Origin of the sequence: Microbacterium sp. NPDC091662 (assembly GCF_044756705.1) — a bacterium.
Taxonomy (GTDB): domain Bacteria; phylum Actinomycetota; class Actinomycetes; order Actinomycetales; family Microbacteriaceae; genus Microbacterium.
Genome location: NZ_JBIVTM010000001.1, coordinates 2,277,008 through 2,386,515, shown reverse-complemented (window position 1 = coordinate 2,386,515; position 109,508 = coordinate 2,277,008). Strand labels below are relative to the sequence as shown.

At 68.6% G+C, this 109,508-nt stretch carries 116 protein-coding genes (2 of these 116 running past the window's edge); 62 read left to right on the top strand and 54 right to left on the bottom strand.

From position 1 onward, the window contains the following. The 3 genes in view from ACIQLD_RS11685 to ACIQLD_RS11675 are tightly spaced (each overlapping or abutting the next) and all read left to right on the top strand, a layout consistent with a single transcriptional unit that may run on beyond the window. Positions 1 to 947, top strand: partial view of an ABC transporter substrate-binding protein gene (locus tag ACIQLD_RS11685; RefSeq protein ID WP_402608156.1) — the 3' portion only. The gene continues 94 nt to the left of window position 1, outside the view; only the last 947 of its 1,041 coding nucleotides appear in the window; its start codon lies beyond the left edge, outside the window; the stop codon is at positions 945 to 947. Beyond that, positions 944 to 1,975, top strand: a complete 1,032-nt coding sequence (locus ACIQLD_RS11680; RefSeq protein ID WP_402608155.1) for a FecCD family ABC transporter permease — start codon at positions 944 to 946, stop codon at positions 1,973 to 1,975. Before ACIQLD_RS11685 ends, ACIQLD_RS11680 begins: the two co-directional genes overlap by 4 nt. Further along, a complete protein-coding gene (locus ACIQLD_RS11675; protein ID WP_402608154.1) occupies positions 1,972 to 3,015 on the top strand; it encodes a FecCD family ABC transporter permease in 1,044 nt (347 codons plus the stop codon). Before ACIQLD_RS11680 ends, ACIQLD_RS11675 begins: the two co-directional genes overlap by 4 nt. Positions 3,016 to 3,136: 121 nt before the next feature. Here the strand turns inward: ACIQLD_RS11675 and ACIQLD_RS11670 are convergent, their stop codons facing one another. Then, on the bottom strand, positions 3,137 to 3,841 hold the full coding sequence (locus ACIQLD_RS11670; protein ID WP_402608153.1) for a hypothetical protein: 705 nt from the start codon (positions 3,839 to 3,841) through the stop codon (positions 3,137 to 3,139). A 254-nt stretch (positions 3,842 to 4,095) separates the two neighbouring features. Between ACIQLD_RS11670 and rpsF the strand changes: the two genes are divergently transcribed. From rpsF to rplI, 4 genes are read left to right on the top strand one after another with little or no spacing between them, the layout of a single operon-like run. Then, positions 4,096 to 4,464 carry a 30S ribosomal protein S6 gene (rpsF, locus tag ACIQLD_RS11665; RefSeq protein ID WP_021201450.1) on the top strand — a complete coding sequence of 123 codons (369 nt, stop codon included), beginning with the start codon at positions 4,096 to 4,098 and terminating at the stop codon, positions 4,462 to 4,464. A 5-nt stretch (positions 4,465 to 4,469) separates the two neighbouring features. After that, positions 4,470 to 4,985, top strand: a complete 516-nt coding sequence (locus ACIQLD_RS11660) for a single-stranded DNA-binding protein (RefSeq protein WP_021201451.1) — start codon at positions 4,470 to 4,472, stop codon at positions 4,983 to 4,985. A 56-nt stretch (positions 4,986 to 5,041) separates the two neighbouring features. Then, positions 5,042 to 5,296 (top strand): 30S ribosomal protein S18, encoded by a 255-nt coding sequence (gene rpsR, locus ACIQLD_RS11655; protein ID WP_017829850.1) that lies wholly within the window; start codon positions 5,042 to 5,044, stop codon positions 5,294 to 5,296. Between the two features lie 11 nt (positions 5,297 to 5,307). Then, on the top strand, positions 5,308 to 5,760 hold the full coding sequence (gene rplI / locus ACIQLD_RS11650) for a 50S ribosomal protein L9 (protein WP_021201452.1): 453 nt from the start codon (positions 5,308 to 5,310) through the stop codon (positions 5,758 to 5,760). A gap of 73 nt (positions 5,761 to 5,833) precedes the next feature. Here rplI and ACIQLD_RS11645 read toward each other — a convergent pair whose 3' ends face one another. Then, on the bottom strand, positions 5,834 to 6,532 hold the full coding sequence (locus ACIQLD_RS11645; RefSeq protein WP_402608152.1) for a helix-turn-helix transcriptional regulator: 699 nt from the start codon (positions 6,530 to 6,532) through the stop codon (positions 5,834 to 5,836). 73 nt (positions 6,533 to 6,605) lie between these two features. On the opposite strand from ACIQLD_RS11645, the gene ACIQLD_RS11640 reads away from it, so the two are divergent. Then, positions 6,606 to 7,346, top strand: coding sequence for an alpha/beta fold hydrolase (locus ACIQLD_RS11640; protein WP_402608151.1), 741 nt, complete (start codon positions 6,606 to 6,608; stop codon positions 7,344 to 7,346). 80 nt (positions 7,347 to 7,426) lie between these two features. On the opposite strand, the gene ACIQLD_RS11635 is transcribed toward ACIQLD_RS11640, so the two are convergent. Further along, positions 7,427 to 11,104 (bottom strand): efflux RND transporter permease subunit, encoded by a 3,678-nt coding sequence (locus ACIQLD_RS11635; protein ID WP_402608150.1) that lies wholly within the window; start codon positions 11,102 to 11,104, stop codon positions 7,427 to 7,429. Between the two features lie 346 nt (positions 11,105 to 11,450). Between ACIQLD_RS11635 and ACIQLD_RS11630 the strand changes: the two genes are divergently transcribed. Then, positions 11,451 to 12,182, top strand: coding sequence for a GntR family transcriptional regulator (locus ACIQLD_RS11630; protein ID WP_402608149.1), 732 nt, complete (start codon positions 11,451 to 11,453; stop codon positions 12,180 to 12,182). A gap of 106 nt (positions 12,183 to 12,288) precedes the next feature. Here ACIQLD_RS11630 and kynU read toward each other — a convergent pair whose 3' ends face one another. The 9 genes from kynU to ACIQLD_RS11585 are packed head-to-tail and all read right to left on the bottom strand — an operon-like array spanning position 12,289 to position 20,690. Beyond that, positions 12,289 to 13,578: a kynureninase gene (kynU, locus tag ACIQLD_RS11625; RefSeq protein WP_402608148.1), complete on the bottom strand. Its 1,290-nt coding sequence runs from the start codon at positions 13,576 to 13,578 to the stop codon at positions 12,289 to 12,291. A gap of 29 nt (positions 13,579 to 13,607) precedes the next feature. Further along, positions 13,608 to 14,600, bottom strand: coding sequence for an amidohydrolase family protein (locus ACIQLD_RS11620; RefSeq protein ID WP_402608147.1), 993 nt, complete (start codon positions 14,598 to 14,600; stop codon positions 13,608 to 13,610). A gap of 6 nt (positions 14,601 to 14,606) precedes the next feature. Beyond that, positions 14,607 to 15,131 carry a 3-hydroxyanthranilate 3,4-dioxygenase gene (locus ACIQLD_RS11615; protein ID WP_402608146.1) on the bottom strand — a complete coding sequence of 175 codons (525 nt, stop codon included), beginning with the start codon at positions 15,129 to 15,131 and terminating at the stop codon, positions 14,607 to 14,609. After that, positions 15,128 to 15,589 (bottom strand): RidA family protein, encoded by a 462-nt coding sequence (locus tag ACIQLD_RS11610; protein ID WP_402608145.1) that lies wholly within the window; start codon positions 15,587 to 15,589, stop codon positions 15,128 to 15,130. The genes ACIQLD_RS11615 and ACIQLD_RS11610 overlap by 4 nt, the downstream gene beginning before the upstream one ends. Further along, the gene (locus ACIQLD_RS11605; protein ID WP_402608144.1) at positions 15,586 to 16,389 is read right to left on the bottom strand and encodes a 2-keto-4-pentenoate hydratase; all 804 of its coding nucleotides are present in this window, start codon (positions 16,387 to 16,389) and stop codon (positions 15,586 to 15,588) included. Before ACIQLD_RS11605 ends, ACIQLD_RS11610 begins: the two co-directional genes overlap by 4 nt. Then, positions 16,386 to 17,417: a 4-hydroxy-2-oxovalerate aldolase gene (dmpG, locus tag ACIQLD_RS11600; protein WP_402608143.1), complete on the bottom strand. Its 1,032-nt coding sequence runs from the start codon at positions 17,415 to 17,417 to the stop codon at positions 16,386 to 16,388. Before dmpG ends, ACIQLD_RS11605 begins: the two co-directional genes overlap by 4 nt. Then, positions 17,414 to 18,352: an acetaldehyde dehydrogenase (acetylating) gene (locus ACIQLD_RS11595; RefSeq protein ID WP_402608142.1), complete on the bottom strand. Its 939-nt coding sequence runs from the start codon at positions 18,350 to 18,352 to the stop codon at positions 17,414 to 17,416. The genes dmpG and ACIQLD_RS11595 overlap by 4 nt, the downstream gene beginning before the upstream one ends. Further along, positions 18,349 to 19,185 (bottom strand): 2-keto-4-pentenoate hydratase, encoded by an 837-nt coding sequence (locus ACIQLD_RS11590; protein WP_402608141.1) that lies wholly within the window; start codon positions 19,183 to 19,185, stop codon positions 18,349 to 18,351. Before ACIQLD_RS11590 ends, ACIQLD_RS11595 begins: the two co-directional genes overlap by 4 nt. Next, positions 19,182 to 20,690 carry a 2-hydroxymuconic semialdehyde dehydrogenase gene (locus tag ACIQLD_RS11585; protein ID WP_402608140.1) on the bottom strand — a complete coding sequence of 503 codons (1,509 nt, stop codon included), beginning with the start codon at positions 20,688 to 20,690 and terminating at the stop codon, positions 19,182 to 19,184. The genes ACIQLD_RS11590 and ACIQLD_RS11585 overlap by 4 nt, the downstream gene beginning before the upstream one ends. A gap of 83 nt (positions 20,691 to 20,773) precedes the next feature. Between ACIQLD_RS11585 and ACIQLD_RS11580 the strand changes: the two genes are divergently transcribed. The 12 genes from ACIQLD_RS11580 (at position 20,774) to ACIQLD_RS11525 (ending at position 34,805) form a co-directional block, all read left to right on the top strand. Next, positions 20,774 to 21,742 carry a LysR substrate-binding domain-containing protein gene (locus ACIQLD_RS11580; protein ID WP_402608139.1) on the top strand — a complete coding sequence of 323 codons (969 nt, stop codon included), beginning with the start codon at positions 20,774 to 20,776 and terminating at the stop codon, positions 21,740 to 21,742. Between the two features lie 124 nt (positions 21,743 to 21,866). Further along, the gene (locus ACIQLD_RS11575) at positions 21,867 to 23,480 is read left to right on the top strand and encodes an LVIVD repeat-containing protein (RefSeq protein ID WP_402608138.1); all 1,614 of its coding nucleotides are present in this window, start codon (positions 21,867 to 21,869) and stop codon (positions 23,478 to 23,480) included. Positions 23,481 to 23,576: 96 nt separating this feature from the next. Next, positions 23,577 to 25,067, top strand: coding sequence for a DHA2 family efflux MFS transporter permease subunit (locus ACIQLD_RS11570; RefSeq protein ID WP_402608137.1), 1,491 nt, complete (start codon positions 23,577 to 23,579; stop codon positions 25,065 to 25,067). 71 nt (positions 25,068 to 25,138) lie between these two features. Continuing rightward, the gene (locus ACIQLD_RS11565; protein ID WP_402608136.1) at positions 25,139 to 26,263 is read left to right on the top strand and encodes an ABC transporter ATP-binding protein; all 1,125 of its coding nucleotides are present in this window, start codon (positions 25,139 to 25,141) and stop codon (positions 26,261 to 26,263) included. A 57-nt stretch (positions 26,264 to 26,320) separates the two neighbouring features. Next, the gene (locus ACIQLD_RS11560) at positions 26,321 to 27,481 is read left to right on the top strand and encodes an ABC transporter substrate-binding protein (protein WP_402608135.1); all 1,161 of its coding nucleotides are present in this window, start codon (positions 26,321 to 26,323) and stop codon (positions 27,479 to 27,481) included. Positions 27,482 to 27,483: 2 nt separating this feature from the next. Then, positions 27,484 to 29,352, top strand: a complete 1,869-nt coding sequence (locus ACIQLD_RS11555; RefSeq protein WP_402608134.1) for an ABC transporter permease — start codon at positions 27,484 to 27,486, stop codon at positions 29,350 to 29,352. Between the two features lie 233 nt (positions 29,353 to 29,585). Continuing rightward, positions 29,586 to 30,578 carry a TIGR03557 family F420-dependent LLM class oxidoreductase gene (locus tag ACIQLD_RS11550; RefSeq protein ID WP_402608133.1) on the top strand — a complete coding sequence of 331 codons (993 nt, stop codon included), beginning with the start codon at positions 29,586 to 29,588 and terminating at the stop codon, positions 30,576 to 30,578. Next, a complete protein-coding gene (gene cofE, locus ACIQLD_RS11545) occupies positions 30,575 to 31,381 on the top strand; it encodes a coenzyme F420-0:L-glutamate ligase (protein ID WP_402608132.1) in 807 nt (268 codons plus the stop codon). The genes ACIQLD_RS11550 and cofE overlap by 4 nt, the downstream gene beginning before the upstream one ends. Further along, positions 31,378 to 32,430 carry a glucose-6-phosphate dehydrogenase (coenzyme-F420) gene (gene fgd, locus ACIQLD_RS11540; RefSeq protein ID WP_402608131.1) on the top strand — a complete coding sequence of 351 codons (1,053 nt, stop codon included), beginning with the start codon at positions 31,378 to 31,380 and terminating at the stop codon, positions 32,428 to 32,430. The genes cofE and fgd overlap by 4 nt, the downstream gene beginning before the upstream one ends. Positions 32,431 to 32,440: 10 nt before the next feature. After that, on the top strand, positions 32,441 to 33,112 hold the full coding sequence (gene cofC / locus ACIQLD_RS11535; protein ID WP_402608130.1) for a 2-phospho-L-lactate guanylyltransferase: 672 nt from the start codon (positions 32,441 to 32,443) through the stop codon (positions 33,110 to 33,112). After that, positions 33,109 to 34,167, top strand: coding sequence for a 2-phospho-L-lactate transferase (cofD, locus tag ACIQLD_RS11530; protein WP_402608129.1), 1,059 nt, complete (start codon positions 33,109 to 33,111; stop codon positions 34,165 to 34,167). The genes cofC and cofD overlap by 4 nt, the downstream gene beginning before the upstream one ends. 149 nt (positions 34,168 to 34,316) lie before the next feature. Then, positions 34,317 to 34,805, top strand: a complete 489-nt coding sequence (locus ACIQLD_RS11525; protein ID WP_402608128.1) for a hypothetical protein — start codon at positions 34,317 to 34,319, stop codon at positions 34,803 to 34,805. Between the two features lie 21 nt (positions 34,806 to 34,826). Here ACIQLD_RS11525 and ACIQLD_RS11520 read toward each other — a convergent pair whose 3' ends face one another. The 3 genes from ACIQLD_RS11520 to ACIQLD_RS11510 are packed head-to-tail and all read right to left on the bottom strand — an operon-like array spanning position 34,827 to position 37,698. Continuing rightward, on the bottom strand, positions 34,827 to 35,636 hold the full coding sequence (locus ACIQLD_RS11520) for an ABC transporter ATP-binding protein (protein WP_402608127.1): 810 nt from the start codon (positions 35,634 to 35,636) through the stop codon (positions 34,827 to 34,829). After that, positions 35,633 to 36,706: a putative F420-0 ABC transporter permease subunit gene (locus ACIQLD_RS11515; protein ID WP_402608126.1), complete on the bottom strand. Its 1,074-nt coding sequence runs from the start codon at positions 36,704 to 36,706 to the stop codon at positions 35,633 to 35,635. The genes ACIQLD_RS11520 and ACIQLD_RS11515 overlap by 4 nt, the downstream gene beginning before the upstream one ends. Next, a complete protein-coding gene (locus ACIQLD_RS11510; RefSeq protein WP_402608125.1) occupies positions 36,703 to 37,698 on the bottom strand; it encodes a putative F420-0 ABC transporter substrate-binding protein in 996 nt (331 codons plus the stop codon). Before ACIQLD_RS11510 ends, ACIQLD_RS11515 begins: the two co-directional genes overlap by 4 nt. Before the next feature lie 229 nt (positions 37,699 to 37,927). Here ACIQLD_RS11510 and ACIQLD_RS11505 point away from each other — a divergent pair, with 229 nt between their 5' ends. The 7 genes from ACIQLD_RS11505 (at position 37,928) to ACIQLD_RS11475 (ending at position 44,407) form a co-directional block, all read left to right on the top strand. Continuing rightward, a complete protein-coding gene (locus tag ACIQLD_RS11505) occupies positions 37,928 to 38,908 on the top strand; it encodes an alpha/beta hydrolase (protein WP_402608124.1) in 981 nt (326 codons plus the stop codon). Beyond that, positions 38,905 to 40,311, top strand: a complete 1,407-nt coding sequence (locus ACIQLD_RS11500; RefSeq protein WP_402608123.1) for a dihydroorotase family protein — start codon at positions 38,905 to 38,907, stop codon at positions 40,309 to 40,311. The genes ACIQLD_RS11505 and ACIQLD_RS11500 overlap by 4 nt, the downstream gene beginning before the upstream one ends. Before the next feature lies 1 nt (position 40,312). After that, on the top strand, positions 40,313 to 41,287 hold the full coding sequence (locus ACIQLD_RS11495; protein ID WP_105668873.1) for an LLM class flavin-dependent oxidoreductase: 975 nt from the start codon (positions 40,313 to 40,315) through the stop codon (positions 41,285 to 41,287). A 40-nt stretch (positions 41,288 to 41,327) separates the two neighbouring features. Further along, a complete protein-coding gene (locus ACIQLD_RS11490) occupies positions 41,328 to 42,155 on the top strand; it encodes an ABC transporter ATP-binding protein (RefSeq protein ID WP_402608122.1) in 828 nt (275 codons plus the stop codon). Continuing rightward, positions 42,152 to 42,985, top strand: coding sequence for an ABC transporter permease (locus ACIQLD_RS11485; protein WP_402608121.1), 834 nt, complete (start codon positions 42,152 to 42,154; stop codon positions 42,983 to 42,985). The genes ACIQLD_RS11490 and ACIQLD_RS11485 overlap by 4 nt, the downstream gene beginning before the upstream one ends. Then, a complete protein-coding gene (locus tag ACIQLD_RS11480) occupies positions 42,982 to 43,815 on the top strand; it encodes an ABC transporter permease (RefSeq protein WP_402608120.1) in 834 nt (277 codons plus the stop codon). The genes ACIQLD_RS11485 and ACIQLD_RS11480 overlap by 4 nt, the downstream gene beginning before the upstream one ends. Positions 43,816 to 43,963: 148 nt before the next feature. Further along, complete coding sequence (locus ACIQLD_RS11475) at positions 43,964 to 44,407, top strand: NUDIX hydrolase (RefSeq protein WP_402608119.1); 444 nt, start codon at positions 43,964 to 43,966, stop codon at positions 44,405 to 44,407. A gap of 75 nt (positions 44,408 to 44,482) precedes the next feature. Here ACIQLD_RS11475 and ACIQLD_RS11470 read toward each other — a convergent pair whose 3' ends face one another. After that, a complete protein-coding gene (locus ACIQLD_RS11470; RefSeq protein ID WP_402608118.1) occupies positions 44,483 to 45,559 on the bottom strand; it encodes an ABC transporter substrate-binding protein in 1,077 nt (358 codons plus the stop codon). 193 nt (positions 45,560 to 45,752) lie between these two features. On the opposite strand from ACIQLD_RS11470, the gene ACIQLD_RS11465 reads away from it, so the two are divergent. The 5 genes from ACIQLD_RS11465 to ACIQLD_RS11445 are packed head-to-tail and all read left to right on the top strand — an operon-like array spanning position 45,753 to position 50,049. After that, positions 45,753 to 46,757: an alcohol dehydrogenase catalytic domain-containing protein gene (locus ACIQLD_RS11465; RefSeq protein WP_402608117.1), complete on the top strand. Its 1,005-nt coding sequence runs from the start codon at positions 45,753 to 45,755 to the stop codon at positions 46,755 to 46,757. Between the two features lie 30 nt (positions 46,758 to 46,787). Continuing rightward, the gene (locus ACIQLD_RS11460; protein WP_402608116.1) at positions 46,788 to 47,978 is read left to right on the top strand and encodes a CaiB/BaiF CoA transferase family protein; all 1,191 of its coding nucleotides are present in this window, start codon (positions 46,788 to 46,790) and stop codon (positions 47,976 to 47,978) included. Then, entirely contained in the window at positions 47,978 to 48,841 is an 864-nt protein-coding gene (locus tag ACIQLD_RS11455) for an amidohydrolase family protein (RefSeq protein ID WP_402608115.1), read from the top strand. The genes ACIQLD_RS11460 and ACIQLD_RS11455 overlap by 1 nt, the downstream gene beginning before the upstream one ends. 21 nt (positions 48,842 to 48,862) lie before the next feature. Beyond that, positions 48,863 to 49,705, top strand: a complete 843-nt coding sequence (locus tag ACIQLD_RS11450; protein ID WP_402608114.1) for a hypothetical protein — start codon at positions 48,863 to 48,865, stop codon at positions 49,703 to 49,705. Then, a complete protein-coding gene (locus tag ACIQLD_RS11445; protein ID WP_402608113.1) occupies positions 49,702 to 50,049 on the top strand; it encodes a hypothetical protein in 348 nt (115 codons plus the stop codon). Before ACIQLD_RS11450 ends, ACIQLD_RS11445 begins: the two co-directional genes overlap by 4 nt. A 13-nt stretch (positions 50,050 to 50,062) precedes the next feature. Here ACIQLD_RS11445 and ACIQLD_RS11440 read toward each other — a convergent pair whose 3' ends face one another. From ACIQLD_RS11440 to ACIQLD_RS11415, 6 genes are all read right to left on the bottom strand, one after another. After that, a complete protein-coding gene (locus tag ACIQLD_RS11440) occupies positions 50,063 to 50,554 on the bottom strand; it encodes a hypothetical protein (RefSeq protein ID WP_402608112.1) in 492 nt (163 codons plus the stop codon). Then, entirely contained in the window at positions 50,551 to 50,841 is a 291-nt protein-coding gene (locus ACIQLD_RS11435) for a WXG100 family type VII secretion target (protein ID WP_402608111.1), read from the bottom strand. Before ACIQLD_RS11435 ends, ACIQLD_RS11440 begins: the two co-directional genes overlap by 4 nt. Next, positions 50,841 to 51,257: a hypothetical protein gene (locus ACIQLD_RS11430; RefSeq protein WP_402608110.1), complete on the bottom strand. Its 417-nt coding sequence runs from the start codon at positions 51,255 to 51,257 to the stop codon at positions 50,841 to 50,843. The genes ACIQLD_RS11435 and ACIQLD_RS11430 overlap by 1 nt, the downstream gene beginning before the upstream one ends. Then, entirely contained in the window at positions 51,254 to 52,459 is a 1,206-nt protein-coding gene (locus tag ACIQLD_RS11425; protein WP_402608109.1) for a hypothetical protein, read from the bottom strand. Before ACIQLD_RS11425 ends, ACIQLD_RS11430 begins: the two co-directional genes overlap by 4 nt. 236 nt (positions 52,460 to 52,695) lie before the next feature. After that, a complete protein-coding gene (locus ACIQLD_RS11420) occupies positions 52,696 to 54,204 on the bottom strand; it encodes a hypothetical protein (RefSeq protein WP_402608108.1) in 1,509 nt (502 codons plus the stop codon). Positions 54,205 to 54,305: 101 nt separating this feature from the next. Beyond that, positions 54,306 to 55,307: a hypothetical protein gene (locus tag ACIQLD_RS11415; RefSeq protein WP_402608107.1), complete on the bottom strand. Its 1,002-nt coding sequence runs from the start codon at positions 55,305 to 55,307 to the stop codon at positions 54,306 to 54,308. Between the two features lie 531 nt (positions 55,308 to 55,838). Here ACIQLD_RS11415 and dnaB point away from each other — a divergent pair. Together dnaB and ACIQLD_RS11405 are read left to right on the top strand one after the other, a co-directional pair. Next, positions 55,839 to 57,212, top strand: coding sequence for a replicative DNA helicase (gene dnaB / locus ACIQLD_RS11410; RefSeq protein WP_017829839.1), 1,374 nt, complete (start codon positions 55,839 to 55,841; stop codon positions 57,210 to 57,212). Positions 57,213 to 57,697: 485 nt separating this feature from the next. After that, positions 57,698 to 58,141 (top strand): VanZ family protein, encoded by a 444-nt coding sequence (locus tag ACIQLD_RS11405; protein WP_402608106.1) that lies wholly within the window; start codon positions 57,698 to 57,700, stop codon positions 58,139 to 58,141. A 21-nt stretch (positions 58,142 to 58,162) separates the two neighbouring features. On the opposite strand, the gene ACIQLD_RS11400 is transcribed toward ACIQLD_RS11405, so the two are convergent. Next, positions 58,163 to 58,753, bottom strand: a complete 591-nt coding sequence (locus ACIQLD_RS11400; RefSeq protein ID WP_402608105.1) for a DUF2165 domain-containing protein — start codon at positions 58,751 to 58,753, stop codon at positions 58,163 to 58,165. A 122-nt stretch (positions 58,754 to 58,875) separates the two neighbouring features. On the opposite strand from ACIQLD_RS11400, the gene ACIQLD_RS11395 reads away from it, so the two are divergent. After that, positions 58,876 to 59,490, top strand: coding sequence for a class I SAM-dependent methyltransferase (locus ACIQLD_RS11395; RefSeq protein ID WP_402608104.1), 615 nt, complete (start codon positions 58,876 to 58,878; stop codon positions 59,488 to 59,490). Positions 59,491 to 59,517: 27 nt separating this feature from the next. Here ACIQLD_RS11395 and ACIQLD_RS11390 read toward each other — a convergent pair whose 3' ends face one another. After that, positions 59,518 to 60,654: an epoxide hydrolase family protein gene (locus ACIQLD_RS11390; protein WP_402608103.1), complete on the bottom strand. Its 1,137-nt coding sequence runs from the start codon at positions 60,652 to 60,654 to the stop codon at positions 59,518 to 59,520. Positions 60,655 to 60,715: 61 nt separating this feature from the next. Between ACIQLD_RS11390 and ACIQLD_RS11385 the strand changes: the two genes are divergently transcribed. After that, positions 60,716 to 61,426 carry a helix-turn-helix transcriptional regulator gene (locus ACIQLD_RS11385; protein ID WP_402608102.1) on the top strand — a complete coding sequence of 237 codons (711 nt, stop codon included), beginning with the start codon at positions 60,716 to 60,718 and terminating at the stop codon, positions 61,424 to 61,426. 3 nt (positions 61,427 to 61,429) lie between these two features. On the opposite strand, the gene uxaC is transcribed toward ACIQLD_RS11385, so the two are convergent. Together uxaC and ACIQLD_RS11375 are read right to left on the bottom strand one after the other, a co-directional pair. Then, a complete protein-coding gene (uxaC, locus tag ACIQLD_RS11380; protein WP_402608101.1) occupies positions 61,430 to 62,848 on the bottom strand; it encodes a glucuronate isomerase in 1,419 nt (472 codons plus the stop codon). Next, complete coding sequence (locus tag ACIQLD_RS11375; RefSeq protein ID WP_402608100.1) at positions 62,845 to 63,891, bottom strand: LacI family DNA-binding transcriptional regulator; 1,047 nt, start codon at positions 63,889 to 63,891, stop codon at positions 62,845 to 62,847. The genes uxaC and ACIQLD_RS11375 overlap by 4 nt, the downstream gene beginning before the upstream one ends. Positions 63,892 to 64,007: 116 nt before the next feature. On the opposite strand from ACIQLD_RS11375, the gene ACIQLD_RS11370 reads away from it, so the two are divergent. The 9 genes from ACIQLD_RS11370 to ACIQLD_RS11330 are packed head-to-tail and all read left to right on the top strand — an operon-like array spanning position 64,008 to position 72,988. Then, a complete protein-coding gene (locus ACIQLD_RS11370; RefSeq protein ID WP_402608099.1) occupies positions 64,008 to 65,366 on the top strand; it encodes an ABC transporter substrate-binding protein in 1,359 nt (452 codons plus the stop codon). An 18-nt stretch (positions 65,367 to 65,384) separates the two neighbouring features. Continuing rightward, positions 65,385 to 66,314: a carbohydrate ABC transporter permease gene (locus ACIQLD_RS11365; protein WP_402608098.1), complete on the top strand. Its 930-nt coding sequence runs from the start codon at positions 65,385 to 65,387 to the stop codon at positions 66,312 to 66,314. After that, entirely contained in the window at positions 66,311 to 67,222 is a 912-nt protein-coding gene (locus ACIQLD_RS11360; protein ID WP_021199441.1) for a carbohydrate ABC transporter permease, read from the top strand. Before ACIQLD_RS11365 ends, ACIQLD_RS11360 begins: the two co-directional genes overlap by 4 nt. Further along, complete coding sequence (locus tag ACIQLD_RS11355; protein ID WP_402608097.1) at positions 67,219 to 68,052, top strand: sugar phosphate isomerase/epimerase family protein; 834 nt, start codon at positions 67,219 to 67,221, stop codon at positions 68,050 to 68,052. Before ACIQLD_RS11360 ends, ACIQLD_RS11355 begins: the two co-directional genes overlap by 4 nt. Further along, positions 68,049 to 69,167: a Gfo/Idh/MocA family protein gene (locus ACIQLD_RS11350; RefSeq protein ID WP_402608096.1), complete on the top strand. Its 1,119-nt coding sequence runs from the start codon at positions 68,049 to 68,051 to the stop codon at positions 69,165 to 69,167. The genes ACIQLD_RS11355 and ACIQLD_RS11350 overlap by 4 nt, the downstream gene beginning before the upstream one ends. Continuing rightward, entirely contained in the window at positions 69,164 to 70,024 is an 861-nt protein-coding gene (locus ACIQLD_RS11345; protein WP_402608095.1) for a sugar phosphate isomerase/epimerase family protein, read from the top strand. Before ACIQLD_RS11350 ends, ACIQLD_RS11345 begins: the two co-directional genes overlap by 4 nt. After that, positions 70,021 to 71,247 (top strand): mannitol dehydrogenase family protein, encoded by a 1,227-nt coding sequence (locus ACIQLD_RS11340; protein WP_402608094.1) that lies wholly within the window; start codon positions 70,021 to 70,023, stop codon positions 71,245 to 71,247. Before ACIQLD_RS11345 ends, ACIQLD_RS11340 begins: the two co-directional genes overlap by 4 nt. Further along, positions 71,244 to 72,482, top strand: coding sequence for a D-mannonate dehydratase ManD (manD, locus tag ACIQLD_RS11335; protein WP_402608093.1), 1,239 nt, complete (start codon positions 71,244 to 71,246; stop codon positions 72,480 to 72,482). Before ACIQLD_RS11340 ends, manD begins: the two co-directional genes overlap by 4 nt. After that, positions 72,479 to 72,988, top strand: coding sequence for a gluconokinase (locus ACIQLD_RS11330; RefSeq protein ID WP_402608092.1), 510 nt, complete (start codon positions 72,479 to 72,481; stop codon positions 72,986 to 72,988). Before manD ends, ACIQLD_RS11330 begins: the two co-directional genes overlap by 4 nt. Here the strand turns inward: ACIQLD_RS11330 and ACIQLD_RS11325 are convergent. The 10 genes from ACIQLD_RS11325 to ACIQLD_RS11280 all read right to left on the bottom strand — a co-directional run bounded on the left by ACIQLD_RS11325 (position 72,974) and on the right by ACIQLD_RS11280 (position 81,110). After that, positions 72,974 to 73,726 (bottom strand): class I SAM-dependent methyltransferase, encoded by a 753-nt coding sequence (locus ACIQLD_RS11325; RefSeq protein ID WP_402608091.1) that lies wholly within the window; start codon positions 73,724 to 73,726, stop codon positions 72,974 to 72,976. The two genes, ACIQLD_RS11330 and ACIQLD_RS11325, sit on opposite strands and share 15 nt — an antisense overlap. Then, positions 73,723 to 73,983 (bottom strand): hypothetical protein, encoded by a 261-nt coding sequence (locus ACIQLD_RS11320; protein ID WP_402608090.1) that lies wholly within the window; start codon positions 73,981 to 73,983, stop codon positions 73,723 to 73,725. The genes ACIQLD_RS11325 and ACIQLD_RS11320 overlap by 4 nt, the downstream gene beginning before the upstream one ends. Before the next feature lie 257 nt (positions 73,984 to 74,240). After that, positions 74,241 to 75,035 (bottom strand): alpha/beta hydrolase, encoded by a 795-nt coding sequence (locus ACIQLD_RS11315; protein ID WP_402608089.1) that lies wholly within the window; start codon positions 75,033 to 75,035, stop codon positions 74,241 to 74,243. Continuing rightward, the gene (locus ACIQLD_RS11310) at positions 75,032 to 75,787 is read right to left on the bottom strand and encodes a hypothetical protein (RefSeq protein ID WP_402608088.1); all 756 of its coding nucleotides are present in this window, start codon (positions 75,785 to 75,787) and stop codon (positions 75,032 to 75,034) included. Before ACIQLD_RS11310 ends, ACIQLD_RS11315 begins: the two co-directional genes overlap by 4 nt. A 110-nt stretch (positions 75,788 to 75,897) precedes the next feature. Beyond that, on the bottom strand, positions 75,898 to 76,761 hold the full coding sequence (locus tag ACIQLD_RS11305; protein WP_402608087.1) for a hypothetical protein: 864 nt from the start codon (positions 76,759 to 76,761) through the stop codon (positions 75,898 to 75,900). An 18-nt stretch (positions 76,762 to 76,779) separates the two neighbouring features. Continuing rightward, the gene (locus ACIQLD_RS11300; RefSeq protein ID WP_402608086.1) at positions 76,780 to 77,043 is read right to left on the bottom strand and encodes a hypothetical protein; all 264 of its coding nucleotides are present in this window, start codon (positions 77,041 to 77,043) and stop codon (positions 76,780 to 76,782) included. Between the two features lie 164 nt (positions 77,044 to 77,207). Beyond that, positions 77,208 to 79,457 (bottom strand): accessory Sec system translocase SecA2, encoded by a 2,250-nt coding sequence (secA2, locus tag ACIQLD_RS11295; RefSeq protein WP_402608545.1) that lies wholly within the window; start codon positions 79,455 to 79,457, stop codon positions 77,208 to 77,210. A gap of 219 nt (positions 79,458 to 79,676) precedes the next feature. Further along, positions 79,677 to 80,075 (bottom strand): helix-turn-helix domain-containing protein, encoded by a 399-nt coding sequence (locus ACIQLD_RS11290; protein WP_402608543.1) that lies wholly within the window; start codon positions 80,073 to 80,075, stop codon positions 79,677 to 79,679. Positions 80,076 to 80,100: 25 nt separating this feature from the next. Further along, the gene (locus ACIQLD_RS11285; RefSeq protein WP_402608541.1) at positions 80,101 to 80,388 is read right to left on the bottom strand and encodes a helix-turn-helix transcriptional regulator; all 288 of its coding nucleotides are present in this window, start codon (positions 80,386 to 80,388) and stop codon (positions 80,101 to 80,103) included. Positions 80,389 to 80,654: 266 nt separating this feature from the next. After that, the gene (locus ACIQLD_RS11280; protein WP_402608085.1) at positions 80,655 to 81,110 is read right to left on the bottom strand and encodes an Lrp/AsnC family transcriptional regulator; all 456 of its coding nucleotides are present in this window, start codon (positions 81,108 to 81,110) and stop codon (positions 80,655 to 80,657) included. 98 nt (positions 81,111 to 81,208) lie between these two features. Between ACIQLD_RS11280 and ACIQLD_RS11275 the strand changes: the two genes are divergently transcribed. Together ACIQLD_RS11275 and ACIQLD_RS11270 are read left to right on the top strand one after the other, a co-directional pair. Next, positions 81,209 to 81,832, top strand: coding sequence for a LysE family translocator (locus ACIQLD_RS11275; protein ID WP_402608084.1), 624 nt, complete (start codon positions 81,209 to 81,211; stop codon positions 81,830 to 81,832). A gap of 106 nt (positions 81,833 to 81,938) precedes the next feature. After that, positions 81,939 to 82,391, top strand: coding sequence for a hypothetical protein (locus ACIQLD_RS11270; RefSeq protein WP_402608539.1), 453 nt, complete (start codon positions 81,939 to 81,941; stop codon positions 82,389 to 82,391). 9 nt (positions 82,392 to 82,400) lie between these two features. On the opposite strand, the gene ACIQLD_RS11265 is transcribed toward ACIQLD_RS11270, so the two are convergent. The 6 genes from ACIQLD_RS11265 to ACIQLD_RS11240 all read right to left on the bottom strand — a co-directional run bounded on the left by ACIQLD_RS11265 (position 82,401) and on the right by ACIQLD_RS11240 (position 86,706). Then, complete coding sequence (locus ACIQLD_RS11265; RefSeq protein WP_402608083.1) at positions 82,401 to 82,628, bottom strand: RNA-binding S4 domain-containing protein; 228 nt, start codon at positions 82,626 to 82,628, stop codon at positions 82,401 to 82,403. A 126-nt stretch (positions 82,629 to 82,754) separates the two neighbouring features. Further along, positions 82,755 to 83,615 carry a hypothetical protein gene (locus tag ACIQLD_RS11260; protein ID WP_402608082.1) on the bottom strand — a complete coding sequence of 287 codons (861 nt, stop codon included), beginning with the start codon at positions 83,613 to 83,615 and terminating at the stop codon, positions 82,755 to 82,757. 79 nt (positions 83,616 to 83,694) lie between these two features. Beyond that, positions 83,695 to 85,011 (bottom strand): sensor histidine kinase, encoded by a 1,317-nt coding sequence (locus ACIQLD_RS11255; protein WP_402608081.1) that lies wholly within the window; start codon positions 85,009 to 85,011, stop codon positions 83,695 to 83,697. Then, entirely contained in the window at positions 85,004 to 85,681 is a 678-nt protein-coding gene (locus ACIQLD_RS11250; RefSeq protein WP_402608080.1) for a response regulator transcription factor, read from the bottom strand. Before ACIQLD_RS11250 ends, ACIQLD_RS11255 begins: the two co-directional genes overlap by 8 nt. A 45-nt stretch (positions 85,682 to 85,726) precedes the next feature. After that, the gene (locus ACIQLD_RS11245) at positions 85,727 to 86,275 is read right to left on the bottom strand and encodes a putative immunity protein (RefSeq protein WP_402608079.1); all 549 of its coding nucleotides are present in this window, start codon (positions 86,273 to 86,275) and stop codon (positions 85,727 to 85,729) included. Next, complete coding sequence (locus ACIQLD_RS11240) at positions 86,272 to 86,706, bottom strand: DUF6194 family protein (RefSeq protein WP_402608078.1); 435 nt, start codon at positions 86,704 to 86,706, stop codon at positions 86,272 to 86,274. Before ACIQLD_RS11240 ends, ACIQLD_RS11245 begins: the two co-directional genes overlap by 4 nt. Positions 86,707 to 86,791: 85 nt before the next feature. On the opposite strand from ACIQLD_RS11240, the gene ACIQLD_RS11235 reads away from it, so the two are divergent. Beyond that, a complete protein-coding gene (locus ACIQLD_RS11235; RefSeq protein WP_402608077.1) occupies positions 86,792 to 87,520 on the top strand; it encodes a MerR family transcriptional regulator in 729 nt (242 codons plus the stop codon). On the opposite strand, the gene ACIQLD_RS11230 is transcribed toward ACIQLD_RS11235, so the two are convergent. Further along, a complete protein-coding gene (locus ACIQLD_RS11230) occupies positions 87,504 to 88,253 on the bottom strand; it encodes a DeoR/GlpR family DNA-binding transcription regulator (RefSeq protein ID WP_402608076.1) in 750 nt (249 codons plus the stop codon). The two genes, ACIQLD_RS11235 and ACIQLD_RS11230, sit on opposite strands and share 17 nt — an antisense overlap. 54 nt (positions 88,254 to 88,307) lie before the next feature. Between ACIQLD_RS11230 and ACIQLD_RS11225 the strand changes: the two genes are divergently transcribed. After that, positions 88,308 to 88,685 carry a DUF4406 domain-containing protein gene (locus ACIQLD_RS11225; protein ID WP_402608075.1) on the top strand — a complete coding sequence of 126 codons (378 nt, stop codon included), beginning with the start codon at positions 88,308 to 88,310 and terminating at the stop codon, positions 88,683 to 88,685. 9 nt (positions 88,686 to 88,694) lie between these two features. Beyond that, complete coding sequence (locus tag ACIQLD_RS11220; protein WP_402608074.1) at positions 88,695 to 88,871, top strand: hypothetical protein; 177 nt, start codon at positions 88,695 to 88,697, stop codon at positions 88,869 to 88,871. A 35-nt stretch (positions 88,872 to 88,906) separates the two neighbouring features. Here ACIQLD_RS11220 and ACIQLD_RS11215 read toward each other — a convergent pair whose 3' ends face one another. Beyond that, positions 88,907 to 90,289: an LLM class flavin-dependent oxidoreductase gene (locus ACIQLD_RS11215; protein ID WP_402608073.1), complete on the bottom strand. Its 1,383-nt coding sequence runs from the start codon at positions 90,287 to 90,289 to the stop codon at positions 88,907 to 88,909. Between the two features lie 121 nt (positions 90,290 to 90,410). On the opposite strand from ACIQLD_RS11215, the gene ACIQLD_RS11210 reads away from it, so the two are divergent. From ACIQLD_RS11210 to ACIQLD_RS11180, 7 genes are all read left to right on the top strand, one after another. Beyond that, on the top strand, positions 90,411 to 91,853 hold the full coding sequence (locus tag ACIQLD_RS11210; RefSeq protein WP_402608072.1) for an adenosylhomocysteinase: 1,443 nt from the start codon (positions 90,411 to 90,413) through the stop codon (positions 91,851 to 91,853). Next, a complete protein-coding gene (locus ACIQLD_RS11205) occupies positions 91,850 to 93,145 on the top strand; it encodes an amidohydrolase family protein (RefSeq protein WP_402608071.1) in 1,296 nt (431 codons plus the stop codon). The genes ACIQLD_RS11210 and ACIQLD_RS11205 overlap by 4 nt, the downstream gene beginning before the upstream one ends. 93 nt (positions 93,146 to 93,238) lie before the next feature. Beyond that, positions 93,239 to 93,667: a cupin domain-containing protein gene (locus ACIQLD_RS11200; protein ID WP_402608070.1), complete on the top strand. Its 429-nt coding sequence runs from the start codon at positions 93,239 to 93,241 to the stop codon at positions 93,665 to 93,667. Between the two features lie 77 nt (positions 93,668 to 93,744). Next, positions 93,745 to 94,596, top strand: coding sequence for an ABC transporter substrate-binding protein (locus tag ACIQLD_RS11195; RefSeq protein WP_402608069.1), 852 nt, complete (start codon positions 93,745 to 93,747; stop codon positions 94,594 to 94,596). Beyond that, positions 94,593 to 95,459 carry an amino acid ABC transporter permease gene (locus tag ACIQLD_RS11190; protein ID WP_402608068.1) on the top strand — a complete coding sequence of 289 codons (867 nt, stop codon included), beginning with the start codon at positions 94,593 to 94,595 and terminating at the stop codon, positions 95,457 to 95,459. The genes ACIQLD_RS11195 and ACIQLD_RS11190 overlap by 4 nt, the downstream gene beginning before the upstream one ends. After that, positions 95,456 to 96,193 (top strand): amino acid ABC transporter ATP-binding protein, encoded by a 738-nt coding sequence (locus ACIQLD_RS11185; RefSeq protein WP_021199478.1) that lies wholly within the window; start codon positions 95,456 to 95,458, stop codon positions 96,191 to 96,193. The genes ACIQLD_RS11190 and ACIQLD_RS11185 overlap by 4 nt, the downstream gene beginning before the upstream one ends. 120 nt (positions 96,194 to 96,313) lie before the next feature. Beyond that, positions 96,314 to 97,681, top strand: coding sequence for a heparan-alpha-glucosaminide N-acetyltransferase domain-containing protein (locus ACIQLD_RS11180; RefSeq protein ID WP_402608067.1), 1,368 nt, complete (start codon positions 96,314 to 96,316; stop codon positions 97,679 to 97,681). A 63-nt stretch (positions 97,682 to 97,744) separates the two neighbouring features. On the opposite strand, the gene pnuC is transcribed toward ACIQLD_RS11180, so the two are convergent. The 3 genes from pnuC to ACIQLD_RS11165 all read right to left on the bottom strand — a co-directional run bounded on the left by pnuC (position 97,745) and on the right by ACIQLD_RS11165 (position 100,312). After that, positions 97,745 to 98,458 (bottom strand): nicotinamide riboside transporter PnuC, encoded by a 714-nt coding sequence (gene pnuC, locus ACIQLD_RS11175; protein ID WP_402608066.1) that lies wholly within the window; start codon positions 98,456 to 98,458, stop codon positions 97,745 to 97,747. 2 nt (positions 98,459 to 98,460) lie between these two features. Further along, the gene (locus ACIQLD_RS11170) at positions 98,461 to 98,988 is read right to left on the bottom strand and encodes a GNAT family N-acetyltransferase (RefSeq protein WP_402608065.1); all 528 of its coding nucleotides are present in this window, start codon (positions 98,986 to 98,988) and stop codon (positions 98,461 to 98,463) included. A 124-nt stretch (positions 98,989 to 99,112) separates the two neighbouring features. Continuing rightward, positions 99,113 to 100,312 carry a hypothetical protein gene (locus tag ACIQLD_RS11165; RefSeq protein ID WP_402608064.1) on the bottom strand — a complete coding sequence of 400 codons (1,200 nt, stop codon included), beginning with the start codon at positions 100,310 to 100,312 and terminating at the stop codon, positions 99,113 to 99,115. A gap of 83 nt (positions 100,313 to 100,395) precedes the next feature. On the opposite strand from ACIQLD_RS11165, the gene ACIQLD_RS11160 reads away from it, so the two are divergent. Continuing rightward, positions 100,396 to 101,745: a DUF222 domain-containing protein gene (locus ACIQLD_RS11160; protein ID WP_402608063.1), complete on the top strand. Its 1,350-nt coding sequence runs from the start codon at positions 100,396 to 100,398 to the stop codon at positions 101,743 to 101,745. Positions 101,746 to 101,794: 49 nt separating this feature from the next. Here the strand turns inward: ACIQLD_RS11160 and ACIQLD_RS11155 are convergent, their stop codons facing one another. The 3 genes from ACIQLD_RS11155 to ACIQLD_RS11145 form a co-directional block, all read right to left on the bottom strand. After that, the gene (locus ACIQLD_RS11155; protein WP_029260697.1) at positions 101,795 to 102,034 is read right to left on the bottom strand and encodes a hypothetical protein; all 240 of its coding nucleotides are present in this window, start codon (positions 102,032 to 102,034) and stop codon (positions 101,795 to 101,797) included. Between the two features lie 113 nt (positions 102,035 to 102,147). Continuing rightward, entirely contained in the window at positions 102,148 to 103,065 is a 918-nt protein-coding gene (locus ACIQLD_RS11150; protein WP_402608062.1) for a DUF808 domain-containing protein, read from the bottom strand. A 169-nt stretch (positions 103,066 to 103,234) separates the two neighbouring features. After that, positions 103,235 to 103,924, bottom strand: coding sequence for a hypothetical protein (locus ACIQLD_RS11145; RefSeq protein WP_402608061.1), 690 nt, complete (start codon positions 103,922 to 103,924; stop codon positions 103,235 to 103,237). 205 nt (positions 103,925 to 104,129) lie between these two features. Here ACIQLD_RS11145 and msrB point away from each other — a divergent pair, with 205 nt between their 5' ends. Beyond that, the gene (gene msrB, locus ACIQLD_RS11140) at positions 104,130 to 104,624 is read left to right on the top strand and encodes a peptide-methionine (R)-S-oxide reductase MsrB (protein ID WP_402608060.1); all 495 of its coding nucleotides are present in this window, start codon (positions 104,130 to 104,132) and stop codon (positions 104,622 to 104,624) included. Continuing rightward, positions 104,621 to 105,166: a peptide-methionine (S)-S-oxide reductase MsrA gene (gene msrA / locus ACIQLD_RS11135; RefSeq protein WP_402608059.1), complete on the top strand. Its 546-nt coding sequence runs from the start codon at positions 104,621 to 104,623 to the stop codon at positions 105,164 to 105,166. Before msrB ends, msrA begins: the two co-directional genes overlap by 4 nt. Positions 105,167 to 105,225: 59 nt before the next feature. On the opposite strand, the gene ACIQLD_RS11130 is transcribed toward msrA, so the two are convergent. Both ACIQLD_RS11130 and ACIQLD_RS11125 read right to left on the bottom strand, forming a co-directional pair. After that, positions 105,226 to 106,026 carry an alpha/beta fold hydrolase gene (locus ACIQLD_RS11130; RefSeq protein ID WP_402608058.1) on the bottom strand — a complete coding sequence of 267 codons (801 nt, stop codon included), beginning with the start codon at positions 106,024 to 106,026 and terminating at the stop codon, positions 105,226 to 105,228. Positions 106,027 to 106,060: 34 nt separating this feature from the next. Continuing rightward, on the bottom strand, positions 106,061 to 106,426 hold the full coding sequence (locus ACIQLD_RS11125; protein WP_402608057.1) for a DoxX family protein: 366 nt from the start codon (positions 106,424 to 106,426) through the stop codon (positions 106,061 to 106,063). Between the two features lie 71 nt (positions 106,427 to 106,497). Here ACIQLD_RS11125 and ACIQLD_RS11120 point away from each other — a divergent pair, with 71 nt between their 5' ends. Next, positions 106,498 to 106,986, top strand: a complete 489-nt coding sequence (locus ACIQLD_RS11120) for a winged helix-turn-helix transcriptional regulator (RefSeq protein WP_402608056.1) — start codon at positions 106,498 to 106,500, stop codon at positions 106,984 to 106,986. Here ACIQLD_RS11120 and ACIQLD_RS11115 read toward each other — a convergent pair. Further along, a complete protein-coding gene (locus ACIQLD_RS11115; RefSeq protein ID WP_402608055.1) occupies positions 106,970 to 108,301 on the bottom strand; it encodes an MFS transporter in 1,332 nt (443 codons plus the stop codon). The two genes, ACIQLD_RS11120 and ACIQLD_RS11115, sit on opposite strands and share 17 nt — an antisense overlap. Before the next feature lie 78 nt (positions 108,302 to 108,379). Beyond that, on the bottom strand, positions 108,380 to 109,508 hold the 3' portion of the coding sequence (locus ACIQLD_RS11110) for a glycoside hydrolase family 3 N-terminal domain-containing protein (protein WP_402608054.1). The gene runs 893 nt beyond the window's last position; only the last 1,129 of its 2,022 coding nucleotides appear in the window; its start codon lies off the right edge, out of view — the gene reads right to left on this strand; the stop codon is at positions 108,380 to 108,382.

The following is a 109,508-nucleotide window of genomic DNA, read 5'->3' as shown; positions in this document are numbered from 1 at the left end:
CCGGCAGCGCTCCAGCCGGCGACCCCGACGCCTTCCCCGTCACGGTCGAGCATGCATACGGAGAGACCACCGTCTCCGCTCAGCCGCAGCGCATCGTCTCGGTCGGATACACCGAGCAGGACACGCTCTGGGCACTCGGACTCGAGCCCGTCGGCGTGACCGACTGGTACGGCGACTACGACTTCGCCTCGTGGCCCTGGGCCGATGAGGCGCGCGGCGACTCCGAACCCGAGGTGCTCACGACGAGCGACGGTCTGGACTTCGAAGCCATCGCCCTGCTCGACCCCGACCTCATCATCGGCACGAACGCCGGACTGACGGAGGAGGACTACGACCGACTGTCCGACATCGCGCCCACGGTCGCGCACTCGGGCGACTACTCGATGTACTTCGAGCCGTGGGATGTGCAGACGCTGCAGATCGGTGAAGCCGTGGGGATGACGGACGAGGCGCAGAAGCTCGTCGACGACATCGACGCGAAGTTCGCTGAGGCCGCCGCCGCCAACCCGGCGTTCGCCGGCACATCGGCCGTCTTCCTCCAGAACGCGATCTACGACGGTGCCGCGATCGCCTACCAGGACGGTCTGAGCACCGATTTCCTCAGCGGGCTCGGCTTCACGATCCCCTCGGAGATCGACGCATACGCGCCGGCCGACGCCTCGGGCGGTCAGGCGTACATCCCGGTCGAGAACCTCGACGTGCTCAACGCCGCCGATGTGCTCATCTGGGGCACCGAGAGTGAGGATGACATCACGGCGCTCGAGGGGGAGGCCTTCGTCACCGCGATCGATGCGATGAAGAACAAGTCGGTCGTCTATACCGACGGGGTCACCGCCGGGGCGATCTACTTCACCTCGCCGCTCAGCCTGCCCTACGTGCTCGACGCCCTGGTGCCGGCCCTCACCGAGGCCGTCGCCGGGAACGGGCCCGCCCGCACGGCGGAGTGACCCAGAGCACGCGCACGAGTCGCGGTCCGCGCCGATCATCCGCCGGGCGGACTGCGCTCGTCGTCGTGCTCTCCCTGCTCGCGCTGTGCACCGCGACCGGCATCGGGCTGACCGTCGGGACGAAGCTCGTCGGCCTCGACGCGGTGCTTCGCGCGATCACCGACTTCGACGGGAGCGATCTGCAGCTCGTCGTCCGCGAGTCGCGCATCCCGCGCACGGTGCTCGGTCTCGTCGTCGGCCTCGCCCTCGGCGCGGCAGGTGCGGTGATGCAGGGACTCACCCGCAACGCGCTCGCCGACCCCGGAATCCTCGGCGTCAACGCCGGCGCCTCGGTCGCGGTCGCCATCGCCGTCGCGGCTCTCGGCATCAACGCCTTCCCTCAGCTCATGGCGTTCGCGCTCGTCGGCGCCCTGATCGCGACCATCGGCGTCGTGCTGCTCGGTGCGGCCGGTGGTGGCAGCCCCGTGACGCTGGTGCTCTCCGGGGTCGCCCTGGCCGCGGTGCTCGGCGGCATCACCACCGCCCTCGTGCTGCTGAACCCGACCGCGTTCCTGCACATGCGCAGCTGGGAGTCCGGAGCGCTGGCCGGACGCGACCTCTCGATCCTCCTCGTCGCCGGCCCCGCGATCGCGCTCGGACTCGTGCTGGCTCAGCTCATGACGCGGAGCCTCAACCTGCTCGCCCTCGGCGACGACACGGCTGCGGCACTCGGGGTGCGGATCGGCCCTCTCCGCACGGGCGCCGTCGCCTCAGTGACGCTTCTCGCCGGCACGGCCACGGCGGTGGCGGGACCGATCGCGTTCCTCGGCCTCGCGGCGCCTCATATCGCGCGAGGGATCGTGGGTCCATCGCAGAAAGCCGTCGTGCCGCTGTCGGCCGTGATCGGGGCGATCGTGATGGTTCTCGGCGACGTCGTCGGGCGCGTCATCATCGCACCGCAGGAAGTGCCGGTGGGCATCGTGATGGCCTTCATCGCCGCGCCATTCCTGATCTGGATCGGCCGCCGCAGGAACCCGGTGCAGATGTGAACGCCCCGACCCGGACGGGCTTCCGCAACGCGGACATCCGCCGCGCCCGCCGTTCCCTCGGCCGCCGCAGCCGCTGGGCGATGGGGCTTCTCGGCGCAGCGGTGCTCGCCTCGTTCCTCGCGAGCCTGTCGATCGGCGACACCGTGCTCTCGCCGATCCGCGTCATCCAGGCCCTGTTCGAGACACAGGGCGGCGTGCGCATGGTGGTCGTCGACTGGCGACTGCCGCGCGCGCTCGCCGCGGTCGTCTTCGGGGCGGCGCTCGCGCTCTCCGGCACGGTCTTCCAGACCATCACACGCAACCCGCTCGGCAGCCCCGACGTGATCGGTCTCACGACCGGTGCCTACACGGGGGCGCTGATCATCATGACCACCGGCGGTGGATCAGGGCTCACAGTGGCGATCGGCGCGATCCTCGGCGGCTTCGCCACGGCCGCCCTGGTCGCCCTGCTGGTCGCCGGTCGCGGGTCCCTCGGCTACCGGATCGTCATCGTCGGAATCGGGGTGAGCGCCGTGCTCGCCGCGCTCAACGCCTGGATGCTGCTGCGGGCGCGGCTCGAGGTCGCCGTCTCCGCTGCGATCTGGGGCGCCGGTTCGCTCAACGGCGTCGGGTGGAAGCAGGCCGCGCTGCCTCTGCTCGTCGTGTCGGTGCTGATCGTCGTGCTGCTGCTGGCCCGTCGCGGTCTGCGACTCATCGAGCTCGGCGACGACCTGGGCGCCAGCCTCGGCGGACGCATGGGCTTCGCCAAGATCGGACTCGTCGCGATCGCGGTCGGCCTGACGGGCGTTGTCACCGCCGTGATGGGACCCATCGCGTTCATCTCGCTCGCGGCGCCGCATCTGGCGCGGCTCGTCGCGAAGAACGGCACGGCGCACCTCGTGGCGACCGCGCTGATGGGCGCCATGCTGCTCTCGCTGGCCGACATCATCGGACAGAACCTCGTGCCAGGTCACGCGCTGCCCGTCGGGGTGGTGACCCTGGTCCTCGGCGGCGTGTACCTGATCTTCCTCGTCGTGCGGACCGCTCGGCGCCGGTACTGAGCTGTCCGCGTACCGAGCCGGCCGCGTACCAACCGAGCCGCCACCGACCGGCGTCGACACGGAGCGGTGCAACGCACTGCGGGCCGAGGCCACAGCCCCGGCCCGCACTCTCAGCTCCGGATCACAGCGGTGCGACGATGTCCTGCTTCACGTCCCACTCGGTGACTTCCTGGACGCTCTCGATCTTCTGGCCCTCGACCTCGGTCGAGGCGTTGGCCGCGAGCACCACATAATCGCTCGTGAGCTCGAAGACCATCGTGACGGTCGTTCCCTGCGACTCGGACGTGCCGCTGAGCAGGTAGACGTCCTGGCCCAGGCGCGAGCCGGTACCGGTGACCGTGTACTCGCCGGAGAGCGTGTCGGCCACCCCCATCGGATCAGAGGCGTTGACGGCCTTCGCCGCGGTGCTGAGCGTGCTGATCTCCTGGTCGGAGGAGTTCTCGTCGGCGACCTGCCACTCGCCCGTGGTGGACTTGACCCAGGCGTCGTCGCCGATCACGATGACCGAGCCGAAGCTGGTGCTGGTCTCGACGGCCTTGTCGGCCGGGTTGTAGCGAGTGGTCGACTCCATGCCCAGAGTCGTCATCGTCGCCGAGAATCCGGCGGTGTCGGTCATCGCCGCGGTGACGCACTCCGCCAGCACGGAGCCGTCGACGGTCGCGCCCTCCTTCAGCTCGGGGCAGTCTGTCTTCGGCGCTTCCGCCTCCTGCGATGCCCCGGAACTGGGCTTCTTCTCGGCGGTCGTGTCTGACCCGTTCCCCGAGCATCCGGTGAGCAGCACGGCGGCGGCGAGAACGACGCCGACCCCCCATTTGTTGACGCGCATCGCGTCCCCCCTCTGGTCGAATGCCCGATGACCGTCATCGGGCACTCTTTCCAGCATGCCAAACACCGCCGACGTTCGCGCCACTCGCAACCGCTGTGTCGGACGTCATTCGCGGCGACTGCGCGATTCCGCTAGACTGTCGAGGTTGTCTGCCTTGCGGCGTCCATTCGGGATTCCAGAGGCGGGCACGTGCACACACCCTCCTGCTCCCGGGAAAGTCCCGAGAGCCGTTCTAGTCCGAAGGAGGTGGGTAAGTGACGCACCAGTACGAACTCATGGTCATTCTGACCCCCGAGATCGACGAGCGCCAGGTCGCCCCGACGCTCGACAAGTTCCTGAAGGTCATCACCAACGATGGTGGCTCTATCGAGAACGTCGACATCTGGGGAAAGCGCCGTCTCGCATACGAGATCCAGAAGAAGACCGAGGGCATCTACGCCGTCGTCAACTTCACCGCGACCAGCGCCGCCACGCAGGAGCTCGACCGTCAGCTGAAGCTGAACGAGCAGATCATGCGCACCAAGGTGCTCCGCGCTGAAGAGGCTCAGGCGATGATCGCTTCCGAGGCCAAGCGCTCCGAAGAGAAGGCTGCCCGCAAGGCCGCCAAGGCTGCGAAGGCTTAAGCCTCATGGCCGGCGAAACCGTCATCACCGTGGTGGGAAACCTCACGGCCGACCCCGAGCTGCGCTACACGCAGAACGGGCTGCCGGTGGCGAACTTCACCATCGCATCGACGCCTCGGAACTTCGACCGTGCCGCGAATGAGTGGAAGGACGGCGATGCGCTGTTCCTCCGTGCATCCGTGTGGCGCGAGTTCGCCGAGCACGTGGCGGGTTCGCTGACGAAGGGCATGCGCGTCATCGCGCAGGGCCGTCTGCGTCAGCGCTCCTACCAGGACCGCGAGGGCAACCAGCGCACCGCGATCGAGTTGGAGGTCGACGAGATCGGCCCCTCGCTCCGGTACGCGACCGCGCAGGTCACCCGTGCGGCCTCGACCGGCGGTGCCGGCGGTGCCGGCGGCGGTGGACAGTCTCGTCCCGCGCAGCAGCAGGTGTCGGAAGAGCCGTGGTCCACACCCGGTTCGTCGACCAGCGCGGATGCCTGGAGCACTCCCGGCAGCTTCGGCGACGACACCCCGTTCTGAACAACTTCTGGATCCGGCCCACTCGGCCGGCATCCGCTCATCACTAAGGAAAAACTATGGCTGGAAAGTCGAGCGGCGACCGCCGCAAGCCGCGGAAGGGTGGCAAGCCCACCGCTCCCGCGAAGTCCATCCGGGTCGGTGTCATCGATTACAAGGATGTCGCCACCCTTCGCAAGTTCGTCTCGGAGCGCGGCAAGATCCGTGCCCGTCGTATCACCGGTGTCTCGGTGCAGGAGCAGCGTCTGATCGCCACGGCGATCAAGAACGCGCGCGAAATGGCGCTCCTGCCCTACGCTGGCGCCGGCCGGTAAGGGGTATCGAGATGGCAAAGCTGATTCTCACGAACGAGGTCGCCGGGCTCGGTAGCGCCGGTGACGTGGTCGAGGTCAAGAACGGGTACGCCCGCAACTTCCTCATCCCGCAGGGCTTCGCTACGGCGTGGACCCGCGGTGGCGAAAAGCAGGTCGCATCGATCCAGGCCGCGCGTCAGGCACGCGCGATCCACGATCGTGACGACGCTGTCGCACTGAAGAACGCTCTCGAGGGCACCAAGGTGCGCCTCACGGTCAAGGCCGGCAAGGAGGGTCGTCTCTTCGGCTCCGTCAAGACGGACCACGTCGCGGATGCTGTCGCAGCCGCCGGCCTGGGCTCGATCGACAAGCGCAAGGTGCACATCCCGTCGCCCATCAAGGTGACCGGTGAGCACGAGGCGACCGTGCGTCTGCACGACGACGTCACCGCAGTGATCACGCTGCAGGTCGTCGCCGCCAAGTAAGGCACGTCGAGAACGCCCCCTGTCCTTCGGGACAGGGGGCGTTCTGCATTCCTCGCGACGACGGGTCGTCGGCTCACCCGCTGCGACCGTGCACCGGTCGGGCATTCGCCGGGGGTTCTCCGACTTCCTCGACGGTATGGCCGCTGCAGGCCGCGGCCGTCACGCTGGCCCTCTCGACGCGTGACACGGTGAACCACCGCATGGCGTCGCGCAGCCGGCACCATCCGACCAGATACCACTGGCCGTTCGTCGAGGCGAACAGCACGGGTTCGACATCGCGCGTGGTGGTGCTCCCGTCTGCTGCGGTGTAGCGGATGCGTACCACTCGCTGGTCGGCCATGCCCTCCTCCAGTGCCGATCTGATCGCGCGTGAGGGGGCGGGTGCCGTGTCGACCCAGACGCGGTGGGCGAGTTCGTCGGCTCGTGCGCGGGTGCGGGGATCGAGGACGTCGAGGATCTTCCGCACGCCCGCTGTCGCCGAGTCGGCGTAGGGGGCATCGGGCGCGGCGGACACGGCCGCCATGAGCGCCACGGCCTGCGCGGGGGAGAGGCTGACCGGCGGCAGGGATGCCGCCGCAGCCAGCCCGTAACCACCGCCGGGGCCCGGGCGCGACCACAACGGTGCGCCACTGCGCTCGAGCGCGGCCAGGTCGCGTTTGACGGTGCGCACGGAGACTTCGAACTCCCGGGCCAGCCGTTCGGCAGAGCAGCCCCGCGACCCGCTCCGACGCAGCATCTCCGACAGAGCATGCAGGCGCTCTGCGCGCTTCACCGTTCCCTCCGCGACAAATTCATGTCATAGATAGTGACACACTCCTGCCCGCACCACGGAGGAAGCTGGTCGCATGACACAGACGACGAGCAGTCCGACCATCCTTCTCATCGCGGGCCATTGGCTGGGCGCGTGGGCGTGGGACGAGGTCCTCGAACACCTGGGCGCCGACGAGTCTCGCGCGGTCGCGATGACGCTGCCGGGTCTCGACGCAACCGACCCCGCGCGTGCGACGAGGACCCTCGAGGATCAGGCCGACGCGATCCGCGAGCAGCTCTTCCGCCTCGGGGCCTCCGCCGAGCAGCCCGCGGTCGTCGTCGCCCACAGCGGGGCGAACTCGCCCCTCAGTCTCGTGCTCGACAGGCACCCGGCGCTGGTCGATCGTGTGGTGTGGGTCGACTCCGGACCGGTCGCGTCGGGCAGTGTCTTCGCTCCCGAGCTCCCGGAAGAGGTGGACGAGCTTCCGCTACCGCCGTTCGATGTCCTCGCGCAGCAGGCCAGCCTCGACGGCCTGACTCCGCAAGCGCTCGAGCGTTTCCGTCAGCGAGCCGTCCCCGAGCCGGGCCCGGTGCTGCGCCAGCCCGTCGAACTCGCGAACGACGAGCGTCGCACGATCGCGACCACTCTGATCTGCTGCTCGATCCCGAGCGCGCAACTGCTCGAGCTTGCGCGCGCAGGTCATCCCATGTTCGCCGAGGTGGCGACGCTCGAACACCTCGACGTCGTCGACCTCCCGACGGGGCACTGGCCCATGTGGAGCCGCCCCGGCGATCTCGCCGAGCAGATCCACATGGCAGCATCGCGCGGCCGCTGAACCCCTTGCACCGGCACCCCCCCCGCACGCGCCCGCACCGGCACCATCGCGCACGCTGACGGGAGAATGCACGGATGTCGCTACTCCCTGTCGGCCGCGACTTCGAAGATGTCGTTCGACGTCTCGGCCGATGCGGCACGACGCTCCTTGCGCCGAGCCCGACGCTCGGTGCGCTTCGCGATCCGGCGATCCCTGCTGCGCTCCACGAGCGTGTAGAGCACCGGCACCAGGACCAGGGTGAGCAGGGTCGACGACACCAGGCCGCCGATCACGACGATCGCGAGCGGCTTCGAGATGAACACGCCGCCGCCGGTGAGCCCGAGCGACATCGGTACCAGCGCGAACACGGTCGCGGCCGCCGTCATCAGGATCGGGCGCAGGCGCAGGCGTGTGCCGTGCTCCACTGCCTCGTCGAGACTCGCCCCGGCCCCACGCAGGCGGTTCACGAGATCCATGAGCACGATGGCGTTCGTCACCACGATGCCGATGAGCATCAGCAGTCCGATCAGGGCAGGAAGACCCATCGGGGTTCCGGTGAGGAGCAGGCCGAGGATCGCGCCGGTCGCCGCGAACGGGATCGAGATGAGGAGCACGAGGGGGCCGCGGAAGTTGCGGAACGTCGCCACCATCACCAGCAGCACGAGCACGATGGCGGCCAGCATGGCCAGCCCGAGCTGGCTGAAAGCCTCATCCTGCTGCGCGGAGGCGCCCCCCTGCTGGAAGGTGACTCCCGCCGGCAGATCGGTGTCGGCGATCGCCTTGTCGATCGCCCGGCTCGCGGCTGTCAGCCCACCCTTCTCCGGGGTCACGGTCAAGGTGACCTGACGCTCTCCCTCGGCGCGCGTGATGGTCGGCGCCGTGAGCTCCTCCTCGACGGTCGCGATCGCGGCGAGCGGGATCGCCGTACCCGTGACCTCGGTCGCGGCCTTCTGCTCGGCCTCGGCGGCTTCGGCTTCGGCCTGCTGAGTCGCGGCGTCGCTGCGGCTCTGGCGCAGCGCCTTGATCTGTTCGTCCGCCGCCTTGACGCCGGACTGGGCCCCCTCGATCGCACTCTGCAGCGCTGCGAGCTGCTCGGCGCGCTCGGTCTGCGCTTTGAGTACCGCCTCATCATCCGGGCTCAGGGGGTCTTCGGGGACGATCGGTGCCGCCGAGAGCGCGGCGAGCTGCTTGTTCAGGGCGCCGATCTGTCCGGCGAGCTCGGCGCGCTGCTTCGTGGCGGTGTTGATCTGCGAGTTCAACTCGTTCTCTGCTTTGGCCTTGGCCTCGTTGGCCTTCGCCTCCGCTTTCGCCTGAAGAGCGTCCGAGGCGGCCTTCTGCGCTTCTGCGGTCTGCTGCGGGGTGACCGGGAGCATGATCTCGCCGAGCTTGTCGGCCGTGCGCGCTGCGCCCGGGGTGCGCACGATGATGTCGCGCTCCCGGCCCTCGTACATGAGGGTGCCGACCGTGGTGCCAGAGAGCGCCTCCTGCACGGCCTTCGCGATCGTGGCGCGGTCGAAGCCGAGGCGCGCGGCCAGTGGTTCGTCGACCTTCACGCGCAGCACCGGCTGCTCGCCTGCGAGCTCGCTCTTAACGGAACGCACGCCGTCGGCGTCGGCGAGCTGCTTCTCGAGCAGGTCGCTGGCCGTTCGCAGGGCCGCCGGATCGTTGCCCTGGATCTGCAGGTCGATGCCGTCGCCGGCTCCCGCGAGAGAGGCGTCCTGCGAGGCGAGGTCGATCTCACCGCTGTCGGGCAGTCCGTCGAGCGCCGTCTGCACCTGCGACTCGACCTCGGCGACGTCGGCGCCGTCCTTCAGCCGAAGGTCGTACGAGATCGACGCCGGGGTGCCGGGAGTGGGCACAGGGATGGAGGTGGTGATGTCGGCGACGCCGGTCACCTTCCCGAGGGTCTTCTCCACGGGCTCGGCTGCGGCCACCAGGTCGGCTGCGGCTTCCTTCGGGGGTGTCTGGACGACCTGGAGGGTCGCCTGACCCGACGATCCGAGGAAGTCGGTCTGGATGAACGGGGTCATCCCCAGCGTCGCGACGAGCAGCAGCGCGGAGGCGACGAGGGTGATCACCGGGTGCCGGCGGGTCGCGTTCAGCGCCGGCATGAACGTGCGCTGCAGACGGTCGGGGGCGGTATGGATCTCGTCGAGCTCGGACGGCACCTCGCTCTCGGGCGACGGCGAAGCAGCGGCGGCCACCGCGGCGGGAGCCCCGACCGCAGCCGTCGCGGGGGAGGCGGGGGAGGAGTCGTCCGTCGATCCCTCCATGGCGGGGCGGGACGCGTCGGCGTCTGCGGCGCGGTGCTTCGGGGCCTTGTTGAGGAACCAGGATGCGAGTACCGGCACGATCGTGAGCGAGACGACGAGCGAGGCGAGAAGTGCGATGGAGACGGTCACGGCGAACGGTCGGAACAGCTGGCCGGCGATGCCCGAGACGAAGGCGATCGGCAGGAAGACGGCGACCGTGGTGAGCGTCGACGCCGTGATGGCTCCGGCGACCTGGCGCACCGAGGCGACGATGCCGTCGATCGTGAGCGGGCCGTCCCCACGGCGTCTCGAGATGTTCTCGATCACCACGATGGAGTCGTCGACGACACGTCCGATGGCGATGGTGAGGGCACCGAGGGTGAGGATGTTGAGGGTGTTCCCGCTCCACCACAGGCCCACCAGGGTGATCAGCAGCGACAGCGGGATCGACACCGCCGCGATGACCGTCGAGCGCCACGAACGCAGGAAAGCGAGGATCACGAGCACCGCGAAGAGCAGGCCGAGCCCACCCTCGACGGAGAGGTCGTGGATCGACTGCTCGATGTAGGGGGCCTGATCGAAGATGGTGACGAACTCGGCGTCGAGGATCGGGGCGAGCCGGTCGAGCTCGGCGTTCACGCCGTGGGAGATGTCGACGACGTTGGCACCCTGCGACGGCATCACCTGCAGCGTGAGCGACGGCTTGCCGTTGACGCGAGAGATGGTCTGCGCCGGCACGGTCTCGATCGAGACGTCGGCGAAGTCGGCCACCGTGACCGCGCCGTCGGTCGTGGGCACCGGAAGGGCCTGGATCTCCTCCAGAGTCGTGAGCTGCGACCCCACCGTGATCGAGAGGGGGCCCTCGGCAGAATCCGCCTGTCCGGCAGGAAGGGCCGCGCCGTGTGCTTCGAGGATCGGACCGAGCGTCGAGGGCTCGACCTTGAGACGCGTGACGTCGGCGGGGCGGAGGTCGATCGTGATGCGCTGCGTCTCCTGGCCGGCGAGCGTGACATCGCGCACACCGGGCACGCCCTTGAGCGCGGGGACGACGGTCTGCTGCAGTGCATCGCCGAACGCCTCCTGATCGCCGCTGGTGCCGGCACTCAGCGCCATGGCCGGCAGGTCGCCCGCACCACCGGATGCCACCGCGACCTCGGTGTCCGACGGGAAGCTCGGCTTCAACGACTCGGCAGCGTTGCGGATGGTGCGCAGCGTCTCCTCATCGTCTTCGCCGAACGTCCACTCGACGAGGACCTGCGCGTTGCCGCTCGACGTCGTCGAGGTCACGCTCGTCACGCCGGGGACCGCTCGCACCGCCTGCTCGAGGGGCTCGGTCACGCTGCTCGCCATCTCCTCGGGCGCGAGGCCCTGCGACTGCGCGGAGATGAACGCCATCGGCGCCTGGAGCGACGGCATCAGCTCCTGCTTGAGCGACCCCATCGATATCAGGCCGAGCGCGACGACGGCGAGCGTCGCGAGCGAGAGGATCAGGCGGTTCTTGAGACTGCTGCGTGTGAGGAACGACATGGAGCGGTGAGGTGCTTTCGGCTGGGTCGCGGCGGCAGAAGAAGAAGCACACGCGCGACGCGGAAGCCGCCTGTGGTCACCCGACCCTCGTCACTGCGAGCCGGATCCGGTGGCTCCGGCTCAGCGCGACGAGAGGCGACTGAGCTTCGGCGACACGATCGACAGTTCGAGCCTGCCGGGTCGGGGGAGGCGGGGCATCCTCCCGCGGGGTGATCCTCGTCCCCCCGCGGGAGGACTCGGGCGTCCGGGCACGTGTGAACGCGGAGGCGCGGCGGCGAGCCACGACGCGGAGTGATTTTGGATCCAGAATGCAGAGTTCGTGACGATGATCCGATACTGTCGCTCCATGGTGCAATCAGGGAACGCCGCGTCGCCCAAGGAACGGGCCGAGGCTCTGCAGAAGCTCGCGCAGCGACACGGGGCCGGATACCGGTCGGTCGGAGCGATGGCCTACGACATCATCCGCGACGCGATCCTCGACGGCACCCTGCCTCCGGGGATGAAGCTGCGGCAGGAGACGCTGGCCGAATCCATCGGCATCTCGCGACTGCCGATCCGCTCCGCCCTGATCCAGCTCGAGGCCGACGGCCTCGTGGTCTTCCATGCTCGCCGCGGCGCGATGGTGCGCGCACTCTCGGTGCAGGAGGCGACCGAGGTCTACCACCTGCGCACACTGCTCGAGAAAGATGCGCTGCGCCTGGCCATGGCCGAGATCACGCCGGAGCGGGTGAGTCGCCTGAAGGAACTCGCGAAGACCGCGGATGACATCTCGGAGGGCGGCGAGTTCGTCGAGGCCCGCACCGAGTTCTACGCGACGCTCTACGACGCCGAGGCCCGCCCCGTGATGTGGGAGATGATCGAGCAGCTGCGGCTCAAGCTCGGGCGCTATGTGCTCGGCTGGCGGCTGGTGTCACCCGGCGCCCACGACCACTCGCACGGCGAGCTGATCGACGTCGTCGCGGCGGGGGACACGGACGAAGCCCTGCGCGTACTCGAATCGCACCTGAACCACGTGCGCGACGGCGTCATCGCGCTGCTCGACGCCGCCGCGACCGAGGCCGCCGGCGACGGAGCCTGACGCCTGGGGCGAATGCATGACTCCTACACGGATGCATGACGCGGCACACAAGTCCGTTCATCCATCCGGGCAGGAGTCATGCAGGCGTGTGACTAGGTGACGGGTGTCACGTGACGGTGCCGCGACGCGCGAATCGGGGTTCGCGCCAGATCTCGCTGTGCAGCACCTCTTCCAGTGCATCGATCGCATCCCACACGTCGGTGTACGAGGTGTAGAGGGGTGTGAACCCGAAGCGGATGAGGTCGGGGGCGCGGAAGTCGCCGATCACCCCGCGCTCGATCAGCGCCTGCATCACCGCGTAGCCGTCTTCGTGCCGGAGAGAGACCTGGCTGCCACGACGGGCGGATTCGCGAGGGGTCACGGGCTCGATGCCCCAGCGCGGAGTGAGGCGGGTGTCGACGAGCGACATGAAGAGCTCGGTCAGTCGCAGGCTCTTCTCTCGGAGGAGCTCCAGGTCGACGTCGTCCCAGATGTCGAGGCTCGCTTCGAGTCCGGCCACCGAGAGCAGCTGCGGGGTGCCGACCCGGAAACGCTCGATCCCTGCCGCCGGTGCGTAGTCGACGGTGAAGTCGAAGGGACGCGCGTGGCCGTGCCAGCCGGTCAGAGCGGGGCGGGCCGTGTCGTGGTGACGCGCGGCGGCCCAGATGAACGACGGAGAACCGGGACCGCCGTTGAGGTACTTGTAGGTGCAGCCGACCGCGAAGTCGGCGCCGGCGGCGTTCAGGTCGATCGGCACGGCACCGACGCTGTGACACAGATCCCACACCACGAGGGCGCCCGCGGCGTGCACCTTGCGCGTGACCTCGGCGATGTCGTGCATGCGTCCGGTGCGGTAGTCGACCTGGGTGAGCACGACCACCGCGACATGATCGTCGAGCACGTCGTCGAGGGTGGGTCCGTCGTCGGAGATGAGCCGTCGCTCCAACGGGGTTCCACCGCCGAGGAGTTCCTGCACGGCTTCGAGCATGTAGAGGTCGGTGGGGAAGTTGCCGCGCTCCGCGACGATCACACGTCGTCCCGGGCGAAGCCGGACCGCGGCGACCGCGGCCTGGAACAGGCTCGCCGACGTCGAATCGCCGAGCACGACCTCCCCGGCATCCGCCCCGATGAGCGGCGCGATGCGGTCGCCGATCGTGCGCGGCTTGGCGAACCACCCGGCGTCGTTCCAGCTGCGGATGAGGCCGGTGCCCCACTCCTCGGTGATCACGCGCTGCAGGTGCGCGGCGGTGTGCCTCGGCAGCACGCCGAGCGAGTTGCCGTCGAGGTAGATCACGCCGTCGGGCAGCACGAAGCGATCGCGCATCGAGGCCAGCGGGTCGGCGTCGTCGAGGGCCGTGCAGGTCGCGCGGTCGATGGCGGGACGGTCGAGGGAGGGGCGGGTGGAGGTGGTGCTCATGTGGCAGGTCCGTTCGAGGTGGTGCGGGGTCAGCGCCCGAGGAAGCGCAGGGCGTTGTCGCGGCGGATGGCGCTCTTCTGCGCCTCGTCGAGGAAGTCCGCCCGGTCGACGACACCGCCGACGGGTCGCTCGCCCAGGGGGTAGGGGTAGTCGCTGCCCACCATCACCTGCGAGGCGCCGAGGGTCTCGACCAGCACGCGCAGGGCGACGGGGTCGAACACGACGCTGTCGACGCTGAAGCGGTCGAGGTAGGCCGAGGGCGGCCGCTCGCTGACGCCGATGAGGTCGGGGCGCTGCAGCCAGGCGTTCTCGAACCGGCCGAGCCAGAACGCGAACGAACCGCCCCCGTGCGCGAACGCCAGGCGGAGGGTCGGCGGCACGCGGTCGAACACCCCGCCCAGGATCATCGCGATGATCGACAGGTGCGTCTCGGCGGGCATACCGGTGAGCCACCGCGCCATCCAGCGGTCGAGCCGGGGCGAGCCCGGCATGTCCCACGGATGGACGAAGACCGGGATGCCGCTGTCGGCGCAATGCTGCAGGAACATCACCATGCCCTCGTCGTCGAGGTCGCGGTCGCCGACATGGTTGCCGATCTCGACGCCGGCGTGGCCGGAGGCGATCGCGCGGTCGGCCTCGGCGCACGCGGCCTCCGGATCCTGCAGGGGCACCTGCGCGAAGGGGATCAGCCGGTCGGGGGCGGGGGCGCAGATCTCCAGAGCCAGATCGTTGAAGATGCGCGCGACCTTGACGGCTTCGTCACCCGACTTGTCGTACGAGAAGAACAGCGGCGTGGGGGAGACGACCTGCATCTCGACGCCGTCGGCATCCATGTCGGACAGGCGCACCGACGCGTCCCAGCAGTCGTCGCCGACGCGCCGGAACTCGGTCTCGCCGAGCATGATCATCGCCTCGCGCTCTGAGTCCACGCGCAGGGTCGGCCAGACACCCGGCCCGACCTGTGTCGACAGGTCGGGCCAGGCGCTCGGCACGAAGTGCGTGTGGACGTCGATCGTGCCCAAGGGGCTTCAGCCCTTGCCGGGGTGGACGGTGCCGCACTCCGGGCAGGTGCGCCCCTCTTCGCTCTCGTAGAAGTCGCGGAACACCGGCGGCAGATCTTCGACGATGTCGCGCACCTGCAGCTCGACCTCGTGCACCTTGGCGTTGCAGTTCGGGCAGAACCAGGCGAACTTCTCGAGCGTGCCCTCTTCGCGGATGCGCTCGATCACGATGCCGATGGAGCCCTCTTCGGGCCGCTGCGGCGAGTGGAAGACGTTACCGGGGAGCAGCCACATCTCGCCCTCACGGATGTCGATGCGCTGCAGGCCGTCGGGCGTCTGGATGTTCACGTGCATGTTGCCGCGGTACTGGTAGAACCACTCCTCGTACGGGTCGAAGTGGAAGTCGGTGCGCTGGTTCGGGCCGCCGACGACCTGCACGATGAAGTCACCCATCGGGGTCCAGGCGGCCTTGTTGTTCACCGGCGGCTTCAGGAGATGCTCGTTCTCCTTGATCCATGCGGCGAAATCGATCACGGGTGGGATGGTGCTCATTTCTCCTCCTCGAGAGTGGCAGCGGTGTTGCTTTCGGTGGTTTCGGGGCGGCGTGCGATCGCCTGGATCTCGATGCGCAGGTGCGGATGCGGCAGGGCGTGCACGGCGACGGTGGTGCGGGCCGGGCCCTGCTCGTCGAAGTACTCGGCCCAGACGGCGTTGTAGGCCGCGAAGTCGTTCATGTCGACCAGGAAGCTCGTGGCCTGCACCAGGTCGTCGAGTGCGCAGCCGGCGGCGGCCAGGACCTCGCGGATGTTCTCGATGACCGCACGGGTCTGCACGGCGACGTCGAGCCGGGTCGCCCCGAACTCGTCGACTTCGGCTCCGGCGATCGTGTTGTCGGGACGTCGGCTGGATGTGCCCGAGACGAAGACCAGGTCACCCGAGACCTTGGCGTGCGGGAAACGGCCCCGGGGCGTGGCCTTGCCCTCGACGAGGATGCCGTGTGATCCGGTCATCGTGATCCCTCCTCGAGGCTGTCGGGGCCGTCGTGCGTGCGGATGGCGACGCGTCCGAGTCCGGTGATCGTCGCCTCGACCGTGCCGTGGTCGGGCAGCGGGACGGCGGCGGTCGCAGCCCCGGCGAGCAGGATCGTGCCGGCGCGCAGCGTGAATCCGTGGCGGGAAGCGAGGCGCGCGGCCGCGGCGACGGCACGGCCGGGGTCGCCGAGGATGGCGGCGGTGGAGCCTGTGGCGCTGATTCTGCCGTCGACCTCGAGCCGCACGGCCTTGTTGTCGAGGGCGCCGGCCTTGACGAACGGGGTCCAGGGGCCGATCACATAGGCGGCGGCCGACGTGTTGTCGGCGACGACATCGGCGAGGCTGAAACGGAAGTCCCGGTACCGGGAGTCGATGATCTCCAGTGCGGGAGCCACCGCCGCGACGACCTCGCTCAACGGGCGGTCGATGTCGGAACCGTCGATGTCGGCGGCCAGCAGATACGCGACCTCGGGCTCGATGCGCGGGTGGATGGCGGATCGCCGGTCGAACGCCGCTCCGTCGTCGAGGCGCATCGCATCGGTGAGGGTGCCGATGATCACGTCGTGCACACCCATCTGCTGCGCCTTCGCCTGGCTCGTGAACCCGAGCTTGACGCCCGCGATGCGCTCGCCGCGGGCGAGCCGACGGGCGATCAGCGCGTGCTGCGTGGCGTAGGCGGTATCGAGCCCGACCTCCTCGGTGGAGGAGAACTGGTTGATCGCCGTCGCGGTGCGCTGCGCGGTGTCGAGCGCGGCGGCGAAGACGGCGTCGGCGGTCATACGGTCACCCCCGAACGGGCGGCGACCAGGTCGAGGGCGACGTCGACGATCATGTCCTCCTGGCCGCCCACCATGCGGCGGCGTCCGAGCTCCACGAGGATGTCACGGGCATCGAGGCCGTGCTTCTCTGCCGCGCGCTCGGCGTGCAGCAGGAAGCTCGAGTACACCCCCGCGTAGCCGAGAGTGAGGGTCTCGCGGTCGACGCGGACGGGACGGCGCTGCAGCGGACGCACCAGCTCCTCCGCCGCATCCTGCAGCGCGAACAGGTCGCAGCCGTGCTCCCAGCCGAGCAGATCCGCCACCGCGATGAACGCCTCGATCGGGCAGTTGCCGGCTCCGGCGCCCTGCCCCGCGAGCGAGGTGTCGACGCGGTACACGCCGTGTTCGACGGCCGTGACGCTGTTGGCCACGCTCAGCGAGAGGTTCTCGTGCGCGTGGATGCCGATCTGCGTGCCGGGGTCGAGCACCTCGCGGTAGGCGTCGACGCGGTCGGCGACGTCGCGCATCGTGAGTCGTCCGCCCGAGTCGGTGACGTACACGCAGTGCGCGCCGGCCGCCTCCATGATCTTCGCCTGTTCCGCGAGACCGCGCGGGTCGTTGAGGTGGCTCATCATCAGGAAGCCCGAGACGTCCATGCCGTGCTCGCGCGCCCACGTGATGTGCTGGATCGCGACGTCGGCCTCCGTGCAATGCGTCGCGACCCGTACGCTCGCAACTCCCAGGTCGCGGGCCCTGGCGAGGTCGTCGATCGTGCCGATGCCCGGAAGGATCAGGGTGGTCAGGACCGCACGGTCGAGCACCTCGGCCGCCGCCTCGATCCACTGCCAGTCGGTGTGCGCTCCCTGTCCGTAGGCCACGCTCGAACCGCCGAGGCCGTCGCCGTGCGCGACCTCGATGGCATCAACGCCCGCGGCTTCGAGAGCACGCGCGATGTCGCGGACCTGATCGGTCGTGTAGCCGTGGCCGATGGCGTGCATGCCGTCGCGGAGGGTGACGTCCTGCACGTAGACGCGGGGAGTGGTGGTCATGCGGGAACTCCTGTCCGTTCGGCGACGAGTCGCTCGGCCGTGCGCAGGGCGGCCGAAGTCATGATGTCGAGATTGCCCGCGTACTCCGGAAGATAGTGGCCGGCGCCGGCGACTTCCAGCAAGACGCTCACGCGCGTCCCCCGGAACGGGCGATCGAGCGCGGGCACGTAGGGCTCGTCGACCGCGTCGAACTGCACCTGCTGCTTGAGGCGGTAGCCCCCGACGTAGGCCTGCACGGCGGCGACCATGTCGGCGACCGAGGCGCTGACGGCATCCCGATCCAAGGCTTCAGGGTCGCCCTCGACCAGGCAGAAGACGGTGTCGCGCATGATGAGCGGCGGGTCGGCGGGGTTGAGCACGATGATGGCCTTGCCGCGTTCGGCGCCGCCGATCACCTCCAGCGCACGGGCCGTGGTCTCGGTGAACTCGTCGATGTTCGCCCTGGTGCCGGGGCCCGCCGACCTCGAGGCGATCGAGGCGACGATCTCGGCGTAGGCCACCGGAGCGACGCGCGACACCGCGGCCACCATCGGCACCGTGGCCTGGCCGCCGCACGTGACCATGTTCACGTTGGTCGCACCGAGGTGCGCTTCGAGGTTCACGACCGGTACGACGTACGGCCCGATCGCGGCGGGCGTCAGGTCGACCATCACCCGTCCGGCGTTGCGCACGAGGGCGTCGTTGCGGGCGTGGGCGCCGGCCGAGGTGGCGTCGAACACGAGCTCGACGTCGGCGAACTCGGGCATCGCGATCAGTCCGTCCACGCCCTCGTGGGTCGTGGCGACACCGAGTCGGCGCGCACGGGCGAGGCCATCGGACTGCTCGTCGATACCGGCCATCGCGACCACGTGCAGCGTGGTCGAGAGCCGCTTGACCTTGATGAGCAGGTCGGTGCCGATGTTGCCCGAGCCGATGATGGCGATGCCGACGGTCATGCCGCAGCCCCTTCCGATGATGTGCGCGATGCTGTTCCGGATGCCGCGCCGAAGAAGTCGGCGCGCACCTCGCCGAGACCGTCGAGCCGGGCGCGATACACCCCGGCGGTCGCGTCGACCATGGGGCCGAGGGCTCCGGAGAGGATCACCTCGCCCGCGCGCAGCGGCTGCCCGCGGCGGGCGACCTCGCGGGCGAGCCAGGCCACCGCGATCACCGGGCTGCCGAGGCACGCGGCCCCCGACCCGGTCGAGACCGGTCGGCCTTCGCGGTCGAGGGTCATGCCGAGCGCGGTCACATCGAACCCGTCCAGGCGCCGAGGCGTGGCGCCGAGCACGACCGCCCCGCTCGAGGCGTTGTCGGCGATGGTGTCGGTGATGCGGATGTCCCACCCGGCCACGCGGGAGTCGACGACCTCGATGGCGGGCAGCACGAACTCCGTGGCACGGATCACGTCGGCGACATGGGTGGTGGGGGAGTCGAGGTCGCTGCCGAGCACGAACGCGACCTCGGCCTCGGCGCGCGGCTGCAGGAAGCGGGCGAGGTCGATCGGCTCACGGTCGGCGAACATCATGTCGTCGAGCAGCACGCCGTAGTCGGGGCTGTCGACGCCGAGCTGCGTCTGCACGGCGGGGGAGGTGAGGCCGATCTTGCGGCCGACGACCCGTCGTCCTTCGTCGAGGCGGCGGGCGATGCCGAGCGACTGCACCGCGTACGCGGCATCCTGATCCGTCTCGCCGAGCAGGTCGCGCACCGGGGCGCACGGGTGCCCCGACTCGGTCGCGAGCCGCAGCCGTTCGTCCGCCAGGCGCACGGAATCGGGGAGGCCGGTCACAGCTGCACGCACACGTTCGTCGGCTCGGTGTAGAACTCGAGCGAGTGGTGCCCGCCCTCGCGGCCGATGCCGGAGAGCCCGACGCCGCCGAAGGGGCTGCGCAGATCGCGCAGATACCAGGTGTTGACCCACGACATGCCCGTGCGCATCTGCTGCGCCACGCGGTGTCCGCGGGTGAGGTCGGTCGTCCAGGTGACGGCGGCGAGCCCGTAGTCGGTGTCGTTCGCGAGGCGGATCGCCTCTTCCTCGGTGTCGAAGGGGATGAGGGCGGCGACGGGGCCGAACACCTCTTCGCGCACGGTGCGGTGGCTGTTGTCGAGGCCGGTCCACAGTGTCGGCTCGATCCACGATCCGCCGTCGAGTCCGTCGCCGAGCGTGGGGATGCCGCCGCCCGCGAGCACCGTCGCCCCCTCTGCGACGGCGAGGTCGAAGTACGAGCGCACCTTCTCACGGTGGGCCTGCGAGATGAGAGGACCGGTGGTCGTGGCCGGGTCTTCCGGACGGCCCAGACGCAGACGGGCGGCGTGCTCGGCGAGGCCGGCGGCCACATCGTCGAAGACTGCGCGCTGCACGTAGATGCGCTCGGTGCACAGGCACACCTGGCCGGTGTTGAGATACGTGGAGCGGGCGAGTCCTGCGACGGCGGCGTCGAGGTCGGCGTCGGCGAACACGAGCGCGGCGTTCTTGCCGCCGAGCTCGAACGAGACCGGGCGCACACGGGGGGCGACCGCCCGCATGATCGCGGATCCGGTGGACGATTCGCCGGTGAAGGTGACGCCGTCGATGCCCGGGTGCGTCGTGAGCGCCTCGCCTGCGGAGCCTGCGCCGAAGCCGTGCACGACGTTCACGACGCCCGCCGGCACTCCGGCCTCGGCGAGGATCTCGGCCAGCAGGGTGGCCGACGACGGCGTCTCCTCCGAGGGCTTGATCACCACGGTGTTACCGGTGGCGAGGGCCGGGGCGAGCTTCCAGGTGAGCAGCAGGAGCGGCAGGTTCCACGGCACGATCACGGCGACGACCCCGAGAGGCTTTCGCACCGCGTAGTTCAGGGCGCGGCGGCCGTCGGGCAGCTCGGTCAGGAACGAGTCGAGTCCGGCCGTCGAGGCCGTGTCGGCGAAGGAGCGGAAGTTCGCGGCGGCGCGGGCCACGTCGAGGTCGCGGGCGAGGGCTTCCGGCTTGCCCGTGTCGCCGACCTCGGCCGCGACGAGCTCATCGGCGCGGCGGTCGATCGCGTCGGCCACCCCGCGCAGCAGGCGGGCGCGTTCGGCGACGGTCATCCGCCCCCAGGGTCCGTCGAACGCGGCACGCGCTGCGGCCACTGCGCGGTCGACCTGCTCGGTGCCGGCTTCGTGCACCTCGGCGATGAGCGAGCCGTCGACCGGGCTGATCTTCGCGAAGGTGGCGATGCCCTCGACGCGCTCGCCGGCGATCATGTTGTGGATCGCGCGGGGCGCTCGCTCCTGCTCGGAGGCACGGAGGGGAGGCGTCATCGTCTCGGAAGGCATGGGCTCAGGCTAGGAAGGTTCGAGGGATGCCGACAAATACTCTCTTGATGCACTGCCATGCCCGTACGGCTATAGTCCGGAACATGGTCACCGATCGACTGCTCGACGGACGGGTCAAGATCCGCCACCTCGTCCTCGTCACCGCCATCGCCGACGAAGGCACACTGGTGCGCGCCGCCGAGTCGCTGCACATCACCCAGCCGGTCGTCACCCGCGGGCTCCGCGAGGTCGAAGAGGTGCTGGGGGTGCCGCTGTTCGAGCGGCTGCCGCGCGGCGTGCGCCCCACGCAGTACGGGCACTCGTTCATCGAGCGCGCACGCTCGGTGCTCGCCGAGCTGCGCGCCGCGGGGGAAGAGGTGCGGCTGCTGCAGTCGGGGCAGCTCGGCACGGTGACCGTCGGCACGCACCTCGCAGGTTCGAACCTGCTGCTGCCGCGAGCCATCGCCGCGTTGAAGGCCGAGCATCCGCGGCTGACCGTGGTGGTGCGCGAGGGCACCCCCGACACCCTGCAGCAACTGCTGCTCGCGGGTGACCTCGACCTGACGGTCGGGCGGCTCTCGCCGACGGTGCCGGTGCGACTCGAGCAGGAGCGACTGCACCTGGAGCCGATCCGTCTGGTGGCACGGGCCGGGCATCCGGTGCTCGGCGGCGTCAAGGCGAACTCCCTCGCCGAGCTGATCGCGTATCCCTGGATCTTCCCCGTCGCCCAGACCGCGCTCCGGGCCGAGCTCGAGGCCGTCTTCTTCCACGAGGGGCTGCCGTTGCCGCCCGACCGTGTCGAGTGCACCTCGATGCTGACGCTGCGCACCCTGCTGATCTCGACCGATGTGATCGCGGCGCTGCCGATGTTCATCGCCGTCGACGACCGCGAGCTGCGGATCCTGCCCACGCCGCTGAGCTCCATCCGCCGTTCGGTCGGTGTGACGGTGCCGAAGGACCGGGCGCCGTCGCCCGCGGCATCCGCGCTGCTGGCCCATCTGCGCGAAGAGGGTGCACGCCTGGCGGAGCTCGAGCGGGAGTACGCGGAGACGGAGCCGCGGTTCGCCGACTGATATGCCCGGACGGTCATAGCTCTGACCCGTATGGATATTGGACAGCATCGCTCCCGGAGGGTGAACCTGATGAGAACGACACGACGTCGTGACGATCTCACCCGATTCAGCCAATGGAGGCGACATGGCCGGCTCTCCCTACGTGCCCGATGCGAAGAAGTACCGCCCGGAGGATTTCCAGCGCGTCGAGGGTGAACCGGCCGATCCCGATCCCTCCAGCTGGGGCATGCAGCCCGACGGCACGTTCCTGCCGCCGGCGCACACGCCGTCCGTTCCCCGCGACGTCTTCATCGACTGGCCGGGGCAGCTCGACTACCGCGACCCCGAGACCTACGTGCTCAACGCGAAGGCCGAGGCGTTCTATCCGATCGTCGTGAACACGAGTCACTCGTGGCAGTGCATCTACGACTGGGACGGTCGGCGTCTCATGTTGCACTACGGCGGCGGCAACCACTGGAAGCTCTACGACATCACCGACCCGCGCGCCCTCACCATCGTCGACGAGGAGCAGTGGGGCTGGGACGACCCCCGCCCGCAGTTCGGCGCCACCACGGTGCAGTGGAACCAGAAGCTCGGCAAGCACATCGCCATCCAGGCGAGCGAGACCCCGCGGTACTTCCTCAAGGGGCGCGTCGCCAACAAGTGGATCGACGACACCGTCGAAGGCCAGCTGAAGGAATGGGAGGGCCTGCGCGGCTTCCGCACCTGGGAGATGAACGGTCCCAGCCCGCGCGACTGGACGCTGCTCACCGAGGTCTCGACCGATCCGAACCACGGGCCGGACGAGATCCAGGAGGGCAACGGCGTGCTCGACCTGCCGGTCTACTACGGCGACAAGTACCTCTTCGTCGCGACCGCGCCCGACAACACCTTCACCAACCAGCCGTACAAGACCACGCTGTGGACGGCGGGGCACGCGGCCTACGACGTCTCCGACCCGGCGAAGCCCGAACTGCTCTCGAACTGGTGGGTTCCCGGGTCGCGTGCCGGCGAGGAAGCGGATTCCGAGTACCTCGCCGACAACGAGCGCTGGAACAACAAGACCTCGTGGTTCGGTTCGCGCATGGGTATCTTCCTGCCGCGCTCGGTCGAGTCCGGGTGGAAGTACGGCTACGCCGCCCAGGGTGGTCAGGGCTTCTTCGTGCTCGATGTGTCCGACCCCGCGAACATCCACCACGTCGGCTGGTGCCACCTGCCGGTCAGCGTCGCCGGCACCGAGGGTGACAACGTCGACACCACCCAGGTGGAGGAGACGGGCTACGTCTACGTCTCGGGCTACCCGATGAACACCGACTGCTACGAGCCGGCCAAGGAGATCTACCAGATCGACGTGAGCGACCCGGCGAACCCGCGGGTCGTGCGCACGCTGCCCCGTCCGACGCCGCCGGCGGAGGCCGCGTTCACCGACTGGGCGCAGCGTCGCGGGTCGTTCGGGCCCAAGCGCTCGGGCTACTTCACCAACACGGGCACGCCACACGGCGGAGTCATCCCCTACGCGTTCTATGCCGCTGGTCTGCAGATCTTCGACGTGCGCGACCCGGAGAACCCCAAGGTCGGCGCGTACTTCGTGCCGCCGATCGGCCTCAAGGACGACGATGACCTCGCCGCCCCCGTGCACGGCATCTTCGTGGAGTGGGATCGCAACGTGATCTGGCTCTTCGCCAACCACGGCATCTACGCGGTCTCGACTCCGCTGCTCGGCGAACCCGTCGTCGGCCTCCCCGCCGCCGAAGGCTGACCTCTTCCCGGAAACTCCGGTGTCCGTCCTCCGACAAGGGGCTGAGTGGACGGACACCGGCTCCCGACCCCTGACGATCTCTCCCGAAAGCGATCCATGACTCAGACAGTTAGGCCGTGGCCGGCCCTGTGGGCCCTGTGCATCGGCTTCTTCATGATCCTCGTCGACACGACGATCGTGGCGATCGCCAACCCGGTCATCCTCGCGGCGTTCGATGCCGACCTGACCACGGTGATCTGGGTCACCAGCGCCTACCTGCTGGCCTACGCGGTTCCGCTGCTGGTGACCGGCAGGCTCGGTGACCGGTTCGGCCCCAAGCGGGTCTATCTCGTCGGGCTCGTGCTCTTCACCCTCGCCTCGCTCGCATGCGGTCTGGCCGGAAGCATAGAGATGCTCATCGCGGCTCGCGCGGTGCAGGGTTTCGGCGCCGCACTGATGACGCCGCAGACCATGGCGATCATCGCGCGGGTGTTCCCGCCGCGCGGTCGGGGTCAGGCGATGGGGGCGTGGGGCGCTGTCGGAGGGCTCGCGACGCTCGTAGGTCCGATCCTCGGCGGCGTGCTCACCGACACCGTCGGCTGGGAGTGGATCTTCTTCGTCAACGTTCCCGTCGGCATCGTCGCCTTCGCCGTCGCCTGGCGCTTGGTGCCCGATCTCGAAGGACACCCGCACCGCTTCGATGTGGTCGGCGTCGCGCTGTCCGGACTCGGCCTGTTCCTGCTCGTGTTCGGCATCCAAGAGGGCGAGGTCTACGACTGGGGCGTGATGTTCGGTCCGGTCACGGTGTGGGGCGTCATCGTCACAGGCGTCGTGCTCCTGGTGCTCTTCGTCGTGTGGCAGCGCGTCAATCGCGCAGAGCCCCTGATGCCCCTCGGCCTGTTCCGCGACCGCAACTTCTCGGTCGCGAACGCCACGATCTTCCTCGTCGGTGTCGGCATCACCGCGATGCCGGTCCCTCTCGCCTTCTACTTCCAGATCGCCCGTGGCCTCGACCCGACGCTCGCAGCGCTCATGCTCGCACCGATGGCGGTCGTCTCGGGCGTGCTCGGGCCGTTCGTCGGCAAGCTGAGCGACCGGATCGGCCCGCGGTGGGTGACCTTCGCGGCGTTCGTCATCTCAGCGGTGGCGATGGCCTGGTACGCGGTGACGATGACGATCGACGCACCGTTCTGGCTCCTTCTTCTTCCCTCCGCTCTGCTGGGGGTCGGTGTCTCCGGCATGTTCGGGCCGCTCGCGTCGACGGCCACGCGCAACCTGCCACACACCCAGGCGGGAGCGGGATCCGGGGTCTACTCCACGACCAGGCAGATGGGATCGGTGATCGGATCGGCGCTGCTGGCCGTGCTGATGAACGTGACGCTCGCCGCGCACATCACCGGCTTCGTGCCAGGGGCGATCCACCCGGGAAGCGAGCTGTCGGAGAAGGACGGCAGCGGGCTGGCCGCGGCAATGTCGCAGTCGCTGCTGCTCTCGGCCATCGCCTTCGCGGTGTGCGCGGTCGTCGTGGTGTTCTTCGAGAAGCCACGGCCCTGGGGTGCACCGGCCGCCCCGCAGACGGCGGGTTCTGTTGTGAGAGAGGGACGATGATGGCGGCGATCGCAGTGGATCCAACATCCAGAACGAATCCGATGACGAGCAGGAAGCGGGAGAAGACTTCGATGACCGTGAGATCCGGAGGCGGACGACTCGTCGTCGACGCCCTGAAGAAGGACTACGAGTTGGATGGCGCCGCCGTCCCCGTGGTCAAGGACGTCACGTTCACGATCGAGCCCGGGATGTTCTACTCGCTGCTGGGGCCGTCTGGATGCGGCAAGACCACCACGCTGCGCTGCGTCGCCGGTCTCGAACGGAGCAACGGCGGCGTCATCTCGCTCGACGGCGGTGTGCTGTCGACCGGCACCGAGCACGTGTCGCCGGACAAGCGCGACATCGGCATGGTGTTCCAGAACTACGCGATCTGGCCGCACATGACGGTCTTCGCCAACGCGATCTTCCCGCTGCAGGTCGCGGGTTCGAAGCTTCCGAAGCAGGAGGCGCGCAAGCGGGCGATGGAGGCGTTGGAGCTCGTGCAGCTCGACCACCTCGCCCAGCGTCCGGCCACCGCGCTCTCGGGAGGTCAGCAGCAGCGCTTGGCTCTCGCTCGTGCACTGGCCCACCGGCCGCGACTGCTGCTGCTCGACGAGCCGCTGTCGAACCTCGACGCCAAGCTGCGCGACACCATGCGCAACGAGCTGCGGAGCCTGCAGCGCACCCTCGGCATCAGCGCCCTCTACGTCACGCACGATCAGTCCGAGGCGCTGTCGATGTCGGATCGGGTAGCCGTGATGAACGGCGGGCGCATCGTGCAGGAGGCGTCACCCCGCGAGCTCTACGACCAGCCGGCCGACCGATTCGTGGCGAACTTCGTCGGTCGCGCGAACATGATCCCCGCCGTGGTGATCGACCGTGACGGCGCCGGCGACGCGGTGGTCGAGGCGCTCGGCACCCGGCTGCAGACACCGGTGCCCGACGGAGTCTCGATCGGCGACGAGGTCACCCTGACGTTCCGTCCGGAGACCGTGCGCTGGCATGAGACCGACGTCGATCGCCCGAACGTCCTTCCCGTGCGCATCGTGCGCGTGGAGTTCCTCGGCGAGATCGTCGAGTACGAGGCCGAGGTGCTCACCGATGGCGAGCCCGTCGCCACGATCGTCGGACGCGGAGCGCCGCTTGCGACACCCCCCGAGGGCGGCAGGGTCTTCCTCGAACTGGTCCCGCACGCCTGCCGCGTGCTGGGCGCCTGATCCACCCCGCACCACACCCGCAATCACACACCTGATGTCAGAGAGGACATTCAGATCATGAAGAGAACACTGGGAGCTGCCGCCATCACGGCGGTCTTCGCGCTCGCCTTGACCGGATGCAACACGTCGACCGATGCCGGCGGCGGTGACAGCGCGCTCGAGGGCGACGCCGCGTCGGCCACCTGCGACGCGGTGGAAGTCGGAGCGATCACCCGCTGCGAGAACTTCTACGACGATTACTGGCCCGAGATCGACAAGCAGCTGGACGCCCTCTACGAAGAGGCGAAGAAGGCCGACGGCGGCACCCTGGTCATCTGGGACTGGTACGAGCTGTCGCCTGACGTGATCGAGCAGTTCAACAAGCGCTTCCCCGACATCAAGGTCGAGACCAGGGGGCTGACGTACAACCTGTCGTCGGCGATCATCTCGGCGAAGGCGACCGGTTCGCGGAACACCGATGTGGTGTCGGGCTCGATCACCTCGATGGCCGCCATGTACGACGAGGGCTTCTGGGAGAAGGTCGACTGGGAGAGCTTCGGCGTTCCGAAGGAGTTCCTGACCATCGGCGCCCCCGAGCTCATGCCCGACAGCATCAACGGCACGCTCATGCAGTACAACACCGACAAGGTGACCGCGGTACCCGAGACGCTCGACGGGCTGCTCGCCCCCGAGTACAAGGACAAGGTGTCGGTCGCCGGCTACAACGCGGTCGTCTTCGCCGGATACGGCATGGCCGAGGGCGAAGACAAGATGGTCTCGCTGATCGACGAGCTCCTGTCGTCGGGCAACCTGAAGCTGCTGGAGGATCAGGGCGCTCCGCTGTCGAGCGGTGACGTGCCGATCGCGCTGAACCAGACGCTGTTCAACCCGAACCCCGCGCTCAAGGTCTCGCCGTTCGAGCACGCGGGGGTGTGGGCGCAGTTCTCCGGCGTCAACTCCGACGCCAAGAACAAGCCGGGGGCTGCGCTGTGGACCCTGTGGAACGCCTTCGATCCCGACTGGATCACACTCCGCATGACGGACGAGCGCTTCGCCAGCACCCAGGTGCCGTTCGCCGGGCTCCCCGCCGCGACTTTCGCCGAGTCCACCGGGCTCATGAAGACGAACTCCGACGCGCTGCTGCTCGGCCTCGACAACGGCGCCGAGACCGAGACGCAGGCCACTCGTGACGACTGGCAGGCCATGATCAACGCCGCCGACAAGGCGCTGAACGGATAACGATGTTCAAGGCAGGACGGACCACGGGGCGAAAGCGCCCCACCACGATGACGATCGCGATGATCGTCTCGGGCGCGGTCATCTTCATCCTTCTCGCGGTACCGCTGATCGTCCAGGTGATCACCGCGTTCCGTGGTCCGTTCCTGCCCTTCGGCGTCTCGTCGGCCCAGTGGGGTGTCGAGAACTTCGTCACCCTGTGGCAGCTGCGCGAAGACTTCTGGGGCGTGCTCGGCGCGACCGGCGCCTTCGTCGGCGGCTCCACGCTGCTCACGCTCCTGATGGCTTTCGGCCTCGCCTGGGTCACAGTGCGCACGGATGCCCCGTGGCGTCGCCTCATCTCGGTGCTGGTGATCGTGCCGTACATCATTCCGCCGATCGTGAAGGCGCAGGCCTACCTGCTGATGCTGTCGCCCGAGTCGGGTGTGCTCAACCAGCTGCTGCGGCTGCTGCCGTTCGCGAGCGACGTGCCGATCGATCCCTATGCCTTCTCGACGATGATCTTCATCCAGGCACTCACGAACGTCACGTTCCCGTACCTGATGATCGTGCCGATCCTGACGAACATGGACGGGTCGCTCGAGGAGTCGGCGCGGGTGTCGGGGGCCTCCTGGCCGCAGACGCTCCGTCGAGTGACGCTGCCGATGCTGTGGCCGGGGCTGCTCGGCGTGACCGTGCTGACCTTCATCCTCGGCCTCGGCAGCCTCGAGGTGCCGCTGCTGTTCGGCCAGGAGTCGGGGCGCGACATCTTCGCCCTCAAGCTCTGGACGCTCATCAGCTCCAACGCGGGCGAACTGCCGCAGTATGGTCTGGCCGCCGCGTGGGGGCTGGTGTTCCTCGTGATCACGACCGTCGCGTTCGCGATCTACCTGCGGGCGACGCGCAACGCCGAGCGAAGAGCGTCGGTGTCGGGCAAGGGCTTCCGGCCGTCGACCATGCGGATGGGGCCGTGGAAGATCCCGGTCATGCTGCTGGTCGCCGTGTTCATCCTGCTCACCGGCATCCTCCCGCTGCTGGCGCTGCTGTGGGCGGCGATCACGCCCTATCCGGTGGCGTTCTCGTGGGATGCGATGCTGGGCAGCACCGACTTCGGAGCGTTCGGCACGGTGCTCGCCGACCCGGAGTTCTGGGTGTCGCTCGGACGCACGGTCATCATCGCCGGCGGCAGTGCCACGATCGCGGTCGTCTTCGCCACGGTGCTCGCGTACGGCATCGCGCGCAGCAAGAAGACGGGCTGGGTGAAGGCCATGGACCTGTTCGCCTCGTCGTCGGTGGCGATCCCCGCGACCATCGCCGGTTTCGCGATGTTCCTCACCTTCATGGTGATCAACCCGTACATCCCGATCGCGGGCACGCTGCTCGCCCTCGTGATCGCCTACTCCTACCGGGTGTCGATCGCCTACCGCTCGTCGTACAGCGCGACACTGCAGATCCGCCCCGAGCTGGAGGAGGCGGCGCTCACCAGTGGAGCGAGTCGGTTCGAGGGGTTCCGCCGCATCATCGCGCCGCTGTTGATGCCCACCGTGATGGCGGTGTGGATCCAGATGTTCATCCTCGGCACCAACGAGTTCACACTCCCGGCGTTCCTGGCGACCCCGTCGTCGAGGCCGCTGTCGATGTACATCTACGCGATGATCAACCCGCGGTCAGCCCAGCTCTACGCGCCGGATCAGGGGGCCGCGATGGCGCTGATCTTCACGCTGATGGTGTTCGCGATCGGCTACGGCCTGCAGTGGGCGCTCTCTCGCCGGGCGATCGGCCGGGCCCGCAAGCCCGTCGCCGCCGGTCTCCCCGACCTCGCCGCCGCCTCTCCTGCTCCCGCTGCCGCCGATTCCGCGACCGTGACCTTGGCCGTGCAGCGTCACAAACGCTGACCCCGTCCGCCCCGCCCGTCCGCCCGCCCCGTCCGCCCCGCCCGTCCGCCCGCCCCGTCCGCCCGCCCGTCGAGTGCACGGCTTCCTGTCGAGTGCACGGCTTGCTGGCGTGAAGAAGCCGTGCGCTCGTCGAGATCCCGTGCTCTCGACGCCACCCCCGAACCTCTCTCTTGACTTTTGGATCCAGTATCCATTCAATAGGAACAGCAGGAGAAGAAGGGTGAGGAGGCCGCATGCACATCGGGTACGCCGCGATGCTCGAGCAGATCGAGCCGACCACCGTGATCGCGAACTGCGTCCTCGCCGAGGCGCACGGGTTCCGCGGGATCATGGCCACCGATCACTTCCAGCCCTGGCTTCCCCGTCACCGCAACGCCGCCCACGTGTGGACCATGCTCGGCGCGATCGGCGCGCACACCACCGGCGACCTGGGCCCCGGGGTCACGACGCCCGGCTTCCGCACGCATCCCGCCGTGGTCGCTCAGGCCGCGGCGACACTGGCGACGCTCTACCCCGGCCGAACCTGGCTCGGGGTCGGGTCGGGGGAGGCGCTGAACGAGCACATCGTCGGCGACTACTGGCCCGAACCTGCGGAGCGCATCGACCGCATGTTCGAAGCCGTCGACCTGATCCGTAAGCTCTTCACCGCCTCTCTCGCCGGTCGCGATGCCCGCCACCGCGGTGAGCACTTCCGCATGGAGTCGACCCGGCTCTGGACCATGCCGCCCACCGCGCCGCCCGTCTACGTCGCCACCGCGGGTCCCGCCACCGCGCGTCGAGCCGGCCGGAACGCCGACGGGCTGATCACGACCTCCGCCGAAGTGGAGCGTCTCGTCCCGCTGCTCGCCCGATTCGCCGAGGGAGCGCGTGAGGCGGGTCACGACCCCGAGGCTCTCCCGAAAGTGCTGCAGCTGCGTCTCTCGTGGGCACCGACCGACGAGCAGGCCCTCACGAACGCGCTCTCCGAGTGGCCGATCGCCGGACTCCGGATGCGCCGGGGCGACGTGCGCTCGCCGTACGATTTCGAGCAGCTCGTGCGCGGAGTGACAGCCGACGACATGCGGGCGTCGATGCTCATCTCGGCCGACCCCGACGCGCATCGCGCGCAGATCCAGCGCTACGTCGACCTCGGCTTCACGCGCATCTACCTGCACAACGTCGGGCCCGACCAGCGGGAGTTCCTCGAGGTCTTCGGTCGCGACGTCCTCCCGAAGGTGCACGCATGAGCGCCCCCGCGATCACCGTCTTCGCCCTCACCGGCATGGGTGAGGTGCGCCCCGGCGACGACCTCGTTGCCCTGGTCCTCGCCACCGGCGTCGAACTCGCCCACGGCGACATCCTCGTCGTCACCTCGAAGATCGTCTCCAAGGCCGAAGGGCGCTACGTGCAGGCTGCCGACCGGGAAGACGCGATCACCGCCGAGACCGTGCGCCTCGTCGCCTCCCGTACCTTCGACGGCCACACCATGCGCATCGTCGAGAACCGGCTCGGCATGGTGGCCGCGGCCGCCGGCGTCGATGCCAGCAACACCCCGGACGGCTGGATACTGCTGCTTCCCGAGGATCCCGACCGGTCGGCACGTGCGCTCGCCGCGGGACTGCGTGCAGCCACGGGGGCCGAGGTGGGCGTGATCCTCAGCGACACGCTCGGCCGTCCCTGGCGCGAAGGACAGACAGATGTGGCCATCGGCGGCGGGGGCGTGCGCATGATCGCCGACCTGCGGGGCACGACCGACCAGGCCGGAAAGGTCCTGAGCGTCACGACCCCGTGCGTCGCGGACGAGCTCGCCGCGGCAGCAGACCTCGTCAAGGGCAAGGCGAGCGGCAACCCGGTCGCCGTGGTGCGCGGTCGGGGCGACCTCGTCGGACCCCTCACCCTTCCCGGTGCCGCGAGCATCGTGCGCGCCTCGGAGCGCGACCTCTTCTGGCTCGGCACCGCCGAAGCACTCGACCAGGGATACCGCGACGGCTACGCCGCCGGGCTCCACGCACACGCACAGCAGGAACCCGACACGAAGGATGCGACATGACACTGACCCTCGGATACAAGGCCAGCGCGGAGCAGTTCGACCCGCGGGAGCTGGTCGAGATCTCGGTTGCGGCCGAGGCGCACGGCATGCAGTCCGTATTCGCGAGCGATCACTTCCAGCCCTGGCGGCACACCGGAGGCCACGCTCCGTTCTCGCTGACCTGGATGGCGGCGGTCGGCGAGCGCACGTCGAGCATCCGCATCGGCACCTCGGTGCTGACCCCGACCTTCCGCTACAACCCGGCCGTGCTCGCGCAGGCGTTCGCGAGCCTGGGCTGCCTGTACCAGGACCGCATCATCCTCGGCGTCGGTTCAGGCGAGGCGCTGAACGAGATCGCGACCGGATTCCGCGGCGCGGGGGAGCAGGAGTGGCCGGAGTTCAAGGAGCGCTACGCGCGGCTGCGCGAATCCGTGCGCCTGATGCGGGCGTTGTGGTCGGGCGACCGGGTGAACTTCGACGGCGAGTACTACTCCACGCACGACGCCTCGATCTACGACCGTCCCGAGGGCGGCATCCCGATCTACATCGCGGCGGGCGGACCGATGGTCGCGCGCTACGCCGGTCGCGCGGGTGACGGCTTCATCTGCACCTCCGGCAAGGGCCAGGAGCTCTACGTCGACCAACTGCTCCCGGCCGTGAAGGAGGGGCTGGAGCAGTCCGAGCGCTCGTTCGACGACTACGACCGGATGATCGAGATCAAGCTGTCGTACGAGGAGACCCGGGAAGCGGCGTTGGAGAACACCCGCTTCTGGTCGCCGCTGTCGCTCTCGAAGGAGCAGAAGCACGACATCACCGACCCTGTCGAGATGGAGAAGGCCGCCGATGCGCTGCCGCTGGAGACGATCGCCAAGCGCTGGATCGTCGGGGACGACCCGGATGCCGTGGCCGCCGAGATCCAGCAGTACATCGACTGGGGGTTCAACCACCTGGTCTTCCACGCGCCGGGTCACGACCAGCGGCGCTTCCTGCAGCTGTTCGAGCGCGATATCGCCCCGCGGCTGCGCGACACGGCGGGGTTGCGCGACACTGCCACCGCGCTGCGCGGCTGAGGAGGCGGAGATGATCCGCGGTTCGGGAGTCGGGGTGTCGCTGCCGGGAGTGCCCGCGCGCGAGTGGGTCGTGGTGATCCCGGTGAAGCGCGCCGAGATCGGCAAGTCGCGGTTGCGCATCCCCGGCGTCGACCGCGAGCCCCTCGCCCGGGCGATCGCCCTCGACACGGTCGAGGCGGCCACGGCCTGCGAGCGCGTCGCCGAGGTCATCGTCGTCACGAGCGACGAGGTCACGGCGACCGCTCTGCGTGTGCTGCCGCGGGTGCGCCTGGTGCGCGACCGCGGCGAGGGGCTGACCGCCGCGATCGGGCTCGGCGTGAGCGCGGCCCCCGACATGCGACCGCGTGCCGTGATGCTCGGCGACCTGCCGGCGCTGCGCCCCGATGAGCTGGCCAGGGCGCTCGCGTTCGCCTCATCGCACCCCCGGGCCTTCGTGCCGGATGCGGAGGGGACCGGCACCGTGCTCGCGACGGCTCGCGCGGGCTTCGACCTCACTCCGTGTTTCGGGGCGGACTCGGCCTCTGCGCATCGCGCCGCCGGCTTCGACGAGGTCGGGTTCCCCGTCCTGAGCGGTCTGCGACGTGACCTCGATCATGCCGAGCACCTCCGAGCCGCCCGCCGGGCAGGCCTGGGTCCGCGCACCGCGGCGCTCGTGGACCGTCCACTCGTGCTCGCGTCATGAACGGGGCGATCGCCGCAGGTGTCGATGCCGCTCACGCCCAGGCTCCGCGCATCGTGGTGCTGGCCGGCGGGGTGGGGGGATCGAAGTTCGTGGTCGGGGTGCGTGAGGCTGCGCGGCGACGGTGGCCGGACGCGGCGGGAGGCACGCATGCCGAGATCACGGTGATCGCGAACACCGGGGACGACCTGTGGCTCAGTGGCCTGCGGCTGCAACCCGACGTCGACTCGATGATCTACGCGCTCGCCGGCGTCAACGACACCGAACGCGGATGGGGGAGGGCGCAGGAGAGTGAGCGCGTCGCCGCCGAGCTCCAGGCGTGGGGAGCCGGCTGGCCGTGGTTCACCCTGGGCGATCTCGACCTCGGCGCACACATCGCGCGCACCGGGTGGCTTCGCGAAGGCGCTTCCGTGACCGAGGTCGTCGATCGCCTCGCCTCGCGATGGCCGCTCGGAGTACGGCTGCTGCCCATGACGGATGCGGAAGTCGACACGCATGTGACCACCGTGCGGGGGCGGATGCACTTTCAGGAGTGGTGGACCCGGCACCGCGCGACCCTTCCTGCGCACGGGTTCGATGGGCCGGGGATCGCGCAGTCCGCACCGGCGCCGGGTGTGCGCGAAGCGCTCGCCGCCGCGGACATCGTCCTGTTCGCCCCGTCGAACCCCGTGGTCTCGCTCGGGCCGATCCTCGCGGTCCCCGGCATCGCCGAGGCCGTGCGTGCCGCACCCGGCGCCGTGGTCGGGGTGTCGCCGATCATCTCCGGCGCGCCCGTGCGCGGTATGGCCGACGCCTGTCTCGCCGCTGTCGGTCTCGCTGCCACGGCCGATGCGGTCGGACGCCACTACGGCGCGCGGGCGAAGGGCGGGCTGCTCGATGCGTGGCTCATCGCCGAGGAGGACACAGCCCTCGCCGACGGGCTCGAGGCGGTCGGGCTGCGTGCGCCGGTGCGACCACTGTGGATGCGCGACTTCGACACCGCTGCTGCCCTCGCGATCGCGGCCCTCGACGCGGCCGCCTTCGAATCCACGGCACTCGAGGGGTACCAAAAGTTATAGTCGCACGTCTCGAAAGACTGGCCGAAAGTTCCCAGGTTTTCGGCGTAATGACCGGGCCTCCACCGCCGTCTCTCCACTGTGAGGGTCGTCCGGCCGAAAGGGGGCCGGGCTGTGCGAGGGGTGAGGGAATCGTGAGTGGTCGAAGTCGAGTGGACCGGCTCTTCGAAGAGTTGGAGGTCGAGTGCGGCGCGAGTGTGCAGTGCATCACGGAACGGGCGTCCGCCCTGTTGGGGCTGGACATCGAGGTCGACGTGTTGAACGAGGAGGAGTGGCGGGCCGTTCCGCGGTTCGTGCTCGTCGACGGTGACCGTGCGAGGATTCCGGTCCGCCGCTCCGATCCGCAGTGGTATCGGCTGCACGTGGTGATCCACGAGCTCTCGCACCTGCTGTGCGGGCACACGCGATGCGAGACGCTGCCCATGACCTTCGATCAGCTGCGCACGCCGGCGCAGGTATGCGCTCTCGCCGGGGTGGGCGGCGGTGTCGGCTCCGCTGCTCTCGACGACTGCCAAGAGTCGGCGGACGACGAACAGACGGATCCGCGGCAGGTGGCTCTGGAGGCCGAGGCGGAGGCTCTGGCGCACCGCCTGGGCTCATTCGTCCTCGTGCCGCAGTTCGCATCCGCCGAGCTCGTCTGACTCCGGTTCGCTCGGCCGTGGTCAGCGTGCGACAGCGTGGTCCGCGTCGAACACGATCAGCGGGCGGTCGCTGCCCGGTCGGATGAGCACCTCGGCGTCGACGCGCCAGACGCGGGCGATGAGTTCCCGGGTCAGCACCTCGTGCGGGGAGCCTGCCGCCTGCACGTGGCCGTCGGCGATCACCACGACGTGGTCGGCGAAGGTCGCCGCGTGGTTGAGGTCGTGCAGAGCGGCCAGCACGGTCATGCCGTCGCGCGCGAGGGAGGCGAGGAGGACGAGTGCGTCCAGCTGTGCCCGGATGTCGAGGTGGTTCGTCGGTTCGTCGCACAGCAGCAGCGCCGGTCGCTGCGCCAGAGCCCTCGCGAGGTTCACGCGCTGGCGCTCGCCGCCGGACAGGGTCGCGGCATCGCGCTCGGCGAACTCGAGTGCCCCCGCGCGGACGAGTGCCGCATCGGTGGCGACGGCATCCGTCTCCGCCCCCTCGAACGACAGCCACCCGCGGTGGGGGAGCAGTCCGAGCCCCACGATGTCGCGTCCGGTCATCCCTTCGGCGGCCGACCATTCCTGTTCGACCAGGGCGACGCGCTGCGCGCGCTCCCGCCGCCGCATCGCCGGCAGCGACTCGCCGTCGAGCGCGAGAGTCTCGACCTCGCCCCGCAGAGTTCCGGCGATCAGCCGCAACAGTGTGCTCTTGCCCGAGCCGTTGGGTCCGAGGAGCGCGGTGACCGAACCTCCGGGAGCGGTGATGTGCAGGTCGTCGCACAGCACCCGACCGCCGTGTCCGAATCGGATGCATCGGGCGTCGAGTCCGTCCTCCCGCACCCCGTTCACGCGCGGATCTTCCGCATGCGCAGCATCAGCAGCGCGAACACGGGGCCGCCGATCAGGGCGGTGACGATCCCGACCGGGAGCTCGCGCGGCTCGAAAACGGTGCGGGCGATGGTGTCGGCCCAGATGAGGAACACCGCCCCCGCGAGGAACGAGACCGGCAGCAGCGCGCGATGCCGGGCGCCGACGACCGCGCGCACGGCGTGCGGCAGGATCAGTCCGACGAAGCCGATCGAACCGCTGACCGCGACGAGCGCTCCGGTCAGCAGAGCCGTGCACACGAAGAGCAGCACGCGCAGTCGGGTCACCGGAACACCCAGCGCCTCTGCCGCCGTATCGCCGAGCACGAGGCTGTCGAGCGGCCGGGCCGCAGCCAGCAGCGGGATGGCGCAGACGAGCACGGCGGCACCGGCCAGTGCCGCATCCGCCCAGTCCGCCCCGCCGAGCGAGCCGAGCAGCCAGCTGAGGATCTCGCGGTAGCTGTCGTTCGTCGCGCTCCAGAAGATCACGAGACTGGTCAACGCGGCGAGCACGGCTGAGACGGCGAGACCGGCGAGCACGACCGCGGTCGGGCCGGCGGAACCGGCCGCGCGCGCGAGGCCGAGGGTGAGGGCCAGCGCGAGCAGCGCACCGGCGAAGGCCGCGAACGGCAGCGCCACCGCGGCCCCGAGCACGATGACGACCACCGCGCCGGTCGAGGCGCCGGAGGACAGCCCGAGCAGGTAGGGATCGGCGAGCGGGTTGCGAGTGAGGGCCTGCATCACGGCACCGCACAGGGCCAGGCCGCCTCCGACCGCGGCCGCCGTGAGCACGCGGGGTACTCGTCCCTCCCAGATGATCGCGTCGCGGAGAGGAGTGATCCCGCTGGCGGCCCCGGTCAGGTGCGACCACACGCTCGCCACGAGCTCGGCGGGGGTGATGTCGGCCGGACCGATCGCGACCGCTGCGACCACCGTGCCCGCCAGCACGAGCAGCAGCACCGCGATCGCCGAAGCGGTGCGCCGCCGTCGAGGGCGGGAAACGGATGCCGCTGCGACCGGGAGGACCGTCCGCAGCGGAGCCGTGACGCTCACTGTTCTCCGAGCTGCGCCACGATCGACTCCACAGCTTTCACATTGCGGATGCCGGCCTCGGTCGCGGGGAACTCGACGGTCACGAACCGCTCGTTCCGCACCGCGTCGAGCTGTGCGGTCACCGGATTCGAGGTGAGCAGCGCGATCTTCGACGCGGCGGTGTTCCACGCGGCGTCCACCAGCACGATCACGTCGGGGTCGGCCTCGGCGATCAGCTCCCACGAGCTCGACGTCCAGGTGTCGTGCACATCGGCGAAGACGTTCTCGAGCCCGGAGGCCGACATGATCATTTCGGGAGCGCCGATGCCCGCGCCCACGAAGGGCTGGTCGGTCCCGGACGAGTACCAGAGCGCCGTGAGGCCGCGGTCGTCCGGGGTGATCGCGTCGAGCTCCGCGCGCTGCTCGGCGATCAGCGCGCTCGCCGCATCCGTCTCGCCCAGCAGCTCGCCGGCCTCCGCGAAGCCGTCGAAGACGGTGTCGAACGTGAGCGGGTCGGGCATGTATCCGGCGGCCTTGCAGGCCGCGGGGGCGACGTAGGTGGTGATGCCGAGCTTCTGCAGGTCGGCCCGCTCGCCGGCGCCGTCCACCGAGAAGTTCGACTCCCAACCGGCGAACACCAGGTCGGGCTCGAGGTCGAGCACGGCCTCCTTCGACGGCACCTTGTCGGAGACGACCGGGATCTCTTCGGCCTCCGCCGCGAGGTCGTCGGGCAACGGGCCGTCGGAGAACGCCGAGCCGATGATCCGATCCCCGGCACCGAGTGCCAGCGCGAGTTCGAGCGTCGATGACTTGACGGTGAGGATGCGCTGAGGGGTGGAATCGAGTGACACCTCGGTGCCGCAGTTGTCGAGCACGATCGGCTCCGCGCGGGGGGTCTCGGCGGCGGGTGCCTCCGCCGAGGTGGCGGGGGCGCCGGCGCATCCGCTGAGTCCGGCGGCGAGGAGCAGGGCGAGGACGGGGAGGGCGCCGAAGGCGCGGGCGGTGGCAGGCATGGTTCTCCGGGAGACGAGGACGGGAAGGGCGCAAGAGAGAGCACGTTCGCAGTCCAGGTCGGGACCACCGGCATCGGCCAATCGGGCCGAAGTGATGGGGTCATGTTAGCCCGGATACTGGATCCAAATCAATACTGGATTCTGGATCCAAAATGGGTGAAGATGAGAAAGCCCCACCGCAGCGGCGCACATCGCCGATCGCGACGCCGCGTTCAGCCGAGAGGAACCCATGCAGACCACACCCGTCTCGTACTTCAGCGAGGGTCAGCGCATCTCCGCCGTGTGGCGCACGCCCGATCATGAAGGCCCGTTCCGCGCGATCGTGCAGGGTCCAGGTTGGCTCGGGCTGAAGGACGCCAAGCTCTACGTCCGCTACCACGAGGCGCTGGTCGACGCCGGCTTCGCCGTGCTCGTGATCGACTACCGCGGCTTCGGCGACTCCGAGGGCGACCGCGGCTACCTCTCGCCGGCCTGGCAGCTGCAGGACCTGGTGAACGCCGTGACCTACCTCACCACGCGTGACGACGTGATCGCCGACGCGATCGGCGTCTTCGGCACCGGCGGCACCGGAGGTGGCAACGCCGTGCTCCTCGCCGACGCCGACCCGCGCATCAAGGCCGCGGTCAGCCAGGTGCCCGTCGCCGACGGCGAGGATTGGCTGCACCGCATGCGCAGCGAGTACGAGTGGCTCGATTTCCAGAAGTCCCTCGAAGAGGACCGCCGCCTGCGCGTCGCCACGGGGGAGGGGCGGATCGTGCATCCCCGCGAGGAGATCATGATCCCCACGGCCGAGCGTCGGGCGACGAAGATCAAGGCCGACGTCGACGACCGCATCCCCACCGCCGTTCCGCTCGCGTGCGCCGAGGGCATCATCGCGTATCGGCCCATCGAGGCGGCCGCGCGCCTGACCACACCGCTGCTCGTGATCGGCGTCGAGGGCGATGCGACCACCCCCACCGACCACGCCGAGGCGCTGTACGAGGCCGCGCGCGGTCCGAAGCAGCTCATCATGCAGCGGCACACCACCCACTACGCCGCGTACGACGCGTACTGGGAGCAGACCACGCCGGTGATCGTCGGCTGGTTCGACCGGTACGTGCGCCCGGCGCATCTCATCCACCGGTCGTCGCCGTCGCCCGCGATCGGCGAGTCCGTCACCACCGAATCCGTTCCGACAGAGTCCGTCAGCAAAGAGGAGGTCGCGCGATGAGCGTGGATCTGAAGATCACCGGTGGCACCGTCGTCACCCCCGCGGGGCCGGTCCTGGCCGACCTGCTCGTCGCCGACGGCAAGGTCGCCGGCATCGTCGCAGCCGGCACCGAGATCACGGCCGAGCGCACGGTCGACGCCGCCGGCAAGCTCGTGCTCCCCGGCATGGTCGACGTGCATGTGCACACCCGCGAACCCGGCTACGAGCACAAGGACGACATCTACACGACGAGCCTGCAGGCTGCGGCCGGCGGCGTCACCACGATGTTCGGGATGCCGAACCTCAAGCCGCCGACCACCGACGTCGCGACCCTGACCGACGTGTTCCACCGGTACGAGGAATCGTCGATCGTCGACTGGAACCACAATCCCGCGCCGACCAAGTTCGACGAGATCGCCGGCATGAGCGAGATGGGCATCCGGGCCTACAAGATCTACATGGTCGTCGACACGGGCCGTGACTACCCGCACCCCTCCGGCACCGGCATCCACAACCACGGGCACCTGCTCGAGATCATGGATCACATCGCCCAGACCGGCAAGCGCTTCATCGTGCACCCGCACGACCAGGCGCTCATGGACTACATCGAGGGGGCCTACCTCGCACGCGGCGAGAACACCCCCGAGGGCTACGCCTCCGCCTACGCCGCCCGCGAAGGCGTGATCTGGGACACCGCGATCGACGTGGTGCTGCGTCTGGCCGAGGCGTCCGGCTGCCCCGTGCACATCGCCCACATCCAGACGCGGCGCTCGATCGAGGCCGTGCGCCGCGCCAAGCAGAACGGCATCGACGTGACCTGCGAGGTCAACCACTGGGCGCCGTTCCTGTCGACCTGGCACGACGTCGAGACCCTCGGTCCGTACGCGCTCAGCTACTGGGTACCCGACGACAACCGCGCGGCCGTGTGGGAGGGCATGCGCGACGGCACGATCGACATCGCCGCCAGCGACCACGCCCCGCACACGCGTGAGGAGAAGGAGGTCGGGTGGACGCAGATGTGGAGCTCGCACACCGGCACCCCCGGCATCCAGTACTACTACGAGCTCATGCTCGACGCCGTGAACAAGGGCGAGCTCGACCTGCAGCGCGCGATCGACATGGTCGCCCACATCCCCGCTGCCAAGTTCGGCCTGGAGGGCGTGAAGGGGTCGCTCACGATCGGGGCGGACGCCGACATCGTCATCGCCGACCTCGCCGACGAGTGGACCATCACCAACGACGGCGTGCTCTCGAAGATCGGCTGGACCCCCTACGACGGGCGCACCATCAGCGCGCGCATCCAGCGCACGCTCGTGCGCGGTGTCGACGTCTACATCGACGACGAGGTCGTCGGCGACCGCACATTCGGAAAGCTCGCCGCATCGGCGGAAGACAGGGCGGCATTCGCCGCAGAGAGGAACTGACATGAAATTCGGACTGCTGCTGCCGCACTTCGGCGAGGAGGCGAGCAAGGAGAAGCTCCTGGAGGGATCGAAGCTCGCCGAGAGCTTCGGATTCGACTCGGTCTGGGTGCGCGATCACCTGGTGTTCGAGCCGCACGGTGAGATGGAGAAGCCGAACCGCACGTTCTACGACGCGCTGACGACGCTCACCGCGATCGGTGCCGTCACCGACAAGATCGAGCTCGGCACCGGATCGCTCATCCCGTTCCGCCACCCGCTGGTCACCGCTCTCATGGCCGGCACGATGACGCAGCTGCTCGGCCCCCGCCTGATCCTCGGATTCGGCGCCGGCACGTTCGATCACGAGTTCGACGCGATCGGCTGGGGTGACCTCGACCGCGTGGAGATGGTGCGCTCGAACGCCGAGATCCTGCGCCGGGTGTTCACCGAGAACGACGTCACCTACGACGACGGCATCTTCAAATTCGAGAACGTCACGATCGAGCCGAAGCCCGTGGGCGGACGCATCCCGTTCTGGTACTGCGGCGCGACCCCGCGTTCGGCCCGTCTCGCGGCGGAGTTCGCCGACGGGTGGATGCCGGGACGCACGGGCCTGCTCACGATGGAGAAGCGCATCAAGACCATGCGCGAGATGACCGACGAGAACGGCCGCCCGATGCCGACCATCGCCGTCATCCCGCCCACCTCGATCGAGGACACCCGCGAAGAGGCGCTCAAGCACGTGAACATCCCCGGCCTTCTCGCCTGGGCGAACAAGGCCAAGTTCGCCGTGAAGCCGCCGTCCGGCTCCTTCGAGACCGTGGAAGATCTCGAAGGACAGCTCATCGTCGGCAGCCCCGACGAGGCGGTCGAGCAGATCAAGCGGTTCGAGGAGGTCGGCACCGAGCACCTGGTGTTCGATTTCCGCTTCAAGTTCGATCGGTTCTTCGAGCAGATCGAACTCCTCGGTACCGAGGTGCTTCCGAAGCTGCGATAAGCCGCGCACCGACGCGCGGCGATGAGACGAGAGGTCGACGATGACTGACGTGAACGACACCGCACGGGACTCGGCGGATCCGCTGATCTCGGTCACCGGGCTCTCGGTGAGCTACGACGTCGCGCGGACGGGGAAGAAGCTGATCGCGATCGAGGATGTCGACCTCGACGTGTTCGAGGGCGAGTTCATCACGGTGCTCGGCCCGTCGGGGTGCGGAAAGACGACGTTCATGAACGTCATCGCCGGCCTCGTCGCGCCGAGCACCGGCTCGGTCCTCGTCGACGGGAAGCAGGTCGACGGCCCTGGTCCCGACCGGGCCGTGGTCTTCCAGGACTACGCCCTGCTGCCCTGGCGCACCGTGTTCGACAACGTGAAGTTCGGGCTCGAGATGCAGAAGGGCCTGCGCACCGCCGACTGGCGCGACCGCGTGCAGGAGGCCATCGACATGGTGGGTCTCAAGGGGTTCGAGTCGTCGTACCCCCGTGAGCTCTCCGGTGGCATGCAGCAGCGCGTGGGTCTCGCTCGCGCCTTCGTGGCGGAGCCGCGCATCCTTCTGATGGACGAGCCGCTCGGCGCCGTCGACGCCCTCACCCGCGAGGTGATGCGCGACGAGATCGAGAAGCTCATCGAGGCGACGGGCAAGACCGTTCTCTTCATCACGCACTCGATCGAGGAGGCCATCCTCCTGGGCGACCGCATCGTGGTCTTCAAGAGCCATCCCGGCGCGATCAAGGAGATCATCACCACCGGCATCCCGCGTCCGCGCTCGGAGCGATCGGTGCAGCACGATCCGCGCTTCCTCGAACTCCGCGACCACCTCTGGGAGGCGCTGGAGGGTGAGGCCACGGCGGCTGCGGTGTCGAAATGACTGCACTTCTCGCCACCGGGCCGAACCTCGGCAGGGGTGGTCTCGCCGCCTGGCTCGCAGGTCTGAGCACCCGGGGCAAGGCTGCCGTCATCGCCGTCGAGGTCGTCATCCTCCTCGTGCTCTGGCAACTGGTGGTGGGGGTGTTCGGGTGGATCAGTCCGGTCTTCCTCCCGCCGCCCCTCGCCATCGCGCAGGGTTTCGGCGAGATCGTGGCGAACGGGTCGCTCGCCGCCAACGCCGGCATCTCGGTTCAGGCGTGGCTGACCGGTTTCGCGCTCGCGGTGGTCGTCGGCATCCCGGTCGGACTCCTGATGGGGTCGTCGCTCCCGGTCGACCGCGTGATCGGTCCGATCGCGTGGACGATCTACGCCACCCCGTCGATCGCCTATCAGCCACTCGCGAAAGCGTGGTTCGGCTTCGGGATCGGTCCGGTGATCTTCCTCGTGACGATCAGTGCGATCTTCCCGATCCTGCTCAACGTCGCCGCGGGCATGCGCACCACGAACCCGTCGATCATCCGCGCGGCCCGCGTGTACGGCGCCGGACGGATGCGGCTGTACCGCTCGGTGTATCTGCCGTCGACGATCCCGTTCCTGTTCGCGGGGCTGCGGCAAGCGGTCGTGCTCGCCACGATCGGCATGGTCGTGGCCGAGCTCGCGGGTTCGTCGAGCGGCATGGGCGCGCTCATCATCCGCGCATCGAACACCTATCAGACCGACCAGGCGTTCGCGGCGATCGCCGTCGTCGTGCTGTGGAGCGTGGGCATGACCCAGGTGGTCACGGCCATCGAACGCGGGGTCGCGCCCTGGACGAGGAAGGGCAAGCGATGAGCGTCGTCTCGGCAACCGGAACCGTCCGCATCGTGCGGCCGCGGCGTGTGGTGCGCTCCGGCGAGGGCAAGTGGACGCTGCTCCTGATCGCGGTGGTCGCTGCGGTGCTGCTCCTATGGGAGGCCGCCGTCAGCTGGTTCCACTGGATCCCCGCGGCGTTCCTGCCCGCACCGACCGCGGTGGCCGTGGCGTTCGGGCAGCTCATGGTCGACCCCGAGTTCTGGAGCGCCTTCGCGTTCAGCGTCACCAACCTGCTGATCGGACTTGCGATCGCGATCGTCGTCGGTGTGGTCGTGGGGCTCGCGGTCGGCTGGTCGCCGGTGCTGCGCTTCATGGTCGCGCCGTTCCTGTGGGTGTTGTACTCGACGCCCAAGGTCGCGCTCGCCCCGCTGTTCATCCTCGGGCTCGGGCTCGGCAGCGAGTCGAAGATCGCCCTCGTCATCCTGCTGGCAGTGTTCCCGATCCTGCTGAACACGATGGAGGGCGCGGTCACCGTGAACCCCTCGCTCGTCAACGCGGCCAGGGTCTACGGCGCGAAGGGGATCGGGCTCGGCTGGAAGGTGATCTTCCCCGCCACGCTGCCCTACAGCCTCTCCGGCATCCAGCGCGGTGCGGCTCTCGGCTTCACGGGCGAGGTGCTCGGAGAGTTCCTCGGCGGTACCGGCGGCCTCGGCCACCTGCTCGAGTTCGCGGCCTACCAGTTCCGGATGGACGAGGCGATCGCGATGGTCGTGGTGATGGTGATCATCGCGAACCTCACGCTGCTGCTCATCTCGATCCTGCGGCGCCGGCTCGCGCCCTGGTACGACGAGCGCAAGATCGTCGGCTGACCCCCGCCGCCCCGACTCCCGACCCCCGTCTCATGCGCGACGGGGGTCGGGTCTGTCTTCCATCGTTTCGAATCGCGCGAATGGTCCCATCCGTCGTCGAACTACGGCCATTCGCGCGATTCGAATCCGGCTGGCGTAGCGTTGCCGCGTGTCGATCGATCGAAGCCACATCCGGGTCAAGGCGATGCTCGTCGCGCCGAACGCGCAGGGAACCGCGCATGCGGTCAGCGTCAACGCCGCGACCGCGGAGAATCCCGACGGATATCACCGCCTCATCGGCGGCAGCGTCGAGCTCGGTGAGACCCACATCGACGCGGTCCGGCGCGAGGTGCGCGAGGAGCTGTCAGCGGCGATCCATGATCTGAGCTACCTCGGGGTGGTGGAGAACATCTTCCGGATCGATGGCGAAGTCGGACACGAGATCGTGTTCGTGTACACCGGCCGGCTCGACCCGGAACCTGCGGCGGAGGGCGCGACGCTCACGGAGAGCGACGGAGCGGTGGTTCCCGTCGTCTGGCGCAGTTTCGATGATGACGCCGAAGCGTTGCCTCTGTATCCCGCCGGGGTCATGGGGCTGTTCGCTCAGCGGTAGATCTCGTACCATCCACACACGAAGAGGCCCCACCGCCATGCGCAACGGTGGGGCCTCGTCGTGCGAGTCAACGACTCACGGGTAGGTCAGCGTGGCCGGTCCTTCGTTGTCGAGGCCCAGCAGCTCCTGCGCCTTGCGGAGGTAGACGAGCTGCTCGTCGTCGAACTCCAGCGGTTCGAGCTTCTGCGTCTCGATGGTGGTGTCCCACGCCTCGCCGTCGAAGTACAGGTTCGGGCAGGCGAGGTGTCCGTCGAGGATCCAGACGCTGTCCGAATCACGCAGTTCCGCGACGTCGAAGTCGTTGGCCTCGTAGATGTCCAGCGCCTCCTCCGCGTTCTCGGGGAACTCGCCGGGTGCGGGCGCCGTCATGAAGTCGGTGCCCTTCAACGTGGCCCGCAGGAACCGGACGAGGGTGTTCGGGTTCTCCTGCGCCCACTTCGTGCCGGCGATCTGCACGTCGTTCGCCCAGTTGCGCAGCGACTCGACCACGATGTTCGCGCCGTGCTCCTCGAGGGCTGCCCTGTCGTCGGCGTAGAACGGCTGCAGGCTGATCTTGTCGTTGACGAAGAACTCGGTCCACGACTCCGATCCGGGGCCCGGGTAGACGATCTCCGTATTGACGGATGCGACGTCCCAGCCCTCCTCTTTCAGCACCTGGGCGCGCTGGAACTCGGCAGGATCGCCGGGAGTGCCGGCCAGCACGATCGACGTGCCGTCGAGGTCGTCGACGCTCTTCACGTCGGACTGCACCGCGAAGTCGAAGTTCTGTCGGCAGTAGTGCCCGGAGACCAGGTCGACCTCGACGCCGCCGCGGATGGCGTCGATCACGGTGCCGGTGGATTCCACGCCGATATCGGCGCTGCCGCTGGCGACGGCGGCCGTGACGTTGTCGGCGGTGATGACCTCGACGGTGAGGCCCTCGTCTTCGTAGTAGCCGAGGTCGGACGCGAGGACGAACATCGAGTACATCGTGATGTCGGGGAAGGGGATGGCCACCGTGATGCTGGTGTCCTCCGCAGCTCCGGGTTCGCCGTCGCCGAGGTCGACGGGTCCTTCCGGTGTCGGTGTCGGCGAGGCGCAGGCGGCGAGCAGCGTCAGTGCTGCTGCGCCTCCGACCACGGCGATCCCGAGTCTGTTTCGTGTCGTGCGCATGACTCTCCATTCGGGCAAGTGCGTGCGACTCCTCCGTGGAGTGGGGCGCCTCACGCGGATTTTGGGATACGGTATCCAATTTGGAATCGAGTGTCCATGGTTTGCGGGATATCGTGCTCGAACAGGGTCTAGACGGCCGTGATGAAAATTGGATACAGTATCCCAAACAGATTCCCGCGATGAAGAGGTGAAGATGCGTGCCGCCGTGCTGAGCCGTCATGACCTGGACGGGCTGACCGTCACGGAGACGGATGTGTCGGCACCCGGCGCCGGCGAGGTGCTCGTGCGCGTGGAGACTGTGGGCGTGAATCAGCTCGACCTCAACGTCATCGCTGGCATCGGCCCAGGCTCACAGGCGCAACTGCCACGCATCCTCGGCATCGACCCTGCCGGCGAGATCGTGGCGGTCGGCACGGATGTCGATCAGAAGCGGATCGGCCAGACCGTCGTGGTGAAACCCAACATCCCTTGCGGGCAGTGCGCGCATTGCGAGGCCGGAGACGAAGCCGACTGCCCGAACCAGACCGTCGTCGGCGTGCACCGCGACGGGGGAGCGGCAGAGTACGTCGTCGTCCCCTCCCGCAACGTGATCGACCGCCACGGCCTCGATGCGGCACAGGCGACCGCCGTGGTGCACAGTGCCTCGATCGTGATCAACGCCGTGCGCACGGTCGCGCTCGCCGCGGGAGACAGGGTGCTCGTCACCGGCGCGGGGGGCACCCTCGGCCGTGCGGCCGCGGCCATCGCGCTCGCTCGCGGCGCCCAGGTCGTCGCCGCGTCGCGCCGCGCTCTCGTACCGCTCGGAGACGAGCAGGTCGTGCAGGCCTCGGGTGCCGCGGCTTTGGCTGCTGCGCTCGACGGGGGAGAGGGCTTCGACGTCGTGCTCGATGTGTCCGGCCACGCCCCCACCTTGAGCGTCGGGATCTCGGCGCTGCGGTGGGGAGGTCGGGCGGTGTTCTGTGCGGCATCCGTCGACAGCGACCTGCACGTCGACGCCCGCGACTTCTACCTGCGTCGCAAGCGACTGTTTGGTGTGGCCAGTGCTCGGTACGACGATGTGGCCGAAGCGCTCGCGCTCGCTGCCGCGGGGGCACTGCCCTCGCTCGTCGGCCGCCGCTACGCGCTCGACGACATCGCCACGGCGTATCGCGATTTTCCCCGCAAGGGCGACGGGAAGGTCGTCGTCGATGTGCGCTGACCGCCCTCGGTATCGAAGAGGAGACCAGAAGTGACGAGTACTGCATCACCGGGCGCGGGAGCGCTGGCCGGGATCCGCGTGGTCGAGCTGGGCCAGTACATCTCGGGTCCGTTCGCCGCGAAGCTGCTCGCCGACCTCGGCGCCGACGTCGTCAAGGTCGAGTCGCCAGAGGGCGACCCGATGCGTCGATGGGAGGGGCGGGCGGCCATGAGCCCGCAGTTCGCCGCCTACAACCGGGGCAAGCGCGGGGTCGTTCTCGACCTCAAGAGCGCCGAGGGGCTCGCGGCGCTGTTCGGCCTGGTCGACGATGCCGACATCGTGCTCGACAACTTCCGCCCGGGGGTCGCCGATCGCCTCGGGTTCGGCCCCGCCGCCCTGCATGCCCGCAACCCGCGGGTGATCACGTGCTCGATCACCGGTTTCGGACCCACCGGGCCGGCCGCGAAGCGCCCCGCCTACGACACCGTGATCTCTGCGACCGGCGGCATGTACAGCCAGGTGGTCCCGGCCTCGACGATCCGTCCGCTGGGTCCGGCGTTCTCCGATCTGCTGTCGGGGATGTCGGCCGTGCAGGCCGTGCTCGCCGCCCTGCATGCCCGTGATGTGAGCGGTGTGGGCGAGCATGTCGAGGTCACGATGGTGGGGGCGCTTCTCGACTTCCTCACCGAGTCCGCGTCGGCGTTCCTCGAGACCGGACAGGTCTCGTCGCCCGACTCGCGTCCCCGCCGCGCGCAGGCCTACGCCTGCCGGGGGTCGGACGACAAGGCGTTCGTCATCCACATGTCGGTGCCCGAGAAGTTCTGGACCGGCTTGCTCGACGTGCTCGAGCGGCCCGACCTCGCCGACGACCCGCGCTTCTCGACACGCGAGGGGCGCGTGCGCAACTACGACGAGCTCGACGTCGTACTCAAGGAGATCGCGGCGACGCGCCCCCGCCAGTACTGGCTCGACCGGCTCGCCGCGCACGACATCCCGCACGGCCCGCTGAACACCATGGGCGACCTCTTCGACGACCCGCAGATCGCGAGCATGGGTCTGGTCGAGGAGATCGAGGGGCCCGACGGCGCATTGCGCGTGCCGGTGCCCAGCATCCGGTTCCAGCGCTCCGGCCGGCCTGAGCTGCGATACGCCCCCGCGCTCGGCGCCGACACCGAGGAGATCACCGGGCTGCGCACCGGATCCGAATCCGAACCCGCACGAGCGAAGGAAGGGGCAGCCTGATGTCCGGCATCGACGACCTCGTCGCGATCGACGTGCACACCCACCCGCAGACCGAGGAGTTCATCGCGGCGATGGGCCAGCGGCACTCCCAGATGTCGGCCCACTTCGGACGCGAGCGGCCGGTGGTGTCGTTCGCCGAGCAGGCCGACCAGTATCGCGACCGCAAGATGATGGCCGTGATCGTGAACTCCGACTCGGAGACCACGAGCGGCATCAAGGGCGCACCCAACGACCTCCTCGGCAAGGCGCAGCAGGATCACCCCGACGTGTTCCTGGCCTTCGCCGGCATCGACCCGTGGAAGGGCGAGGCCGCGGTCGCCGAGATCCGTCGCATGCACGCCGAGTACGGCATCAAGGGCGTGGGCGAGCTCAACCCGTCGCGGCAGAAGTTCCTCGCCAATGACCGGCGATTCTTCCCGATCTGGGAGACGTGCGCCGAACTCGGACTCGTGGTCATGTTCCACTCCGGATTCCCCGGCGCCGGTGCGGGCACCCCCGGCGGTGGCGGCTATCGGCTCGAGAACGCCCGCCCCGTGCCGTACATCGACGACGTGGCCGCCGAGTTCCCCGAACTGAACATCATCAGCGCGCACCCGGCCTGGCCGTGGCACCTCGAGAACCTGGCGATGGTGTGGCACAAGTCGAACGTGTACCTCGACCTGTCGGGCTGGGCGCCGAAGTACCTGCCGCCCGAGGTGGTACGCTACGCCGACTCGCTGATCTCCGACCGGGTGCTGTTCGGATCCGACTGGCCCGTGATGACCGCCGACCGCTGGATGGCCGAGTTCGACGAGCTCGGCCTCAAAGAGGAGTCGCGCCGCAAGATCCTGCTCGACAACGCACGCAAGCTGTTCCGACTGTGAGGGCGAAGGAAGGAGCCGATCGTGGCTGAACTGGTGATGGCCGCGGCGACCCCGCACAACCCACTGTTGTGGCGGGCGATGCGTGAACCGATGCCCGATGATCTCGCGGCGGTCGAGGCGAACTTCCGTCGCATCCGTGAAGCGATCACGGATGCCGGCGTCGACACGCTCATCGTGCTCGGCACCGACCACGTGCGGCAGTTCTTCTCCGACAACTCGCCCGCGTTCATCGTCGGCAAGGCCGCGTCGTACCACGGCACCTACGAGAACGAGGTGCGCACCTTCGGCATGGAGTACGCCGAACTGACTGGCAACCCGGAGCTGGCGACGCAGATCACCGGCCGCGAGGTGCTGCCCGAGACGATCGACTTCTCGGTCTCGCACGAGTGGCGGCTCGACCACAGCTTCGTGCTGCCGCTGCAGTACGTGCGTCCGGAGCTCGACCTGCCGATCGTGCCGATCCATGCGAACTCGATCCTGCCGCCGCTGCCGACCGCCGCGCGCTTCGCCGCTCTCGGACACCACCTGCGCACCGCGGTCGAGTCCTGGGACAGCGACGCCAGGGTGGGGCTGCTCACCTCCGGGCACATGGCAACGGATGTCGGGGGACCGCGCACCTTCAACGGCTCGCCCGATCCGGAGTTCGACGCCGAGGCGGTCGGGTGGATGCGCGACGGCGACCTCGACGGGGCGATCGCCGGGTGCCGGTTCGACCGGATCATGGCCGCCGGCAACGTCACGTATCAGTACGTGAACATCGTGGCCGCGCTCGCCGCGATGCAGGGGCGTCCGGCCGAACTCGCCGAGGCGACGACCTCGCGCTTCGCATCCAGTCCGTTCTTCCTCTGGAGGGCAGCATCGTGAGCCGGTACATGATGAACAAGTTCATCCGCGCCGTCGAGATGAGCACCGCGAACGTGAACGCCTACGTCGCCGACACCGAGGGCTTCGTCGACGCCTGGCTCGCCGGGGGAGCGGGGCCCGACGCCGTCGGCGACGACCGGGTGCTGACGCCCGAGGAGCGCACCGCCTTCGTGAACCGCGACTACGGCGCGCTGTACGGTCTCGGCGCGCACCCTTATCTGCTCTGGCACTTCACCGAAGCGGTCTACGAGCACGAGTACACCGAGGGCTTCGGATGGCGCGACCTCGTCGAGCGCTACCGTGCCGCGATCATCCCGCACGGCGAGGTCGACGACATCCCGTGAGCGGAGCCCTCGGCTAGCCGGTGAGGCCGAGTTCGGCGGCGCGGCGAGGATTGGCCGGCAGTGTCGGATCGATGTCGACCGACCGCGACCACCCTTTGTCTTCGACGGGCACGCCGCGGGAGACGAGCGTGCGGACGGCGTCGTCGACCCCGTCGACGAAGTCGCCGCCGACGTGCGATCCGGCGACGAGCGAGACGATCACTCGGGCGGTCTGCGGGTCGACCGCGCCGATCCAGGTGACGGCGACGCCCCGGGCGGACAGCGGACCGAGCCTGGTCGTGATCGCGGAGAGCCCGCTGCCGCCGATCAGCACATCGCCAACGACGGATCCGCGTCGGTGGAGGCGCTGCACCCCCGCGTTCGGGTCAGCGGCATCCGCGCGGAAATGGGCGGCCTGCATCGCGCGGTCGATCTCGAAGAGGGCGACGTCGACGGCATCCGACGGGATGCGGAACGTGCGGGCACCGTTGACCGCCCACCGCAGGCGCCGCGCATCCTCGGTCACCGCGGCCAGCCCTGAGCGAGCGAACGCTCGAGGTCGCGCAGTCCCGTTGACCACTCCTCCGCCAACTCTCCCGCGGCCTTGGCGATGGCGGCGAGCTCGCGCATCTGCGTCGTCCATCGGCTCTGCACTGCCGCGTAGGCCTCCTGCGCCTCTCCGCTCCAGCGGTGCGAGAGGTCGTCAGACATCGACTGCAACCGCGAGAGCGCCGCGCTGATCTCCGCACTGCCCGACGCGATCTCGGCTGCCAGTGCCGTGATCCTCGTGGGCTCGGCTTTGAGCACCGCCATCAGATCCGCCCCTCACGAGCCGCCATGTCGCGCAGCATCGCATCGATGCGGGCACCGCGGGCGGCGGTCTCCGCATGCAGGGCTCGCAGCTCCGCTCCGGGGTCGCGCGGATCCCCGGGCGCGGTGCGACGGAGAGCATCGACGAGCGCCTCCGACTGTCGGGCTCCGGTCTCCCGCACGAAGGTCGCCTCGACCGAGTCGTCTTCGCCGGACAGCACGGCCTCGCGGGTGGTGAGGTTCAAGTCGATCCGTCCCTGCAGCACCTGCCATTCGCGGCCCAGCGTGCCTGCACGTGCCTGCGCGGCGAAGGCCTCCTCGGCCTCCTCCGCTTCGCCAGGGGGGAAGAGGTCGTCGAGTTGTGGTCGGACCGCCGCGAGGCGTTCCTGCCAGGCGGCCGGGTCGTTCACCGATGTCATGCGTACTTCCTCGCGGTCTGGACGAGGACCTGGGCCAGATCCTCGAGGCGGAGAAGGTTCTCCACCAGCTGGGCGCGGGCCGTCACGACGCTCTCGATCACGTCGTAGATGATGTTGATGATGGAGTAGATCAGGCGGATCACGCCGAAGATCTTGGTCGCGGCGAGGGCGCCCTCTGCCGCTGCGACGATCCACCCGGCGATCGGGACGGTGGCCTCGAGTGCCATGCGGAGCAGGGTCTGCGAGAGCTGGTTGATCGCGAACCCGATGGTCGCCGCCGCGGTCTTCGACGCCAGCACCAGCTGCCCCACGAGGCCGGCGACCGTGTCGGCCACGCTGCCCAGGCCGAAGGCGCCGAGCCCGATCGCGGTCATCCCGCCCTGATAGGCGGTGCCGGCATCCCCCTCCCAGAAGGCCGCCGTCTCAGCGAGGCCGGCGCCGTTGTCGGAGATCGCCCGCATGGCTTCACCGACGTGCGACCACGCCTGCTGCACCTCCTCGATGCCCGTCCAGTCGCCGGCGAAGGGCTTCATGATGACGTCTTCGAGCAGGCTCATGCCGATGAGCTGCTCGATGAGCCAGTCGACACCGCCCAGGATCGGTCCCGCGCCCCACCGCATGTTCTCGATCTCGCTCTTCGCGGCGTTCGGGGCGACCAGCCACGACGATGCGTCCGATCGTTCGGTCACCGCGCCGCCGCCCGGCCATCCGCCCAGGCGCGAGGTCGCGTCGTCGTAGAGGCCGGTGATCCCGTCGGAGATCGCTCCCGGAGTCTGGATGATCTCCACGATCAGGTTGGGCTCCGCGCCGCCGTGGTCGGCGGGAGCGGAGGAACCCGCGGAGCCGAGCGTCGGCGAGGACGACAGCGGGCTCTGGTAGGGAGGGAGACCCTGCCCGATCTGCTGCATCAACTGTTGTGCGGCCTCGTAGGCCTGCTGCTCGTGGGCTTCGTACGAGCGCGCGGCATCATCGACCCGATTCGCCGCCAGCGAGCAGACCTGCCCGAACATCTCGGCCGCCTGCACTCCGAGCACGGCGACCATCAACGAGACGCCGGTGAACGGGAGCATGACGATGCCGGTGTCCGAGGGAGTGAGGACGCCGTAGCGCTGGATGTAGTCGGCGATGGCTCGCGTATGAGTGTCCTGCTGTCTCCGCAGCACTTGCGACGCGAGCGCCAGCTGACCGTATTCGACCTGCATGATGACCTCCGTGAGCGATTCTAGGCGTACGGTTGCGCCGGCTTCCTGCTGAGAATGCAGCGGCGTCGGGGCGCAGCGGATGCCCCGCGCTGGGGACGCGGGGCACCCACTCTTCCCGACCGCGTGGCGGTGGACGCCGGAGTGGGACCGGGACCTCGTCCGCCCTGCTCGACGCGGTGAGGCGCCGATGGCGCCGTGTCTCCTCCCTCCCGGACACGGCACCATCGGCGGTCGCGCTACGCCGTCGTGCGGCGGCGCAGCAGGCCGAGGCCGATCATCATCAGCAGGATGGCGGCGGCCGCCGGCAGATAGGCGGTCGCACCACCGGTGGTGGCCAGCACCGCGGCATCACCTGACGCGGTCGCCATACCAGCGGCGCTCACCGCGCCGCCTGCCGTCGAGCCGGTGGTCGGCTCCGAGCCGGGGCCCGTTCCCGGATCCGTCCCGGGGTCCGTTCCCGGGTCTGTTCCCGGGTCGGTTCCCGGGTCGGTTCCCGGGCCGGTTCCCGGGCCGGTGCCGGGATCGGTCACCGTCGCCTCGCCGATCACGGAGATGGCGTTTCCGCCCAGCGTGATCGGAAGGCTGATCGGCAGCCCCAGTTGGGTGCCGCCGAGGATGCCGTCGGTCCCGGTGGTGGTGTTGCCTCCGGTGGCGGGGGCGGTTCCTCCGGTGCCGGAGCCGGTGCGGGTGACGGTGGCGTCGTCGAGGACGGAGATCGCGTTGCCGGTCACGCCCACGGGGGCGGTGACGGGTGCGGTGATCTGGGTGCCGCCGAGGACGCTGTCGGTTCCGGTGGTGGTGTTGCCGCCGGTCGCGGGCGTGGCCGGTGCGGTGGTGCTCGTCCCCGCGGTGCGGGTGACGGTGGCGTCGTCGAGCAGCGAGATCGCGTTCCCCGACACCGTCACCGGTGCGGTGACGGGCGCAGTCGCCTGCGTGCCGCCGAGGATCGCGTCGTCGCCCGAGGTTCCCGCCGAGGTGGCGGGAGCGGGGGGAGTGGTCGAGCCGGCGGTGCCGGTTCCTGTCGACCTCGTGTCGCCGAGCAGCGAGATCGCGTTGCCCGACACCGTCACCGGTGCCGTGACGGGCGCGACGACCTGTGTGCCGCTGCCGATGCCGTCGTCACCCGATGTGGTCGCACCGACGGGAGCGGAGGATGCCGGTGCTGCGGCCCCCTGCCCGTTCGGCGCGGTGCTCTCGGTGTCACCGACCAGCGACACGGCGTTGCCCGTGACGGTGATGGGCGCGTTGACCGCGAGCAGCGCCTGGGTGCCCGAGAGCACGCCGTCCAGACCGTTCGTGGTCACGAGAGGCGCCCCGGCCGGTGTCCCGGCCTGGGGAGCCGGGCTCTGGGGAGTCGCAGCCGGGGCGCTGGTCGTCGACGTGTCGAGCACGCTGATGGCGTTGTTCGTCACGGTGACGGGGAGATTCACGGAGACCGAGGCCTGCGTGCCGGACGCCGTGCCCGAGTCACCGCTCGTCTGTGCGGGTGCGGGTGCGGGTGCGGGTGCGGGTGCGGGTGCCGGAGCGGGCGCGGGGGCAGGCGCGGTCGACACGGCGTCGCTCAGCACCGAGATCGCGTTGTTCACGACCGAGATCGGTGCGGTGATCGCTGTCTCCACCTGTGTGCCGGAGAGCAGGCCGTCGTCTCCGGTCGTCTCAGCCGCGTTCGCGGCCGTCGCACCGAGGAGCGTGATGCCCCCGGCGATGAGCGTGCCCCAGAGGGCTCGCTTGATGAAAGTACGCATGATCGTTCTCCTGACTGGATGGATCGTCTGATGGGTGCGCGCGATCACATGCGCGCGCAGCACGGCATCTGTCGTTCCCGGGGGAACGACGTGACGATCCGTCAGTCAGGAGAGACGTCGGTGTCGGCGACCGTCGACGAGGGAAGCTCGTCGTCGGAGGCGCCGGATGTCCGCTCGCCAGCACGGAGCGGAGAAAGGTTCGCGTCGTTGAGGCGCGCGGGGGATGCACCGCTCCCGCCGCCGGAACCGGCAGAGGAGGACGCGGGGACTGTGGTGCCGTACGGGCTCCCGGGCGGAGGTCCCGCAGGCACAGGGGTGGTGTCGTCGACGGCTCGGGTGGAGCCGTCGAGCGCGGAGAGTGAGCTCGACGGCGAAGATCCGGCCGAGGACGCAGCCGTCGATGAGGCCGGTGGAGTCGTCGCGGCGTTCTCCGTCGACAAGACGGCCGCCGTCGTCCCCCCGGGTTCGGCGATGCTCGCGGAACCCTCGCCGGGTTCCGGGACGGTCGGTGTCGTCGGGTTGAGCGCTTCGAGCACGGGCGGAACCGTCTCGTTCGTGACGTTCCCGAGAAGAGCAGTGGTGTCGTCGACCACGCCGACGACGTCACCCACCGCGGAGATCAGACCGAGGTCGGATGCGAGTCCGCCGACCACCGGGATGCCGGCGACCGCGTCGAGGATGGGATCCGTGATCTGCGAGACGGGCGCGCCGGTCAGCGTATCGGTGAGCGGGGTCACGACCGCCGTCGCGGTCTCCGTGACGGCGTGCACGACGGGTGCGACCGCCGGGCCGACGACCGGAGCGTTCACGATCGGCGTGGTCACGGTGGCGACCACGGCCGGCACCGCCTGCTGCACGGGTGCGACCACCTGGGTCACCACGGGGGCGACGACCTGAGTGACGATCGGGGTCACGGGGGCCGTGACAGCCGACACCGTGTTGCTGACGAGCGAGGTGAGCCCGTCGAGAGGACCGTCTTCCTGGTCGTCCGCATGTGCGGATCCGCCAGCGAGAAGAACGGTGAGCGTCGCCCAGGCGAGCACGCCGAGGCCACCCCAGAAGACGACGGCAGGTACGCCGCGTCGGGTGGCCCGAGCGTCCACGTCAACCTCCCCCTCCGAAGGCAACGTACGTCGACGCAGCTGCGTCGATTGGGGCTGACGATACTCGCGCGAGGGCACCGTGTCTAGGGGGTTATCCGCGCGTTTCCGGCGATGTCCGGATGTGACGCGCCCGGAGAAATCTCGGCTTGACTTTCCCCAAGTTCTACACATCCTCTCCCCGGAGAGGGCAACCTTCAACACCCGATTTAAACTGATTCTCATCCACAGGCTGGGGAAATGAAAAATACCTGATCATAACCGGTAAAAAAGTTTGGTTTCCTGGTCCTCCACGGGGTTATCCACACCCGTTGTGCACAGACACTCCGACTTTGTTCGCACGCTCTCCACAGAGTTATCCACAGGCCATCTTGCATGTGGAAACAGTCGCTCGTAGCGTGGGCGAGCGACCGAATGTCGGAGGCACCTGTTTTGCTGTTCAGGGTGGCGTGAGGGCCGAGTTCCGCACCGGCCCCGCCGTCGAAGCGTCTCATCAGGACATCGCATCGGAAACGTCGCATCGAAGGGAAGACTGTGTCGATCGCTGACATCTCAGAAGAGCGCATGGGCGCGAAGCGCGCACCCGAGCGCACGCCTCCCCACGACCTTCTCGCCGAACAGAGTGCGCTGGGCGGAATGCTCCTGTCGAAGGACGCGGTCGCCGATGTGATCGAGACGCTCAAGGGCGCCGACTTCTACATCCCGAAGCACGAGCTCATCTTCGAGGCCATCCTCTCGCTGTACTCGCACGGTGAGCCCACCGACGTCGTCGCCGTCACCGACGAGCTCATCAAGACCGGCGAACTCGGTCGCGCCGGCGGCGCCGACTACCTGCACACCCTGACCTCGATCGTCCCCACGGCCGCCAACGCGGGCTACTACGCCGGCATCGTCTCCGAGCGCGCGATCCTGCGCCGCCTCGTCGACGCCGGCACGCGCATCGTGCAGCTCGGATACGCCGGTGAGGGCGATGCGACCGACATCGTCAACAACGCGCAGGCCGAGATCTATTCGATCACCGGATCAGAGACCGCCGAAGACTACGTCCCGCTGCAGATCGCCGTCGACGCCGCGCTCGAGGAGATCGAAGCCGCCAGTGGCCGCGACGGATCGATGACCGGAGTGCCGACCGGCTTCAAAGAGCTCGACGAGCTGACCAACGGCCTGCACGGTGGGCAGATGATCGTCGTCGCCGCTCGACCAGCCATGGGTAAGTCCACGCTCGCGCTCGACTTCGCGCGTGCCGCATCCATCGGCCACAACCTCCCCTCCGTCTTCTTCTCCCTCGAGATGGGCAAGAGCGAGATCGCGATGCGTCTTCTCAGCGCCGAGGGCGCGATCCCGCTGCAGAACATGCGAAAGGGAAACCTCGACCCGCGCGACTGGACCACCGTCGCCGCGACCCGAGGGCGCATCAACGACGCCCCGCTCTACATCGACGACAGCCCGAACATGACGCTCGTCGAGATCCGCGCGAAGTGCCGTCGACTCAAGCAGCGTGAGGGCCTGCGCATGGTCATCATTGACTACCTGCAGCTCATGACGTCGGGCAAGCGGGTCGAGTCGCGTCAGCAAGAGGTCTCGGAGTTCTCGCGAAGCCTCAAGCTCATCGCCAAGGAACTGCAGGTTCCGGTCATCGCCCTGTCGCAACTGAACCGTGGTCCCGAGCAACGCACCGACAAGAAGCCCGCGATCAGCGACCTGCGGGAGTCGGGCTCGATCGAGCAGGACGCCGACATGGTCATCCTGCTGCACCGCGACTCGGTCTACGACAAAGACGTGCGTCCGGGCGAGGCCGACCTGATCGTCGCCAAGCACCGTAACGGTCCGACCGCGACCATCACCGTCGCGTTCCAGGGCCACTACTCGCGCTTCATGGACATGGCCCCCGGCGGCGACTTCAACTGAGCGTTGGGTCTCGGCTCACAGCGCAGCCAGGACGAGCGGCGTGAAGTCGATGGGGTCGACGACCTGGCCGCCCCGAGCCCCGGAGCCATTCGACCGCCGCGTGCAGGTCGTCGCCGATGTGTGTCAGCGAGTCGAAGCGGGTGGTGTGGAAGATCGGCAGTTCGCCGTCGTCGTCTCGGTCGCCGGTGTCCCAGGCGAGGTAGTCGCCGTTCTCGCTCGCCGTCGCCCAATCCGGCGGGAACAGGCGTGTAGATCAACCAGAGTCCGAACAGGCGGCCCCATCCGAACTCGCGCACGAACGAGATGTAGGAGGGTGGGAACCCCGCGCCGTCCGGAAGCCGGTGATGCTCGACCGCGTGCTCATCCACCTGTGGCGCAGCCGCTTCAGCGACCCTGAGGTTCCATCGCTGTCCGCGTTCCATCCCTGAAGGCTACCGACCGAAACGCATACGCTTACGCAACATCGGGTGCGGTGAGGTGGGCGTATGGCTCACTCCGCTCACTCTCGCCCGTCGTCCGGCCCGCGGGTACTCGTGGCGGGTCTCGCGATGCTGACGGTGATCGCCGTCACGCTGACGCCGCGCCGGTTCGCGGGGCCCGCTCGTGCGCTCTTCATGGACCTCGCCCATGTTTTCGCGGCACCGCTGGTCGAGCCGATGACCTTCATCGAGTTGGAGAGCACCCTCAACGCGTTGCTCTTCGTCCCGCTCGGAGCCGCGATGGCGATGGCGCTCAGCAGGCGGCTTTGGATCCTCGCGCCCCTGCTCGTGTTCGGTGCATCGTTCGCGATCGAACACGTGCAGGCGACCATCCCGGGACGTGTCCCCGACGCGCAGGACATCGTGTGGAACACGGTGGGCGGAGTCGTCGGCGCGGTGGCTGTGGGAATCGTGCGCGCGATCTGGGCGTCGTTCCGGCGGCGCTCCTGAGCCACGCGGCGCGTCCGGCGCCTATCGGGCGGCGTCGTGTCGTGGCGTGGTGTCGTCCCACCGGGGTGACGGGAGGTGCAGCAGCACCAGACCGATGCCGGCGATCACCGAGTTGCGGAAAGCGGGGTCGAGTCCGTTCCACGACGTGGAGCGCCACATCTGGAACCACTCGCCGCCGATCGAGATGAACCCGCCCACGAAGAGCAGGATGATCATGACCAGGCCGATCGACGACCACACGCGCGCGGCGTGGAAGCCGTGGCCGAGGAATCCGCGCACGAAGAACACGACCGCGACGATCAGGACGATCGCGCTGAGCGACTCCCAGAGGATCACCCCGATGTAGGCGATGTTCCACAGCACGGGGTTGTCGATCGCCCGCCACATCACGTCGGGGTCGAGGCCTTTTCCGGCCTCTTGGCCGAAGTTCGTGGTGTCCATGGCGAGCACATGCTGCACGAAGTCGAAGTTCGTGCCGTAGTCGGTGATGTTGCCGAGCGCCACGAGGAAGATGTAGAGCCCGTTTACGAGGACGAGAGCGGCCGCGGCGAAGGGCAGCGAGCCGAGAACGTGCCAACGAGGTGAGCGCTCCGGTGCGTCGGTCGTGGTCATGACCAGACAGTATCGGTCGCCGCATCCTGGCGTCGAGGGGTGAGGTCGACGCTGTGGATGGCGTCGGTGGCGCCGGATACCGTGGAGGTCGGTGATCGTGAGCGGACGGTGAGGGGAGAGCCATGGCGAACGACTCCGGGAGCGATGCGCGCATCCGAGACGGATACGCCGCGCGCGCCGTCGAGTACACGGCCCTGTTCGGCGACATCGGGCAGATGGACGACGTCGACCGCGAGCGCATCGGACGCTGGGCGGACGGCGTCGACGGTCGCGTTCTCGATGCCGGATGCGGCCCCGGGCACTGGACCGCCTTCCTCGTCGATCGAGGAGTCGACGCCGAGGGCATCGACCTCGTGCCGGAGTTCATCGCCGATGCCTCCGCACGTTTCCCCCAGGTTCCGTATCGGGTGGCATCGCTGACCGACGCCGACGTGCCGGCAGGCTCACTCGGTGGCGTGCTGGCGTGGTACTCGCTGATCCATGCGAGTCCGGATGAACTGCTTCTCCTGCTCACCGCCGCTCGACGCACGCTCCGCGAGGGCGGGCGCCTGCTGATCGGCTTCTTCGACGGGCCGGACGGCGAGGCCTTCCCCCACGCCGTCACCACGGCGCACTTCTGGTCGGTGACGGGGATGACGGCGCTGCTCGAGCGCACGGGCTTCGCCATGATCGACAGCGAGGCGCGGGTGCAGGACGGGCGGCGCCCGCACGCATCGATCAGCGTGGTCGCGATCTGATCGAAGCGTGCGGACGTGCGGTGTCGATCAGGCGAGACTGCGGAAGAACTTCCGGATGTCCTCGGCGAGAAGCTCCGGCTCCTCCATCGCCGGGAAGTGACCGCCCTCGGTGAACTCGCTCCAGTGGCTGATCGCACCTGTCGGATCCATCGTGCGCCGAATCAGCGGATGGGCGTCGAAGACAGCCCAGCCGGCCGGTACCCCCGCGGGCATGGCGAAGTCGAGCTCGGCGTGCTCCGACTCGTAGAAGAACTGTGCGACGGAAGCGCCACTGCGGGTGAACCAGTACAGGCTGACATTCGTCAGGAGCTGGTCGCGGTCCACCTCCGGTGCCAGGAACCCCTCATCGGTCCTGCGCTTGAACTTCTCGACGATCCACGCGAGCTGGGCGATGGGCGAGTCCGTGAGCGCCGGACCGATCGTGTCCGGTCGATGGTTGTGCATGCCGATGTAGCCGCGCTCCGCAGCGCGTGCGGTGTGTGCCGTCTCGAGCTGGGCGAGATCTTCGTCGGATAGGCCGTCGGGGGCGGGGAACATGTCACCGACCAACCCGAGCCACACGCGGTCGCTGGCGAAGTGCGTGCCGATGACGCGTTCCGGATGCACCGCGGCGAGTCTGCCGATGATGCCGGTGCCGACATCGCTGCCATGGGCCGCGAACCGGTCGTAGCCGAAGCGCGTCATGATCTCGGCGTAGGCCTCCGCCGTCCGTGCGAGGTCCCACCCGGTACTGGACAGCGGGTTCGAGAAGCCCAGGCCGGGCAGCGATGGGATGACCACGTGGAACTCGTCGGTCAGCAACGGGATCAGTCGCTGGTACTCGACGAACGACGCCGGCCAGCTGTCGCTGAGGAGCAGCGGCGTGGACTGCGGGGTCGCCGACCGCGCGTGGAGCACGTGGAACGTCTGGCCGTCGATGACCGTCGTGAACTGCTCGTGCATGTTGAGGGTCGCCTCCTGCGCCCGCCAGTCGAAGCCTTCGCGCCAATACTCGGCGAGATCCTTCAGATACGGGAGCGGGATGCCGCGTCGGAAGTCGGTGCGCTCCTCGCGTCCGGGAACGGGAAGCGGCCACCGTGTACGGGTCAGGCGATCGTGAAGGTCATCGACGGCGCCGTGCGGGATGTCGATGCGAAAAGGGGTGAGGGAGGTGTTCTGGGTCATACTGTTCACGCTCGCAGGCAATGCGGAAGACCAGCTTCCGCATTTGCTGAGAGGATCAGACATGCTCGAGACTTCGGCCCGTCTGCTGGAACTGCTGTCGTTGCTTCAGCTCAGACGAGACTGGACCAGTTCCGCATTGTCCGACCGACTGGGTGTGAGCACGAGGACCGTGCGCGCCGACATCGGCAAGCTGCGTTCGCTCGGCTATCCGGTGAACGCGCGTCCCGGCGTCGCCGGCGGGTATCGGCTGGCCGCGGGGACGGCGATGCCTCCACTGCTGCTCGACGATGACGAAGCCGTCGCCGTCGCGGTCGGGCTGGGGGCGGCGGCGACCTGGCGGCTCGGCGTCGAAGAGACCTCTCTCACCGCCCTCGCCAAGCTGGAACAGGTGATGCCCGCCCGCCTCCGCCGCCGTGTCGACGCGATCCGGAAGGCGACCAGCGTGGTTCCCGGGGCCGAACCCCCACTCGATCTCGCAGCACTCAGCACGGTCGCCTCCGCGATCCGCGGTCACGAACGGCTCCGCTTCGGCTACACGAAGCCGGGTGGCAGCGAAGAGCCGCGGCATACCGAACCGCAGCGGCTGGTGAGCTGGGGGCCGGTCTGGTACCTGCTCGCCTGGGACCTCGATCGAGACGACTGGCGCATCTTCCGCGTCGATCGCATGGTTCCGCGGACGCCGACCGGGGTGCGCTTCCGGCCCCGCGCGATCCCGGAGGGCGACGTCGTCGAGTACGTCGTGCGTCGTGTCACGGAGACCTCCACTTCGTGAAGCTCAGGCGGGAGCACCCGGCAGGCGGAAGGTCGTCCGGGGGATGTCGTCGACGAACCGGTGCGCCAGCGCGAAGGCCTGCTCCTCGGTCAGCCGGTGCTCGGCGACGAGAGTGGCCAGGTAGCCGGCGTCGAGTCGTCGGGACATGTCGTGGCGAGCGGGGATGGAGCAGAAGGCCCGGGTGTCGTCGACGAACCCGCTCGTCTTGGTGAACCCGGCGCTGTCCGTCACCGACCTCCGGTAGCGGGAGATGGCGTCGGGGGTGTCGAGGAACCACCACGGCGCACCGGCGTAGACCGACGGGTAGAAGCCGGCGAGCGGCCCGATCTCCCGGCTGAACGCGGTCTCGTCGACCGTGAACAGCACCATCCGGAACGTCTCGTTCGTTCCGAAGTCGTTGAGGATCGGGGTGAGCGGCCGCGTGAACGCGGCGACATCCGGCAGGTCGTGTCCGCTGTCCGGGCCGAACTGCGCGAGCGTGTCGCGGTGGTGGTTGCGGATCACACCGGGGTGCAGTTGCATGACGAGTCCGTCCTCGGACGACATCTCGGCCAGCCGGTACAGCATGTTGCGGCGGTAGGCCGTCGCGTCTTCCGCGGTGACGTCCCCCCGGAGCCCGGCAGCATGGATGCGCTCTGCGTCGGCACTCGTGAGCGGCTGCGAGCCGGCATCGAGCACGCCGGTGTCGGTGGCCGTGCCGCCCGCCGCCCGGAATGCAGCCCGCCGGCGGCGCAGGGCGTCGAGCAGCCCGGCGTAGTTCGCCGCATCGGTGCCGGCAGCTTCCGACAGCTCGGCGATCGCTGCGGGCCACCCCGCGGCAGACGGGTCCATGTAGCGGTCGGCGCGGAACGTCGGCAGTACGTGCCCCCGGAAAGACGGATCGTCGCGCAGTCGGGCGTGGGCGGAGAGATCGTCGGCGGGGTCGTCGGTCGTCGCGAGCACCTCGATGCCGAACCGGTCGAACAGGGCCCGCGGGTGGAAGGAGGGGGTCTGCAGCTGCGTGTCGATGTGGGCGTACAGCTCGTCGGCGTTAGCGGCGCTCGGCTGTTCGGTCACCTCGAACACCTCGGACAGCGACGACTCGAACCAGTAGCGCACCGGCGTTCCGAGGAAGACGTCCCAATTCGCGCAGAACGCCCTCCAGACCTCCTGCGGGTCGGCGGGTGCGGCCCCGCGGCCCAGTGCGCCGAGGGGAACGCCGACGGCATGGAGCAGACGCAGCACGTAGTGGTCGGGCGTGATCAGCAGCGTCGCGGGGTCGGGGAAGGGCTCGTCGTCGGCGAGCAGCGCGGCATCGACGTGCCCGTGCGGCGACAGGATCGGCGCCGCGGCAACGGCGTCGTACAGCCGTCTGGCGAGTTCGCGCACGCCCGGATCGGCGGGGAGGAGTCGGTCGGCGTGCGGGCTGAGCACAGTGCTCATGAGTCTCCTCCAGGGGTACGGCGGGGTGCGGAGCCGGTCGACTCGCGCACGGTCAGGTGGGTGGGCAGTGCGGCGATGTGCCGTCGGTTGAGCGCGCCCGCGCCGATGCGCTCGCTCTGCAGGCGGTCGAGCAGCATCGAAACGGACAGGCGTGCGGCCTGTTCGATCGGAGCGGTGAGGGTCGTCAGCGGCGGGTTGCAGAAGTCGGCGCCGAAGATGTCGTCGCAGCCGACGATGCTCATGTCCTCCGGAACGCGCACGCCGCGTTCCTTGAGCCGGATCAGCATGCCGATCGCGAGGAGGTCGTTGAACGCCACGCAGGCGGTGGCGCCGGTGTTCAGCGCGGCGTCCGCCGCCGCCGCTCCCGCCTTCGTGCGGGGCTGGTACGGACCCACCTTCGTGTGTTCGATCCCCAGGCGTTCGCACGCGGCCGCCACGGCCCGCCAGCGGAGATTGCTCGCCCAGCTGGTCGGAGGGCCCGCCACGTAGCAGATGCGTCGATGGCCCAGGGAGGCGAGGTGCTCGACGGCCTGATCGAACCCGAGCGGCGTATCGATGAACACCGATGGCACTCCGGGCACCGCCCGGTTCAGGGCGACGAGGGGGAGCTCGGCGCTGAGCTCGGCCAGCCGCTCGTCGGACAGGCGGGACGCGGTCAGGATCGCCCCGTCATAGGAGCTGCGCAGCTCTTCGAGGGTGCTCTCCTCCATCTCGGGCGACTCCTCGGTGTGCACCAGGATCTGCGAGTAGCCCGCCACACGCAGGGCCTGCTGGGTACCGCGGATGATCCCGAAGTAGAACGGGTTCGTGACGTCGGACACCAGCACGGCCACCATGCGGGTCGACGGCGTCGATGCGGTGCCGGATGCGGCTGTGGGCGTGTAGCCGAGGTCCTTCGCGATGCGGATGATGCGGTCGCGGGTGTCGGGGTTGCCACGGCCGGGGACGGCGAGGGCGCGCGAGGCCGTGGAGATCGCGACGCCGGCGGCATCGGCCACATCGGCGAGCGTCGGCCGATGCGAAGGCGGTGTGGGGGGCGACATGGGGCAACAGAATCACAGGATGGCAATTACTGGCAATGGATTGCTAACAATTGCCACGCTTGCCTACCTTGGCGAAGACGCAGTCACGTCCACTCACTGTCTCGAAGGAGAGTTCAATGAAGTCTCGACCCCTGATCGCCCTCGGGGCGATGGCCGCAGCAGCGATCGTGCTGACCGCATGCTCGGGATCCACCGCCGGCACGGACGACGGCGACGCCGGTGGCACCGTCGACGGGACCGGCCAGACCCTCACGGTGATGATGGCCGCGAACGGTCTCTACCCCGAGCAGCAGAAGGAGTGGTTCCAGAAGGTCTCGGATGCCTTCGAGGAGAAGACCGGAGCCAAGGTCGAGTTCGAGACCTTCGCGAGTGCCAACGACGAGCTGACGAAGATCCAGACGTCCGTGCTCTCCGGTCAGGGCCCCGACGTGTACGGACTCGGCACCACCTTCACCCCGACCGCGTACGCGACCGGCGCCTTCGTGAAGCTCACCGACGCCGACTGGGACAAGGTGGGGGGACGCGACCGCTTCGTGCCGTCGACCCTGGGCATCTCCGGCCCGAGCGAGAAGGATGAGATCGCCGTTCCGTTCGTGAGCCGCCCGTTCGTGATGGCCTACAACACCGAGCTCCTCGCCGCTGCCGGCATCGACGAGCCGCCCACGACGTGGGACGAGCTGACCGCCGCCGCTGCGAAGATCGAATCCGGAGACGTGCACGGTCTCGCGATCGGATACGCCGACAGCTTCGACCCCTGGAAGTTCGTCTGGGGCATGAGCGTGCAGGCGGGCAATCCGCTGATCGATGTCGACGCCAAGAAGGCGGAGATCGACGATCCCGCCGTGGCCGCCGCCTACGACACCTACTTCGGCTGGTACCAGGACGGACTCGTCGACCCGGCAGCCATCGGGTGGAAGAACGCCCAGGCCGTCGCCGCCTTCGCCGAGGGCAAGGCCGCCTTCCTCCCCATGACCTCGGCGAACTCGAAGCCCACGTTCGCGGACTCTCCCGTCGCCGACTCCTACGCCTACGCCCTCCTTCCGACCATCCCGCCGGGGGAGACCGAGCTGCCCAAGGGTGGAGAGGAAGCGGCCAGCATCCTCTCGGGAGACAACCTCGTCGTCGCCCAGTACTCGCCGAACCAGGACCTCGCGTTCGCGTTCATCGAGATGCTCACCAGCACCGAATCGCAGCTCGACTACTTCGACACGTTCGGCGAGCTGCCGACGGGCGTGGAGGCGGCGGCCCAGGTCGAGAAGGACAACCCCGATCTGAGCGCCAACGTGCAGGCCGCCTCGCAGTCTGTCGCCACTCCGTTCACGGGCGCCTGGGGCGACACGCAGCTCGCGCTGACCAACGTCGTCGTGCAGTCGCTGCCCGCGCTGCAGGGGGGAACGCTCAGTGAGAGCGACATCGCCGCTGCGATCGCCGAGGCTCAGGCGAGCTCGCAGTCGGCGCTCGACAAGTCCAAGTAACGACGCGAGGACCCGCACATGGCGATCGCCACCGATACGCGTCGGACACGCACCGACGACACCCCGCCGAGCGAGCGGCCCCGCCCGCTGTGGATGCTGCTCCCCGGCGGGGTGCTGATGACACTGCTGATCCTGGTGCCGCTGCTGCTGGCCTTCTGGATCTCGATGCTCGATCTCGACCAGTACACGATCAGGCAGTGGCTGCAGGCGCCGTTCGTGGGCCTCGGCAACTTCGTCGAGGCGTTCTCCACCTCTCCGCTGCTGCGCGGCATCTGGTTGAGCGTGAGCTACGCGCTGATCGTGTCGGTGGCGGCGATTCCCCTCGGCGTCACGGCGGCCCTGGCCACGCAGAACGCGTTCCGTGGCCGCGGGCTGGTGCGCTCGGTGTACCTGATCCCGTACATCCTCCCCGCGTTCGTCGTGGCGACGGTCTTCCGGGCGATGTTCCAGCCCGAGGGAGTGGTGGACGAGACCTTCGGCGTCTTCGGTGTCGATCCGGGACTGTGGCTGAACGGACCGCAGAGCTACTGGACCCTGGTGATCACGCAGCTCTGGGTGAGCTGGCCGTTCGTGTACCTGCTGACCCTCGCCGGTCTCCAGGCGGTGGACGCGGAGGTGCACGAGGCAGCGGCGCTCGACGGCGCCGGGTGGGGGATCAAGCTGCGCAAGGTGATCCTGCCGTATCTGCGCGGATCGATCCTGCTGGCCTTCATCCTCACGTTCCTGCACAGCATCAACGCCTTCACGATGCCGTTCGTGCTCTTCGGGATCCCGGCTCCCGTCGACGTCGAGGTCCTGCCGGTCCTCACCTACGTCACGGCGTTCCAGAGCTTCCGGTTCGGTCTCTCGGCGGCGATGGCGGTCGCCTCTCTCGCAATCGTCGCGATCCCCCTGTTCGTCTACCTGCGCGCTGTGCGCCTCGACACCGGAGAGGACGCGAAGCGATGAGCGTCACCACCACGATCGCACAGGTCAACCCGCGCCGAAGCCGCCCGGGCGGTCACAGCCAGGTCGATCGCCTGCTGCCGCGTCCGCTTCTCGTGGCCGCGAACGTCGTCCTGTGCCTGCTGGTCTTCGGGCCGGTCTCGTACATGCTGTTCGCCTCGATCAACGCCGACGTCGCGGTCGCCGGCGGTGCGTACTGGCCGACCGAGCTGCGCCTCGACAACTACATCAAGGTCTGGCGCAGTGTCGATCTCGCCGGAGGTCTGGCCAACAGCCTGCTGATCTGCGGAGCGGTCGCGGTGGTCTGCGCGGCGGTGGCCGTGTCGATGGCGTGGGTGCTGGTGCGGTTCACCTTCATCGGACGCGTCACGATCCTTCGGGGTCTGCTCGGCCTGCAGTCGGTTCCCGGAACCCTCATGCTGCTGCCGGTGTTCGTGATGTTCTCGACGCTGTCGTCGGTGCTGCGCATCCCCACGATCGGCACGCACTGGTCGGTGTTCGTCACCTACCTCACCTTCGCGCTGCCGTTCTCGACCTGGGTGATGGTGACGTACATCCGCGGGCTGCCGCGCGAACTCGAAGAGGCCGCCCGCATCGACGGCGCCTCCAACTTCCGCGTCCTCACCCGCATCGTGCTGCCGCTGAGCTGGCCCGGGATCGTGGTCTCCGCGATCTTCGCTTTCCTGCAGGGCTGGAACGACGTGCTGTTCGCCTCGGTCATGACCAACCGCGACAGCCGGACCGCCGCGGTGGCCCTGCAGATCTTCGGCGCGACGCAGGAGACGGGGGCGGTGCCGCTGTACGGACAGATGATGGCGGCCTCGCTCATCTGCGCCATCCCCGTCGTCGTGCTGTATCTCGTGTTCCAGCGTTATCTCGTAGGCGGTCTCACCGCAGGAGGAGTGAAATGACCCCGTGGAAGCTCTCAGGATTCGGTGACGAGATCGATCCCGATCCGGCCGTGCAGATCGCCGTGCTCCAGGCGCTCGGCGCGCAGCACATCGAGGTGCGCAGCGCCTGGGGGGTGAACATCGTCGATCTCGATGAGTCTCAGCTCACGCAGCTCTCGGCCGTCGTGCGCGAACGCGGCATGGCGGTCTCGGCGGTCGCCTCGCCGATCGGCAAGGTCGATGTGTCCTTGCCGGTGGAGCACGAGGTCGGTCGACTGCAGCGGGCGATCCGTGCGGCCGACGTTCTGGAGACCCCGTATATCCGCATCTTCTCGTTCTTCCGCGACGAGAACCTCTCGGCCGAAGACATCCGCGACGACGTGCTCGTGCGCATGGCGGCGCTCGCTCGCACCGCCGAGGCGGCCGGGGTCACCCTCGTGCACGAGAACGAGAAGGACATCTACGGCGACATCCCCGCGCGCGTGCTCGACGTGATCGAGTCGGTCGGATCGGACCGGCTGCGCATCGCCTGGGACAACGCCAACTTCGTGCAGGTCGGCGTCCGTCCGTTCACCGACGGCTACGCCATGCTGCGACCGCACCTCGAGTATCTGCAGCTGAAGGATGCGCTCGCCGCGACCGGCGAGGTGGTCCCGGTGGGCGAGGGCGACGGCGAGCTGCGCGAGACCCTCACCGCCCTGCGCGACGACGGCTATGCGGGGTTCGCCTCGCTCGAACCGCACCTCGCCGACGTCAACGCCCTCGGCGGGTTCTCGGGACCTGCGGCCTTCGGCCGCGCCGGCCGGGCCCTGCGTACCCTCACGGACGAGATCGGAGTGACCCTCTCATGACCGACGCAATCCTCGACGTCGCCATCGTCGGATGCGGCATCATCGGCGTCAATCATGCCCGAGCGATCGCGAGCACTCCCGGCCTGCGCATCGTCGCCGTCGTCGATGAGGTGCCGGCGGCGACCGCACGGCTGGCCGCCCTCGTCGTCGACGAGCTGGGCGGCGCGCGACCGTCGGCCCACACCGAGATCGCATCGATCCCCGATGACGTCGCTGTGGTCGTGATCTGCACTCCGAGCGGCTCGCATGTCGAGCTCGCCGAACGGGCGGTCGCGCGTGGGATGCACGTGGTGCTGGAGAAGCCCCTCGACGTGTCGATGGAGCGCGGTCGTCGCCTGGCGGAGATCGCCAGGGAGGCGGAGACGCGCGGCATCCGGATCTCGGTGATCAGCCAGCATCGCTTCGACCCCGGTGCGGTGGCCGTCGCCGACGCCGCCCACTCGGGACGCCTGGGGCGGATCACGAGCGCGGTCGCCTCGGTGCCCTGGTGGCGCTCGCAGGAGTACTACGACTCGGGCGCCTGGCGAGGCACCTGGGAGCTCGACGGCGGAGGGGCCGTCATGAACCAGGGCGTGCACACCGTCGATCTGCTGCTGTGGTTCCTCGGCATGCCGGTCGAGGTGTTCGCCCACACCGCGCTGCTCGCGCACGAGCGGGTCGAGGTCGAAGACGTCGCCGTGGCCACGGTGCGCTTCGAATCGGGGGCGCTCGCCGTGCTGCACGCCACGACCGCGGCCTTCCCCGAGCAGCCGGTGCGGCTGGCCGTGCACGGTGCGCAGGGGACCGGCATCATCGAGAACGACCAACTCGCCCGGCTGTGGCTCGACGGCGAGCCGACCGACCGCAGTGCCGACTGGGTGCCGGAGGGGCATCGACTCGGCGACGACCGGAATCCGCAGGCGTTCGCCGAGGGACACGCCCGTCAGTATGCAGACATCGTCGAGAGCATCCGCGACGGGCGGGCCTCCCGCGTCGGGGTGCCCGAGGCGCTGCGCGCGCTCGCCGTCGTGCGCGGCATCTACGTCTCGGCGACCACCGGCTCCCCGGTGCGCATCGCCGACCTGATCGACGGCACCGTCGACGACACGAACGTGCGGACAGGAGGCATCGCATGAAGTTCTCGGTGTTCACCGCGGCGACCCCCGACTGGGAGCCCGCGGAGGCGGCCCGCCGCATCGCCGCGATCGGCTACGACGGCGTCGAGTGGCGCATCACCGACCAGGACGAGGCGGACCCGCCCGGATTCTGGGCCGGGAACCGCGCGACCTGGCCGCTCACCGGGCTCGAGGGGGCGGTCTCCGAGATCGCCCGCATCACTCGCGAGGCCGGGCTGGAGTTCAGCGGCATCGGCGGCTACGCGCTCGCACCCGACCGGGACGACGTGCTGCGCACGCTCCGGGCGACGGCAGACCTCGGTGCGCGTCAGGTGCGCGTGCGCATCCCCTTCAACGACGCCGAGGACTATCGCACGGTGTTCGCGCAGACCAGGGACGACCTGGAGTGGGCAGCGGACGAGGCGGGGGAACTCGGCGTGAAGGTGCTCGTCGAGCTGCACCATCAGACGATCTCGTCATCGGCTTCTGCCGCTCTCCGCCTGGTCGACGGTATCGATCCGCGCACCATCGGCGTGATCCACGACCTCGGCAACCTCGTGATCGAAGGGCAGGAGGACACTCGCGCCGGCCTGCAGCTTCTGGGTGAGTACCTCGCTCACGTGCACGTGAAGAACGCGGTCTGGCAGCGCACCGGGCAGACCGGGCTCGATGGAGATGTGCGCTGGGAGTCGGTGTGGGCGCCACTGCGCGAGGGCATCGCCAGTGTGCCGGACTACTTCCGCGCGCTCGCCGAGGTCGGGTACGACGGCTGGGTGACGCTGGAGGACTTCTCGACGGAGGCTCCGCTGGAAGAGCGACTTATCGACGACCTCGCCTTCCTCCGCGCGTCTGCCGGCGCCGCGGGCCTCGGATCGTGACCGGGCCGGCGCGCACGCAGCATCCCCCGCTCCGTGCCGCTCATCTGGGCCTGGGAGCCTTTCACCGCGCCCATCAGGCCTGGTATACCCAGCAGGCGAACGACCGCGCAGGCGCGGACGACGGCTGGGGCATCGCCGCCTTCACCGGACGCACCCCCGAGGCCGCGGAGCTGCTGTCACGGAACGACGGCGTGTACACGGTGCTGGAGCGTTCGGCCGAGGGGGATCGGGCAACGACCGTGCAGTCGATCGTGCGCGCGGTTCCCGGATCGGATGAGCGTGCCTGGCTCGACGTGCTCGCCGATCCGCAGGTCGCCGTGCTGACCGTCACCGTCACCGAGGCGGGATACTCCGCCGGTTCCGGGGTGCCCGGGCGCATCGCCGACGGCCTCGTCGCTCGGGCGGATGCCGGTGCCGGTCCCATCGCGGTCGTGAGCTGCGACAACCTGCCGGGGAACGGCCGGGTGCTGCGCGACGCGGTGCGCAACGCCGCCGGTGCCGAAGCCGGGCGCATCGCGGACATCGCGTCGTTCGTCGACACCGTGGTCGACCGGATCACCCCGGCCGTCACGGCGGCCGACATCGACGCCGTGCGGAAGCTCACCGGCGTCGACGACCCCTCCGCCGTGGTGACCGAGCCGTTCACGGAATGGATCCTCGCGGGTGGGTTCCCGGGTGGTGCCCCCGACTGGGCGCAGGGCGGAGCACGAATCGTGGACGATGTCGGGCCGTACGAGGAGCGCAAGCTCTACCTGCTCAACGCCGGACACAGCTTCCTCGCGGCCGCCGGTCGGCTGCGAGGATACGAGACGATCGCCGAGGCGTTCGACGACCGCGACCTCCGTGGCGACACCGAGGCGCTGTGGGCAGCCCAGCGCACGGCGGTCGATCTGCCCGCCGCAGAGCTCGACGCCTGGCTCGAAGACTTGCGCATCCGCTTCGCGAACCCGCGCATCGCCCATCGGCTCGACCAGATCCGCCGCGACAGCCCGATCAAGGTGGCGCTGCGGCTCGTGGCTCCCGTGCGCCGGCGGCGTGAGGACGGCCTCGCCGTCGACGGAGCACAGGTGCACGCCCTGGAGACCTGGATCCGCTCGCTCCTCGAACTCGACCCGACCGACGAGGCGACGGTCGCGGTCGCCCGCACCATCTCGGCCCTGCCCGAGACCGACCGCACGCGCACCGTCATCGACCACCTGACTCCCGAAGGGACCCTCGCATGAGCATCGACAAGGCTGAGGTCATCGTCACCAGCCCCGACCGGAACTTCGTCACCCTCAAGCTCACGACGGCCGACGGCATCTCGGGCCTCGGCGACGCGACCCTCAACGGGCGTGAGCTCGCGGTCGTCGCGTACCTCACCGAGCACGTCGTCCCGCTGCTGATCGGCGCCGACGAGGACCGCATCGAAGACACCTGGCAGTTCCTCTACCGGAGCGCGTACTGGCGGCGCGGCCCCGTCACGATGGCTGCGGTCGCTGCGGTCGACATGGCGCTGTGGGACATCAAAGGCAAGAAGGCGGGGATGCCCGTCTACCAGCTGCTGGGCGGCGCATCGCGCACCGGCCTGCTCGCCTACGGTCATGCCTCGGGCAAGGAGCTGCCCGAGCTCTTCGATTCCGTGCGCGCGCACCTCGATCAGGGGTATCGGGCGATCCGCATCCAGACGGGCGTCCCCGGCCTCAAGGCCATCTACGGCATCGCCTCGCAGGCCCGAGACGCCGGGGGAGGAGAAGCCCGCTATGACCACGAACCGGCCCGCCGAGGTGCGAAGCCGGTCGAGGAGGACTGGGACACCCGCGCCTATCTGCACCACCTGCCGGGGGTGTTCGAGGCGGTGCGCAACGAGTTCGGCCCCGACATCCCCCTGCTGCACGACGGACACCACCGGATGACGCCCATCCAGGCGGCGAAGCTCGGCAAGGCACTCGAACCGTACGACCTCTTCTGGCTCGAGGACTGCACCCCCGCCGAGAACCAGGAGGCGCTGCGGCTGGTGCGCCAGCACACGACCACGCCTCTTGCGATCGGCGAGATCTTCAACACCGTCTGGGACTTCAAGGACATCATCCGCGATCAGCTCATCGACTACGTCCGCGGCGCGGTCACCCACATGGGCGGCATCAGCCCGCTGAAGAAGACGCTCGACTACGCGGCGATGTACCAGATCAAGTCGGGCATGCACGGGCCCACCGACATCTCGCCGGTCGGCATGGCGGCGGCGATGCACCTCGGTCTCGCCATCCACAACTTCGGCATCCAGGAGTACATGCAGCATGGCTCACGCACCGACCAGGTGTTCCAGCAGTCCTTCACCTGGCGCGAAGGACTGCTGCACCCCGGCGACAAGCCGGGCCTGGGCGTCGAGCTCGACGTCGACGAGGCCGGCAAGTACCCGTACGAGCGGGCCTATCTGCCGTACAACCGGCTGGCGGACGGAACGGTGCACGACTGGTGACCACCGCGCGTCGGCCGATCGTCGTCATGGGGGTGTCCGGGGTGGGCAAGACCACGGTGGGTCGGGAACTCGCACGCCGGATGGGTGTCGCGTTCATCGATGCGGATGATCTGCACGGACCGGCGAACATCGCGAAGATGGCAGCCGGAACCCCACTCGACGACGACGACCGATGGCCGTGGCTCGACCGGGTGGGGGCGGCGCTCGCCGCGGACCCGGCGGTCGTCATCGCGTGCTCGGCGTTGAAGCGCAGCTACCGTGATCGGCTGCGAGCCTCGGCCCCGGCGGCCGTCTTCGTGCATCTCGACGCGCCGATCGAGCGGGTCGCCGCGCAGGCGACCGCTCGCCGCGACCATTTCATGCCGCCGGCGCTGCTGGCGTCGCAGCTGCAGACGCTGGAGCCGCTCGGGGCGGACGAGCAGGGGCTCACGGTGACGGTGGATGCCGCGCCCGAAGAGCTCGTGGAACGCATCTGCCGGAGCACGAACGAGCTATTTCTCCGGTAGCCGGTAGGCGGACACCAGCATGACTGATGAGTCGGTCACCGCATCCTTCGTCCACGTGGAGTACCGTCCCGCAGGTGCGAAACCGGCAGCCCTTGCCATGATGTCGAGTTCAATAGGTGTGAGTAGGTGGTTCTGTTCGGCGAAAGTCATCGTGCCCCCGGGCATCACCATCGAGCGAACAAGAAGCAACCGCATCGCGATGGCATCGACATTGACGATGTCCATGAGGATCTTGTCTCCCCGACCCACCGGAGCGAACTGGTATCGGCGTCGTTCGCCGCGAAGGTACGGATATGGGGAGGCAGTCTCTAACAACAGGTGTCCGCCGGGCTTGAGGTTGGCGGCGGCGTTCAGGAACACCCGCTGCCGCCGCTGATCGTCGAGCACCATGGGAAGCGTGTTGTTCAGGCACACGACCAAGTCGAACTGGTTGGTTCCTGACACTTCCGTGAAGTCTCCACGAACAAGTGTGATGCGATCTTCGACGTCCTTCGCGCGTAACTCGGTGAGCATCGCTTCAGAGATGTCCACACCGACGACCTCGTAGCCCGCGAGCGCAAGCGGAAGAGCGGTCCGGCCTGTTCCGACGCCGAAGTCCAGGACGCTGGCGGCGGGGGACCGTAGCTCAGATACGAACTTCACCATCTCTGGGATATCTGCAGGCGGATAGAGAAGGTCATAGTAGGAACTGACCGCGTCGCCGTAAAGGCTTTCGTTCTCTGAAATCTCAGGAGTCATACGGGATGCACCGCCGATGCGAAGAGGGGAACCAGACTGTGATGGTTGTCGTCGGTGCCGCTGCTGTTGACGACCATGAATTGGATGTGTGTGACACCTGGCTGTCTGCCGTGCGCCGTAGCAATGTTGAGTAGTACGGCGTAGGCGAAGGATCCGGTGACCTTTTCTGGAGAGTCGTGCTCACCCAACTGCCGTTTGATGTCGCCAATGGCATCAAGCATGACCTTCTCAAGTCGGCGGTTCGGGTGATACAGCATGTGAGTCCATCTCCGCGGTTCGTACATCGCAACGTGCCGCCAGCTACTGGGCCCTGCCGAAGCTGTGACACGGACGACGAGCTCCGCGTCCAAGGTGCCCGGAATAGGGCCGAAAAAGGTCCATAGCGGGAGCCATGCTCCGTACTTGTCGAATCTTGACGTGACTCGCCGAAACTGCTTCATCTGGTGCATGGCCGACAGGACGAGCCACCCTCCGAGCGCGGTCGCCACAGAGAGTTCGCCAATCGATGGTCGCGTCATGCGATTCGCCGTTCGACGACCTGCGTGAGTACCCAGTCGATAGCTTCGTTCACTGCCCGGGAATACTGTTCATCGAAGAGGACAGTGGCATGCGAGGCGCCTTCGACTCTGAATCGCTGACTCTTCGAGCTGCCATGCAGAATTCTCTCCTCGAATGTGTTTTGTAGCGAGTGCTCGTGTGCGGACACATCGCTAGATACCACCGCAACAGGTCGTTGCTCGACATCAGGGAACAATGCCGACCCCAGCCACTGGGAGCCAGCGCTCCTCGACTCGCGGTAGGCGTTCATCCAATACCGTGGGGGCGTCATCATCTCGACAGCCCGTGTCCGCGCTGCCGCACTTAGATTCGAAAAGTCCGCGGTCTCGGCGGCCGTGGGAGCCTGGCCGAACACGGCGCGCACGGTACGAACGGCCAGCGATTGATTGAGGCGTAGGTACTGGAAGTCCTGGTCGACGCCGGGCGCGAATTGAGATGGTGGCGACGGATCGACTAGCACCATGCCCACAACCCGTGAGCCGAGCGCGTTCGCGTGTGCGCGGACAAGCAGGCCACCGATGGAGTGCCCGATGGCCACCACAGGGACTCCGTCCAGCAGGTGTGGCCGAAGCCGTTCCAATACGCTGCGATAGTCCATTCGGCGGTACGCGGCATCGAACAGCGAAGGTGCGCCACGGTCTCTGTTGACGACAGCAACATCGTTGGGAAGTCGGCGCTCCACCCAAGTCCAGGAGTATGGCCCTGAAATGGCTCCGCTCTCGAAGAGGAGCAGTACCGGTGGTACTGTCATCGGCGCACTCCCCTCATCTTTTGGCTCATGCGTTCGACGACGTACGCCATCGGAGGCTGCATCGCAGCGAAGCTCCAGAAGAAACGGTTCAGCCCCATGAACCGGGCAATGCTTCCATGCATAGCCAGCAGGCCGAGATGCCAGATTCCCCTGACCCACTTCGGCAGGAGCAGTTGCAACGGGACGGCCGTCTCTCCGACGATGACGCCCCATGCGGCGGCCCTCTCGAAGGCCGGGTAGGCGCGGAAGAACCGATAGACACGGCCCTCGCCGTACGAAGAAGTGCGCATGACCCCACTCATCGCTTCTCCTGCCCGCCATACCGGGGAGATCGCTTTCACGTACCCAGATGCGAAGTACGACAACAGGGCCTGAGCGCCGAGGAATTCCACTGCCAACTTCTCCGTCCTGCTACTGGGCGCTGCGAATGCCGCGATCAACTGTGCGGCGTCCTGCACGACGAGAGCGTGGTCCGAGCCATCCCGTCCGAGCCCGGCAGTCCGAGTGTGCTGATAGATGTGCGCTGCCAACTGCATGACACGAGTTGTCCGACCGATCACCGACTTCGGATCAGCGAGCAGAAGCACAACCCCTGAGGCGAGTTTCGTAGCGCTGATGGTGCGCTCTGCCTGAGAGGAGAATAGAAGCGCGCCGACGCGGCCGCGCAGTAGTTTCGGAGCAATCAGGCGTGCAAGGCGCCACTGGAACAGCTCGGATTTCGCATCGATGTGCCCCGGCGCCAGCTCCTCCAACGCGCCTACGATAACGGTGACTTGGCCGAGCCGGTCTGACGCGCGTAAGGTGCGCGTGGAATCCAGCCGAGAGGATTGTCGAGAGCTGATGCGGCACATCGGGGGTCCGTTCATTTGGGCAGATACGTAGCGAAGGGCACGGTGATCGTCCGCATGGCGGCTGCGCGGAGCACATACTCGACCGCGTCTGCGAGTGCCAGCTCTTGCGGGCGCAAAGGTAGGTTCGAGAACGCGTATGAGCCCACGATGAGGTCGCCATCAGCGTCTCGCCGCACGAGAGCACCTGCCCTGTGCCCAGGTAATTCACCGAGTTTCCCGATGACCTCAGTGGCGCCATAGACAGGGATGCGCGGTAGGTACTTGAACAGCCGTTCGTGGTCTTTGTGGCGAGCCACGAACTGTGCGGCAGACGTGAGTGTGGTGACTGGGGCGGTATGAGTGTTCCACCCGGCCGCCGCACCCGCCGGTGTCACCGGTTGGTTGAGGTGTCGCCACTTGCCGTCCACGCCCCGGAACGCATCGATGAACTGTGTGCTCATCCGAGGAGGAAGCTCGGTTGCGATCTCTGCGTCCGGCGTGCGGCTGACAACGGCGTCTGCCAAGGCATCTACAGCCGCGTTCGAACTGTGGTGCAACGCGTAGACCAGCAGCCTGCTCACGCTAAGTGTTCCTGACGAGGGGCCGCTCGCATAGATGCCGTCAGCCAGGAGCGCACGTTCGTGAGCTCCTGCATCGGTCCCCGCAAGAAAGTGTGATTGTACGTCGATAAAAGGAATGGGCGCGGTAAGGAAGTCGATGTGAGTTTCAACGTGTTCAGCCACGGCGGCGAGTACGCAGATCTTCTGCGCAGAGGCCAACACCCGGTGGGTGCCAGCCTCTACCGCCCATGTCTCGCCGGATGATTCGCCGTGGAGCGACGCCTGGCTTCGGTGCTCATGCAACCAGGCGATGGCTTCCGCTCTGAGGTCGGTCACTCTCAGCGAACGCCGGCGTCACGCCGAACGGTCCTCGTGCATCGAGATCAACTCTTCGAGCGAGGGTGCCTCACCCTTCTCCGCCGTGATGCCGCTGGCGAGTTTATCCGCGCCGCCAGCGGTGAATCCTGACACCCACTGCAACGCAAAGGTCGTGAGCGTGATGAGTGTGGGGGTCCCCATCACCAATGCGTTGCCCTCTGCGATGGGCTGGAACCCGTCACCGAGGAGCTTCACCTCACTTGCGCGCCGTTCGAGCCGCTCCGCAATTTCTTTCGTCATGGTTATGCTCCCTTCACAAATGAGCCCGCGGTTTCGGGGCTTATCCGAATGCTATGGAAGCGACATGAGTCGACCCAACGAATTGGTACTTCCTTGTCACGGATTCCCCGATTTCGTTGCCGCGAGCGATCGGCGAAATTGCGAAGTTGGCCGCTGGTCGAGGGCTACGCCCGGCTACGCCCTTTGCGAGGCCGGTCCATCCACATCGATCTCAGCGATTCGGCGGCCCGAGATGCGGCGTCACCGAGTGGGTTGTCTGTGATCATGTACGTCCACGTCGCGGAGGGCCTGCGAGCCCGGATGGTCGCGACGGCGGCTTCGAGATCGAACTCGCCTGTGGAATACAACGCCTGCCGAGTTTCGTCATACGCCCGCTCGAAGAATTCTTCAAACTCCACCAGCGCGATGCGGTGGAACTCGTCGAGAGGGTCCTGACCACCGAGGGCGCGGAGGTGGATGCCATCGCGAGTCGCTTGCAGCGATGCCAGGTGCTCGCACCAGAGATCGTCCAGGCTAAAGGCCGCGAGTTCGCGGAGCGCTCTGCTCTTTGCCGCGTCGGAGCGGTCAAGGGGAAGATCTGGCAATCGTGTCCACAGAAAGTCGTCCGAGTGAGTGACAGCAAAGCGTTCCCGTAGAACGGCAGAACGTTGCATCGCTATGGCGCGGTTGTAGCCCCACGTCGCACGATGCTGGTCCGCGCGGACGGCCTCGGCGATGTCCTGGGCGGTGTCAAGAATGCGTTCTTTTGCCCGGCGGGTGAGGCGCTCGGGGTACTCGATCTGAGCGCGTATGGAGCGCGTCGCGGTTGTTGTGATGAGCTCGTCCCGCAAGCTTGCAATGCGCACAGAGGTTCCAGGATCGCCTTGACGGCCTGCACGCCCGCGGAGCTGGGCGTCGAGACGTCGGGACGGATAGAGCCCGACTTGGATGACGACAAGGCCGCCACGCCGGGTGATGTCGCCGCGACCTCCTCCGTCGACACCACCGAGGACTATGTCGGTGCCACGCCCTGACATTTGAGTCGAGATGGTGATGGCGTCGAGCTCTCCGGCGCGGGCGATCGTCAGAGCCTCTGCCGCATCGTTCTTCGCATTCAAGACCCGCACGTCGTGACCTCGTTCGGTCAGAAGCTTGGCGAGTGTCTCGGACTCGGCAATGCTCTGAGTGCCCACCAGAACTGGCTGACCTCGTGAGTGGTGCTGCTGAACGGCCTCGGAGACCGCATCGAGCACTCCTGCCTCAGAGTTCATGATGACGTCAGGTTCATCGACTCGCGCCTGCGGAAGTCGGCGTTCCACGCGCCCGGAGCGGAGCGCATAGAATTCCAGGAGCTCCTCGGCAACTGGGACTACGGTCCCGCTCATGCCTGCAAGCGTTTGATACTGCGTCACAAGATCTTGGATCGTGATCATGTCCAACACAACGCCGGGGCCGCTCGTCTCCAGGCCCTCTTTGGCCTCTACCGCGGAGTGCATGCCATCCGGCCACCGCTGACCCTCCGTAATGCGGCCACGCGTCGTGTTCACAAGCCGTAGCACATCATTCTCAATGACGTAGTCGACATCGCGTTGCATCAGCACTTGCGCGTGCAGTGCGAGGTTCAGGCCGGTGAGTGTCGGGATGTGCTCAGGTGCATACAGGTTCACGCCGCCGAGCTCCGCCTCCAACGCGTCAAGCGCGCCATCAGTGAACGTGACGGTCGATCCATCCTGGTCGACGACATAGTCAGAGCCTTCTGTAAGGCTTCGCACCAGAAGTGCGGCCTTTGAGGGTTCAGCGACCTCCGATTGAGCGTTACCTGCGAGCACCAAGGGAACGATGGCCTCGTCAATCATGACGGCGTCGGCCTCGTCGACGATGGCCACATCCATCGCTGGGGCAACGCGGTCTTCGTCAACGATGCAGAACCGGTCTCGGAGGATGTCGTAGCCGATCTCGCTGACGCTTGCGTAAATGACGTCTGATCTGTAAGCGGCACGCCTCTCATCGGTCGTGCTCGCTTCAGAGACTGCGGCCACGGTGAGTCCTAGCGACCTGTACAGCGGGCCCATCCATTCAGCATCACGTCGTGCAAGGTAGTCGTTGACGGAAATCACGTGAACAGAGCGGCCCTGGAGAGCGTAGGCCGCGGCCGCCAAGGCGCCGGCAAGGGTCTTCCCCTCCCCGGTGTCCATCTCCACCGCGCATCCCTCCAGCATCGCTGCCGCTGCGAGAATCTGATGCCTGAAAGGCATCACGCCCAAAGAGCGTTCCGATGCTTGAACTCCCGCTGACAACAGATCAGCGGGAGTCGACGCTTTTCCCCGAGCTATCTCGACGAGGGTGGCAGTGGAGAGGCCTCGGCGTCTCTCGTGATTCGACAACACGTGATCGACAACGGGCTCTAGTAGAACGAACGATGTCGATCCGGGCATCCTTAATGCACGCCGCGCCCAGTTCGGTACCTGCATCCTCACTCCCATCTGACGCCAGTGCGGAATGCGTCCAGACTATGCGCGGAGTGCGTCGTCGTCTCAGCCTGTGCTCAGCCTTCGGAAATGCTGCGTCAATCCCGCCAGTGTTAGACGCCGATTTGGGGTCTCCGCGTCGACGTCGCCAGGTCGGACGCGCGTGAGCGGCGAGCGGCTGCGAGTTCACTCTGAGACCTGGGCAGGGGGACTCCGCCGCGTGAGTTCGGACAACTTGACGCATTGGCTACGAATCTCCCGACTTCCCATCCCGAGAAGGCGTCGCAGGTGCTCGCGCATCGTTCCCGGATCTACGAATCCTGCCCGTCTTGCGACCTCGGGCGCCGGGAGGCCGCGGTCGTTGAGGAGCAACGTGATCGCTGCTGACGTGCGGACACGGCTGATGATCTCCGACGGGCTTTCGTGGCCGACAAAACTCCGGTACAGCTGTCGGACCGAGAGGTGAAGCTCCTCGGCGACCGAACTGACACTGCACTGAGGCTCACGGAATCTCTTCTGGATGACGGCAAGTGCGGCTGCTCGACGTGCTTCATCGCGTCGATCTCGAGCCGAACTCGTCGCCATCGTGCTCTGCCCGCCGAGCCGTGCATCATCGGGCGTCGACATCGCTCACCCGAGTATGACCGTCGGTTCCATCATCGGAGCTAGAAGTGACCGTTTGGTCAAGCGCCCGGAGCATGGGTCCGTCGAGGTGCAGGACCGTAAGTACACGCATGAGTGTGCTTAGTTTCGGGTCCGAAAAATGGCCTATCTCAGAAGTGCCAAGCTCCAGCTGGCGATAGGTCGGAATTGAGCAACCAACTATGGCTGCTGCTTCTTCCTGTGTGAGGTTCTCCGAATTGCGATATGCCTTCAGCGCTCTCGCAACGATAACCATGACACGTGACGGCATTGCTCACATCCCCCCAAGGCTGCTTGGCTCTCACCCAAGCAGGCATTGGAAGGTAAGTCCAGAAAGTGCACTTTCTAATCGCCGAGTAACGCTCGTAGGGGAGCTGGCATGTGCAGCAGCTCCGCGCAGCGTCCGCTCCTATCCATTGATCTGATCGCCTGTGATCAGCGCGTGTGACATCTTCGGCGGGATCGTCGTGGAGCGCATCCGTTGAGCCTCGTCTGAGAACTCTCGGCGCCTTCGCGCCCCACTCAGGGGATCGGTACAGCCCGATCCGCACCGAGCCGCTTCATCACCATGGTCGAGGTGAGTCGCTGCACACCGGGCAGGGTGCCGAGCGTGTTGTCGTAGAGCTCCTGATACGCGCTCATGTCGCGGGTGAGGATGCGCAGCATGTAGTCGGGGTCGCCGAACAGGCGCTGGGCCTCGACCACGGCGGGGATCGCCACGACGGCCTCCTCGAACGCCACGATCGTGTCCTTGTCGGTGCGTCCGATCGTCACGAACACGATGGCCTCGAATGTGAGGCCGACGGCTGCGGGCGCGACGACCGCGCGGTATCGCTCGATCGCTCCGGACTGCTCCAATTCCTTGAGTCGGCGATGGCACGCGGACAGGCTCAACCCGACCTGGGAGGCGAGGTGGGTCGCGCTCATCCGGCCGTCATCCTGCAGTAGCGAGAGGATCTCCCGGTCAAGTGCGTCCATGGCGACAATTCTTGCAGGTGAAGGGCGCGATCACCCGAAGAATCGGAGCACCTTTCGCGTGATCCTTCGTAGTCTCTTCCTCGGATTGAGGAGGACCGATGGATATCGCTCTGGTCATGCAGTTCTGGGTGGTCGCCGTGATGCTGGCGCTGACCCCCGGCGCGGACTGGGCGTACGCGATCTCCGCAGGCCTGCGCGCCCGATCGATCGCGCCGTCCATCCTCGGGATGATCGCCGGATACACCGTCGTGATCGTCGCCGTCGCGCTCGGTCTCGGTGCGCTGGTCACCGCATATCCGGTCACCCTCACGACCCTCACCGTGGTCGGTGCGCTCTACCTGATCTTCCTCGGCGCGACGACTCTGGCCAGTCGCCCGGCTCCCCTCGCGGAGAGCGGCGAGCCGATCGCCACCGGGGGGTGGGGGCAGTTCCTGCGCGGATCCGGTGTGAGCGGCATCAACCCGAAGGGGCTCCTGCTGCTGCTCGCCCTCCTCCCGCAGTTCACGAGCCCGCACGGCTGGCCGTCGACGGCGCAGATGCTCGCCCTCGGCGGGTTGCACCTGCTCAACATCGCGATCGTGTACACGACCGTCGGGCTGCTCGCTCGTCGACTGCTGCGTACCCGGCCGCGTGCGAGTTCTGTGGTCACGCGGATCGCCGGCATCGCCATGACCGTCATCGGGGTGGGAATCCTCGCGGAGCAGATCATCGAGTGGCTGTGATCATCTCCCCTAATTCCCCGGTGGATACCGTCGGCGGCCCCGCTCTCCCGAGGTAGCGTCGAAGGGCGGACGATGATCGGCGGGAGATGAGGACTGCGTGACTTCCATGGTGCGGACGACCACGGCGCTGCGGCTGCTGCTGCCGGCGTTCCTGCTCGGTGCGATCATCGCGATCTCGTTCCTCGAGGCGCCGCTGAAGTTCATGGCTCCCGGCGTCACGATCCCGATCGGGCTCGGCATCGGGAGGCTCGTGTTCACGGCGCTGAACGTGCTCGCCGGCGTCGTCCTGGTCCTGCTCACGGCCGTGAGCGTGCGGGCGAAGGCGGGGCGAACGCCCCTGGTGATCCTCGGCGTGATCTGGGTGGTCTTCCTCGTCGAGGTCGCCGTCATCCGACCCATGCTCAACCAGCGCAGCGACCTGGTGATCGCGGGGTCGGAGGCGCCGGGGACCAGCGGGGCGCACTACGCGTACATCGCCGCAGACGTGGCGATCATCGGACTCCTCGTCGCACTGATCGTCGTCACCGTGCGGCGCGTTCTGCCTGCGGAAGACCGCTAGGTCGAACGGTCAGGGGCGGACGCGCACCGTGCGACCCTCGAACGACACCAGGTCTCCGTCGTGAAGCTGGCGTCCGCGTCGACGATCCACCTCGCCGTTCACGGTCACGTACCCGTCGATGATGACCTCTTTGGCGTCGCCGCCCGAGTCGAGGAGGCCGGCGAACTTGAGGAACTGCCCGAGGCGGATAACCTCACCGCCGATGGAGATGTCGTCGATCGGTGCGGAGTTCGTCATCCTTGAATGCTAATCGGCTTCGGGGCCGTCCGGATGCGACGATGCCGCCGACCCCGGGGTGGGGCGGCGGCATCGTCGTCTCGGGCGTCTCGGGTCCACCCGACAGGACGGGGATCGGTGGATCGCTCAGTCGATGTCGGTACCGACGATCGCGAAGTCGGCGCTGAAGTCGATGTCGATCGAGCGGTTGTCCGAAGTGAGCACCGAGGCGTCGTAGGGGCTCACGTCGTCGCCGTCGACATCGAGGTCGGTGATCATGCCCTCGGCCTCGGCGAGTGCCGCGGAGACCAGGGAGCGGATCGCCTCGTCGTCGAGGGTGAGCGCCGGGCCGGTGTCGTCGCCGTCAGCCGCATCGGTCGAGATGACGGATGCCGCGAGGGCTTCGTCGACGCGGACCTCGGTCTCATCACCCGCGGTCGTCGTCAGCTGCACCTCCCAGGTGCCGTCGCGCTTCGCGTCGATCGAGGTGACCTCGCCGTCGGCGGCTCCGCGTGCGGCATCCGCGATCGCGATGAGTTCGTCGGCGGACGCCGTGCCGATGCCGGTCACCGGGCCGCGGCCGTTCGAGGGGGCGTCGCCTCGGTCGTCGTCACCGGCGTCGTCGCGCTGGCCGTGGTCATCTGCGTCGTCGTGGCGGGGACCGTCGGACATCGAGGAGCGGTCGTCGTCGCCGAACTCGTCGCCGATCGCCGCTCCGATCGCGACGCCACCGCCCGCCAGGACCACTGCTGCCGCGATGCCGCCGCCGATGAGGAGTGCGCGCTTGCGCCCGGGTTTCGGTGTGGACGCCGCGGGGGCCGCGACCGGCTCCGCGGCGGGGAACGTCGGGTGCTGACCGGCGCCGGGGGTCGGGGCTGTCGCATCCGGGGTCGGGGTCGGGGCCACCGGCACGGTCTGCGCATCCGGGGTGCCCTGTGCGGTCTGGTCGCGAGTGGGCGTCTGGTCGGGAGTCGGCGTCTGGTCGGGAGTGGGTGTCTTGTCGTCCATGTCTCGATGGTGCCGCGCAGGCGCTGAAGCCTCCCTGAAGCGTCCTGAAGACCTCTTCAGGAACCGGAGTTCCGGCTGGTCACGCGCCGAGGGGGAGGGTGAGGACGAAGCGCGCGCCGCCCCAGCGGGAGTCATCGACCGTGAGGGCTCCGCGGCTGCGGGTGGCGATGCCGCGGGCGATCGCGAGTCCGAGGCCGCTGCCCCCGGCGTCGCGGCTGCGGGCTTCGTCGAGGCGCACGAAGCGCTCGAAGATCCGTTCCCGCTCCTCGGCCGGCACCCCGGTTCCGTCGTCTTCGACCGTGACGAACACGTGTCCGTCCGAGGAGGTCACGCCGATCGCAATGCGTCCTCGGCTGTGGCGCACGGCGTTGTCGGCGAGATTGCGCACCAGCTGGCCGAGCAGTCGCGGGTCGCCGTGCACGCGCGCTGCGCGGATGCCGGAGCCGTCGACGTCGATGCCCGCCGCGCGAAGCCGGCGCACCTCTCCGAGCGCGATGTCGTCGAGGTCGACGGCCTCGTGGTGCGTGCTCGCGCCTTCGTCGAGGCGGGCGAGTAGCAGCAGCGACTCCACGATCCCCTGCAGGCGCAGCCCTTCCTCCGACACGACCTCCGCGAGCTCGCCGATGCTCGTCACATCGGGGTGAGCCTGGGCGAGCTCGGCGTGCTGGCGGATCGTCGCCAGCGGAGAGCGCAGTTCGTGCGAGGCGTCCGACACGAAGCGCCGCTGCGCGGTGGCCGCGGCGTCGAGCCGGTCGAGCATGCCGTTCATGGTGGTCGCGAGCGCGGCGATCTCATCCGCGGTCTCGGGCACCGGTACGCGCTGGTGGAGCCGCTCGGCGGTGATGCCGTCGACCTCTTCGCGGATGCGTTCGACCGGGCGGAGGGCGCGCCCCACGACGAGCCAGGTGGTCACGGCCACGAGCAGCAGCAGCAGCGGGACCGCGATGGCGAGAAGCGTCGCCACCGTCGCCAGGGTCTCGGCGTCATCGTCCATCGAGACCGCGAGCACGAGCGTCTGGTCGTCGTCGAGGTCTTCCGAGACGACGACGAAGGTCTCGCCGTCCACGGTGGTCGTCTGCGGATCGTCGTCGACCGGGAGGGGCGTCGTCCCGAGCTTCTCTCTGGCGTCTTCGCTGGCGGCGCGGACCGATCCGTCCGATCCGATGAGCTGCAGGATCTCGTCGTCGAGCGCGTCCACTCCCTTGCCGCCGGGGCCGCCGGCGCGTTCGGAGAGCTCGTCGAGGCGCTGCTCCGCCGCGCGCTCGGTGCTGTCGTGGATGCTGGCGCTGAGCACGCCGTAGAAGGAGAAGGCTCCGATCAGGAGGGCGACGGCGACGACGACGGTCGCGCCGAGCGTGGTCCTGCCGCGCACCGAGCGCCAGCCGCGGCTAGCCACCGTCGGCCGCCAGCCGGTAGCCCGCACCGCGGATGGTCTCGATGGCCTCGCGTCCGAAAGGCTTGTCGAGCTTGCGGCGCAGGTGTCCTACGTAGACCTCGACGATGTTCGGATCGCCGTCGAAGTCGTCGTCCCAGACGCCGTCGATGAGGGTGCGCTTCGACAGCACCTGACCGCGATGGCGCATCAGGTACTCGAGCACCGAGAACTCCCGGGCGGTCAGGGTCACGGGAGTCTCTCCGCGCCAGACGCGGTGGGCGGCCGGGTCGAGCCGCAGGTCGCCCGCTTCGAGGATCGCCGGACGGGCGACGGCCCCGCGGCGCACGAGGGCGCGCAGCCGTGCGACGAGGATTGCGAACGAGAACGGCTTGGTGACGTAGTCGTCGGCCCCGGTCTCGAGCGCCTCGACCTGATCCCATTCGCCGTCCTTCGCGGTGAGCATCAGCACGGGCGTCCAGTTCTCCTCGGCCCTGAGCGCCTCGCACACCTTCCACCCGCTCATGCCGGGCATCATCAGGTCGAGCACGATCGCGTCGTACCGTGTTTCGCGTGCGCGCCAGAGTCCGTCGACCCCGTTGTGCGCGACGTCGACGGCGAAGCCCTCGGCCTCGAGCCCGCGACGCACGCCCTCGGCGAGGCGCACCTCGTCGTCCACCACCAGGATCCGCATTCCTCCAGTGTGGCCGGTCGACGCTGAATCGGGGCTGAAGCGGTCTCACTCGACGGCCGACGAGAGGTGCGCCTGCAGCTCGCGGATCACCTCGCCGAGGGGACCGGACGAGAGGAGCCCGGGGCCGAGCGGGCCGGAGGGGTCGGTGCCCAGGAGCGGGAGGGTGCGCAGTGCCGCAGCGGCTTCGGGAGAGAGCTGCGCGAGCTGCCAGCGCACTTCGTCGGCACGCGCTTCGGGGTCGTCCGGGTGTGCCAGCTCGACGGCCCGCGCTGCGTAGGTGGCTGCCCCGAGAGCATGCGCGCCCATGTGCGCGACCCCCGCGGCCTGCGCTGCGGAGCGGGCGGCCGCGGTGCCGGCGGGAGTCGCCGCGGCGTGAGCGGCCCTGCCGGCCACGAAACGACGACGGATTTCGCCCGCAGCCGTGAGCTCGCCCCGGGCGAAGGCACGTGTCCTGGCGATGGCATCACGCGCCCGGTCGTCGTCCGGTGCCTCCCTCTCGAACAGAGGCAGCACGCGCTCGGCGCAGTCGGCAGCCCACACCGCGACGATCCGACGGTCGGTCTCGGTCATGCCCTGTGGAGTCGTCTTGCTCATCGTGCCCGGCGCTCAGCGCGGGATCGTGCCGCCTCGTGCGCCTCGCGGAGAAGGGCGAGCACCGCATCCGTCGTCCGTTCCGCAGGGTTGATCACGCACACCCAGCCAGACGTGCCGTAGAGCGGATGCCGGTGGAACACGTCGGCCGCGGTCGGATCGGCGTCAGCATCCACGATCGACTCGGTCTGTGCGCGCCCGACGTGGATGTTCACCCGGAAGCGTCCCGGAGCGTCGAGGGCGGATGAAGCGTCGTCGGGGTAGTCCTTCGTGATGATCGTGCCGTACGGCTGAGTGCGCTCCGGCATCCGTCCGTCCGGCGCGTAGTAGAAGTACGCGTCTCCCCACGACAGCTCCGGAAAGTCGCTTCCGGCCTCCGGGGCGACGACGAGGACACCGTCGTAGCCGCGGACCGTCTCGATGATCTTCTGCATTTTCATCCTTCAATGGTGAGGTGGAAGTGCTTATGTGGACTTCGGCCTGTAGATGAAAGGGAAGAGGATGCAGAACCCTCAAGAGATGACGTTCACGACGGCGCAGCTCGGACGGCTGGTCGGGTACTCGACGCAGCAGGTGCGCGATCTGGAGCGCCTCGGTGTCGTCCCCGCGGCTGCACGCGGTGCGAACGGGTATCGCCGGTATCGGATGCCGCACGTCACGGCGCTGCGGGCGTATCGTGCGATGGCGGCCGCGCTCGGCCCGGTGCCTGCCCGCCGGCTCATGCCCGAGCTGGTCGAGGGTTCCGTCGAGGGAGCCGCCGAGCGGATCGACGATCTGCACGCGGACCTCTCCCGCGAGCGTTCTCGGGTGCGGGAGGCGTTGAGCGGACTCGAGGTGGCCGTGGCCGAGGCCGACGACGTGTTCGCCGAGGGGGACGCGATGATGATCGGCGAACTCGCCCAGGCGCTCGGCATCCGCGCGTCGGCCCTGCGCCACTGGGAGCGCGAGGGGCTCGTGCATCCGCTGCGGGGTGCGGCGTCGACCCGTTCCTACGGTTCCGTCGCGATCACCGAGGCGAGGGTGGCCGCTGCTCTCCGCTCCGGCGGCTACGGCATCGCGGCGATCACGCGCATCCTCGACGAGGTGCGCACGCACGGTCGCACCGTCGAGGTGCAGCGCCTCCTCACGGAACGACTGGCCGACCTCACGCGTCGCAGCGTCGCCCTGCTCGGTGCGGCAGGACACCTGCACGACCTGCTCGCCGAGCGTCTCGCAGCGGGAGTCCCGTCGGTCACTCCTGACCGCTGATCAGCACGATGAGCTGCTCGGCGATCGGATTCGCGTCGAGCGGATCGGTGATGATCGACGCGATCGCCTCGAACGGCAGGACAGGAAAGCGGGCGGCGGTGCCGACCTTCTCCTCGCTGGCCAGCACCACGGTCTCCGTGCACCGCGAGGCGAGTGCCCGCTTCGTCACCGCGTCGTCGAGCTCGCCCGTCGTGAGGCCGTGCACGGGATCGATACCGGTCACGCCGAGGAAGAACTGGTCCGCGGAGAGGTGCTGGATGGCCTCCATCGCGAGTCCTCCACCGGCGACCAGGGAGTGCCGGGTGAGCTCTCCGCCGATCATGATCACACGGGCGTCAGAGTGCTCGGCCACGGCGAGAGCGACGGCGGGACTCGGGGTGATGACCGTGATGCCGGCGCCTGCGGGGAGCATTCGAGCCATCGCGAGGGTCGTGGTCCCGGCATCCAGCACGATCGTCGACCCGGGGCGGATGCGCGTGACGGCCGCACGTGCGACCCGCTCCTTGCTCTCGGTCGCGAGGTCGTGCCGTTCGCGCACCGGGCGTTCGGGCGCGGGGATCGGCAGGGCGCCGCCGTACACGCGCTGGAGCTTCCCCTCTTCGGCGAGCTCACGGAGATCCCGGCGGATGGCGTCTTCCGACACTCCGAGGTCGTCGGCCACCGCTTTCGCGACGACGCGTCCGTCGCGGGCGAGAAGGTCGAGCAGGTGGTCTTTGCGCTGAGCAGCGAGCATCTGTTTCCTCACGAAGTTGCACGATTGTGCATGATTCAGACTACAGTCAACTCCATGACGAAGCCACTCCTGATCCTCATCGCCGGCCCCTACCGCTCCGGCACCGACGGCGACCCCGTCCTCATCGCCCAGAATCTCGCCCGCCTCGAAGAGGCCTCGGGTCCGATCTTCCGTCTCGGGCACGTGCCGATGATCGGGGAGTGGGTCGCGCTCCCGATCCTGCGCACGCTCGATGCGGATGCGGATGCGGATGCCGGGGCGGAAGGCGACGTCATGTACGAGACAGCGCACCGCCTGCTGCAGCACTGCGACGCCGTGCTGCGGCTGCCGGGCGATTCTTCCGGTGCCGACAAGGACGTCGAGATCGCCCAGGAGCGCGGCCTCCCCGTCTACCGCTCGCTCGAGGAGATCCCCTCGGTCATGACTCCGTAGGCTGGAGGCATGACCAAGAACATCTGGACCATCCTCGGCGTCATCCTCGCCGTCGTGATCGCGTGGTGGATCGTGAGCGCGCTGTTCTCGGTCCTCTGGTTCATCGGGAAGCTCGCGATCGTGGCGGTCGTCGCCGTCGTGGTCTTCCTCGTGCTCCGTGGGATCTTCGCCCGCAGCGACGACTGAGGCCTGACGCCTCGCGCTCGGCGGTGTCGCCGGACCTAGGCCTTCGCGAACGCTCCGACACGGTACTTCGCGGCGCGGTGCGTGTCCTGCACGCGGTTGCCACGGCCGTGCAGCTTGTTCCGCAGCGTGCCCGGCGCGTACTCCTCGGGGTACGCGCCACGCTCGCGCAGCACCGGGATCAAGTGCTCGATGATGTCCTGCCACGTGCCGGGGGTGACCGCGTAGGCGAGGTTGAAGCCGTCGATGTCGGTCGCCTCGACCCACGACTGCAGCTCGTCGGCGATCTCGGCGCCGGATCCGACGATGGTGGGCCCGAGGCCGCCGATCGCGTTGTGGCGCCCGAAGTCGCCCACGGTCCACTCGCGCCCGAGGTCGGCCTCCTCCTTCAGGTGCTGCAGCACCGACTGGATCGCGTTCGACTCGACGTTGCCGACCGGCTCGTCCTCGGCATACTGCGACAGGTCGACGCCCATCCACCCCGACATGAACGTGAGCGCACCCTCGGGGCTCGCGTAGGAGAGGTACTCGGCGTGCTTCGCCGTCGCCTCTTCGCTCGTCGCGGCGGTGATCACGGTGAGCAGCGTGTAGATGCGGGCGTCGTAGCGGTCGCGCCCCGCCGCTTCGAGGGCGTCGCGGATGCGCTTCACGGTGCCGGCGAGCACCTCCTTCGAGGGGGCGGCGACGAAGATGGCCTCGGCGTTCTCGGCCGCGAACTTCACCCCGCGCGGGCTCGCACCGGCCTGGTAGATCACCGGCGTGCGCTGCGGTGACGGCTCGGAGATATGGATGCCGGGAACGCTGAAGTGCTTCCCCTCATGCCCGATCGGGTGCACCTTGGCCGGGTCGGTGAAGATGCCGCGCTCACGGTCCTCGACCACGGCATCGTCTTCCCACGAGCCCTCCCAGAGCTTGTAGAGCACCTCGACGTACTCATCCGCGTGGTCGTAACGGTCGTCGTGGGCGAGCTGATCCTCCTGGCCCATGTTGCGCGCGGCGCTGGGCAGGTAGCCGGTCACGACGTTCCAGCCGACGCGACCCTGCGTGAGGTGGTCGAGCGTGCTCAAGCGGCGTGCGAACGGATAGGGGTGCTCGAACGCGGTGCCCGCCGTGATGCCGAAGCCCAGGTTCTCGGTCACAGCGGCCATCGCGCTCACCAGCAGGATCGGGTCGTTCACTGGCACCTGCGCACCGTTGCGGATCGCGGCCTCGTTCGTGCCGCCGTACACGTCGTAGGTGCCGAGCACATCGGCGATGAAGATGCCGTCGAAGGTCGCGCTCTCCAGCAGCTTCGCCAGATCCGTCCAGTACGAGAGGGTGTTGTACTGGCGGGAGCGGTCGTCGGGGTGCCGCCACAGGCCGGACGACTGGTGGGCGACGCAGTTCATGTCGAAGGCGTTGAAGCGGATCTGACGGGTCATGCCCCCATGAAAGGCGAAGGGCGCGGGCGAATCCAGGGTCTCCGAAATGCACGGACACATTCCGGATGCGGCGCCCCGCGCTCTGGCGGGCGGCCGCCTCCGTGGGCTCTACCCTGGACTGGTGACCGACGAGACCGCGACAGCCCAGCGTCTGGTGCGCCGCTTCGCCCGTGAGACCAACCTGCTCGTCTCCGGTCGGGACTTCTCTGTCGTCGGGACGGATGCCGTGGCCGAGGAGCTGCGCCGGCTGCTTCCTGCGCTCGGCGCTCATCTCGGCGATGCGGGTGTCGTGTTCGCGCCCGGGGAGACCCCCGAGATCCTGCTCGACGGCCACGCGCTCCCGGTGCGCGAGACGGCGGAGGATCGCGTCGACGCCGCAGGACGGCACATGCCCGTCGCGACCGCTCTCGCGACGCGACTGCGCGAGGCCGGAACGGTGCGCGGGGTGCGGATCGGCATCGCGATGGTGCTCGAACCCAAGACCGCCCAGCTCGCCCTGCTGCTGCGGGATGCCGGAGCCACGGTCGCCGTCTATGCGCACCCCGACGAGATCGACCTCGAGGTCGCCCAGGTGCTGCGCTCCCGCGGTATCCCCGTCGACGGGGATCCTTCACTGTCGGGAGCGGCGGAGCGCGCCGCCGCGGTGTCGTTCCTGCGCCGTGGCTTCGACCTGCTGCTCGACGACGGCTCGCACCTGATCCGCCTCTCGCATGAAGAGGGTCTCGCATCGGAGCTGCGCGGCGCGGCGGAGGAGACGACGAGCGGGCTCACGCCGCTGCGCCTGATGGAGCGGGAGGGCGTGCTCGAGATCTCCGTCATCGCGGTGAACGACGCCCTGACCAAGACGTCCTTCGACAACCGCTACGGCACCGGCCAATCGTGCGTGTTCGCGATCGCCGACGCGTTGGACGACGTGGGCATCGACCTCCGCGACCAGCCTGCCGTCGTCGTCGGCTACGGCCCGGTCGGTGAGGGCGTCGCCGCGCACCTGCGGGCCCTCGGCGTGCAGGTCGGCGTCACCGAGACCGACCCGGTGCGTGCCCTGCGGGCCGCGCACGACGGCTACCGCATCGGCCGACTGCACGACCTCGCCCCCGGAGCCCTCGTCGTCTCGTCCACCGGGGCGCCGCATACGGTCGACGCCGAGGTGCTGCGTGCCGCGGCGATCGTGGCGGTCGCGGGCGGGGTTCCGCACGAGGTCGACCTCGACCCTGCGACGCTGCGACCGTACGCGGGAGCGAGCGGCGAAGCCTCTCCGTTCGTCGAGCGCGCCGGCGACGGTGCGCTCGTGATCGCCCGAGGCGGCTGCGTGAACCTGGCTGCCGGCGAGGGCAACCCGATCGAGATCATGGACCTGTCGTTCGCCGTGCAGCTGTACGCCGTCGAGCACCTGCTCGCCCACGAACTGCCCGCCGGTGTCCATGCCCTTCCCGCCGAGGCCGACACCGCCATCGGCACGGCCGCGCTCGCCCTGCGCGGCGAGCACATCGACCACCGCAGCCCGGCGCAGGTCGAGGCGCAGCGCGAGTGGCGCTCGCCGCGATTCCGAGGAGCGTCGGCATGACCGCCGTCACCGTCTACTCGGCAGGACTCGTGGTGCCGATCACGGCCCCCCCGATCGTCGATGGCGCGGTCGCGGTGCGCGACGGCCGCATCATGCACGTCGGTGAGCGCGAGTGGGTGCTGCGGTCGTTGTCCGAAAGGGGCATCGACGCCGACGAGGTGCACTGGCCCGGGGTGCTCACCCCCGGGCTCGTGAACGCGCACACCCACCTGCAGTACACCGGCATGGCCTCGGTCGGTCGCGGGCAGTACGACGGCTTCGACGACTGGGTGCGCGCTTTCGACCCGGTGTACGAAGGCGGTCGCGACTGGGCAGCGGATGCGGCCGACGGTGCGGCACAGGCGCTGCGCTCCGGCACGACGGCCGTGGCCGATGTCGTGACCGATCGCGCGGCGGCGACCGCTCTGCACGATGCCCGACTGCACGGCATCACCTATTGGGAGGTGATGAGTTGGACAAACGCCGACTGGGCCCGTACCGGACGTGCGCAGGTCGAGCAGGCCCTCGACGCGCTGCCGACCCCGCCGGGGACGGGCCTCTCACCCCACGCTCCCTACTCGCTCGACATCGAGCCGCTGCTCGAGATCCCCGACATCGTGCGCGAGCGAGGCGGACGCATCCACATCCACCTCGGCGAGGCCGCGTTCGAGAGCGAGTTCGCGCATGAGCATCCGCAGGCGTGGCACACGGCCGGGCTCGCCAGCTTCCAGGAACTGCGCAAGGCCGGATTCGGCACCAGCGCCACCGAGTTCGTCGATCAGCTCGGCGTGCTCGGCCCCGACTGCCACATCGCGCACGGCGTCTACATGAGCGCCAGGGACCGTGCCATCCTGCGGGAACGCCGCACGACGGTGGCCCTGTGCCCGCGGTCGAACGCCGTCATCGGACTCGAGGAGCCGCCGATCGCCGCGTACCTGCGCGAGGGCAGCCCGATCGCCGTCGGCACCGACTCGCTGTCGTCGAGCCCGTCGCTCGACGTGCTGGCCGACGTGGCGGAGCTCGCGCGCATCGCCCGCTCGCAGGGGTACACCGACCGCGACCTGCACGCGCGCCTGCTCGGGGCCGCGACCCTCGGCGGCGCTCACGCCATGGGGATCGACGTGGGCCCCGACCGCACGGGCTACCTCGCCGTGGGTGCCCTCGCCGACCTCACGCTCTTCGACGTCCCGGCCGGCCCCGATGCGGTGGTCGAACTCGTCGAGCACGGGGAAGGCCGCACCGCTGCCACGATCGTCTCCGGCGAGGTGCGCTACGCGATCGACGCCTTCGACCGTGCAGCGGTCGCCCCGTGACCGTTCCGGTCGCACCTCCTGTCGCCTACAGCGCCGGGAACCGACGGAAAGTGCGACCGGAATGACCCTCACCCCTGGATCTGGAGCTCTCTCATGACACAGCGCCCCGCGACCGCCGAGCGGCTCGACCTCGCCCCGCATCCGGAGGGCGGCTGGTTCCGCCGCACCTGGACGAGTCCGCTTCCCGTCGAGACGCCGAACGGTCAGCGGCCGGCGGCCACCTGCATCCACTACCTCCTGCTGCCGTCGGAGACGAGTGAATGGCACGTCGTGACCAGCGACGAGCTGTGGCTGTGGCACGGGCCGGGCCGGCTCGAACTCCGCCTCGGCGGAGACGGTGCGGAACCGGGCGAGGCGACGGCGATCGTGCTCGGCCCCGGTGAGGCGGCGCAGGTGCGTGTGCCGGCCGGCGTCTGGCAGGCCGCACGGCCGCTCGACGCCGACGAGGTGCTGGTGTCGTGCTTCGTGTCCCCAGGTTTCGACTTCGCCGATTGGCGACTCGCCGCATCGCCTACTCTGTAGAGGCAGACCGTGTCTGCAGAAGCAGACCCGTCCTGCCTCGCCGTCTTCTCCATACCCTCCCTCGCCCTGGAGTCATCGTGCCCTTCGCTCCCACCCTCCGCCGCGCCGCAGCCGTCGCCGCTGCTGCTGCCGCCATCGCCCTCACCCTCTCTGCCTGCAGCTCGCCGTCCGCCGACTCCGGCAGCGGAGACGGCTCGGGCCTTCCGACTGTGACCGAGGGCAAGCTCACGATCGCGACCGGCGAGCCCAACTACGAGCCGTGGTTCGTCGACGATGACCCCTCCAACGGCGAGGGCTTCGAAGGCGCGGTCGCCAACGCCGTCGCCGAGCAGCTCGGCTACACGGCCGACGACATCGTCTGGGTGCGCACCACCTTCGACGGCGCCATCGCACCGGGCCCCAAGGACTGGGACATCAACCTGCAGCAGTTCTCCATCACGGATGACCGCAAGAAGGCCGTCGACTTCTCGTCGCCGTACTACACGACCACGCAGGCCGTCGTCGCGGTCGGCGGCTCGCCCGCGGCATCGGCGACCACGATCGACGAGCTCAAGGCCACCAAGGTCGGCGTGGCCAGCGGAACCACCAGCTACACGGTCGCCAAGGCCCAGCTCGGCGAGGCGAACCTCAACGTCTTCAACTCGGTCGACGACGTGGTGCTCGCGCTCAAGGGCGGCCAGATCGACGCCATGATCACCGACCTCCCCGGTGCCTTCTACGTCGTCGGCGCCCAGCTCGACGACGGCGTGGTGACCGGGCAGTTCGCCGAGGCGAACGGCGGAGACGAGTTCGGCATCGTGCTGCCCAAGGGCTCGGCACTCACGGCCGATGTCACCAAGGCCGTCGACGCCCTGCGCGACGACGGCACGCTCGACGAGCTGCAGCAGAAGTGGCTCAGCGACGCGGTCGACGTCCCCGTCCTGAAATGACCTCACAGTCCGTCGACGCGGAGTGGCAGCCGAGCGCACTCGAGCTGTCACGCCGCGTTCTGCGGCGCCGGGCGACCACCCGATCCATCCTGATCGCGTTCGGCAGCAGCATCGCTCTGTTGGCGGTGGTGATCGTGGTCGTCGTCAACACCCCCGGTTGGGCGATCGTCAGCCAGACCTTCTTCGACCCGCAGGTGGCGCTGGAGAGCATCGGTCCGATCTTCCAGGGACTGCTCGTCAACCTCCTGGTGCTCGTCATCGCCGTGGTGTGCGTCGCGATCCTCGGCACGCTCCTGGCCACCATGCGCTCGCTGCGCGGACCGGTGTTCTTCCCCCTGCGCGCGCTCGCCGCGGCCTACACCGACTTCTTCCGTGGCATCCCGCTGCTGATCGTGCTGTACCTCGTCGGCTTCGGCATCCCCGCGCTGATGATCTTCCCGCGCATGCCCCCGATGTTCTGGGGCACGATCGCGCTGGTCCTCACCTACTCCGCGTACGTCGCCGAGGTGCTGCGTGCGGGCATGGAGGCCGTGCATCCCTCGCAGCGCATCGCCGCGCGGTCGCTCGGGCTGACCCACGGGCAGACGCTCCGGATCGTCGTCATCCCGCAGGGTGTGCGCAAGGTCGTCCCCGCCCTCATGAACGACTTCGTCTCGATGCAGAAGGACGTGGGGCTGATCTCGGTGCTCGGCGCCGTCGATGCGGTGCGTGCTGCGCAACTGATGGTCGCCGAGACGTACAACTTCACGCCCTACGTCGTCGCCGGCCTCATGTTCATCGTGCTCAGCTGGCCGATGATCCGCCTGACCGATGTCGTCACGGCGCGTCTGAACAAGCGCGAGCAGGCCGGAGGAGTCGTATGAGCGTGCCGGTGATCGAGGCCAGGGGCGTGCGCAAGCGCTTCGGCGATCATGACGTGCTGCGCGGCATCGATCTCGCGGTCGGAACGCACGAGGTGGTCGTGCTGATCGGCGCGTCCGGCTCGGGCAAGTCGACCCTGCTCAAGACCATGAATCTCATCGAGGGCATCGACGACGGGCAGATCTTCCTCTCCGGCGAGGACATCACCGACCCGCGGGTGGATGCCGATGCGGTGCGGGCCCGGATCGGGGTCGTGTTCCAGCACTTCAACCTGTTCCCGCACCTGACCGTGCTCGACAACGTCACGCTGGCCGCCGTGCGTGTGCACGGCATGCGCAAGACGGAAGCGCGTGCCCAAGCGCGTGCGTTGCTCGACACGCTCGGCCTCGGCGCCAAGGCCGATGAGTACCCCGACCGCCTCTCCGGCGGTCAGCAGCAGCGCGTGGCGATCGTGCGCGCGGTGCTCACGCAGCCCGAGGTGCTGCTGCTCGACGAGATCACCAGCGCCCTCGACCCGCAGTTGGTGGGCGAGGTGCTCGACCTGGTGCGACAGCTGAAGCAGCAGGGGGCCACGATCGTGATGGCGACCCACGAGATGTCGTTCGCACGCGAGGTCGCGGACCGCATCGTGTTCCTCGAGCACGGTGTCGTCGTCGAGCAGGGGCCGCCCTCGCAGGTGTTCGATGCCCCGCAGCAGGCGGCCACCGCGGAGTTCCTGGCGCGCGTGCAGCACTGACTCCCGGCGGCACCGACGCTCATCCGCTCGACGGATCGAAGCGGTACTGAGGGTGGATGCGCGCCCTCGGAGGCGCGTGCTGAGCTTGAGGTCTCCGCCGATTCCTCGAGAGGTCCCCACGTGAGCACGCCCCACATCATCCCGTCTTCCGCCGCGCCGACGGCCGACGCCTCCGCGTCAGGCTCGGGCGGCCGCCTGCGCCGCGGCGAAGGCGCCCCCACGGGGAGGCGCCGCATCGTCGGCGTGGACGTCGCGCGCGGGCTCGCCCTGGTCGGCATGTTCGGCGCGCACCTGATGATCGCGAGCGGTCCCGACCTCACCCTGACCGACCCGTCGACGTGGCTGGACATCGTCAACGGCCGCTCCTCGATCCTGTTCGCGCTGCTGGCCGGGGTGTCGCTTGCTCTCATGACGGGCGGCGCCCGCACCGCGACACCGGACGAGCTCCGGAAGATCCGGTTGCGCCTGGTCGGCCGCGGGGCGGCGATCTTCGTGATCGGGCTCGTGGTCGAGCTGCTCGGCTCGGGAATCGCCGTGATCCTCACGCTCTACGGCGTGCTGTACATCCTCGCGGCGTTCACGGTGCACCTGCGCACCCGGGTGCTGGTGATCGCCGGGGCGGCTCTCGGCATCCTCGGGCCTCCCCTGCTCGCCCTGATCGGCACGCTCTCGCCGGATCTGGGCGGCCCGGGACTGTCGCTCGTGCTGTTCGGCACCTACCCGATCACGGTCTGGGCCGCGCTGCTCTGCGCGGGGCTCGTGATCGGACGCCTCGACCTGACCCGGGTGAAGACGGCGGTCGTCATGCTCGTCTGCGGAGGGCTGATCGCGATCGGCGGCTACGCGCTGGGCGCTCTCCTCACGCCCCCGCAGCAGGATGCCGCGACGTCGAGTTCCGCTTCCGGTTCCGCTTCGGCTTCGGGTTCGATGAGCATGATCCCCGGGGACGAGGTCGACGTCTCCGGACTGACCTGCCAGACCAGCGACGGCGTGGTCGTCTGCTTCGCACCCGAGAAGGCCTCGCTGTTCGGTGGCGACGGCGGCGGCATCGACGAGGGGCAGTCGTACTTCGATCGCGTGGCTTCGCAGGACCCGCCCGCGAAGATGCTCGAAGCTGTCACCAGCGTCTCAGCCCACTCCGGCGGGGTGCTGGAGGTGCTGGCATCCGGCGGATTCGCGGTGGCCGTCCTCGGTCTGTGCCTGCTGGTGACCCGCTATGCGCGGTGGGCCGTTCTCCCCCTCGCCGCCTACGGCGCGGTTCCGCTCACCGGCTACGTCATCCAGGCGATCCTCATCCTGGCGGGAGCGGCGACCTGGTTGTCGAACCCGGTGCTGCCGTGGATCGCGCTCTCACTGCTCATGATGGCCGGCGCGCTCATCTGGACGCGCACGGTCGGCAAGGGGCCGCTCGAACGACTCACCGCGCGGGCGGCCGACGCCATGGCGCTGACCTCGAAGGGCGGCGTCACGGGGAAGCACCCGGACTGAGAACGACCTCGTGTCGAGGAGGGGCGACATCGAGGCGGAGGGGGATGCCGGGGGAGGGGGAGCTCAGGTGAGCTCTTCCTCCTCCGGGCGCCGAGGGCTCGGATCGGGTGGCAGTATCTCGATCGGGTGCGCGGCGCTTCGCTGCGCCCGCCACCAGATCACGAAGCCGATCGCGGTGAAGACGCCGTAGAAGACGTACATGAAACCGGTGGCGTAGTAGCCGGAGCTGAACAGCAGCGGCACCCCGACCACGTCGACGGCGATCCAGATCAGCCAGAACTCTGTCCAGCCCTTGGCCATGCCGTACGTGGCGAGCAGCGATCCGACGAACGTCCAGGCGTCGGCCCACACCGGCTCCCACGATCCCAGCAGGCGGAACAGCGGGGTCAGGGCGACCGTGCCGACGATCATCACCAGCACCATGCCGATCCGCGCGCTCGTCGGCGCCCAGCGCGGGACCACGCGTCCGCCGTCGAGATTGCGCCAGCGGATCCAGCCGTAGATCGCGACGGCGATGAACATGATCTGCCGCCCGGCCTGACCCAGCAGGTGCGGCAGGGACGGGTCGGGGCTGAGGGCGGAGCCCAGGAAGACCGTGAGCAGCAGCAGGTTGCCGACGATGCCGACCGGCCACGCCCACACCTTGCGCCGCATGCCACCGAGCGCGCTGGCCAGACCGAACGCGTTGCCCACGACCTCCCGCACCAGGAGCGTCTGCCCGCCGGGCAGCATCCACTGCGAGTTGAAGGCGTCGACGAACCACTGCAGCAGGTTCATGGTCAGGATCCGGCGTCGGGTTCGGGGCGGTCGTCGAGCACCAGCTGCAGCATGCTCAGGTCGAGCCAGCGCCCGAACTTGGCACCGACCTGCGGCATGCGTCCGACCTCGACGAAACCCAGACGCTCGTGCAGGGCGATGGAGGCGGCGTTCCCGCTCTCGATCCCCGCGATCATGACGTGCATCCCCGCGTCCTGCGCGCGATCGATGAGCGCCGACATCAGGGCGGTGCCGATGCCGCGACCGTGCTGGCCGCCGACGACGTAGACCGAGTGCTCGACCGTGAGGCGGTAGCCGCTGTGCGGGCGCCATTGCGCATAGGACGCATAGCCCAGCACTCCCGTGTCGTCGACCGCCACGACGACGGGATAGCCGCGGGCGGTGCGATCGGCGAGCCAGGCGAGGCGGTCGGCGAGGTCGACCGCTTCTTCGTTCCAGATCGCGGTGGTGTGCAGCACGGCATGGTTGTGGATCGCGGTGATCGTCTCGAGATCGGCGGTCTCGGCATCCCTGATTCGCACGGCTGTCATCGGCGGGCGGTCTCTCTTCTTCTGCGCTTCGGGTGCGCATCCTTCTTCGGCGCTCGGGTGCGCATCGCCGACGCTAGCAGGAGGAACGGGCGTCGGGCGTGCTGCGACCGAACAGTTACAGAGCTCAGCGTGCCGCTGTCGTGCTCACGGCCTCGCGCACGAGGATCGCTCGCCGCATGTCGGCCATGATCGGGTCGAAGAAGCGCTCCCGGTAACGGGCCTCGCTCACGGCGGAGAACACGAAGGGGAGCGCGGCGATCACCGAGAGCAAGGTGGCGGCCTTGAGTAGGTTGACGGTGAGCGGCAGCTTGGCCCCGAAGAACTCCAGGGGCTGCACCGCGAGCGGCTGGGCGGCGCTGCCGGATCCGAGCCAGATGCCGACGACGCCCGTGGGGACGGCGATGCCTCCGATCACGATCAGCAGCGCCGCGAGGAGGCCGGCGAAGAACAGGGCCTGCACCAGTTGCGCCACGGTCATCGCGAGCAGGATGTTGATGCGCTGCGGTGCGCGCAGTCGTCCCGGAGCGCCGGGGGCGACGGGGCGGCCCTCTGCGGGCGTGCCGATGAGCAGGGCGGCTCGCTGTTCGGCGCTCGGTGCCTGCGCATCATCGTCGATCTCGGAGGCACTGACCCGCAGCACGACGATGCCTGCGAGCACCGCGACGACGAGGCCGAGCAGGGCGATGGATCCCCAGGAGAGGGCGGATGCCATCTGCCAGACCTCGGCCGAGAAGAACGAGAACACGACGAGCATGAGGATGACCGGGAGGGCGATCGACGCCATGTGCCCGATCGCCGAGGCGTTGCGCACCGCGAGGCGCGAGGCCCAGGAGATCATCGCGCCACCGCCCATGCCGGTCACCAGGATGCAGAGGCCGAGCACCAGGATGGTGCGCAGGACCGGGCCGACGGTCGCGTCGGGCTGGGCGCTGTATCCGTAGACGATCGTGAAGGCGAGGCACGCGGCGATCAGGACGAGCGCGACCGCGGTGCCGATGCCCACCGGGAGGCGACGCAGCAGGGCGCGCACGAGGTAGTAGGCGGCCCACGCGAGCCCGATCGCGAGCAGGAAGATCACCACGGCGAGGAAGACGAGCACGATCTCCCATTCCGTGGAGTCGTCGTCGAGAGCGAAGTCGAAGACGACCTCGATCCCGTCCTGGAAGAGGTACGCGGCCACCGCGACCCACGCGATCAACGGTGCGACACGGCGGGGGAGGTCGGTGAACCAGCGGCGCAGCGGAACGAACGTCGGAAGGCCCTGTTCACGGAACCAGCGGTCGGCATCGCGCTTCGTGCTGCGCAGCTTCGGGGACGCGGACATGGCGATGAGACTACGGCAATGACGAGGCGCGGAGTTATCCACAGGCCTTCTTGAGATTCGAACATATCTTCTAAGATGGAGGTATGGCGAACCCGCATCTGAACCCGCTCCTCGAGGCGATGACGTACCTCGAAGACGCGTGGGGCGATGCGACGAACGCGGCCGATCTGAGCCGCGCGCAACTGCTCGATGCGCACCGGGCGATGGGACTGGTACAGCGTCGACTCGACGGCATCCATGCCGAGATCGCGGCGGGCATCGCGCGGGAAGCGCGTCCGGAACTGGGGCCTGCGGGTCTCGCGAAGCAGCAGGGATTCCGCAACCCGGCGACCATGATCGCCGCCACGACAGGCGGATCGACGGGCGACGCGGTGCGGCTCGTCAAGGTGGGGGAGGCGACCGCGCCGCGGGCGAACCTCATCGGCGAGAAGCTGCCCCCGCGGTACCCCGAGGTGCAGCGGGCGATCGGCGCCGGCGAGCTCAGTGCGGCGGCCGCGGCGCTGATCGTGGCCCTGCTCGACCGGGCGCGCGTGAAGGCCGGGATCGAGCGGATCGTCGATGCCGAGCGACTGCTCGTCGAACGTGCGGCAGGGCTGTCGCTCGATGACGTGCGCAAGCTCGTCGTGCACGCCGAGGCCTGGCTCGATCCCGACGGTGTGGCTCCGCGCGAAGATGAGGCCCGGTCGCGGCGCTCGCTGACGATGTTCGAGCGCGACGGGTCGCTGCATCTGACCCTGCAGACCGACATCGCGTCCGGCGCTCCCGTGAAGGCGGCGATCCAGGCGTACGTGACGGCCACGTTCCAGGCGCGGGCGCACGTGCTCGACCCCGCGGCGCCTGATGCCGACCGTCGCACGGTCGCGATGATCCAGGCCGATGCGCTCGTCGAGATCTGCGCGCATGCGAGCGGATGCGACAACGGCGGGCTTCCGGTATCCGGTGCGACCGTCGTCGTCCGCGTGGGGCTCGACGACCTGACCGCAGGCACCGGATTCGCGACGGTCGACGGCCTCGATGAGCCGGTCAGCATCGCCTCATGTCGTCGGATGGCGGCTGGTGGGGGCATCATCCCCGTCGTGCTCGGAGGTGACGGCGAGATCCTCGACTGGGGGCGCGAGAAGCGGCTGTTCACCCGCGCCCAGAGACTCGCGCTCGTGGAACGCGACGGCGGTTGCGTGATGTGCGGGTTGCCCCCGCAACTGACCAGGGCGCATCACCTGCGCTGGTGGCAGCGGGATGCCGGACCGACCGATCTCGACAACGGAGTGCTGCTCTGCGAGAGCTGTCATCATCGCATCCACGACAACGACTGGGAGATCAGGATCGAGGGGCGGGGGTTCGCGGCGCGGGTGTGGCTCATCCCCCCGCCGAACGTCGACCCCGAGCGCAGACCGAGGCTCGGCGGCAGAGCCCGGTACGACATCGCGGCGTGAGTGCGTCGTCTCCTCGGGCAGACACCTTCGTCGCGCTCGTCCGGTGGACTCAGCCCGACGAGGTCGGGGCGTTCTCGATAGATTTCAGTCGGGAGGTGAGGGCGGCGAACCCCGCTGACCAGGCCGCGCCCAGCCCCGCAGCAGTGGCGCTGGCAGCAGTGAGCTGGCCACCGGACTCGCCGATGGCGGCGAAGACGAACCAGACCGCGGCCGCACCGATCCCCACGATGGCGATGGCGGAGATCAGGCGCCGGGTCCGACGCAACTGCGTGGCGTGATCGGTGCTCATGCTCCGATCAAACCGGAGCGGACGGCGGGCCGCATCCCCCGCGCGGCGGATAGCGACGACTCGGGCTGGGGCTCGGGCTGGGGCTCGGGCGGGGGCTCGGGCGGGGCTCGGGCTCAGACGTGGACGTCGGCGGGGGATTCTTCGCCCTCGTGGAAGCTGGGGGTCTTGCCGAACAGACGCGCGACGCCGAGCACGATCCCGACGACGAGCAGCCCCAAGATGAGACCGGCGATCGCGGAGATGATGGTGTCCACGATCCAGACCACGACCGGACCGAGGCCATGGAGCGCGTCCTCCACCGCGTGCAGCACGCCAACCGGGAAATGCCACCCGACCTCGCCCAGGTTCACGAGCACGAGGTGGCCGCCGACCCAGAGCATCGCGACCGTGCCGAGGATGCTGATGAAACGGAACACCGCGGGCATCGACCGCACGATCCTGGTGCCGGTATGCCGCACACGCTGCACCGGGTTCTTCGCCATCTTCAGGCCGATGTCGTCGATCTTCACCAGCAGGGCGACGGCGCCGTAGACGACACCCGTCATAAGGAGGGCGATCACGGCGAGGATCGCCAGCGTCGCCCAGATGTCGAGCCCCTTCTCGAGGCTCGCGAGCGAGATGAGCATGATCTCGGTCGAGAGGATCAGGTCGGTGCGCACCGCCCCGAGCACGAGCTTCCTCTCATCGCGCGCACCCTCGTCGGCGTGACCGTGCTGCACGCCGAACCACTCGAGCACCTTCTCGGCGCCCTCGAAGCACAGGTAGGCCCCGCCCAGGATCAGCAGATACGGCAGCACCCACGGAGCGAACGCGGTCAGCAGCAGCGCCACCGGGATGATGATCAGGAACTTGTTGGCCAGTGACCCGAGGGCGATCTTGCCGACCACGGGCAGCTCCCTGGCGGGCGTGAGGCCCTGCACGTACTGCGGAGTCACCGCGGCGTCGTCGATCACGACGCCGGCCGCCTTGGCCGACGCCTTCATCGCGGCGCTCAGGATGTCGTCGACGACGGCCAGAAGTCCAACGGACATGGGCGGTATCCCCTCGTGGTGTGAAGTGCGGAGGCAACTCTATCGAGTCGGAGGGGCACGACTGTCGAGTCGGAGGGGCACGGCTGTCGAGTCGGAGGGGCACGACTGTCGAGTCGGAGGGGCACGGCTGTCGAGTCGGAGGGACGCAGCTGTCGAGTCGCTCAGGCGGTCAGGCTCCCCACCGGATGTATTCAGACGCAAGATAGACATCCCAGGCCACGACCCACGGAATGAATGGCCCCAGCCACATGAGTCCTCCGGAGCGTGCTGTCACCAAGGCGACGCTCGCCAACCACGTTACGAGGATTCCCTTACGTGACCGATAGTCCGGGAGCCACGATCGAACCTTTCCGATTGCGACCAGTCGCGATCGGTTGGTTGAGTGACGGAAGTCCCAACCAAGACGCCACCCGACGACGATGGATCCAAAGGCGAGGGAAATGGTGAGGATGGGCCACGTGAGACTCCAGATGGAGGCGAGCGAGAATTGTTCGCCGGGTGACTGGGCGCTGAGCACTGTGTTCGCCCACACGCCGTAGGTCGCCGCTGCCCCGAAAAGCAGCGCGCCACCGGCGACTTTGAGGAGATCTGCAACTCGCGCGGCCAGAGCGGACGATTCTCGTAATGGCCCGGTCGGAGGCAAGTACGCCGCAACGGCCAACATCAACAGGAGAAGGACCGTAAGGGTTCCTCCGATGACCGTTCCTCCGATCAGCGGGCCGAATCCGATCGTGGAAAGAAGAGAGACGGCAAACCAGGCGGCCAGCAGGCCTCGATCAGGCGCGAACGTCGCTTGCAGGAGCCGCAGAACCCGCAGCCGGGCCGGCATCGGTCTCCCCACGGTCATCGTGGCAGTCATCGTTCTCCTTCGCTCTGCGTCGGAGGATACGTGCGGCTACCGACATCCCGGAACCATCCACGTCCGAAATGCCAGCTGAGGCGACCTCGTAACAGTCACCGCAGAAACTCACAGCCCGCTCCCAGGGCTGCGGGACCAAAACGGGCCGCTCGTCGGTTCTCCTCTAAGACGCCGCAGCCAGCGACGTCGGACAAGGAGTCAGATCATGTCGAACGACTACGGCAAGACCCCCGAGGCCGTCAGCGGCCTCACCCCGCTGCAGTACGAGGTGACCCAGCAGGACGCGACCGAGCCGCCGTTCCGCAACGCGTACTGGAACAACCACGACGACGGCATCTACGTCGACGTCGTCTCCGGTGAGCCCCTGTTCTCGTCGACCGACAAGTTCGACAGCGGCACCGGATGGCCGAGCTTCACCAAGCCCATCGATGCGGACGCCGTGACCACGCGCACCGACCGCTCGCTGTGGATGAAGCGCACCGAGGCGCGCTCGGCCGTCGCCGACAGCCACCTCGGGCACGTGTTCGACGACGGCCCACGCGCCGAGGGCGGACTGCGCTACTGCATGAACTCGGCGGCTCTCCGCTTCATCCCGGCCGACAGCCTGGAAGAAGAGGGGTACGGTCGCTACAGCGCCCTCTTCGCACGCCCCACCACCGACACCCCCGCACCTTCCGACACCTCTGAGGAGCAGTCATGACCGACACCGGAACCATCACCCGCACGCCCGGGACCGAGACCGCCGTTCTCGCCGGCGGCTGTTTCTGGGGCATGGAGGACCTGATCCGCCGCCAGCCCGGCGTGCTCGGCACCCGGGTCGGCTACACCGGCGGCTCGAACGACCACGCGACCTACCGCAACCACCCCGGTCATGCCGAGGCCGTGGAGATCGTGTTCGACCCGACGAAGACGACCTACCGTGACATCCTCGCGTTCTTCTTCCAGATCCACGACCCGTCGACGCTGAACCGTCAGGGCAACGACATCGGGTCGAGCTACCGCTCGGCGATCTTCCCGCTCACCCCCGAGCAGGAGACCGTCGCGCGCGACACGATCGCCGACGTCGACGCCTCGGGCCTCTGGCCGGCGAAGGCCGTCACCACGATCGAGCCGGCCGGCCCGTTCTGGCAGGCCGAGGAAGAGCACCAGGACTACCTGATCAAGTACCCGAACGGCTACACGTGCCACTTCCCGCGTGCGGGATGGGTGTTGCCGAAGCGCGACGAAGCCGCCGCCGTCTGACGCGGATCCCGAGCGTGGCCCGGTCGCCTCTCGGTCGGGCCACGCCGCTCGGCGAGCCCCTAGGGCTCGGCGAGGAACGCGAGGGCCGCTTCCTTGAAGTCGCGCGATCCCGGGGCGTTGAAGTGGTTCCGGTTCGGGATCTCGAAGAACCGCCCGTCGGGGGCGGCTGCAGCCAGGGCCCGCGAGCCTTCGATGATCGCGTCCTTCGAGCCGGTGGCGAAGAGGATCGGCCGGGTCGGCGCGTCCGAGGGGTCGGGGTCGATCATGCCCGACGCGCGCATGCCCTCCGCGAGCGCGACCAGCGCCTGCAGGTCGTTGCCCGGCACCCGCTCGGTCAGGGCGATGTAGTTCTGCGTCGTCTGATCGGCTACCGGGGTGCCTTCGGCGATGTAAGCCCGCACCTGGTCGAGGTCGAGTCGCGCCAGAGGGATACCGTCCGGCACCCCTCCCAACACCGCTCGTCCGATGCGGTGCGGCAGCTCGCGCACGACCTCCCACCCCACGCGGGCGCCGAGCGAGTACCCGATGTAGAAGGCGTCGTCGACGAGGTACGTGTCCATCACCGTCTCGACATCGGTCACGAGCGTGCGGATCCGATAGCCGTCGGGGTCATGCGGCTTCTCGCTGAGGCCGTGGCCGCGCTGATCCAGTGCCAGCACGCGATAACCCGCGCGCGTCAGCTCGCGCACCCACCCGGTGAGCACCCAGTTGTCGCGAGCGTTCGACGCGAAGCCGTGCACGGTGACCACGACCGGGGCGTCGAGCGCGCCCCACGTGTAGGTCGCGAGCCGGGTGCCGTCGGCGGCGTACACCTGCTGGGGCTCGGGCATGCTGGTCAGGTCGGAGAGAGGGACGGCCACCTCTCCATCTTGGCCCTGTTCTCCGGGGGGAGGCTCAGAGCACGACGAGGAAGCCGAGCGCCGCGCTCGCGACTCCCAGCACCGCCAGCACGATGGCGGGAGTGGCAGGCTCCTTGCGGCGCAAGTGCACGACGACGGCTCCGATCATGATGACCGCGATTCCGGTGCCCGCGAGAGCGGCGAGGATCGGGGCGATCCCGGTCGCCAGCGGAAGGATGAGCCCGAACGCACCGATCACCTCGAGCGCGGCGATGGCCTTGATGGTCCCGGCGGAGAAGTCCTCCGTCCATGTCATGCCGCGTGCGGCGAGCGTCGCCTTCGGGGTGACGAGCTTCATGAAGCCGCCGCCGAGCATGGCGAGGGCGAGCAGCCCGTTGACGATCCAGAGGGCGATGAGCATCCGAGGTTCCATTCTGTGTCTTTGTTACGATCAGTAACCGACCGATCATCAACCAACAATGGAGGATGCGGATGAGCGCTGCAAAAGGCACACCGATGTCACCGAGGCACATCGAGGAGACCGCGCTCGCCGGTTTCCCCGGCTACGAGAGCTCCTGCTCGATCGATGAGAACGCCGGTCGCGCGATCCGCGAGGTGCTCGACCGCGTCGGCGACAAGTGGTCGCTGCTGGTCATCGCCACCCTTCGGAACGATCGCCTGCGCTTCAGTGAGCTGCTCCGGCACATCCCCGGCATCTCGCAGCGGATGCTCACTCTCACGCTGCGCCAGCTCGAGCGCGACGGGCTGATCGTCCGCACCGCCTACGCCGAGGTTCCGCCGCGCGTGGAGTATGAACTGACCGCACGCGGCGAGACCCTGATCCCGATCGCGAAGAGCATCGGAGACTGGGCACTCGCGAATCATCCGGCGATCGAGGAGTCCCGCGCACGCTACGACGCGACGCGCGAGGCCGTAGCCGCCGCGCGTCGCGCCGCCGGGAGTGTCAGCGCGTCGACTTGATCGGCCACACGGCGAACGCGCCGAGCACCGACAGCACGATGCCCACCGGGAAGAGCCCGGCGAAGCCGAACGCGATCACGATCAGACCTGAGACTCCGGGAGCCAGCGTCTGGGGCAGGGTGGCCGCGATGTTCACGACCCCGAGGTCCTTCGCGAACGACTGCGCCGAGGGCAGCACCTCGCTCATCAGCGCGGTGTCGACGGCCTGGAACATGCCGAACCCGAGCCCGGCGATGAACGACATGATCATCCACGACTCGATCGTCGGCGAGATCCACGGCAGCAGCAGCGCAAGACCGGTGACGACCGACGAGGCGAACACGAAGGGCTTGCGACGCCCGACCTTGTCGGAGAGCGGGCCCGAGATGATCGTGGAGATCAGGATGCCGGCGAGGCTGAGAAGCCCGACCAGCGGGATGACCGTCTCGGGCTTCTCGATGTGCAGGTAGTCGGTCATGATGTAGAGCTGGTAGCCGGTCACGGAGAAGTAGCCCGTGAACAGCAGCAGGCGGCCGAGGAACGCCCAGAAGAAGTCGGGGTGCTTGATCGGGCTGACCCAGAAGGTGCGAAGGAACACGCCGAGGTCGAACGGCTCGGGCGTGATCCGTTCGCTCGAGTAGTCCGGGTTGAACACGACGAACAGCGTGATGACGACGAGAGCGAAGACCGCGAAGACCACGTAGCCTGCGGCGATGCTGTTGAAGAACAGGGAGCCGACGATCTGACCGCCGAGCGAGCCGACCATGAGGCCGATGCCCGAGAGGGCGGCGAAGGTCCCCCGGCGCTTGAGGGGCACGCGGTCGGGCATCACCGCAGACAGCGGGCCCTGGGCGAAGTTGTACGCGATCTGCACGAGGGTCCACGCGATCGCGATGCCGATCAGCGAATCCGCGAAGGCGAGGCCGACGAGAGCGAGGCCGCCGGCGAGAACGCCGACGATCATCCACGGAGCGCGACGGCCGAAACGAGACCGCGTCCGGTCGGAGATCTGCCCGGCGATCGGCTGCGCGATCATCGCCGCGAATGCGCCGATGGTCGCGATGATCGCGAGATTGGCGACCTTGTTCTCCTCACCGAGCGCGACCGTGACCTGCTGGGGGAGGAGGATGCCGGGGACGGCACCCCAGATCAGGAAGATGCCGAGGTTGGCGGGGATGATCCAGCCGAGCAGGCGCCGGATCCCTTTGAGGGGCGGGGGTGGGTCGTCGTTGCCGGCGGCGGTGCGGATGAACGTCGTCTCCGTTATCGGGACGGTGCTCTCGGGGACGGTGCTCTCGGGGACGGTGCTCTCGGGGGTTGCGGGCGTTCCAGACATCGTCGTCATGGTCCTCTCGGGTCGGGCAGAACGGGCGGGCAGAACGGGTCGGGCAGAACGGGTCGGGCAGAACGGAGGTCAGGCGGGGAGTGCCACCAGGCGGGAGCGCAGCGTGTCGATCGTCTCGGCCGGCAGGGTGGCGCCGGCGAAGCCGAGGACGGTGTCGAGCGGCATGTTCTGCGCCGCGGCGAGCATGGGGTTGCCCGGCAGATCCGGGACGACCTCGGTGATGATCGCGAGCGCTTCGGCGTCGGCGAGCACCTGGGCGACGGTCGCACGGGTGAGGTCGAAGCGTCCGCCGGGCGCGGCGACATCCGTCACCTCGACCGTCGTGGACGCGGGGTCGGGCCGGACGGCAGGCGACCAGTCGACGTAGCGGAGGCCGTGACCGAACACGAACGACGGGTCGACCGTGTCCGACGGCACGTCAGGGCGGCTCGCCGCCACGGCTTCCATCGACGATGGCACCTCGAACGGCAGTGAGCCCTGGGGCTCCGCGGCGCCGAACAGCACGTTCACGAGCGCGGTGTCGGAGGCGCCGTAGTTCGCGATGATCGTCGAGGCGACGTCGAGAAGCGGCGCGAGGATCGCCGGACGGTCGAGGTAGACGTCGAGCACGAGCGGCACGCGAGCGGCCAGATCACGCAGGTGCGCGAGTTCGTCATCGTGGAACTCGAGGGATCCGGCGCGGAAGAACGATTCGATGTCGGCCCCGTTGCCACGCGGCTCCCACGGAGCATCCGTGCGCACGATCGCGACATCGGCGCGGTCGGGGTCGGTGACCACGTCGGCCCAGCCGGCGAGCTCGACCGGGTCGAGTCCCTCGACGTAGACCGTCGGGCGCCCGTGCAGCGGCAGCTTCGCCGCCCCGCCGCCGTTCGCGAGCAGCGTCAGCGAACGCGCCTGGGCTTCGAGCCCGGCGGCGCGGGCGTCTTCCCTCCCGACGATCGCATCCGCGGCTTCGGCGTCGACGAAGCGGGCGTCGTCGAACAGTCCGAGGCGGAACTTCTCGCGCAGCAGCCGGCGCACCGAGGTGTCGAGCCGAGACTCGGGTACCGACCCTGCCCGCACGAGCCCGATCAGGGCCTTCGGGTTGAACTCGCCGCCGAACTGATCGACTCCGGCGTCGAGCGACTTGACCATCCGCTCGTCGTAGGTGAGCGACTCCACGCCCCAGAAAGTGCGGGACAGGATGCCCCAGTCGGTG

What these genes read in the sequence shown, in the direction of transcription:
- ACIQLD_RS11670 (WP_402608153.1), bottom strand. Translation starts at nt 3,841, where the DNA reads ATGCGCGTCAACAAATGGGGGGTCGGCGTCGTTCTCGCCGCCGCCGTG.
- ACIQLD_RS11660 (WP_021201451.1), top strand. Translation starts at nt 4,470, where the DNA reads ATGGCCGGCGAAACCGTCATCACCGTGGTGGGAAACCTCACGGCCGAC.
- rpsR (WP_017829850.1), top strand. Translation starts at nt 5,042, where the DNA reads ATGGCTGGAAAGTCGAGCGGCGACCGCCGCAAGCCGCGGAAGGGTGGC.
- rplI (WP_021201452.1), top strand. Translation starts at nt 5,308, where the DNA reads ATGGCAAAGCTGATTCTCACGAACGAGGTCGCCGGGCTCGGTAGCGCC.
- ACIQLD_RS11640 (WP_402608151.1), top strand. Translation starts at nt 6,606, where the DNA reads ATGACACAGACGACGAGCAGTCCGACCATCCTTCTCATCGCGGGCCAT.
- ACIQLD_RS11635 (WP_402608150.1), bottom strand. Translation starts at nt 11,104, where the DNA reads ATGTCGTTCCTCACACGCAGCAGTCTCAAGAACCGCCTGATCCTCTCG.
- ACIQLD_RS11630 (WP_402608149.1), top strand. Translation starts at nt 11,451, where the DNA reads ATGGTGCAATCAGGGAACGCCGCGTCGCCCAAGGAACGGGCCGAGGCT.
- kynU (WP_402608148.1), bottom strand. Translation starts at nt 13,578, where the DNA reads ATGAGCACCACCTCCACCCGCCCCTCCCTCGACCGTCCCGCCATCGAC.
- ACIQLD_RS11615 (WP_402608146.1), bottom strand. Translation starts at nt 15,131, where the DNA reads ATGAGCACCATCCCACCCGTGATCGATTTCGCCGCATGGATCAAGGAG.
- ACIQLD_RS11610 (WP_402608145.1), bottom strand. Translation starts at nt 15,589, where the DNA reads ATGACCGGATCACACGGCATCCTCGTCGAGGGCAAGGCCACGCCCCGG.
- ACIQLD_RS11605 (WP_402608144.1), bottom strand. Translation starts at nt 16,389, where the DNA reads ATGACCGCCGACGCCGTCTTCGCCGCCGCGCTCGACACCGCGCAGCGC.
- dmpG (WP_402608143.1), bottom strand. Translation starts at nt 17,417, where the DNA reads ATGACCACCACTCCCCGCGTCTACGTGCAGGACGTCACCCTCCGCGAC.
- ACIQLD_RS11595 (WP_402608142.1), bottom strand. Translation starts at nt 18,352, where the DNA reads ATGACCGTCGGCATCGCCATCATCGGCTCGGGCAACATCGGCACCGAC.
- ACIQLD_RS11585 (WP_402608140.1), bottom strand. Translation starts at nt 20,690, where the DNA reads ATGCCTTCCGAGACGATGACGCCTCCCCTCCGTGCCTCCGAGCAGGAG.
- ACIQLD_RS11580 (WP_402608139.1), top strand. Translation starts at nt 20,774, where the DNA reads ATGGTCACCGATCGACTGCTCGACGGACGGGTCAAGATCCGCCACCTC.
- ACIQLD_RS11575 (WP_402608138.1), top strand. Translation starts at nt 21,867, where the DNA reads ATGGCCGGCTCTCCCTACGTGCCCGATGCGAAGAAGTACCGCCCGGAG.
- ACIQLD_RS11570 (WP_402608137.1), top strand. Translation starts at nt 23,577, where the DNA reads ATGACTCAGACAGTTAGGCCGTGGCCGGCCCTGTGGGCCCTGTGCATC.
- ACIQLD_RS11565 (WP_402608136.1), top strand. Translation starts at nt 25,139, where the DNA reads ATGACCGTGAGATCCGGAGGCGGACGACTCGTCGTCGACGCCCTGAAG.
- ACIQLD_RS11560 (WP_402608135.1), top strand. Translation starts at nt 26,321, where the DNA reads ATGAAGAGAACACTGGGAGCTGCCGCCATCACGGCGGTCTTCGCGCTC.
- ACIQLD_RS11555 (WP_402608134.1), top strand. Translation starts at nt 27,484, where the DNA reads ATGTTCAAGGCAGGACGGACCACGGGGCGAAAGCGCCCCACCACGATG.
- ACIQLD_RS11550 (WP_402608133.1), top strand. Translation starts at nt 29,586, where the DNA reads ATGCACATCGGGTACGCCGCGATGCTCGAGCAGATCGAGCCGACCACC.
- cofE (WP_402608132.1), top strand. Translation starts at nt 30,575, where the DNA reads ATGAGCGCCCCCGCGATCACCGTCTTCGCCCTCACCGGCATGGGTGAG.
- fgd (WP_402608131.1), top strand. Translation starts at nt 31,378, where the DNA reads ATGACACTGACCCTCGGATACAAGGCCAGCGCGGAGCAGTTCGACCCG.
- cofC (WP_402608130.1), top strand. Translation starts at nt 32,441, where the DNA reads ATGATCCGCGGTTCGGGAGTCGGGGTGTCGCTGCCGGGAGTGCCCGCG.
- cofD (WP_402608129.1), top strand. Translation starts at nt 33,109, where the DNA reads ATGAACGGGGCGATCGCCGCAGGTGTCGATGCCGCTCACGCCCAGGCT.
- ACIQLD_RS11510 (WP_402608125.1), bottom strand. Translation starts at nt 37,698, where the DNA reads ATGCCTGCCACCGCCCGCGCCTTCGGCGCCCTCCCCGTCCTCGCCCTG.
- ACIQLD_RS11505 (WP_402608124.1), top strand. Translation starts at nt 37,928, where the DNA reads ATGCAGACCACACCCGTCTCGTACTTCAGCGAGGGTCAGCGCATCTCC.
- ACIQLD_RS11500 (WP_402608123.1), top strand. Translation starts at nt 38,905, where the DNA reads ATGAGCGTGGATCTGAAGATCACCGGTGGCACCGTCGTCACCCCCGCG.
- ACIQLD_RS11495 (WP_105668873.1), top strand. Translation starts at nt 40,313, where the DNA reads ATGAAATTCGGACTGCTGCTGCCGCACTTCGGCGAGGAGGCGAGCAAG.
- ACIQLD_RS11490 (WP_402608122.1), top strand. Translation starts at nt 41,328, where the DNA reads ATGACTGACGTGAACGACACCGCACGGGACTCGGCGGATCCGCTGATC.
- ACIQLD_RS11485 (WP_402608121.1), top strand. Translation starts at nt 42,152, where the DNA reads ATGACTGCACTTCTCGCCACCGGGCCGAACCTCGGCAGGGGTGGTCTC.
- ACIQLD_RS11480 (WP_402608120.1), top strand. Translation starts at nt 42,982, where the DNA reads ATGAGCGTCGTCTCGGCAACCGGAACCGTCCGCATCGTGCGGCCGCGG.
- ACIQLD_RS11470 (WP_402608118.1), bottom strand. Translation starts at nt 45,559, where the DNA reads ATGCGCACGACACGAAACAGACTCGGGATCGCCGTGGTCGGAGGCGCA.
- ACIQLD_RS11465 (WP_402608117.1), top strand. Translation starts at nt 45,753, where the DNA reads ATGCGTGCCGCCGTGCTGAGCCGTCATGACCTGGACGGGCTGACCGTC.
- ACIQLD_RS11455 (WP_402608115.1), top strand. Translation starts at nt 47,978, where the DNA reads ATGTCCGGCATCGACGACCTCGTCGCGATCGACGTGCACACCCACCCG.
- ACIQLD_RS11435 (WP_402608111.1), bottom strand. Translation starts at nt 50,841, where the DNA reads ATGGCGGTGCTCAAAGCCGAGCCCACGAGGATCACGGCACTGGCAGCC.
- ACIQLD_RS11430 (WP_402608110.1), bottom strand. Translation starts at nt 51,257, where the DNA reads ATGACATCGGTGAACGACCCGGCCGCCTGGCAGGAACGCCTCGCGGCG.
- ACIQLD_RS11425 (WP_402608109.1), bottom strand. Translation starts at nt 52,459, where the DNA reads ATGCAGGTCGAATACGGTCAGCTGGCGCTCGCGTCGCAAGTGCTGCGG.
- ACIQLD_RS11420 (WP_402608108.1), bottom strand. Translation starts at nt 54,204, where the DNA reads ATGCGTACTTTCATCAAGCGAGCCCTCTGGGGCACGCTCATCGCCGGG.
- ACIQLD_RS11405 (WP_402608106.1), top strand. Translation starts at nt 57,698, where the DNA reads ATGGCTCACTCCGCTCACTCTCGCCCGTCGTCCGGCCCGCGGGTACTC.
- ACIQLD_RS11400 (WP_402608105.1), bottom strand. Translation starts at nt 58,753, where the DNA reads ATGACCACGACCGACGCACCGGAGCGCTCACCTCGTTGGCACGTTCTC.
- ACIQLD_RS11395 (WP_402608104.1), top strand. Translation starts at nt 58,876, where the DNA reads ATGGCGAACGACTCCGGGAGCGATGCGCGCATCCGAGACGGATACGCC.
- ACIQLD_RS11390 (WP_402608103.1), bottom strand. Translation starts at nt 60,654, where the DNA reads ATGACCCAGAACACCTCCCTCACCCCTTTTCGCATCGACATCCCGCAC.
- ACIQLD_RS11385 (WP_402608102.1), top strand. Translation starts at nt 60,716, where the DNA reads ATGCTCGAGACTTCGGCCCGTCTGCTGGAACTGCTGTCGTTGCTTCAG.
- uxaC (WP_402608101.1), bottom strand. Translation starts at nt 62,848, where the DNA reads ATGAGCACTGTGCTCAGCCCGCACGCCGACCGACTCCTCCCCGCCGAT.
- ACIQLD_RS11375 (WP_402608100.1), bottom strand. Translation starts at nt 63,891, where the DNA reads ATGTCGCCCCCCACACCGCCTTCGCATCGGCCGACGCTCGCCGATGTG.
- ACIQLD_RS11370 (WP_402608099.1), top strand. Translation starts at nt 64,008, where the DNA reads ATGAAGTCTCGACCCCTGATCGCCCTCGGGGCGATGGCCGCAGCAGCG.
- ACIQLD_RS11365 (WP_402608098.1), top strand. Translation starts at nt 65,385, where the DNA reads ATGGCGATCGCCACCGATACGCGTCGGACACGCACCGACGACACCCCG.
- ACIQLD_RS11360 (WP_021199441.1), top strand. Translation starts at nt 66,311, where the DNA reads ATGAGCGTCACCACCACGATCGCACAGGTCAACCCGCGCCGAAGCCGC.
- ACIQLD_RS11355 (WP_402608097.1), top strand. Translation starts at nt 67,219, where the DNA reads ATGACCCCGTGGAAGCTCTCAGGATTCGGTGACGAGATCGATCCCGAT.
- ACIQLD_RS11350 (WP_402608096.1), top strand. Translation starts at nt 68,049, where the DNA reads ATGACCGACGCAATCCTCGACGTCGCCATCGTCGGATGCGGCATCATC.
- ACIQLD_RS11345 (WP_402608095.1), top strand. Translation starts at nt 69,164, where the DNA reads ATGAAGTTCTCGGTGTTCACCGCGGCGACCCCCGACTGGGAGCCCGCG.
- manD (WP_402608093.1), top strand. Translation starts at nt 71,244, where the DNA reads ATGAGCATCGACAAGGCTGAGGTCATCGTCACCAGCCCCGACCGGAAC.
- ACIQLD_RS11325 (WP_402608091.1), bottom strand. Translation starts at nt 73,726, where the DNA reads ATGACTCCTGAGATTTCAGAGAACGAAAGCCTTTACGGCGACGCGGTC.
- ACIQLD_RS11320 (WP_402608090.1), bottom strand. Translation starts at nt 73,983, where the DNA reads ATGCTGTATCACCCGAACCGCCGACTTGAGAAGGTCATGCTTGATGCC.
- ACIQLD_RS11315 (WP_402608089.1), bottom strand. Translation starts at nt 75,035, where the DNA reads ATGACAGTACCACCGGTACTGCTCCTCTTCGAGAGCGGAGCCATTTCA.
- ACIQLD_RS11300 (WP_402608086.1), bottom strand. Translation starts at nt 77,043, where the DNA reads ATGACGAAAGAAATTGCGGAGCGGCTCGAACGGCGCGCAAGTGAGGTG.
- secA2 (WP_402608545.1), bottom strand. Translation starts at nt 79,457, where the DNA reads ATGCCCGGATCGACATCGTTCGTTCTACTAGAGCCCGTTGTCGATCAC.
- ACIQLD_RS11290 (WP_402608543.1), bottom strand. Translation starts at nt 80,075, where the DNA reads ATGGCGACGAGTTCGGCTCGAGATCGACGCGATGAAGCACGTCGAGCA.
- ACIQLD_RS11285 (WP_402608541.1), bottom strand. Translation starts at nt 80,388, where the DNA reads ATGGTTATCGTTGCGAGAGCGCTGAAGGCATATCGCAATTCGGAGAAC.
- ACIQLD_RS11280 (WP_402608085.1), bottom strand. Translation starts at nt 81,110, where the DNA reads ATGGACGCACTTGACCGGGAGATCCTCTCGCTACTGCAGGATGACGGC.
- ACIQLD_RS11275 (WP_402608084.1), top strand. Translation starts at nt 81,209, where the DNA reads ATGGATATCGCTCTGGTCATGCAGTTCTGGGTGGTCGCCGTGATGCTG.
- ACIQLD_RS11270 (WP_402608539.1), top strand. Translation starts at nt 81,939, where the DNA reads ATGGTGCGGACGACCACGGCGCTGCGGCTGCTGCTGCCGGCGTTCCTG.
- ACIQLD_RS11265 (WP_402608083.1), bottom strand. Translation starts at nt 82,628, where the DNA reads ATGACGAACTCCGCACCGATCGACGACATCTCCATCGGCGGTGAGGTT.
- ACIQLD_RS11260 (WP_402608082.1), bottom strand. Translation starts at nt 83,615, where the DNA reads ATGGACGACAAGACACCCACTCCCGACCAGACGCCGACTCCCGACCAG.
- ACIQLD_RS11250 (WP_402608080.1), bottom strand. Translation starts at nt 85,681, where the DNA reads ATGCGGATCCTGGTGGTGGACGACGAGGTGCGCCTCGCCGAGGGCGTG.
- ACIQLD_RS11245 (WP_402608079.1), bottom strand. Translation starts at nt 86,275, where the DNA reads ATGAGCAAGACGACTCCACAGGGCATGACCGAGACCGACCGTCGGATC.
- ACIQLD_RS11240 (WP_402608078.1), bottom strand. Translation starts at nt 86,706, where the DNA reads ATGCAGAAGATCATCGAGACGGTCCGCGGCTACGACGGTGTCCTCGTC.
- ACIQLD_RS11235 (WP_402608077.1), top strand. Translation starts at nt 86,792, where the DNA reads ATGACGTTCACGACGGCGCAGCTCGGACGGCTGGTCGGGTACTCGACG.
- ACIQLD_RS11230 (WP_402608076.1), bottom strand. Translation starts at nt 88,253, where the DNA reads ATGCTCGCTGCTCAGCGCAAAGACCACCTGCTCGACCTTCTCGCCCGC.
- ACIQLD_RS11225 (WP_402608075.1), top strand. Translation starts at nt 88,308, where the DNA reads ATGACGAAGCCACTCCTGATCCTCATCGCCGGCCCCTACCGCTCCGGC.
- ACIQLD_RS11220 (WP_402608074.1), top strand. Translation starts at nt 88,695, where the DNA reads ATGACCAAGAACATCTGGACCATCCTCGGCGTCATCCTCGCCGTCGTG.
- ACIQLD_RS11215 (WP_402608073.1), bottom strand. Translation starts at nt 90,289, where the DNA reads ATGACCCGTCAGATCCGCTTCAACGCCTTCGACATGAACTGCGTCGCC.
- ACIQLD_RS11205 (WP_402608071.1), top strand. Translation starts at nt 91,850, where the DNA reads ATGACCGCCGTCACCGTCTACTCGGCAGGACTCGTGGTGCCGATCACG.
- ACIQLD_RS11200 (WP_402608070.1), top strand. Translation starts at nt 93,239, where the DNA reads ATGACACAGCGCCCCGCGACCGCCGAGCGGCTCGACCTCGCCCCGCAT.
- ACIQLD_RS11190 (WP_402608068.1), top strand. Translation starts at nt 94,593, where the DNA reads ATGACCTCACAGTCCGTCGACGCGGAGTGGCAGCCGAGCGCACTCGAG.
- ACIQLD_RS11185 (WP_021199478.1), top strand. Translation starts at nt 95,456, where the DNA reads ATGAGCGTGCCGGTGATCGAGGCCAGGGGCGTGCGCAAGCGCTTCGGC.
- pnuC (WP_402608066.1), bottom strand. Translation starts at nt 98,458, where the DNA reads ATGAACCTGCTGCAGTGGTTCGTCGACGCCTTCAACTCGCAGTGGATG.
- ACIQLD_RS11170 (WP_402608065.1), bottom strand. Translation starts at nt 98,988, where the DNA reads ATGACAGCCGTGCGAATCAGGGATGCCGAGACCGCCGATCTCGAGACG.
- ACIQLD_RS11165 (WP_402608064.1), bottom strand. Translation starts at nt 100,312, where the DNA reads ATGTCCGCGTCCCCGAAGCTGCGCAGCACGAAGCGCGATGCCGACCGC.
- ACIQLD_RS11160 (WP_402608063.1), top strand. Translation starts at nt 100,396, where the DNA reads ATGGCGAACCCGCATCTGAACCCGCTCCTCGAGGCGATGACGTACCTC.
- ACIQLD_RS11155 (WP_029260697.1), bottom strand. Translation starts at nt 102,034, where the DNA reads ATGAGCACCGATCACGCCACGCAGTTGCGTCGGACCCGGCGCCTGATC.
- ACIQLD_RS11150 (WP_402608062.1), bottom strand. Translation starts at nt 103,065, where the DNA reads ATGTCCGTTGGACTTCTGGCCGTCGTCGACGACATCCTGAGCGCCGCG.
- ACIQLD_RS11145 (WP_402608061.1), bottom strand. Translation starts at nt 103,924, where the DNA reads ATGACTGCCACGATGACCGTGGGGAGACCGATGCCGGCCCGGCTGCGG.
- msrB (WP_402608060.1), top strand. Translation starts at nt 104,130, where the DNA reads ATGTCGAACGACTACGGCAAGACCCCCGAGGCCGTCAGCGGCCTCACC.
- msrA (WP_402608059.1), top strand. Translation starts at nt 104,621, where the DNA reads ATGACCGACACCGGAACCATCACCCGCACGCCCGGGACCGAGACCGCC.
- ACIQLD_RS11125 (WP_402608057.1), bottom strand. Translation starts at nt 106,426, where the DNA reads ATGCTCATCGCCCTCTGGATCGTCAACGGGCTGCTCGCCCTCGCCATG.
- ACIQLD_RS11120 (WP_402608056.1), top strand. Translation starts at nt 106,498, where the DNA reads ATGAGCGCTGCAAAAGGCACACCGATGTCACCGAGGCACATCGAGGAG.
- ACIQLD_RS11115 (WP_402608055.1), bottom strand. Translation starts at nt 108,301, where the DNA reads ATGTCTGGAACGCCCGCAACCCCCGAGAGCACCGTCCCCGAGAGCACC.